A 115,343-nucleotide genomic window follows, 5' to 3' on the forward strand; every position below is an offset into this window, starting at 1 on the left:
AGAACGACGAAGGGGCCCGCCGCCGCCCGGACCCGGGCGGCGGCGGGCCCCTTTCGCGTGTTCTGGTGCCGGTCGCGTCCTTCGGCGCGGCCGGACCCGTCGGCGTGGACCGGAGCCGTCAGAGGAGGCGCATCGCGCCCGTCGGCGGGTCGTAGTCCAGCGGCTTCTCCACGACGCCCGTGGAGGAGTTCTGCGCGCCGATGAACTTGCCGTCGCCTACGTAGACCCCGACGTGGTAGGCGCTGCCCGAGCCGCCCCAGTAGAGGAGGTCGCCCTGCTGGAGCGAGTCCATGGAGACGGACGTGCCCTGGGTGGACTGCGCCTGCGAGGTACGCGGCAGGCTCACGCCGAGCTGCTTGAAGGCCGCCTGGGTCAGGCCCGAGCAGTCGTAGGCGGAGGGCCCGCTGGCGCCCATCACATAGGACTTGCCGACCTGGGCCTTGAGGAAGCTGATGAGCCCGGCGACGTTGCCGCTGCCCGCGGAGAGGGTGGTGCGCTCGCTGGTGCGCGAAGCGCGGTCCGCGGCGGCCTCCTTGCGCGCGGCCTCCGCCTTGCGCTTCGCCGCCTCGGCCTTCTTGCGGGCCGTGTGCGCCGCGTCCTGCGCGCTGTCGGCGGCCTTGGCCTCTGCCTGGTCCACCTGGCGCTGTAGCGCGTTGGTCTTGAGCGAGTCGGCCGCCTTCGCCGTCGACTGTTCGACGGTGTGGCTCGCGGAGGCCAATTCGACTGTCTCGGCGGCTTCATCCTGCTTCTCGGCTGCCGAGGACGCCGGGGAGATGGCCGTGGTGAGTGCGACCGCTCCCAAGACGCCGCCGGTCGCCCCCGCGCGCAGCGCCCTGTTCACGTTGCTGCTGCGGGGTTTCCGGTGTCTGGGTATGTGAGCGTTCCGGGACATGGGGCATGGATAGCAGGGCGGGGATGATCCGTTCAAAGAAGGTGCGATGCGCCACAGTGGCGCCGGTTTCGTCCAGTTGAGCCGGAGTCGATCTTCGAAGGTCTCGAAACGGTCACGGCCTTGCGCCCAACTACGGGGCTGTGACCAGGTAGTTGTCCGTATTGCGCGCATCTCCGTCGGCGCATATCACCCCGCAGGGGGTCTCGGCAAAGGTGGCAGGGGCTGCCATCGAGCCCTGTGGCGCAGGTCACTCGCCCACTGTCAACTCTGTTCATGAATGGGCGTTTGATCCGATGTCATCCCCTTTTGTGATGCGGAGATCCGATGCGTGAAGCGTGAAGGAAGTGATCAACGCGGGGTGTTTGTGCTGCCGTTCACGAACACCCCCCGTCGCCGCCGGGAGGCGATCAGCGGGCGAGTCACTCGAAGGGTGCTTTCCGGGCAGGGTGTACCGGGTCTCGTTCCCGCTGCGCGCGGGTCTCGTTCGGATATCGGTTGGCGGGGCTCGCCGTGAATTCGCCCCCGCACTCTCCGGGCCCCTCGCCCCCGCTCCGAGGCGCGCGAACGCCTCTCGTGGGGCCAGTTGGCGACGGGTGCGACGAAAGGCCTTGCGACCCTTCGCAATTGAAGATCGTCATCCCTCTGACGTGCGGTTTCGATGCCGCGTGTTGGAGATCACAAACTCCTACAGGGACCCCGTGTCGCAGATCACAAGCCCCAGGCATAGGATGCCTCCCGCAAGGGCTTGTGAACTGCCTCACATAGAAGCGATCTTCATGGAGGCGGGACATTCGCCCGGCGGACAGCCGGCAGTCAGCGTCGACGGCCCTCCGGTCCCACCGGTCCGGTAGGGGCCCCAGGGTCGACTGGAAGGAGCGGGGAGCGGTGAACGCCTACACGCCAATCCTTGTACTGGGAGCCATCGCGGCGGCCTTCGCGATCTTCTCGGTGGTCGCGGCATCGGTCATCGGCCCCAAGCGCTACAACAGGGCCAAGCTGGAGGCGTACGAGTGCGGCATCGAGCCCACTCCGCAGCCGGCCGGCGGCGGGCGTTTCCCGGTCAAGTACTACCTGACGGCGATGCTCTTCATCGTCTTCGACATCGAAATCGTCTTTCTCTACCCGTGGGCGGTCCACTTCGACTCCCTCGGGATCTTCGGCCTCGCCGAAATGCTGGTCTTCGTCGCCCTCATCGGCGTCGCGTACGCCTACGACTGGCGGCGCGGCGGCCTGGAATGGGATTAGGGGCAGGTACTCAATGGGACTCGAAGAGAAGCTGCCGAGCGGCTTCCTGCTGACCACCGTCGAGCAGGCCGCGGGCTGGGTGCGCAAGTCGTCCATGTTCCCGGCGACCTTCGGACTCGCCTGCTGTGCCATCGAGATGATGACGACGGGCGCGGGACGCTACGACCTCGCCCGGTTCGGCATGGAGGTCTTCCGCGGATCGCCGCGCCAGGCCGACCTCATGATCGTGGCCGGGCGCGTCAGCCAGAAGATGGCTCCGGTGCTGCGGCAGGTCTACGACCAGATGCCCAACCCGAAGTGGGTCATCTCCATGGGCGTTTGCGCCTCGTCCGGCGGGATGTTCAACAACTACGCGATCGTGCAGGGCGTCGACCACATCGTGCCCGTCGACATCTATCTGCCCGGCTGCCCGCCGCGTCCCGAGATGCTCCTCGACTCGATCCTCAAGCTCCACGAGCACGTGAAGGGCGAGAAGCTCGGCGTCAACCGCGAGCAGGCAGCCCGTGAGGCGGAGGAGGCCGCGCGCAAGGCGGTTCCGACGATCGAGATGAAGGGGCTGCTGAGGTGAGCGACGCAAACGGAAACGGCACGAACGGTTCCGTGCCCGCGCCGCGCCAGGACGCCGGTGAGGTCATCGGCGTACGGCGCGGCATGTTCGGCGCCGACAAGGGCGGCGACACCTCGGGTTACGGCGGCCTCGTCCGCACCGTCCGGCTGCCGGGCGCGAGCGGACGCCCCTACGGCGGCTACTTCGACGAGGTGGCCGACGAGTTGGAGGGCGCCCTGGAGGAGCAGGGCCTCGCACCCGAGGACGCCATCGAGAAGACGGTGATCGACCGCGGCGAGATGACGTTCCACATCGCCCGTGAGCACCTGCTCCAGGTGGCGCGGACCCTCCGGGACGACCCGGCGCTGCGGTTCGAGCTGTGCACCGGCGTCAGCGGCGTCCACTTCCCCGGCGACAAGGGCCGTGAGCTGCACGCCGTCTACCACCTGCGCTCGATCACCCACAACAGGGTGATCCGGCTGGAGGTCAGCGCCCCCGACGCCGACCCGCACGTCCCCTCGATCGTCGAGGTCTACCCGACCAACGACTGGCACGAGCGCGAGACTTACGACTTCTTCGGCCTGATCTTCGACGGTCATCCCGCGCTGACGCGGATCATGATGCCCGACGACTGGCAGGGCTTCCCGCAGCGCAAGGACTACCCACTCGGCGGCATCCCCGTCGAGTACAAGGGCGCCCAGATCCCGGCTCCCGACCAGCGGAGGTCGTACAGCTGATGAGTACACACGCACCCGCGGGCATCCGCGAGACCACCGAGGGCACCGTCTACGACGTCACCGGCGGCGACTGGGACGAGGTCGCCGCCGCTGCCGCCCGCAGCGACGACGAGCGGATCATCGTCAACATGGGCCCGCAGCACCCCTCCACGCACGGTGTGCTCCGGCTCATCCTGGAGATCGACGGCGAGACGGTCACCGAGGCCCGCTGCGGCATCGGCTATCTCCACACCGGCATCGAGAAGAACCTCGAGTACCGGACGTGGACGCAGGGCACGACGTTCGTTACGCGCATGGACTACCTCACGCCGTTCTTCAACGAGGCGGCGTACTGCATGGCCGTGGAGAAGCTCCTCGGCATCGAGGACGACATCCCCGACCGGGCCAACGTCATCCGCGTGCTGCTGATGGAGCTGAACCGGCTCTCCTCCCACCTGGTGGCCATCGCCACCGGCGGCATGGAGCTCGGCGCCACCACCGTCATGATCTTCGGCTTCCGGGACCGCGAACACGTCCTGGACCTCTATGAGTTGATCACCGGGCTGCGGATGAACCACGCGTTCATCCGCCCGGGCGGTCTCGCCCAGGACCTGCCGCCCGGCACGGTCGACGCACTGCGCGAGTTCGTGAAGAAGATGAAGAAGAACCTGCCCGAGTACGACGCGCTCTGCTCCGGCAACCCGGTCTTCAAGGCACGCCTTCAGGACGTCGGCTATCTCGACCTCGCCGGCTGCATGGCCCTCGGCGCCACCGGCCCGATCCTGCGCTCCGCCGGACTCCCGCACGACCTGCGCAAGTCGCAGCCGTACTGCGGTTACGAGACGTACGACTTCGAGGTGCCGACGGTCGACACCTGCGACTCCTACGGACGCTTCCTGCTGCGCCTGGAGGAGATGCGGCAGTCGCTGCGCATCATCGAGCAGTGCATCGACCGCCTGGAGCCCGGTCCCGTCATGGTCGGCGACAAGAAGATCGCCTGGCCCGCCCAACTCGCCCTCGGGCCCGACGGACTGGGCAACTCCCTCGACCACATCAAGAACATCATGGGCACCTCCATGGAAGCCCTCATCCACCACTTCAAGCTGGTCACCGAGGGCTTCCGGGTCCCGCCGGGGCAGGCGTACGCGGCGGTGGAGTCCCCGAAGGGCGAACTCGGCGTGCACGCCGTGAGCGACGGCGGCACCCGCCCGTACCGCGTGCACTTCCGTGACCCCTCCTTCACCAACCTCGAAGCCATGGCGGCGATGTGCGAAGGCGGCCAGGTCGCCGACGTGATCGTGGCCGTGGCGTCCATCGACCCCGTGATGGGAGGCGTCGACCGATGACCACCGCGCCCGACAGCGCCCACCGACAGGGTCCGGCCCCCGAAGCCCCGATGCTCGGCATCCCCGCGATGCCCGCGCCGGACTACCCGGCCGACGTACGAGAGCGGCTGGAGCCGGACGCACGCGCGATCATCGCCCGCTACCCCGACAGCCGCTCGGCGCTGCTGCCGCTGCTGCACCTCGTGCAGTCCGAGGAAGGCCATGTGACGCCCACCGGGCAGCGCTTCTGCGCAGAGATGCTGGAGCTGACGACGGCCGAGGTGAACGCCGTCGCGACGTTCTACTCGATGTACCGGCGCAAGCCCTCCGGGGACTACCAGGTCGGCGTGTGCACCAACACCCTCTGCGCGGTGATGGGCGGCGACGCCATCTTCGACGACCTCAAGGAGCACCTCGGCGTCGGCAACAACGAGACCACCGAGGACGGCAAGGTCACCCTCGAGCACATCGAGTGCAACGCCGCCTGCGACTACGCCCCCGTGGTGATGGTCAACTGGGAGTTCTTCGACAACCAGACGCCCGAGTCCGCACGGCAGTTGGTCGACGACCTGCGCGCCGGACGCGAGGTCGCCCCCACGCGCGGCGCCCCGCTGTGCACCTTCAAGGAGACGGCACGCATCCTCGCCGGCTTCCCCGACGAGCGCCCCGGCGCCGTCGAGGCCACCGGCGGCGGCGGTGAACCCTCCATCGCCGGGCTGCGCCTGGCCAGGGGCGAGGCGCCCGCCAACCGGCTCGCACACCCGCCGGGGCCGCCCGGCCCCGCGGACCAGCCGGTGCCGCTCCCCGGCGAGGAGGCCCCCGAGAGCCACCCCAGTTCGCACGATCTGCCGCAGTCGACCTCTGCGTCCGACCCGGCCAGCGACGCGGGCCCGATCCGCCCGGAGACCGGGGAGGAGAGCGAGTAATGGCGACGGAATCACCGGAGAAGCTGCTCACCCCCGTCCTCTCCGCGTACTGGGACGAGCCCGAGGCGTGGACGCTTCAGACGTACAAGCGCCGCCACGACGGATACGCGGGCCTGAAGAAGGCGCTCGCCATGCCGCCGGACGACGTCATCGCGTACGTGAAGGACGCGGGCCTGCGCGGACGCGGCGGCGCCGGCTTCCCGACGGGCATGAAGTGGCAGTTCATCCCGCAGGGCGACGACAAGCCGCACTACCTCGTCGTCAACGCCGACGAGTCGGAGCCGGGCACCTGCAAGGACATCCCGCTGATGTTCGCCAACCCGCACTCCCTCATCGAGGGCATCATCATCGCCTGCCACGCGATCCGCTCCTCCCACGCCTTCATCTATCTGCGGGGCGAGGTCGTGCCCGTACTGCGGCGGCTGCATCTCGCGGTCCGCGAGGCGTACGAGGCGGGACTGCTCGGCAAGAACGCCCTCGGCGAGGGCAAGGACCTGGAGCTGACGGTCCACGCCGGTGCCGGCGCGTACATCTGCGGTGAGGAGACCGCGCTGCTGGACTCCCTGGAGGGGCGGCGCGGACAGCCGCGGCTGCGGCCGCCGTTCCCGGCCGTCGCCGGTCTCTACGCCTGCCCGACCGTCGTCAACAACGTCGAGTCCATCGCCTCGGTCCCCGCCCTGATCAACAAGGGCAAGGAGTGGTTCCGCTCGATGGGCAGCGAGAAGTCCCCCGGCTTCACGCTGTACTCCCTCAGCGGCCATGTCGCCAACCCCGGCCAGTACGAGGCGCCGCTCGGCATCACGCTGCGGCAGCTCCTGGAGATGAGCGGCGGCATGCGGCCCGGTCACCGGCTGAAGTTCTGGACGCCGGGCGGCTCTTCGACGCCGCTGCTCACCGACGAGCACCTCGACGTGCCCCTCGACTACGAGGGCGTGGGCGCCGCCGGGTCGATGCTCGGCACCAAGGCCCTCCAGTGCTTCGACGAGACGACATGTGTCGTACGGGCGGTCACGCGCTGGACGGAGTTCTACGCACACGAGTCCTGCGGCAAGTGCACGCCGTGCCGCGAAGGCACGTACTGGCTCGTCCAGTTGCTGCGCGACTTCGAGGCGGGCAAGGCCACGAAGGCCGACATCGACAAGATCGACGACATCCAGGACAACATCAACGGCAAGTCCTTCTGCGCGCTCGGCGACGGCGCCGCCTCACCGATCTACTCCTCGCTGAAGTACTTCCGCGAGGAGTACGAGCAGCACATCGACGAGGGCGGCTGCCCCTTCGACCCGGCCAGGTCGGTCATCTGGGCCGACCGCCACCAGACCGCTCACCCGGAGGTGAAGGCGTGACAGTCACCACAGACGCGAAGACCTCCTCGGGGGCGAGGCGGACCGTCCGCCCGAGGACCTGGTCTCCCTGACGATCGACGGGGTGGAGATCTCCGTGCCCAAGGGCACGCTGGTCATCCGGGCCGCCGAGAAGCTGGGCATCGAGATCCCGCGCTTCTGCGACCACCCGCTGCTCGACCCGGTCGGCGCCTGCCGCCAGTGCATCGTCGAAGTCGAGGGCCAGCGCAAGCCGATGGCCTCCTGCACGATCACCTGCACCGACGGGATGGTCGTCAAGACGCAGCTCTCCTCGCCCGTGGCGGAGAAGGCACAGCGCGGTGTGATGGAGCTGCTGCTCATCAACCACCCGCTGGACTGCCCCGTCTGCGACAAGGGCGGCGAGTGCCCCCTCCAGAACCAGGCGATGTCCACCGGCGATCCCGACACCCGCTTCGAGGGCGCCAAGCGCACCTTCGCCAAGCCGGTGCCGATCTCCGACCAGGTGCTGCTGGACCGCGAGCGGTGCGTGCTGTGCGCGCGCTGCACCCGCTTCTCCAACCAGATCGCCGGCGACCCGATGATCGAGATGCTGGAGCGCGGCGCCCTCCAGCAGATCGGCACCGGCGAGGGCGACCCGTTCCAGTCGTACTTCTCCGGCAACACGATCCAGATCTGCCCGGTGGGAGCGCTGACTTCGTCGGCGTACCGCTTCCGCTCCCGCCCCTTCGACCTGGTCTCCTCGCCGTCGGTGTGCGAGCACTGCTCGGGCGGTTGCGCGACGCGCACCGACCACCGGCGCGGCAAGGTCATGCGCCGGATGGCCGCCGACGACCCCGAGGTCAACGAGGAATGGCTCTGCGACAAGGGCCGCTTCGCCTTCCGATACGCACAGCGCCCCGACCGCCTCACGACCCCGCTCGTACGCGGCGACGACGGTGAACTGGCGCCCGCGAGCTGGCCGGAGGCCCTGGAGGCCGCCGCACGCGGACTCGCCGGCGCCCGCGGACGTGCCGGTGTGCTCACCGGCGGCCGGGTCACCGTCGAGGACGCCTACGCGTACGCCAAGTTCGCGCGGGTCGCGCTCGGCACCAACGACATCGACTTCCGCGCACGGGTGCACTCCCGCGAGGAGGCCGCGTTCCTGGCCGAGCGGGTCGCGGGCCACGGCCGCGACCTGGACGGCACCGGCATCACCTACAGCGCGCTGGAGGCCGCACCGGCCGTGCTGCTCGTGGGCTTCGAGGCCGAGGAGGAGGCGCCCGGCGTCTTCCTGAGGCTGCGCAAGGCCATGCGCAAGCGCGGCCAGCGCACCTTCTCCCTCGCCTCGTACGCCACCCGCGGCCTGGAGAAGGCGGGCGGCACGCTGCTGCCGGCCGCACCCGGCACCGAGACCGAGTGGCTGGACGCGCTGTCCGGACGGGTCGGGCTCGACGCGGCCGGTGAGGCCGCGGCCGACGCGCTGCGCGCCGAAGGCTCCGTGATCATCGTCGGCGAGCGGCTGGCCGCGGTGCCGGGCGCGCTGACCGCTGCCGTACGCACGGCCACCGCGACCGGCGCCCGGCTGGTGTGGATCCCGCGTCGTGCCGGTGAGCGCGGCGCCGTCGAGGCGGGCGCGCTGCCGACGCTGCTGCCAGGCGCCCGCCCCGCGAACGACGCCCGCGCACGCCACGAGGTCGCCCGCGCATGGGGACTGGCCGAACTGCCCGCCGCGCCGGGCCGTGACACTGCCGGCATCGTCGACGCGGCCGTCGACGGCGAACTGGACGCACTGGTCGTCGGCGGCGTCGAACTCGCCGATCTGCCCGACCCGGCACGAGCCGCCCAGGCCCTCGACGAGGTCGGCTTCGTCGTCAGCCTGGAGCTTCGGCCGAGCGAGGTCACCGACCGCGCCGACGTCGTACTCCCGGTCTCGGCGGTGGTGGAGAAGCCCGGCACCTTCCTCAACTGGGAAGGCAGGGCAAGGCCGTTCGAGGCGTCGCTCAAGGCGGACCAGATGACGCGACGCCACGTCCAGCCCGACGCGAGGGTGCTGCACATGCTCGCCGACGCCCTCGACGTACATCTCGGGCTGCCGGACGTGAGGACCATCCGCGGCGAGATCGACCGGCTCGGCCACTGGGACGCGGGCGACGTCGAGGACTCCTTCACCCGTGGCAACGCCGCGGCCCCCGCCTCCTCCACCCCGCAGGCGGGCAAGGGCGAGGCGGTGCTCGCGGGACACCGGCTGCTGCTCGACCAGGGCAGGCTCCAGGACGGCGACGAGGCGCTGGCCGGTACGAGGCACCCCGCCCGCGCCCGGCTCTCCAAGGCCACCGCGGCCGAGGCGGGCGTGGCCGACGGCGAGGTGCTGTCGGTCTCGGGGCCGCTCGGCAGCGTCCAACTGCCCCTGGAGATCACGCCGATGCCCGACCGGGTGGTGTGGCTCCCGCTGAACTCGGTGGGCGGCGGCGTCCAGTCGGACACGGGCGCCCTCCCGGGCGAGCTGGTCCGTATCGCACCCGCACCCGGACCGCGCGACCGCGCCGCACAAGAGGAGGTGAGCGCGTGACCGCGCTGTTGAAGGTGAGGCGGCGGGCCGCGGCTGCGGCCGCAGCGGCCGTCCGTCCGGTCGACGTGCGCAGCGCGTGCGCCCGCATCGAGGAGGTGACCGCGTGAACGGCACCGTCCGGCTCGCCGAGGAGGACCTCTCGTTCTTCGGGCACGACCCGATCTGGCTGATCGCGCTCAAGGCCGTCTTCTGCTTCGCGTTCCTGATGGTGACGGTGCTGATCTCCATCGTGATGGAGCGCAAGGTCGTCGCGTGGATGCAGTTGCGCATCGGCCCCAACCGGCACGGCCCGTGGGGCATGCTCCAGTCCCTCGCCGACGGCGTGAAGCTGATGCTGAAGGAAGACGTCGTCGTCAAAGGCGCCGACAAGGTCGTCTATCTGCTCGCACCGGTGCTGGGCGCGATCCCGGCGTTCATGGCGATCGCCGTGATCCCGTTCGGGCCTCCCGGCAACGAGGTGTCGATCTTCGGCACCCGTACGGCGATGCAGCTCACCGACCTCCCGGTGGCGGCGCTGTACATCCTGGCCACGGCCTCCATCGGCGCCTACGGCGTGGTCCTCGCGGGCTGGTCGTCGAACTCGACGTACCCGCTGCTCGGCGCGGTCCGCGCCACCGCTCAGGTCATCAGCTACGAGATCGCGATGGGCCTGAGCTTCGCGGCGGTCTTCCTCTACTCCGGCTCGATGTCGACGTCGGCGATCGTGGACGCCCAGCAGGACACCTGGTTCGCGGCGCTGCTGCCGGTGTCGTTCCTGATCTACATGGTGTCGATGGTCGGCGAGGCGCACCGTGCGCCCTTCGACATGCCGGAGTCCGAGGGCGACCTCGTCGCCGGCTATCAGACCGAGTACAGCTCCATCAAGTTCGCGCTGTTCATGCTCGCCGAGTACGTGCACATCGTGACGCTCTCCGCCCTCGCCGCCACCCTCTTCCTGGGCGGCTGGCGGGCGCCGGCGCCGATCTCCACGTACTGGGAAGGCGCCAACCACGGCTGGTGGCCGATGCTTTGGTTCTTCCTCAAGGTGTGCGCCCTGATCTTCTTCTTCGTCTGGATCCGCGGCACGCTCCCGCGTGTGCGCTACGACCAGTTCATGAAGCTGGGCTGGAAGGTCCTCATCCCCGTTTCCCTGGTGTGGCTGATGCTCGTCGCCACCGTGCGGGCCATGCGCAACGAGGGCTACGACTTCGCGGGGATCGTCTACTGGGTCGCGGGCGCCGCGCTCGCGATCCTGCTGCTCTCCTTCGTCGTCGACGTCTTCCGCGGACGCAAGGAGGCGGCCGAGGAGGAGGCCGAGCAGCGTAAGGCGGCCTCGGAGGTCTTCGATCCGATGGCGGGCGGCTTCCCCGTGCCGCCGCTGCCCGGGCAGACGCTGCCGCCGGTGCCGCGCCGCCGCTCTCGCCACGACCGCACGCTGGTCGGGCCGTCCGGCGCGACGTCGGATTCCGCGGGCGATGCCGGCGCGTCCGGCGACGCCGCCCAGAACACAGACGGAAAGGAGGCCGACGGTGCCTGACAACGACGCACAGGGGCTGCACCCCAAGACCCCGCGCAGCTCCGTGGCCGGCTTCGGCGTGACCTTCAAGGACATGTTCAAGAAGCGGCTGACGGAGCAGTACCCCGAGTACAAGAAGCCGACGGCACCCCGCTTCCACGGCCGCCACCAGCTCAACCGGCACCCCGACGGGCTGGAGAAGTGCGTCGGCTGTGAACTGTGCGCCTGGGCCTGCCCCGCGGACGCCATCTACGTGGAGGGCGCCGACAACACCGACGAGGAGCGCTACTCGCCGGGCGAGCGCTACGGACGCGTCTACCAGATCAACTATCTGCGCTGCATCCTGTGCGGCCTGTGCGTAGAGGCGTGCCCGACGCGGGCGCTGACGATGACGAACGAGTACGAACTCGCCGACTCCTCCCGCGAGTCGCTCATCTACACCAAGAAGGAGCTGCTCGCGGGCCTGGAGGACGGCATGGTCGACTCTCCGCACGCCATCTACCCGGGCATGACGGAGAAGGACTACTACCGCGGGCTCGTCACCGCCGCCGCTCCCGGCACCGAGCAGCAGACCGTGACCGACACCGGCGACCCGCAGGAGTCGGCAGGGACGTTCGGAGCCGCGGAGCCCGCCGCCAGCCCGCTGGTCACCGACGCCCCCTCCGGAGCCGACGCCGACGGCGTCGACCCGTCCTCGCGCGACGCCGCCGAGGCGGACACCGGTGAACAGGGCACGGCCGTACGGGCCCAGGGCAACCGCTCCGGGAACGACTCGAAGGAGGGAAGGTGACCATGGCCGCCATGCTCGCCACGCCCGCCATGACCTCGTCCGCCGGAGCGCTCGACCTGGCCGCCGCCTCCACCTCGACCGGTGAGACCGCGGGGTTCTGGGTGCTGGGCACCGTCGCGGTGCTCGGTGCGCTCGGCACCGTGCTGCTGCGCCGCGCGGTGCACTCGGCGCTGTGCCTCGCGGGCACCATGGTGATCCTGGCGCTCTTCTACCTCGCCAACGGCGCCTACTTCCTGGGCATCGTGCAGATCGTCGTCTACACCGGCGCCGTGATGATGCTCTTCCTCTTCGTGCTGATGCTGGTGGGCGTGAGCGCCGCCGACTCCCTCAAGGAGACGCTCAAGGGCCAGCGCTGGCTCGCGGCGGCCTGCGGTCTGGGGCTGGGCGTGCTCCTCGTCTCCGGCATCGGCCAGGCGTCGGTGCACACCTTCACCGGTCTCGCCCGCGCCAACGACGGCGGCAACGTGCCGGCGCTGGCCTCGCTGCTGTTCACCAAGTACGTCGTCGCCTTCGAGGTGGTGGGCGCGCTGCTGACCGTCGCCGCAGTCGGCGCGACGCTGCTGACGCACCGCGAGCGCATCGAGAAGACCAAGTCCCAGCGCGAACAGGCCGAGGAGCGCGTCAAGTCCGGCAAGCAGCTTCCGCCGCTGCCCGCACCCGGCGTGTACGCACGGCACAACGCCGTCGACCGCCCCGGACTGCTGCCCGACGGCACGCCGTCCGAGCTGACCATCAGCGCGACGCTGCGGCAGCGCGGCCAGGTGCGCGAGGTCGGCCAGGACGCACTGCACCGGGTCGCGGCGCTGGAGCAGCGCACCGCCGACAGCCACGGCCAGACCGAGCGCATCGGACGGATGTACGGCGAACCCCACGACCCGGAGCGGGACGTGGACGACGCCGACGACGAAGGACGCGGCGGTCGTGAGGCCCGTAAGGCCCGCGAAGGCGACCGGGACCAGGTCCGGGAAGAGGAGGCCGCCAAGTGAGCCCCGTCAACTACGTCTATCTCGCCGCGTTGCTGTTCACCATCGGCGCCGCCGGGGTGCTGATCAGGCGTAACGCCATCGTGGTGTTCATGTGCATCGAACTGATGCTGAACGCGGCGAACTTGACACTGGTCGCCTTCTCCCGGATTCACGGCAATCTCGACGGGCAGATCATGGCGTTCTTCGTCATGGTCGTCGCCGCCGCCGAGGTCGTGGTCGGTCTGGCGATCATCGTGATGATGTACCGCTCCCGTCACTCGGCCTCGGTCGACGACGCCAGCCTGATGAAGCTGTAAGGGGTACGAACCAGTGGAGTCATTGATCGGACTGCTCGTCGGCTTCCCGCTGCTGGGTGCGGCGGTGCTGCTGTGCGGCGGCAGCAAACTCGACCGGAGCGGGCACTGGCTGGGAGTGCTGCTCGCGGGTGCCTCGTTCGTGACCGGCGCCGCGCTCTTCGCCGGGATGCTCGGCGAGCCCGCGGACGACCGTGCCATGCACCAGCATCTCTTCAGCTGGGTGCCGGTGGAGAGCTTCCAGGCGGACGTCGCCTTCCAACTCGACCAGCTCTCCATGACGTTCGTGCTGCTGATCACCGGTGTGGGCACGCTGATCCACATCTACTCGGTCGGCTACATGGAGCACGATGTCTCCCGCCGCCGCTTCTTCGGCTATCTCAACCTCTTCCTCGCGGCGATGCTGCTGCTCGTACTCGCCGACAACTACCTGCTGCTGTACGTCGGCTGGGAGGGCGTGGGCCTCGCCTCGTACCTGCTGATCGGCTTCTGGCAGTTCAAGCCGAGCGCGGCCGTGGCGGCGAAGAAGGCGTTCCTGGTCAACCGCGTCGGCGACGCGGGCCTGGCCATCGCGATCTTCCTGATGTTCACCACGTTCGGCACCTTCACCTTCGCGCCCGTACTGGAGAACGCGACGGACGCGGGCGAGGGCAAGCTGACCGCGATCGGGCTGATGCTGCTGCTCGCCGCGTGCGGCAAGTCCGCGCAGGTGCCGCTCCAGTCCTGGCTGGGCGACGCGATGGAGGGCCCGACCCCGGTCTCGGCCCTCATCCACGCCGCGACGATGGTGACCGCGGGCGTCTACCTCATCACCCGCTCCGGAGCGATCTTCAACGGTGCGCCGGACGCGCAGACGGCCGTCGTGGTCGTCGGTGCGGTCACGCTGCTCTTCGGTGCGATCGTCGGTTGCGCCAAGGACGACATCAAGAAGGCGCTGGCCGGTTCGACGATGTCGCAGATCGGCTACATGGTGCTGGCGGCCGGACTCGGCCCGATCGGCTACGCGTTCGCGATCATGCACCTCGTCACGCACGGCTTCTTCAAGGCGGGCCTCTTCCTCGGTGCCGGCTCGGTGATGCACGGCATGAACGACGAGGTCGACATGCGCAAGTACGGCGGCCTCCGCAAGTACATGCCGGTCACCTTCGTGACGTTCGGGCTCGGCTATCTCGCCATCATCGGCTTCCCCGGCCTCTCCGGGTTCTTCTCCAAGGACCAGATCATCGAGGCCGCGTTCGCCAGGGGCGGCACGCAGGGCTGGATCCTCGGCGCGGTCACCCTGGTCGGCGCCGCGATCACCGCGTACTACATGACGCGCGTGATGCTGCTGACCTTCTTCGGCGAGGAGCGCTGGCGCCGTACGACGCCGTCGCCGGACGAGCCGAGTTCCCCCAGCCTTCGGCCGGGGGTGCCCCCAGAGCCTGCGGCGGAGGTGCACGGCGAGCACGGCGAGCCGCACCCCCACGAGTCGCCGAGGGTCATGACGGTCCCCATGATCGTGCTGGCCTTCGGATCGGTCTTCGCGGGCGGCCTGTTCAAGGCGGGGGAGTCCTTCGTGCACTGGCTGGAGCCCGTCACGCAGTTCGAGCACGGACACCCGCCGGTCTCGGCCGCCGCGGTGACCGGCGCCACGGTCGTGGCGCTCGTGCTCGGTGTCGCCGGAGCCTGGCTCCAGTACGGCCGCAGGCCGGTGCCCTCGGTGGCGCCGCGCGGCAGCCTGCTGACGCGTGCTGCCCGTCGCGACCTGCTCCAGGACGACTTCAACCACGTCGCCCTGGTCAAGCCCGGCGAGTATCTGACGCGCGGGCTCGTCTACGCCGACAACAAGGTGGTCGACGGAGCCGTCAACGGCACCGCCGCCGCCTTCGGCGGACTCTCCGGCCGTACGCGCCGGGTCCAGAACGGTTTCGTCCGCTCGTACGCGGTCTCGATGTTCGGCGGCGCGGCGATCCTGGTCGCCGCGACCCTGCTGATGAGGGCGGTCTGAGTCATGTCTGTAGCAAACGCAGGTTTCCCCCTGCTGACGGTCACGGCCGCGCTGCCCGCGGCCGGAGCCGTCGTCACCGCGGCGCTGCCCGCCGCCAGGCGCGGGGCCGCGAAGTGGGTGGCGCTGCTGTTCTCCGTGGCGACGCTGGTGTCCGCGCTGGTGGTGCTCGCGCGGTTCACACCCGGCGGCCCGCGCTACCAGCTCACCGAATCGCACTCCTGGATCAGGGACTTCGGGGTGCGCTACGAGCTTGGCGTCGACGGCATCGGTGCCGTGCTGATCGCGCTCACCGCGCTGCTGCTCCCGTTCATCATCGGAGCGGCCTGGCATGACGCCGACGAGCTGGAGCCCGCGCGCCCCAACCGCCGCTGGCGGCCCACGCAGGGCTTCTTCGCGCTGATGCTGGCGACCGAGGCGATGGTGATCATCTCGTTCGCGGCGACCGACGTGTTCCTCTTCTACGTCTTCTTCGAAGCCATGCTGATCCCGATGTACTTCCTCATCGGCGGCTTCGGCGACCGGGCCCACTCGGGCGGCGAGGACGAGGCGGCGAAGCAACGCTCCTACGCGGCCGTGAAGTTCCTGCTCTACAACCTCGTCGGCGGCCTCATCATGCTGGCCGCGGTCATCGGGCTCTTCGTCGTCACCTCCGACCAGCTCGGCGAGGGCACGTTCTCTCTCCCGGAGATCGCACGCGCACGCGCCGCCGGCGAGCTGAGCCTGGGCACGAACATCGAGCGGCTGCTCTTCCTCGGCTTCTTCTTCGCCTTCGCGGTGAAGGCGCCGCTGTTCCCGTTCCACACCTGGCTGCCCAACGCCATGGGCGAGGCGACGGCTCCGGTGGCCGTGCTGATCACCGCCGTCGTCGACAAGGTGGGCACCTTCGCGATGCTCCGCTTCTGCCTCGGCCTGTTCCCCGAGGCGAGCAAGTGGGCGACGCCGGTGGTGCTCGTACTGGCGCTGCTGAGCATCCTCTACGGTGCGCTGCTGGCGGTCGGCCAGCGGGACATCAAGCGGCTGATCGCCTACGCCTCGATCTCCCACTTCGGCTTCATCATCCTCGGCGTCTTCGCGATGACCAGCCAGGGCCAGAGCGGAGCGACGCTCTACATGGTCTTCCACGGCGTCTCCACCGCCGCGCTGATGCTGGTCGCCGGATTCCTCATCAGCCGTCGCGGCTCGCGTCTCATCGCGGACTACGGCGGTGTGCAGAAGGTGGCGCCCGTACTGGCGGGGACGTTCCTCGTGGGCGGCCTGGCGACGCTGTCGCTGCCGGGGCTGGCGCCGTTCATCAGTGAATTCCTGGTGCTGGTGGGCACGTTCAGCCGCTACCCGGTGGCTGGTGTCGTCGCCACTGCGGGCATCGTCCTGGCGGCGCTGTACGTACTGCTGATGTACCAGCGCACCATGACGGGGCCGGTGGAGAAGCCCGAGGTGCGGGCCATGCCGGACCTGAGGGTGCGGGAAGTGGCCGTCGCGGCGCCGCTGGTGGCGCTGCTGATCTTCCTCGGGGTCTTCCCGAAGCCACTGACCGAGATCGTGAACCCGGCTGTCGGGCACACGCTCTCGGACGTGCGGAAGAAGGACCCGGAACCGGAGCATCGGGTCGCGGAGACCGGATGGTTCGACTACAAGCCGGCTGAGCACGCCGGAGGTGACCACAAGTGAGCGCGGTGGCAACGGCGGGGACGGCGGCGGCCGTTCCCGGTCTGTGGACACTCGGAGCCGGAGAACTACAGGCCCCGAAGATCGAGTACGGCCAGCTCTCGCCGACGCTGATCGTGCTGGGCGCTGCCGTGATCGGCATCGTTCTGGAGGCGTTCCTCCCCCGGAAGTGGCGCTACGGGGCGCAGTTGGTGCTCGCGGCACTGGGGCTCGCGAGCGCCTTCGCCGCGGTCCTCGGACTGGCCGTGTCGGGGCACGCCACGACGAAGGCGGCGATCGCCGGGATGGGCGCCGTCGCCGTCGACGGTCCGACGCTCTTCCTCCAGGGCACGATCCTGCTGGTGGGCCTGGTGTCGGTGTTCGTCTTCGCCGAGCGGCGTCTGGAGCCGCGTTCGCACGCATCGGACGGGACCGGTGGCTCCTCGGCCAAGCGCGGGGGGCACGTCGACTCCTTCGCCGCGCAGCCCGCGTCCGTACCGGGCGGTGACGGTGAGAAGGAGGCCACGAAGGCGGGCTGGACGACCACCGAGGTCTATCCGCTGCTGCTCTTCGCGGTCGGCGGCATGCTCATCTTCCCTGCCGCGAACGACCTGTTGACGCTCTTCATCGCGCTTGAGGTCTTCTCCCTGCCGCTGTATCTGCTGTGTGCGCTGGCCCGCCGCAGGCGGCTGCTGTCGCAGGAGGCGGCGGTCAAGTACTTCCTGCTGGGCGCGTTCTCCTCGGCGTTCCTGCTGTTCGGCGCCGCACTGCTCTACGGCTACGCGGGCACCGTCAACTACTCGGGAATCGCCCGCGTGATCGGCAACGCCGACCGTACGACCAGCACCGTACTGGCGGAGACCACGGGCAACGACGCGCTGCTGCTGATCGGCGGCGCCATGGTCGTCATGGGCCTGCTGTTCAAGGTGGGCGCCGTGCCGTTCCACATGTGGACGCCGGACGTCTACCAGGGTGCGCCCACGCCGGTCACCGGCTTCATGGCGGCGGCCACGAAGGTCGCGGCCTTCGGTGCGCTGCTGCGTCTGCTGTATGTCGTGCTGCCGGGCCTTCGCTGGGACTGGCGCCCTGTGATGTGGGGCGTCGCGATCATCACGATGCTGGCGGGCGCGGTCGTCGCCATCACGCAGACCGACATAAAGCGTCTGCTGGCGTACTCGTCGATCGCGCACGCGGGCTTCCTGCTCGCCGGTGTCATCGCCACGTCGAGGGACGGCGTCGCCTCGGTGCTCTTCTATCTGGGCGCGTACTCGTTCGTGACGCTGGGCGCCTTCGCGGTCGTCACGCTGGTGAGGGACGCGGGCGGCGAGGCTACGCATCTGTCCAAGTGGGCCGGGCTGGGCCGCCGTTCGCCGCTGCTGGCGGGGGTCTTCGCGGTGTTCCTGCTGGCCTTCGCCGGTATTCCGCTGACGTCCGGCTTCTCCGGGAAGTTCGCCGTGTTCAAGGCGGCGGCCGAGGGCGGCGCGGGCGCGCTGGTGGTCGTCGGTGTGATCGCCTCGGCGATCGCGGCCTTCTTCTACATCCGTGTGATCGTGCTGATGTTCCTCAGCGAACCGAAGGCGGACGGGCCCACGGTCGCCGTCCCCAGCGTGTGGACGACGTCGGCGATCAGCGTCGGTGTGCTGGTGACGCTCGTGCTGGGTGTCGCGCCGCAGTACTTCCTGGATCTGGCGAGCCAGGCGGGCGTCTTCGTCCGCTGACCTGCCGGGCGCCGGCCGCTCACGGGCCGGTCGTCTCCGTCTCGCGCCGCTGCCCGGCTCCTCAAGGGGAGCCGGGCAGCGGCGTTTTCAGCGGGTCGGCCGCCTGCTAGCTTGACGTGGCCCTGTCGACTGCGGGGCCGTGGACACAGGACCGACAAAGGAGTGCGGGGTGCGCAGGTCAGCGCGGAGAGCGGGGGCGGTGGCCGTGATCGCGGCCGGTGCGCTTCTGATGAGCGGGTGCGGAAGCGGCGACGACGGCGGCAAGGACGAGGGCGGCAAGGGCAAGCCGGAGGCCTCGGCCTCCAAGTCGGCCTCGGAGGGCGCGGGGAAGACAGACAAGCCCTCCGGCGACGGCGAGACCGGCGGCGACGCCACCGAGGGCGCCCCTGACGACGGCAGGGGCGGCGACTCGGGCAAGTCCGGGTCCGGCAAGTACGCCGGTGTCTGGAAGGCGAAGGGCAAGCAGTACGTGCTGACCGTCGTGGGCGACAAGGTGACGCTGCTGCGCGAGCGCGGCAGGAACTGCACGGGCTCCCTGGGCGGTTCGGGCGGCCGCACCGTCGCCCTCAAGTGCCCGGGCGGCGCCGACGAGGCTCGTACGAACGGCGAGATCGGCGCCCTCAAGGGCAAGTCGATGACGGTGAGTTGGAAGGGCGGCCCGACCGAGGTCTACGCCCGGGTCACCGACGTACCGGTGGAGCTGCCCGAGGAGTAGCAGAGGCACGAGCGGCGCGGACCGTGCGGGGCACCCGCTAGCCGTGCCGGGTGCGCCCGGGGGCCCGGAGAGCCGCGCTCCGGTGCCCGTAAGCCCCCGGCCATGCGACGGACGACGGACCGCCAGGCAGTCAGCTCACGGACGCCGTGCGCCGCTCCCTGCGGATCAGTGGCCGGTCCAACGCCTCGGTCAGCCAGGCGAGTTGGGCCTGGTCGCCGACCACCGGGTTGGTCAGGGAGCCCACGCCCTCGATCTCGATACGGGCCGTGTCGCCGCCCTGGAGGGTGAAGTCCATCTCCGGGACGATGCCCGTGCCCGTCGCCAGCACCGCGCCGTCCGGGAACGGCTGGGCGTGCCACAGGTGTTCGGCCAGGCCGTGCGGATCGCGGTGGAAGGCGGCGGTGGAGGTCTCGCCCTCGAAGGCGGTCTCGCCGTCGCGGAGGACGGTGAGAGTGATCCGCAGCGCGCTCACGTCCGGCAGCTCCCACGACGGTACGACGCCTGAGGAGACGGCCGCGCTGCCGCCGTAGATCTTCGCCTGCGGAAGGTACAGCGGGTTCTCGCCCTCGATGCTGCGGGAGCTGACGTCGTCTGTGACCACGTAACCGGCGGTCTCACCACGGCTGTTGAGCACCAGGCCCAGTTCGGGCTCGGGGACGTTCAGCTCCGAGTCGTCGCGTACGGCGATGGGCTCGCCGTCGGTCACGATCCGCCAGGGCTGGGCCTTGAAGAAGAGTTCGGGCCGCGTGGCGTCGTAGACACGCTCGTAGACGGACTGCTCGGTGCTCTCGGCGACGCGGGCCTCGCGTGAGCGCTCGTAGGTGACGCCGGCCGCCCACAGCTCCATCAGCCCGTCCAGGGGCGGCAGCAGTACGACGCGGCCCTCGGCGAAGACGGCGGGCCCCGCGGCGGTCCCCTCGGCGAGGACGCGCAGCTCGTCCGTGGAGAGCCGCAGCAGGTCGGCCACGCGGGGTGCGCCCTCGAAGGCGCGGATCGCTCCTGAACCGTCCGCGACGCCGGTGCGTATGGTCCCGCTGTCGTCGGCGAAGCGCACTATGCGTGTCATCGCTGCTCCCTCCCGCCTGCGGCGTCCCCTAAAGACGTCTGACCGCTGGAACGTAACCTTCACATACGGCCATGACAAGGGGGTGCGGAGAGGCGCTTGTCAGGGTGCTGGACTGGTGTTACTGCTCGTTGTGCAGGCTTGGCTCGTCTGCCGGGTCTGGTCGAGACGGGCAGACATCTGACATCTTGGGTTGTGGGTGCGCTGAGGGCCCGCTCTGCCCACAGCGTCTCCCGGATGGCGCCGCCTTCGCGACCCTCCCGCACGTACCAGGAGCGCACGTACCAGGAGTGAGTGCCGATGACCGCCCGCATCGCCGACGTCGAGACGATCGACGTCCGCTTCCCCACCTCCCGCGAACTCGACGGTTCCGACGCGATGAACGAGGCCCCCGACTACTCGGCCGCGTATGTGGTCCTGCACGTCGCGGACGACGGCGAGGGAACGGGCGACGGAGGAGGAACCGGCGAGGGGGACGGGCAGGCGGTCTCCGAGGGGCACGGGTTCACGTTCACGATCGGCAGGGGGACCGACCTGGCGGTGGCCGCCGCACGCGCGATCGGCGAGCGCGCCGTGGGAACGTCCGTCGACGAGGTCGCCCGCGACCCGGGCGCCTTCTCCCGCCACCTCCTCGGCGACAGCCAGCTCCGCTGGCTCGGGCCCGACAAGGGAGCCATCCACCTCGGTGCCGCCGCGGTGATCAACGCCGCCTGGGACCTGCTCGCCAAGCGTGCGGGCAAGCCCCTGTGGAAGCTGCTCAGCGACCTCACCCCGCAGCAGATCGTCGATCTCGTCGACTGGCGTTACCTGAAGGACGCACTCACTCCCGAGGCCGCCCTGGAGCTTCTGGAGTCGCGGGCCGCAGGACGCGCCGAGCGCGAGGCATACGTACGAGAGCACGGCTACCCCGCCTACACGACCAGCGCGGGCTGGCTCGGCTACGACGACGAGAAGCTGGCACGGCTGTGCCGGGAAGCCGTCGAACAGGGCTGGGACTCGGTCAAGTTGAAGGTCGGCGCCGACCTCGGCGACGACGTGCGCCGCTGCCGCATCGCCCGCGAGATCATCGGTCCCGGCCGGCGCCTGATGATCGACGCGAATCAGACTCTCGGCGTCGCCGAGGCGGTCGAATGGGCGGACGCGCTGAAGGAGTTCGGCATCTGGTGGTTCGAGGAGCCGACCAGCCCCGACGATGTACTCGGGCACGCCGCGATCCAGCGGCGCATCGCCCCCACTCATGTGGCGACCGGTGAACACGCCCACAACGCCGTGATGTTCAAGCAGTTCCTCCAGGCCGGTGCGATCGGGATCTGCCAGATCGACGCCTGCCGCCTGGGCGGTGTCAACGAGGCCGTCGCGGCGCTGCTGCTGGCCGCCGCGTACGACGTGCCCGTCTGCCCGCACGCGGGCGGCGTCGGCCTGTGCGAACTGGTGCAGCATCTCTCGGTGTTCGACTACGTGGCGGTCAGCGGCTCCATGGACGACCGCGTCGTCGAATACGTCGACCATCTCCACGAGCACTTCGTCGACCCCGTACGGGTGGAGGGCTCGCGCTACCGCGTGCCCGAGGTGCCCGGCTACAGCGCGCAGATCCGCCGCGAGACGCTTCGGGCGTACCGCTTCCCCGACGGCTCCGTGTGGGGCGGCACGGCCCCGGTGACATCCTGACCGGCATGACGAGCGAAAGAGACGGGGGCGGCGGAGGCGGCAGCGTCGTCGATGTGGCGATCGGCCGCCTGAAACAGCGCATCGAGAGCGGTGAGTTCGCCCCGGGGCACCGGCTGCCTCCGGAGTCGGTGCTGGCGGGCGAGCTGGCGCTGTCCCGCCCGAGCCTGCGTGAGGCGGTGCGGGCGCTCGCGATGGCCGGGGTCCTCGAAGTGCGCCGCGGGGACGGCACGTTCGTCACCGATCTGCGTCCCGAACGGCTGCTCAGCGCCATCGGCAGCTTCCTCGATCTGGCGCAGGACACCGCCCTGGACGAGATGCTGGAGTGCCGCAAGGTGCTGGAGCCCGGTGCCACCGCGCTCGCCGCGACCCGTATGGACGACGCCGCGCTCGACGGTCTGCTGGAGCGGATCGAACGGATGCGGACGCTCCAGGAGCCGGGCGAACTCGTCCGCGAGGACCTGGCGTTCCACGCCGACATCGTCGCGGCGACCGGCAACCGTACCCTCCAGTCGCTGGTCTCCTCAGTCAGCAACCGCACGGCCAGGGCCCGCATCTGGCGGGCCCTGGTCAAGTCCGACGTCCTCGCCTGGACGCATCAGCAGCACATGGACATCCTCGGCGCACTGCGCGCCCGCGACAGCCTCGGCGCCTTCGCCGCGGCGAGCCGCCACGTCAACGATGTGGAGACGTGGGTACGGGAGCGGCTCGCGGTGGTACGGGAGGGCGCGGACGGGCACGAGATACCGCCCCCGGAGTGATCCGGCACGCACGGGGTCGTTTCCGGCCCGTCCGGCGCCGGTTCCCCCGTCGGCACCGACCCCGCCGTCCCGCTCCCGCGTCTGCCGCGCCCGCCTCTGCCGCGCCCGTCCCGCCCGGCCGCAGTCCCGTACCGGCCGCGCTACCGCGCCGGCTCGATCCGCCCCGTCACCTCGCCCAGGCCGATACGGCCGCCGCCCGGTCCCGGGGCCCAGGCGGTGAGCGTCACCTCGTCGCCGTCCTCCAGGAACCCCCGGGTTCCGTCCGGGAGTTGGAGCGGTTCCTTGCCGCCCCACGTCAGTTCCAGCAGACAGCCGCGCTGCCCGTGCTCCGGGCCGCTGACCGTGCCCGAGGCGTAGAGGTCGCCCGTACGCAGGGAGGCGCCGTTGACGGTCATGTGCGCGAGCTGCTGTGCCGCCGTCCAGTACATCGCGGAGAACGGGGGCTCGGAGACCGTGTGGCCGTTGATGCTCACCGTGATGTGCAGCTCGATGCCGCCGGGCTCCGGCTCCGCCGAGTCGTCGAGATACGGCAGGAGCGGCTCGTCGCGTGCGGGCGGTGCCGTACGAGCGTGGTCCAGCGCGTCGAGCGGCGTGATCCAGGCGGAGACGGACGTGGCGAAGGACTTGCCGAGGAACGGGCCCAGCGGCACGTACTCCCAGCCCTGGATGTCGCGCGCCGACCAGTCGTTGAGGAGCGTCACGCCGAAGACGTGGTCGCGGAAGCCGGACAGCGGCACGCTCTCGCCGCGCTCTGACGGTGTGCCCACCACGAACCCGACCTCGGCCTCGATGTCGAGCCTCCGCGACGCCCCGAAGAGCGGCGCCTCCTCGTTCGGCGGCTTGCGCTGCCCCTTGGGCCTCGGCACGGGCGTACCGGATACGACGACGGTGCCGGCGCGGCCGTGGTAACCGATCGGCAGATGCTTCCAGTTGGCGGGCAGCGCCGCGCTGTCGGGGCGGAAGATCTTGCCGACGTTGGTGGCGTGGTGCTCGCTCGCGTAGAAGTCGACGTAGTCGGCGACCTCGAACGGCAGCCGCATCGTCACCTCCGTCAGCGGCCGAAGGAATCCGGCCACCGTCTCCCGGTGCTCGGGCGCGGTCAGCCACTGGCGCAGCTCGGCCCTGACGGACTGCCATACGGGGCGGCCCGCCGCCATCAGCGGCCCCAGCAGCGGCTGTTGGAGCAGTTCGGTGTGCGGGGAGCCGAAGGCCGCCGCGGCGCCGCCCGCGTCGAGCACATGGTCGCCGTAGCGGACGACTATGTGCGGCCGTCGCGGGTGCTCGGGGGTGGTGCACACGCCGTACGGGAGGTTGTCCGGGCCGAAGGGGTCGCCTTCGGCCACATGTGGCTGCCGGGGAGGATTCACGTCTGTCACGGTGCCTCGCCTTCGAGATCGTCGCCGGTCACGGGCGAGTTCAGCGTACGGGCACCCTCGCGGCGCGCTGTGGGCGAGGGGAGCGACCCGGCCACGGCGCCAGGGCATCGCGAGGGCCGGCGGGGGCATCGCGAGGGCGGCTGCGAGAGCCGGGGGGCGGGCGCGAACGGGAGCCCCGGCGACCTGCGGAACGAGCCCGGTCGGCGGTGGGGCTCCAGGGGGCGCTCGGGCGGCGAGGACCCCCGCCGCACCCCCTCGGGCCTCCGCAACCGAACGGCGCACGGGCCACCGCAGGGCCGGTGTCCGTCAGCCGATATGCGCCCATGGAGATCGACATGGGACCGGATACGCTGCCGGGTGTTGGCGACGACCGGAAGTGAACCCGGAAGTGGAAGCAGCGAGCGTTCCGCGTGACCGCTCATTCGTCGTATGCAGACAGGAGAAACCCCTCGTGAACGACGTCGGGCCCTTCGGACTGACCGTGCAGGACAAGGCTCTCGAGGCCGATGTCCGTGCGGGGCTGTCTGCTGTCGAGGAAGGTCTCATCGAGGCCACGAAGAGCGACGTCCCGTTCATAACGGGCGCCGCGCAGCACCTCGTACGGGCGGGCGGGAAGAGATTCCGGCCGCTGCTGGTGATGCTCGGCGCACAGTTCGGCGACCCGCACGCACCGGGGGTGGTGCCCTCGGCCGTCGTCGTGGAGCTGACGCATCTCGCGACGCTCTACCACGACGACGTGATGGACGAGGCGGACGTGCGCCGCGGCGTCCCCAGCGCGAACGTCAACTGGACCAACTCGGTGGCCGTGCTCACCGGCGACTACCTCTTCGCGCGTGCGTCCCACATCCTCGCCGACCTCGGCCCCGAGGCCGTACGCATCCAGGCCGAGGCGTTCGAGAGGCTGGTGACGGGCCAGATCATGGAGACCGCCGGGCCAGGCGAAGGCCAGGACCCGGTGCAGCACTACCTCGACGTCATCGCGGGCAAGACCGGCTCGCTCATCGCCGTCGCGGGCCGCTTCGGCGGGCTGATGTCGGGCGCCGACGAGAGCGTGGTCTCGATCCTCACCCAGTACGGCGAGCGAGTGGGCACCGCCTTCCAACTCGCCGACGACGTACTCGACATCGCCAGCGACTCGCATGAGTCCGGCAAGACGCCCGGCACGGATCTGCGCGAGGGCGTCCCCACCCTTCCCGTTCTGCGGCTGCGCGCCCACGCCGCCTCCCCGCAGGCCACCGCCGAGGACCGGGCACTGCTCGAACTGCTCGACGGCGACCTCACCGACGACGCCCGGCACGCCGAGGCTCTGACGGCGCTTCGGGCGCACCCGGCGCTGGAGCAGGCACGTCAGGACACCGTGCGATACGCGAACGAGGCACGCGAGATGCTGACGCCGCTGCCCGACTGCGCCGCGAAGACCGCCCTTTCGCAGCTCTGCGACGCGGTGGTGCACCGGGCCGCCTGAGGGTCCATCGCCCGCGAGCCCTTTCGTACGAGGGCCCATACGGAATCGGCAGCTTCTGAGCGGACGTCCGAGTGCACGTCCGAGTGGGCGTCCGAGTGGGCGTCTGCGGCGTCCACACGGCCTCCGGGTCCGGCTGAGGGACCGTCTCGTCCGGAAAGCGCCCCGGAAGATGGCCGTCCACGCGTCGGCCCGCCCGCCTCACCGGCCGGTTCATGGTGTGACCCGTCATCCGGTTCATCGACCGGCGCAATGGACGGCTCAGGGTTCCAGCCCCCTCACGGGCCTCCGCACGGGGGACATGGCACTCCGCTTCTCCACCCGCAGGAGTAGGCGCAGTTGCCTCCATCGGTTGACGCGAAACGCTCCCGGGTTTGGTGCGATGGAGACTCCACCCCGCACGTTCCCGTGGAATTCGGGGACAATGGCCGAGCGGGAGTGGGGTCTCCCTGCCGAAGGCTGGCAGGGGTCTCCTCGCCGAAGGCAGGCGTGGGGTCTCCCCGCCGAAGGCAGGCGTGGGGTCTCCCCGCCGAAGGCAGGGGACGGACGAGTGCACGTAGACAACCGGCCACCGACCCGGAGGTAGGGCACGACATGGCACAGATCCAACCGAAGACGTCCGGCAGGAAGGCCGTCCGGTACGGGATACCAGCCGGCGTCGCCGGAATCGCCGCGCTGACCATCGGACTCGTCCCGGCACTCGCCAAGACCGGCGCCCCCGACCTGCCGAAGATCTCGGCTGAGGAACTGGTCGCGAAGATGGCCGCGTCCGACACCCAGCACATGTCCGGCACCATGAAGATCAAGACCGATCTCGGTCTGCCGGAGATCCCGGGCATGGCAGGGGGAAGCGGCGGCCGGCAGGGCGGCGGCCTCTTCGGCGGCGGCCCGCACGGCGACGACAAGGGCGGCGGCCAGGGCGAAGGCAAGGGCTCGGGCCCCGCGCCCCAGGAGAAGCTGATGGAGCTGGCCTCCGGCGAGCACATGCTGCGCGTCGCGGCCGACGGACCCGAGAAGCAGCGCGTGTCCATCGTCGAGGACGCCTCCGAGTACAGCTTCATCCACAACGGCGACGAGGCGTGGATGTACGACAGCGGCTCGGACACCGCCTTCCACGCAAAGGCACCCGAGGGCGCGGCCGGGAAGCACGAGGACCACGGCAAGCGCGGGGAGCACGGCAAGGGCCACGGCGGCATGCCGGGCGGCGGGATCGGCGACGTGACCCCGCAGAAGGCCGCGAAGCAGGCGCTGAAGGCGGCGGACGACACCACTTCCGTGACGGTCGACGGCACGGCACAGGTCGCGGGCCGCGACGCCTACCAGCTCCTCATCAAGCCGAAGGGCGCCTCCCACTCGACCATCGACTCCGTACGCATCGCGGTCGACGCCGACAACGGCACACCGCTGAAGTTCACGGTCGCCCCGAAGGGCGGCGGCGAGCCGGTCGTCGATGTCGCCTACACCAAGGTCGACTTCGGCAAGCCCGACGCGGGCACCTTCGACTTCAAGCCCCCGAAGGGCACCGACGTCACCGAGGCGGGCCCGCACGGGAAGGCGCACGGCAAGCACCTCCGTGAACTGAAGAAGCATGGAATGCCCGGGATGCATGGAATGCCGGGTGCGCGCGGCGAGTTCGAGAAGTCCGAGAAATTCGAGAAGTCCGAGATGTTCGAGGAGTTCGGCAAGTCCGGGAAGGGCAAGGGCTTCGGGCCTTCAGGGCCCGGAGGGCTGAACGTCCTCGGCAAGGGCTGGGGTTCGGTCGCCGAGATCGACATGGGCAAGGGCGCGGGCGGTCTTCCCGGCGCCGGAGCCCAGGGGTCCGGCGACGACGCCAAGTCCCCGGAGGGGCAGCGGTTCCTCGACGGCTTCAGCGAGAAGGCAAAGGGAGACTTCGGCACCGGACGGATCTTCCACACCCGGCTCGTCAACGCTCTGATGACGGACGACGGAAAGGTCTACGTGGGCGCGGTGACGAAGGAGGGCCTGATCAAGGCCGCCGACGCCGCCGCCAAGTGACCGTTCCGTAAAGCGGGTCGTGACCGGCTGTCCGTCCCCACCGCTCGTCGCGGGCGGTGGGGACGGGCGTGCCTGAGGGGAGTTCCGTACAGAAGCACGTTCCGCACAGAAGCACCGGGCGCGGCGGGAAGGGGGCACCGGCCCCGCCCACCGATCAGACACACCGGACGCCGAGACGATCAGAGCGAACACGGGAGCGCCATGGCCCAGCCGTCCGCCGAAGCGGTCATCGAGACCCGCGGGCTCAGCAAGCGCTACCGCGGTGGTCAACTCGCCGTGGACGGGCTGGATCTGACCGTCCCCCGCGGAAGCGTCTTCGGCTTCCTGGGGCCGAACGGCTCGGGGAAGACCACCACGATCCGCATGCTCCTCGGCCTTATCGACGCCACCGAGGGCGGCATCCACGTGCTGGGCGAGCGGATGCCGTCCGCGGCCCGCCGGGTGCTGCCGCGCGTAGGAGCTCTGATCGAGGGCCCGGCGCTCTACGGGTTCCTCTCGGGGCGCGCCAACCTCCACCGCTACGACGCCGCCGACCCCACCGCCGATCCCCGTACGCGCGGGCCGAGGGTCGAGGGCGCGCTGGAGCGGGTCGGGCTGTCGGCGGCGGCGAACAAGAAGGCCAAGGCGTACTCGCTGGGGATGAAGCAGCGGCTGGGAATCGCCGCGGCCCTGCTGCAACCGCGCGAACTGCTGGTGCTCGACGAGCCGACCAACGGCCTCGACCCGCAGGGCATGCGTGAAATCCGTTCGCTGGTACGGGCGTTGGCGGAGGACGGCACGACCGTCTTCCTCTCCTCCCATCTGCTGGACGAGATCGAGCAGGTCTGTACGCATACGGCTGTGATGAACCGGGGGCAGCTCGTCACCCAGGGCACCGTGGCGGAGATGTCGGCGGGTGCCCGTGGACGGCTGACGGTGGCCACACCGGACGGCGCGGAGGCGGCGCGCGTACTGAAGGAGCACGGCGTGAGCGATCTGACGGTGGCGGGCGACGAGGTGACGGGCGAACTGCCGCCGGGGGAGGCGGCTCCCGCGCTGGATCTCGCCGATCTGAACGCCGCGCTCGTACGTGCCGGGGTCCGGGTGCGGGGCTTCGGTGTGACGCGGGCGTCGCTGGAGGACGTCTTCGTATCGCTGACCGGGGAGGGCTTCGATGTCGCAGGCTGACCTCGCGGGTGAGGGCACCCGGCCCGAGTCCCAGTCCGTGGCCTCGTCCGGCGCAAGGGCCGTGAAAGGCCACCGGCGTCCGTCCGGTCTGCTGCGCAGCGAACTGCTCACAACCTTCCGCCGGTCGCGCACCATCGCACTGCTCGGCGTGCTCGCGGTGATCCCGGTACTGGTCGGCATCGCCGTCAAGATCGAGACGGCGGACGGGGGTTCGGCGGGCGGCGGCGGAGGCGGGGGACCGGCGTTCATCTCGCAGATCACCAACAACGGCCTGTTCCTGGTCTTCACATCGCTCGCGGCCACGCTGCCGTTCTTCCTGCCGATGACCGTGGGCGTCGTCGCGGGCGACTCGGTGGCGGGCGAGGCCAACGCCGGCACGCTGCGCTATCTGCTGGTCGCACCGGCGGGGCGCACTCGGCTGCTGCTGGTGAAGTACGCGGGCACGATGGTCTTCTGCCTCGCCGCGACCCTCGTCGTCGCCGTGTTCGCCCTGGCGACGGGGGCGGTCCTCTTCCCGCTCGGCGAGGTCACCCTGCTGTCGGGGACCTCGGTGCCGCTTTCGGAGGGGCTGCTGAGGGCGCTGGCCATCGCGGTGGCGGTGGCCGTATCGCTGACCGGGCTGGCCGCCCTCGGGCTGTTCGTCTCGACCCTCACCGACAGTGGAATCGCGGCGATGGCCGCAACGGTCGGGCTGCTGCTGATGGTTCAGATCGTGGACACCATTCCGCAGCTCCACGCCGTGCAGCCGTATCTCTTCCCCCACTACTGGCTGAGCTTCGCCGACCTGCTGCGCGACCCCGTCTACTGGGACGAGCTGGTGAGGAACTTCGGTCTACAGGCGCTCTACACGGCCGTGTTCGGGTCGGCGGCGTGGGCCCGCTTCACCGGGCGGGACATCACGGCTTAGGGCTGGACGCCGCCGCGGACGCTCCCGTCCCGGCTCCGGCTTCCGAGTCCGCCCCCGCTCCCGAGTCCGCTCCGGCTTCCGCTTCCGCCGCCTCGGCCGCCTTCGCCGCCGCCTTGCGCAACTGCTCGCGGCCCCGGCGCCTGGTGCGCAGCGCGTCCCACGTGAGCACGCACAGCGCCACCCACACCAGTACGAACCCGGCCCAGCGTTCGGGCGGCATCTCCTCGTGGAACGCCAGCAGGCCCAGCACGAACATCAAGCCCGGCGCCAGATACTGAAGCAGGCCGACGGTCGTGAGCGGCAGCCTCACCGCCGCGCTCCCGAAGAAGATCAGCGGTACCGCCGTGACCACGCCCGAGACGGCGAGCAGCAGGGCATGCCCGGTGCCGCCGCTTACGAAGGAGCCCTGGCCGGTGGCGCTCAGATAGACGAGGAAGCCCAGCGCGGGCACGAACTGGACGGCGGTCTCCGCGCTGAAGCTGTCGACGCCGTCCAGCAGGATGCGCTTCTTGACCAGCCCGTATGTGGCGAAGCAGAGCGCCAGTCCGATCGACAGCCACGGCACCTGCCCGTAGGCGATGCTCAGCACGGCGACCGCCGCCGCGCCGATCCCTACGGCCACCCACTGCCCGGGACGCAGCCGCTCCCGCAGCAGCAGCACGCCGAAGGCTATGGAGACAAGGGGGTTGATGAAGTAGCCGAGGGAGGACTCCAGGACCATTCCGGCGCTCACCGACCAGATGAACAGGCCCCAGTTGACGGAGATCGCGGCGGCGGCGGCAACGACCAGGGCGAGCCGCTTCGGCTGCCGCAGCAGCGGGCGTATCCACGCCCAGCGGCGCAGCACGGCCAGCAGCACGAGGGCGGTCGGCAGGGACCACACCATCCGGTGGGCGAGGACCTCGCCGGGGCTGGTGGATTCGAGCAGATGCCAGTAGAGCGGAAGGATTCCCCAGAGGCCGTAGGCGGCGAAACCGTAGAGCAGGCCGGTCCGCTGGTCGCTTCGGTTTACCACGAACCGTCCTCCTCGAAGAGAGCCGTCGGTGCGGGACCGACGGTAAGCCCTCCGCGAAGGGACTGTCATCTCCGTTTCACATGACGGTACTGACAGCGCGCGGGTGGCGTGGGACGTGGTGCGCACGCCGCGGCCCCGCCGGAACCGAAGTCCCCGGCGGGGCCGCGTAGTTGCTGCTGATGCCTGTCAAGGTGCCGCGTGTCCGGTGCCGGTGCTGCGCGTCCGGCGCCTGTGCCCTCGTGTGCCTGCCGGGCCGCGTTCGGCGTCCGCCTGGCCGCGTCAGCCCGCGACCGTCCAGGTGTCGTTGCCCGCGAGGAGCGCACCGAGGTCGCCCTTGCCCTGCTTCTCCACGGCGGCCTCCAACTGGGTGCTCATGTCCGCGTCGTAGACGGGCCGGCGGACGTCGCGCAGGACCCCGATCGGTGTGCGGTGCAAGGTCTCCGGATCGGCCAGCCGCGACAGCGCGAACGCCGTCGTCGGCGACTCGGCGTGCGCGTCGTGCACGAGGACGCCGTCGGTGCCCTCCTCCGTCACGTCGACGATGCGCAGATCGCCCGTGGCCGGGTCGCGTACGACGCCCTTGGTGCCGAGGCCGTCCTCGCCGGGGGCGCCGAAGCGGATCGGCTCGCCGTGCTCCAGGCGGATCACGGCCTCCTGCGCCTGCTGCTTGTCCTTGAGCGCCTCGAAGGCGCCGTCGTTGAAGATGTTGCAGTTCTGGTAGATCTCCACCAGGGCCGTCCCGTGGTGGTCGGCCGCCGCCCGCAGCGTGCTCGTGAGGTGCTTGCGGTCCGAGTCGACCGTACGGGCCACGAACGACGCCTCGGCGCCCAGCGCCAGCGAGACCGGGTTGAAGGGAGAGTCGAGCGAGCCCATAGGCGTCGACTTGGTGATCTTCCCGGTCTCCGAAGTGGGGCTGTACTGGCCCTTGGTGAGCCCGTAGATCCGGTTGTTGAAGAGCAGGATCTTCAGGTTCACATTGCGGCGCAGCGCGTGGATCAGATGGTTGCCGCCGATGGACAGCGCGTCGCCGTCACCGGTGACGACCCACACCGACAGATCGCGCCGCGTGCTCGCCAGCCCGGTCGCGATGGCCGGTGCGCGCCCGTGGATGGAGTGCATCCCGTAGGTGTTCATGTAGTACGGGAAGCGGGAGGAGCAGCCGATGCCGGAGACGAAGACGATGTTCTCCTTCGCCAGGCCGAGTTGGGGCATGAAGCCCTGGACGGCCGCCAGTACGGCGTAGTCGCCGCAGCCGGGGCACCAGCGCACCTCCTGGTCGGACTTGAAGTCCTTCATGGTCTGCGCCGCTTCGGCCTTCGGCACCAGGGAGAGGGCCTCGCTCTCCGGGCGGGTCCCGGGGGTCGTCTCAGTCATCGAGGGATGCCTCCTTCAATGCGGTCGCGAGCTGCTCGGCCTTGAAGGGCATGCCGTTGACCTGGGTGTAGGAGTGTGCGTCGACGAGGTATTCGGCGCGGATGAGGGTGGCGAGCTGGCCGAGGTTCATCTCGGGCACGATGACCCGCTCGTAACGCCGGAGCACCGCCCCGAGGTTGGACGGGAACGGGTTGAGATGGCGCAGATGCGCCTGTGCGATGTGCTGCCCGTCCCTGCGCAGCCGGCGCACGGCCGCGGTGACCGGCCCGTACGTCGAACCCCAGCCCAGTACCAGCGTCTTGGCGCGGCCGCCCGGGTCGTCGGCCTCGATGTCGGGCACGTCGACGCCGTCGACCTTGGCCTGGCGGGTGCGGACCATCAGGTCGTGGTTGGCCGGGTCGTAGGAGATGTTGCCGCTGCCGTCCTGCTTCTCGATCCCGCCGATGCGGTGTTCGAGGCCGGGCGTTCCCGGGACCGCCCAGGGCCGCGCCAGGCTGTGCGGGTCGCGCTTGTACGGCCAGAAGGTCTCGGTGCCGTCGTCGAGCCGGTGGTTGGGGACCTGGGCGAACTGCACGCTCAGATCCGGGAGTTCGTCCGTCTCCGGGATACGCCAGGGCTCGGAGCCGTTGGCGAGATAGCCGTCGGAGAGAAGGAAGACCGGTGTGCGGTAGGTCAGCGCGATGCGGGCGGCTTCCAGTGCCGCCGTGAAGCAGTCGGCGGGGGTGCGCGGCGCGACGATCGGCACGGGTGCCTCGCCGTTGCGCCCGTACATGGCCTGGAGCAGATCCGCCTGCTCGGTCTTGGTGGGCAGCCCCGTCGAAGGGCCGCCGCGCTGGATGTCGACGATCAGCAGCGGCAGCTCCAGCGAGACCGCGAGCCCGATGGTCTCCGACTTCAGCGCCACACCCGGGCCCGACGTGGTGGTCACGCCGAGCGCGCCTCCGAAGGCTGCGCCGAGCGCGGCGCCGATGCCGGCGATCTCGTCCTCGGCCTGGAAGGTGCGAACCCCGAAGTTCTTGTGCCGGGACAGCTCGTGCAGCACGTCCGAGGCGGGCGTGATCGGGTACGAGCCGAGGAAGAGCGGCAGCCCCGACTGGTGGGACGCGGCGATCAGGCCGTAGGCGAGGGCGAGATTGCCCGAGATGTTCCGGTACGTCCCGGGCGGGAAGGCGGAGCTGGCGGGTGCCACCTCGTAGGAGACGGCGAAGTCCTCGGTGGTCTCGCCGAAGTTCCAGCCGGCCCGGTACGCGGCGATGTTGGCCTGTGCGACCTGCGGCTTCTTCGCGAACTTGGTGCGCAGGAAGTGCTCGGTCTGCTCGGTCGGGCGGTTGTACATCCACGACAGCAGGCCGAGGGCGAACATGTTCTTGGAGCGCCCGGCGTCCTTGCGGCCGACGTCGAACTCCTTGAGCGCCTCCACGGTGAGCGTGGTCAGCGGCACCTCGTGGACCCGGTAGCCGTCGAGCGAGCCGTCCTGGAGGGGGCTGACGTCGTAACCGACCTTCGCCATCGCGCGCTTGGTGAACTCGTCGGTGTTGACGATGATCTCCGCGCCGCGCGGCACGTCGCCGATGTTGGCCTTGAGCGCCGCCGGGTTCATCGCCACGAGCACGTTGGGGGCGTCGCCCGGCGTGAGGATGTCGTGGTCGGCGAAGTGGAGCTGGAAGGAGGAGACGCCCGGCAGCGTGCCCGCGGGGGCGCGGATCTCGGCGGGGAAGTTCGGCAGCGTCGACAGGTCGTTGCCGAAGGAGGCCGTCTCGGACGTGAAGCGGTCGCCGGTGAGCTGCATGCCGTCGCCGGAGTCGCCCGCGAAGCGGATGATCACGCGGTCCAGGCGGCGTACTTCCTTGCCGGGGGCGGGCCCCTCCACGCGTGGGGCGCCGGTGCCGTCCGTACCGTTCGCGGCTGCCGTGCCGTCCGCGGCGCCGGTCGCCGCGGGCTCATCAGGGCCCGGGCGCTGCCCGGCTGGGCTGTTGACCTGGTTGGTCACGGTGGATCGGACCTCCTAGCGGCGGCGTGCTCGCCAGCCATCGTACGTCGGTAAGGGTTGCCTTCCCTGGTGTGACCACATCGCGGACGAGGACTTGAGACGCCGCGTGGATCGCCACGGTCCGGGCCTCGCCGTGCCCTGCCGGGCTCCTCCTCCGGGCTTCTCCTGTCTCCGTAATCCCAGCTCAAGGCCCTGGCGCCGAAATGCGGGCAGCAGCCGGGCGGCAGCGCCCGTGACCGGTCAGGCGCTCAGGAGCCGAGATACGTCAGCACCGCCAGCACGCGGCGGTGATCAGCGTCACTCTGCGACAGGCCCAGCTTCATGAAGATGTTGCTCACATGCTTCTCGACGGCACCGTGGCTGACCACGAGCTGCTGCGCGATCGCGGAGTTCGTACGCCCCTCCGCCATCAGCCCCAGCACCTCCCGCTCCCGAGGGGTCAGCGCCGCCAGTACGTCCTGCTTGCGGCTGCGGCCCAGTAGCTGCGCGACCACCTCCGGGTCGAGGGCCGTACCGCCCCGTGCGACCCGTACGACCGCGTCCACGAACTCCCGCACCTCGGCCACCCGGTCCTTCAGCAGATAGCCGACGCCGCTGCTGGAGCCGGCCAGCAGCTCCGTGGCGTACTGCTCCTCCACGTACTGCGACAGCACCAGGACGCCCAGATCGGCGTGGGCCTCGCGGAGCGCGATGGCCGCCCGTACGCCCTCGTCGGTGTGGGTCGGCGGCATCCGCACGTCGGCGACGACCACGTCGGGGAGCGACCCCGCGGCAGCCAGCTCCGCGACGGCCTCGACCAGGGCGTCGCCGTCGCCCACGCCCGCGACGACCTCGTGACCGCGGTCCGTCAGAAGCCGGGTCAGGCCCTCCCGCAGCAGCACCGAGTCCTCTGCGATGACCACCCGCACCCTGTCCTCCACGTCCTCCGCCATTCAAGGCCCCCGGATCTTGACTCGTGGACTGCTCAGTACGACGCATACGACGCGCTCAGCATTCCAGACTCCCGCCGCACGGGCTGAGGGACGCGGCAGCGGGGGCGGGGGTTGTCAGCCCGTGGGCACGGGCCGCGCGCTCATGGCGTGGGCCGCTCCCACCCGGGGGACGGACGCGCCTCCGCGAGCACGGGACGCGTCTCGGCGGGCGGCGTGCGGGGCGGTCGCAAGTGTCAGACCTGCCAGGGGAGTTGGGCGGTGATGGTGGTGGGTCCGCCGGTGGGGGAGTCGATGAGGAGGAGTCCGTCTACGGCGGTGAGGCGTTCGGTGAGTCCTTTGAGGCCGGTGCCGTGGGTGGTGTTGGCGCCGCCTTGGCCGTTGTCGGTGATTTGGAGGTGGAGGTGGTCGTGGGTTTTCCACAGGTCGATGTGGGCGGTGGTGGCGCCGGAGTGTTTGGTGATGTTCTGGAGTAGTTCGGAGGCGGTGAAGTAGGTGATGCCTTCGATGGCTTGGGCGGGGCGTTGGGGGAGGTCGTCGGTGATGGTGGTGGTGGCGGTGCAGCGGGTGGCGAGTGCGGTGAGGGCGGGGGCGAGGCCGCGGTCGGTGAGGATGGCGGGGTGGATGCCGCGGGCGAGGTCGCGGAGTTCTTGGAGGGCGAGTTTTGCTTCGCCGTGTGCTTCGTCGACCATGTCGGCTGCGGCTTGGGGGTCTTCGAGGAGTTTTTCCTTGGCGAGTCCGAGGTCCATGGCGAGGGTGACGAGGCGTGCTTGGGCGCCGTCGTGGAGGTCGCGTTCGATGCGGCGCAGGTCGGCCGCGGCGGTGTCCGCCACGGAACCACGATCCGACTCCAACTCCCTTACGCGGGTGGCGAGCGGCGAAGGGCCGAGCAGCCCGAGCACCATCAGCCGGTCGATCTGCGTAAGCCCCCGCACGATCCACGGCGCCGCCGTCAGCAGGACCAGCCCGACCGCGCAGGCGATCGCCACCTCCGGTGGGCTGTCCACGTACATGCCCCCGATCTGCGTCGTGCCGTCCACGGTCGCCCCGTCGGGCCCCAGCCGGATACCGGGCTGGCCCAGATGCCGGGGGAAGACCCACTGCCACGCGGGATACAGCGTCAGCGTCCAGGCGCACGACCAGAAGGTGACGGAGACGACGAAGGCGAACAGCGCCCAGGGGAAGTACAGCAGCGTGTAGAGCAGATGCCGCCAGGAGACGCCGCTGCGCAGCAGCGCCCCCATCCATGGCATCAGGCCGCTGCGCCGCTGAAGCGTGTGCACGGGCTCGGGCTCGGCGATGTCCACGTCCAGCAGCGTCCGCGCCCGCATCCGCTCCAGTACGCCGAGGCCGCGGCAGCCCATCAGGGCCGCGGCGAGCACGGGCACCCCGAGGAAGGTGATCAGCAGTCCGGCGCCCGCCGAGACCATGACGACGGTGTACGAGAAGAAGAGGCATGCCAGCGGCAGCCCCGTGACGACGTACAGCAGCTCGCGCCATGTGCGTGCCTCGAACGGGGCGCGCAGTGCGGCGGGCATCCGGTGCGGCCGGGGCCCTGCGATGTCGGTTGCGGTAGCCATGGGGCGGATGCCCGTCCTTCCGGGAGCGAGGGGTGGAGGTGCGGCACGGGCGCGCGGTCCGGGGCGTCCGGGCGGGCCTGCCGGGCTGTGCCGGGAGGGCTTCTGCCCGCCTGTGCTTGCCCCGGCCCGTCGTGTCCGGTCCGGCTCGCGTGAGCGTCCCCTACAGGGTCCGCCCCCGGTACGGGCGGCGGCCATGGCGTGGGCACGTGTCCCCGGGAGGGGGTTAACCCGACCCTTCCCCGAGTCGAGGCCCGCGTCGAGGTCAGTGGACGCGGCGGAAGCGCCTGCGCTTCGTACGGGAGTCCTTGCCCGTACGGGTCTTCTTGCCGTTGCCGCGTTCCGCGCCGGGGCTCCCGTGTCCGTTCTCCCGTTCGCGCCAGGGGAGTTGGGCGGTGATGGTGGTGGGTCCGCCGGTGGGGGAGTCGATGAGGAGGAGTCCGTCTACGGCGGTGAGGCGTTCGGTGAGTCCTTTGAGGCCGGTGCCGTGGGTGGTGTTGGCGCCGCCTTGGCCGTTGTCGGTGATTTGGAGGTGGAGGTGGTCGTGGGTTTTCCACAGGTCGATGTGGGCGGTGGTGGCGCCGGAGTGTTTGGTGATGTTCTGGAGTAGTTCGGAGGCGGTGAAGTAGGTGATGCCTTCGATGGCTTGGGCGGGGCGTTGGGGGAGGTCGTCGGTGATGGTGGTGGTGGCGGTGCAGCGGGTGGCGAGTGCGGTGAGGGCGGGGGCGAGGCCGCGGTCGGTGAGGATGGCGGGGTGGATGCCGCGGGCGAGGTCGCGGAGTTCTTGGAGGGCGAGTTTTGCTTCGCCGTGTGCTTCGTCGACCATGTCGGCTGCGGCTTGGGGGTCTTCGAGGAGTTTTTCCTTGGCGAGTCCGAGGTCCATGGCGAGGGTGACGAGGCGTGCTTGGGCGCCGTCGTGGAGGTCGCGTTCGATGCGGCGCAGGTCGGCCGCGGCGGTGTCCGCCACGGAACCACGATCTGACTCCAACTCCGCGATGCGCCGCTCCAGTTCGTCGGAGGGCGAGAGCAGCCCCCGTACGAGGGCACGGTCGACGTTCGTCAGCCCCCGCGCCAGCCACGGCAGCACCGGCCAGGCCACGAACAGCGCGGGCAGCGTGACCCCGAAGCTGAGCCAGCCCCAGGGCAGCCGTACGAAGAAATACAGCACGTGCCGCCAGGCCACCGAGTCCTTGAGCTGCGCCCACAGCCACGACAGGAAGCCGTCCTCGCGCGCACGCACGGGGCTCGGCTCCTCGATGCTCACGCGCAGCAGCAGCCGCGCCCGTGCCCGCTCGAACCGTCCCAGCCCGCGTGCGCCGAGCAGCGTCAGCGCCAGCAGCGGCAGCCCGATCAGAGTGAACGACAGCCCCGCCGAGGCGGAGATGCAGGCCGTGATGTAGACGAATCCGACGACGCCGACGGGCATGTTGCACAGCAGGTGTACGACCTCCCGCCATGACTGCGCGCTGAGCGGCGGCGCGGGCGGCGGCAGGCGCTCTTCGCCGGAGCCCTCGAGGCCGCCGGGCTTGCCGGGGCCGCTGGGCTCGCCGAAGTCGCCCGAGGCCCCGAAGTCGTACGGGTCCTCGGTGCCGCCGGTGCCGGAAGGGTGTCTGGCGCTCATGGGGAAAGCCTGCCCCCGCTGGCAGGTGCGGCGCCATGGGGTCCGGCGGGGGGACGGCGTGGGGATAACCCCACCTCGCGAGGGCAGCCGGCGCGCGTGAGAGCCCGGCGTACGGGCGCCCGGCGCCCGTACGGAAACAGAGGCACGCACGACGATGTCTTCGACGGACGAGGATGTGACGACGCACGACCCTGTCTCGGCACACCACGACACCCGGCGCACGAAGACGCCCGCGCGTGCGCCGAGCGCACCCGCGGGCGTCGTCGTATCCACGTCCCCGGTCCGGTCCCGCGGCCTCGGCCGCAGGACAGATCCGTCAGAGCGGAGCGGGACCGGGCGTCAGCCCAGGTCCTTCGCCGCCTTCTTGATGTCCGCCGCGAAGGTGCTCACCTCGGTGTAGACACCGGGCTTGCCCTTGCGCGCACAGCCCTCGCCCCAGCTCACGATGCCGACCTGCACCGGCTTGCCGGCCTCGTCCTTACGGAACATGGGGCCGCCGGAGTCGCCCTGGCAGCTGTCGACGCCGCCCTCGTCGAGGAGGCCCGCGCACAGCTCCTCGCCCGGGATCAGCTCCGAGTAGGCGCTCTTGCACTTCTCGTCGTCGACGAACGGCACGGTGGCCTTGAGCATCTTCTGCTGCTGCTCGCCGCCTTCCTTGTCCGCGCCCCAGCCGGCGATGGTGAACTCGTCCTTGTTGAGGGAGTCGTCCTCGGCGATCGGCAGGGTCTCCTGGTCGATCGGCTTGGCGAGCTTGATGAGCGCCCAGTCCTTGCCCTTGCCGTTGTAGCCGGGGGCCTGGAGGACCTCCTTCGACTTCACCTCGACCTTGTCGGAGTCCTCAAGGTCGACCACGCCGCCGGTGGCGGTGATGCTGTCGTTCTCACCGCTGCCGTCCACGCAGTGCGCGGCGGTCAGGACGACGTCCTTCTCGAAGAGCGCGCCGCCGCAGCCCATGGAGAGCCGGACCATCCACGGGAACTCGCCCTTCTCCGCGGGCGTACCGCCGACGATCTTGGCGCTCGGTCCCTCCGACTTGGCAGCGGGCTTGGAGTCGGTCTGTCCGGCCATGGCCGCACCCATGGGCGCCAGGCTCAGCGCTGCGGCCGCCACGGCGGCACCGGCTATGAGTCTCTTGGCCGTCTTACCAGGCTTCTGCACGGGTTTTTCCTCTCGTGGGGGGTTACGCGCGTAGCCCGACGGAGATCGCCCAAATCGCCTGGAAAATCAGGGAATTGGGCAGCCCCCGACAAGCATCGTGCGATTCTCTTCCCGCCGCGCGCACCATGGCAAGGGGCGGTTTCCGGCGACAACAGCCCCATACAGGGGCAGACGCGGCATGTATTCGGCTGCCGGATCCTGCCGGGTGAAAGATTGCGTGTACGCCCTAGACTCCCCTGCGTACAAAGCGCTGGACGCACATGAGTGGACGGCGTGGCCGAAGTCGCGCACGGCGCGGAAGCACGGCCGGAGGCGACAGCGGGAGCACTGGCCGTCGCGTGGCCCGCGAAGGCCCAGGCGCGCGGGCACGCACGATATCGACGCGGGCGGGCGGCGATCCGCCTGCGAGTGAGGAAGGGCAGACGTGCCGGACTATTTCCACGGCTATTCGGTCGTCGGGCTGGTCGCGGTGGTCGGAGTGCTCTTCGTCGCCGTCGCGTTCGGCGCGGGACGGCTGCTGCGGCCGGTGGTGCCGACGCGGGAGAAATTCCTGACGTACGAATGCGGCGTCGATCCCGTGGGCGAGGGCTGGGCGCACACGCAGATCCGCTACTACGTGTACGCGTTCCTGTATGTGATCTTCGCCGTCGACTCGGTCTTCCTCTTTCCATGGGCGACCGTCTTCGCTGCGCCCGGCTACGGCGGTGTCACTCTGATCGAGATGTTCGTCTTCCTCGGATTCCTCACCGTCGGCCTGCTGTACGCATGGAAGAAGGGCGTCCTGGAATGGACGTGAACCGCGACGTGACGAACACGAACGACGACGTGACGAACGAGGCGAACGGCCGTGAGCGAGGCGGCGGCGCGAGCGGGCCTGCCGGAGAGAGCCGCTCGGGTCCGGTGGTGGTGAAGGCGGCGGCCAAGGCGCTCGGCCCGCTGGCGAGACTCGCGCCCGAGCCGATGAAGGTCGTACTCAACTGGGGCCGCCGCTACAGCCTCTGGGTCTTCAACTTCGGACTGGCCTGCTGCGCCATCGAGTTCATCGCGGCCTCCATGGCACGGCACGACTTCATCCGCCTCGGCGTCATCCCCTTCGCGCCCGGACCCCGGCAGGCGGACCTGATGGTCGTCTCGGGGACGGTCACCGACAAGATGGCGCCCGCGGTGAAGCGCCTGTACGAGCAGATGCCGGAGCCCAAGTACGTGATCTCCTTCGGCGCCTGCTCCAACTGCGGCGGCCCGTACTGGGATTCGTACTCCGTGACGAAGGGCGTCGACCAGATCATCCCCGTCGATGTGTACGTGCCGGGGTGCCCGCCGCGGCCCGAGGCGCTGTTGCAGGGCGTGCTGAAGCTCCAGGAGAAGATCGCCCGGGAGTCGACGGCCCAGCGGTACGCAGTCACGTCGCGCGGGCCTTCGACCGCAGCGCTGCGGAGCGGCCTGGTGGCGCCGCCGGAGGCGAACAGCGGTGCGCGGGACGGGAATTCGGACGCCGGCGCCGACGGCGGAACGCATGGGAGGACGGACGGCGAACCGGGCCCCGGTGCCGATCCGGAGGAGGGCGGCGGCCGGTGAGCGGGCCCGAGGAGCCGAAGGCAGAGCAGGCCCCGGGCGGGCCGGAGGGTGCTGACGCGCGTCAGGAACGGGACACGGCGGACGCACGGCCCGAGCCGGAGGGTATGGAGTCGCAGCCGGAGTCGAAGGGCGCGGATGCGCAGGCGCTGCCGGAGTCGGCGAGGGTTCCGGCCGGCTGGCTGCCCGACGGCGCGGAGGCGCTGTTCGGCGAAGGCGCACGTGCGGAGGAGTCGTACGGCCTGCTGACCGTCGACGTGCCCCCCGGATCGTGGATCTCCGCGCTCGAAACCGCTCGGGACGGGCTCGGCTGCCGCTTCTTCGACTGGCTGAGCGCGGTGGACGAGCCGGGCACCGGCTTCCGGGTGTACGCCCATGTGGTGGCCCTGCCGGGGGGCTCGGGGCCGGAGCCGCGGGACCGGGGACCGGACGCGGCCGACGAAGCGCGAACGGAGAGCGCGGAGGAAGCGCGATCGGAAGGGCGAACGGAAGCGCCGGAGGCGGGACTTGACGAGCGGGGGCCGGCGGGGCCTCCGTCGGGCGGGGCCGTGCGCCGGTTGCTGCTGCGTACGACCGTGCCGCACGAGGCGCCCGTACTGCCGACCGCGACCGCCGTCTTCGCGGGTGCCGCCTGGCACGAGCGCGAGACCCACGAGATGTTCGGCGTCGACTTCAGCGGCCATCCCGGGCTGACTCCGCTGCTGCTGCCCGACTCCTTCGAAGGGCACCCGCTGCGCAAGGACTTCGTACTGGCCGCACGCGTGGCCAAGGCGTGGCCCGGAGCCGTAGAGCCAGGCGAGTCCTCCCACGGCGCACCGAAACGCAGGCAGATGCTGCCCCCGGGCGTACCGGACCCCAACGAATGGGGGCCGCTCAAGGGGCAGTTGCCGCCCGTACCGTCACGGCCCGCACGCGGACGCGCGGGCCGCGCGGGTGCGGCGGAGCGCCCCGCACGGCGCGCACGCTCGGCGAGCGCGGGCTCGGCCAGCCAGCGCGGAGACGCGGAGGCGGCGGAACAGCGACCCGGAGGGGAGCGTGCAGCGGAACGCGAACGGGAGCGGGAGCAGTCTCCCCAGACTCCTGAGCAACCCCCGGGACAGGAGCGGACGGCGCCCGGCGGTGGTGCCGGTCGGCGCAGGCCGTCCGATGCGCCCTGGCACGACGGCGGCGAGCGTTCCGGCAACACCGGTTCCGGCAACCCCGAATCCGGCAAGGGTGGTTCCGGCGAGGGCGTTTCGGAAGAGTCCGGCTCCCGCACCACCGATTCCGGTCGTGGCGGCGCGGGCGGCGAAGGCTCCGACCCCGGTGCGGAAGGCTCCGACTCCGGTGGCGAGGGCTCCGACTCCGGTGGCGAGGGCTCCGACTCCGGTGGCGAGGGCTCCGGTCCGCGACCGCCGAAGGGAGGCGCCTGATGGATGTGGTCGACGTCCTCTGGCGGCTGCTCGCCGTACTGCTGGCGTTTCTGCTGCTGCCGCTGATCGTCGGACAGGCCGAGCACAAGGCGATGGCGCACATGCAGGGCCGCGTCGGGCCCATGTACGCGGGCGGCTTCCACGGCTGGGCCCAACTCGTCGCCGACGGGGTGAAGTTCGCGCAGAAGGAGGACATCGTCCCCGATGGCGCCGACCGGCGGATCTTCCAACTGGCCCCCGCCGTCGCGCTGTTGCCGTACCTCGTGGTGCTGATCGCGATTCCCGTCGGGGACGGCGACGCGGTCGGCCAGGCCGTCGACGCGGGCGTCTTCTTCGTACTCGCCGTGATGGGCGTCGGCGTACTGGGCTCGCTCATGGGCGGCTGGGCCTCCGCGAACAAGTTCTCGCTGCTGGGCGGACTTCGTACGGCGGCCCAACTGCTCGCGTACGAACTGCCGATGCTGCTCGCCGCCGCCTCCGTCGCGATGGCCGCGGGCACGCTGTCCCTCACCGGCATCCTCGACGCCTGGCAGTGGTGGTGGCTGCCGTGGCAGGTCGCCGGCGGGCTCGTCTTCTTCACGGCAGGGCTGGCCGAGTTGCAGCGTCCGCCGTTCGACGCCCCGGTCGCCGACTCGGAGATCATCTTCGGCGCGTACACCGAGTACACGGGGCTGCGCTTCGCGCTCTTCCTGCTCGCCGAGTACGCGGGCATCGTCGTGCTCTCCGCGCTGACGGCCGTGCTCTTCCTCGGCGGCTGGCACGGACCCGCCTCCGACTCGATCGGCTGGGTGTGGACGCTGCTGAAGACCGCCGTCCTCGCCTTCGTCGTCATCTGGCTGCGGGTGAGCTATCCGCGGCTGCGTGAGGACCAGATCCAGCGGGTGGCCTGGACCGTGCTCGTGCCGCTCGCCCTTCTCCAGATCGCCCTCACCGGCGTCGTCAAGGTGGTGATCCAGTAATGCCCGTGCCCGGCTCGGGACTGGCGAAGGGCCTCGCCGTCACCCTTCGTACGATGACGCGCCGCTCGGTCACCGCGCACTATCCCGACGCGGCGCCCCAACTGCCGCCACGCAGCCGCGGAGTGATCGGCCTCTTCGAGGAGAACTGCACCGTCTGCATGCTCTGCGCCCGCGAGTGTCCCGACTGGTGCATCTACATCGACTCGCACAAGGAGACGATGCCCGCCGCCGCACCCGGAGGACGCGAGCGCAGCCGCAACGTGCTCGACCGCTTCGCCATCGACTTCGCGCTGTGCATGTACTGCGGCATCTGCATCGACGTGTGCCCCTTCGACGCGCTGTTCTGGTCACCGGAGTTCGAGTACGCCGAGACCGACATCCGCGAACTCACCCATGAACGGGACAAGCTCCGGGAGTGGATGTGGACGGTGCCCGAGCCGCCGCCGCTCGATCCGGCGGCCGAGGAGCCGAAGGAGATCGGCGCCGCGCGTAAGACGGCGGACAAACTCGCGGCACGGCAGGCGGAGTCGGCACCCGAGGGTCCGACCGCACCCGAGGGTCCGACCGCACCCGGAGGCCCGGCGGGAGCCGAGCAGGCGCCGGATCACGCACCGGAGGCGAGGGAGCAGGCGCCCGAACAGACGCAGGAGCCCCGGCGCCCCGGCGGCGAGCAGGAGGGCGATTCGTGAACGCAGCCGTATCCGCCGCCACTTCGCTCACCGCATCCACATCCCCTTCCGCCCTGACCGCCGACGCCTCCGCCGCGACCGCAACGGCCGCCGCCCACCCCGGCTTCCTCTCACCCACCGGCGTCGAGATCGTCTTCGTACTGGTCGGGCTGGCCACCTTCGGCGCCGCGCTCGTCACCGTCACCACCCGGCAACTCGTGCACGCCGCGCTGTGGCTGGTGGCTGCGCTCGGCGGGGTGGCAGTCGAATATCTGCTTCTCACCGCCGAGTTCATCGCGTGGGTCCAGGTACTGATCTACGTCGGTTCGGTCGTCGTGCTCCTGCTGTTCGGGCTGATGCTCACGAAGGCGCCCATAGGGCCCTCACCCGACGCCGACTCCGGCAACAGATGGCTCGCACTCGCCGTCGCCCTCGTATCAGCGGCCACTCTCGTCACTCTCGTCGTCGACGCGTTCCGTACGACCTGGATCGATCTGCGCACGTCGGCGGAGGGTTCCACCCGGGTCACCGGTGAAGCGCTCTTCCGAGGCTGGGTACTTCCCTTCGAAGCCTTGTCCGTACTGCTGCTCGCGGCGCTCGTCGGTGCCATAGTCCTCTCCCGGAAGGCGGCACCGGAGAAGAAGCAGGAGGGGCAGCGCTGATGCACATCGCCTACCCGGCCGTACTCGCAGCCCTGCTCTTCTCCACCGGTCTCTACGGCGTACTCGCCCGCCGCAACGCCATCCTCATGCTGATGTCGGTCGAGTTGATGCTCAACGCCGTCAATCTCAACCTCGTCGCCTTCGACGCCTGGCTCCGCGAGGAACTGCACACGGGCCAGGCCCTCGCGCTGTTCACCATCGCCATCGCCGCCGCCGAGATCGGCATCGGCCTCGCCATCGTGCTGCTCGTGTACCGCACCCGGGGCAGCTCCGACATCGACCGGCTGAGAGACCTGCGCGAGGGCGGCCCGGGCGACCCCGGCGGAGACGCGACCGACGGCCCCGGGCCGGACGGCCCGCACACCGGCACCGGTACCGGCACCGACAGCGGACCTGACTCCGGTACGGACACCACCGGCACCGGCACAACCCCGTCCGGCAGCACAGCAGGCAGAGCAACAGGCGTCGCAGGCACGGCAGACAGAGCAACGGACAGCGCAACAGGCGATCCGACAGGCAAGACGGCTACCACCACCGGCAGCGGGAGGCAGAAAGCGTGAGCACCACGACCCTGGCCGCCCTCGTCCCCCTGCTGCCGTTCCTCGGCGCCGTCGCCGGCCTGCTCACCGGTCGCCGCGCGCCCGGCTTCGCGCAGCCGCTCGCCGTACTGCCGACGCTGCTCTCCACGGCGTTCGCGGTCACCGTCGCCGTACGACAGGGCGGCGGCGAGCCCATCAAGGCGGCGACCGAGCTGACGCCGACGGGCGACGCCGCGCTGCCGATCCAACTCGCCCTGCAACTCGACGGGTTCGCCGTACTCGTCGCCGTGCTCGTCGGTGTCGTCGCCTCCTGCGTGCAGCTCTACTCCACCGGCTATCTGCGCGACGACCCCCGCTACGCCAGCTACGCCGCCTTCGTCTCCCTCTTCACCGCCGCGATGCTGCTCGTCGTCTACGCGGACGACCTGATCGTGCTGCTCGTCGGCTGGGAAGTCATGGGCATCTGCTCGTACTTCCTCGTCGGTCACTACTGGGAGACCCAGGCCGCGCGGGCCGCGTCCATCAAGGCGTTCCTGGTCACCAAGCTCGGCGATGTCCCCTTCCTCATCGGCATCCTCGTACTCGCCACCGACGCCGGTACCTTCCGCATCAGCGGCATCACCTCCAAACTCACCTCCCAGCTCGCCCAGTTCGAGCTGACGCACCCCACCGTCGTCGCGCTGCTGCTGCTCGCGGGCATCGCGGGCAAGTCCGCTCAGTTCCCGCTGAACACATGGCTGCCCGACGCCATGGCCGGCCCGACGCCCGTCTCCGCGCTGATCCACGCCGCCACGATGGTCGCCGCCGGCGTGTACGTCGTCGCCAGGCTGCTGCCGGTCTTCGAAGCATCCACCGCAGCGCTCGTCGTACTCGCCGCCATGGCCGCCGTGACGATCGTCGGTTCTGCGCTGGCCGCGCTCGCCCAGGACGACGTCAAACGCGTCCTCGCCTACTCGACGATCGGCCAACTCGCCTATATGGCCGGTGCGTTGGCCGTCGCCGACCGCAGTGCCGCCGTCTTCCACCTCCTCACTCACGGTGCGTTCAAGGCGCTGCTCTTCCTCGCCGCGGGCGTCGTCATCCACGCCGCCGGCACGAACTCGCTCGCCGCCATGTCCCGTATGGGCGGCCTCACCAAGATCGCCCCGGACGCGTACTGGACGATGACGATCGGGCTGCTCGCGCTCGCCGCCCTGCCTCCCTTCAGCGGCTTCTTCTCCAAGGAAGCCGTCTTCGCCGCCGCCGAGCACGCCGCGTTCGGCGGCGCCCACGCCGAGGGCGTCCCCACGGCGGCCGGGTGGATCGTGCTCATCTCCGGCATGCTCGGCGCGCTGCTCACGGCCGCGTACGCCACACGGCTGTGGCTGCTCGCCTTCCGGGGCGAGGGCCCGCGCGCCTCCTCCGAAGAGCACGGACGTGAACCCGCCGTCATGAACGTCGTGTTGTGGCTGCTGGCCATCCCCTCCCTCGCGCTCGGACTCGCCGCCGGTGTGCTGCCGGGCTGGTTCGACAGCGGCTCCCTCGCCCCCTCACTCGCGACATCCGTACCGGCCACGGGCGTCGCCGCCGTCGGTGTCCTCGTCACATACGGCGCCTGGCGGCACACCACCTCCCTCGCCGCGTCCCGCGCCCCACTGGGTGCCGTAGCCGCACACCCGCAGGGTGACCCGGCCCTGTCGGAGGCCGAGGCCATCGCCACCCATGAGCCCGCCTACGGGGACATCGCCTCCGCCCCCGACCCGGCAGACCCCGGAAGGCTGCTGCTCGGCCCCCTCCACCAGGCAGCGGCACACGGCTTCCATCTGGACGCCGCCTACCGGGCGTTGTTCGTACGCCCGGCAGAGGCCGCAGCCCGGCTCGTCCGCTTCCTCGACCGCGAGGTCGTCGACACCTGGGTGCGTGCCGCCGCCCTCGGACCCGGCCTGCTGGGCACGCTCGTACGCCGCACCCAGACCGGCAACACGCAGACCTACCTCGGCGCGCTCGTGGTGGGCTCGCTGCTGCTCACCGTGGCCGTCGTCCTGGTCGCCGGAAACGGAGGAGCCTGACCGTGATCCCCCTCGGCAACGCCGCCATGCAGGCGCTCCTCATCGCCGTACTCGTACTTCCACTGCTCGGCTCGGCCGCCGCGCTGCTGCCGGCACCGCCCGGGCTCAAGGGCCGCGACCCGGAACAGGCCGTGCTGCGGCACGGAGTAACCGTCACCGGCGCCGTGCTCGTCGCCTCCGTCGTACTCGCGCTCGGCTTCGACACCGCACGGCCCGGGACCATGCAGGCCGAGTCCGACGTCGAGTGGATTCCCTCCCTGGGCGTTCACCTCCATCTCGGGGTCGACGGCGTCTCGTTGCCACTGCTCGTACTGACCGCTCTGCTCACCTTCCTCTGCTCTCTGCACAGTTACGGGGCGCACCTCAAGGCAGCGCCCGCGAGCGGCGACAGCTCGAAGGAGGGCCGGGACCAGGACGGCGACCGCACCGAAGGCGCCGCCGCGGCCCGACTCCACGGCACACCCCAGGCGTTCGTCGCCCTGCTGCTCCTCCTGGAGGCCGGGACGCTGGCGACCTTCGCCACCCTCGACCTCCTGCTGTTCTTCCTCGCGTTCGAGACCGTGCTCGTCCCGATGTACTTCCTGATCGCCCGCTGGGGGGTGGCCGACCCCCGCGAACGGGCCGCAGCCGCCTGGAAGTTCATCCTCTACACGCTGCTCGGCTCCGTCGTGATGCTGCTCGGCCTCCTCCTCATCGGTCTCAAAAGCGGCACTTTCGACATCGTGGCACTCGCCACTGACAGTCACCCCGAGCTGAGCCGCACCACCCAGATACTCGCCGTCCTCGCCGTGGGCGCCGGGCTCGCGGTGAAGACCCCGATGTGGCCGCTGCACAGCTGGCTGCCCGACGCGCACACCGCCGCTCCGACCGTCGGCTCCGTACTCCTGGCAGGCGTTCTGCTGAAGATGGGCACCTACGGCTTCGTACGGATACTGCTGCCGGTCGCCCCCGAGGGGATGCACACCTTCGCCCCGTATCTCGCCGCCCTCGCCGTGACCGGGATCGTCTACGGATCGCTCGCCTGCCTCGCCCTCGCACGCCGGGGCGCCGGCGGCGACCTCAAGCGCCTCATCGCGTACTCCTCCGTCGGCCACATGGGCTTCGTGCTGCTCGGCATCGCGACCATGACCCCCACAGGCGTCAACGGCGCCCTCTTCGCGAACATCGCCCACGGTCTGATCACCGGCCTGCTCTTCTTCCTGGTCGGCGCCCTGAAGGAGCGCACGGGCAGCACGAGTCTCGACACACTTTCGGGGGAGACCGGCGGAGCGCTCTACGGCACCGCGCCCCGCTTCGGCGGGCTGATCGCCTTCGGCGCCGTCGCCTCGCTCGGACTGCCCGGACTCGCGGGTTTCTGGGGCGAGATGCTGACACTGCTCGGCGCGTACGACCCGGCCGGCGGCCTCAGCCGCCCCGCGTTCACCACGTACATGGCGATCGGCGGCCTCGGAACGCTGCTGACGGCCGCGTACATGCTCGTCGTCGTACGCCGTGTCTGCATGGGCGATCCCCTGGAGGAGCGCGGCGACGCACACCACCGCGAACGCTGGCAGCTCAAGGACCCCGACCCCGGCACCTCGCCCGAGCCGCAGGCCGCGGGCGCGCACCCGGCCCCGGCGACCGTGCGCCTGCCCGACCTGCGCGGCTACGAGTACGCGGCCTGGACGCCGCTGGTCGTCCTCACCGTCGCCGCCGGGCTGTGGCCCGCGCTGCTCCTCGGGCTCACCGACCCCGCGGTACAGAGCCTGCTGGGGGTCGCCCGATGACCGTCCTCGCCCAGGGCGCCGCGCACACTGCCCAGTTCGCGACCTCCGCGGAGCTCGCTGCCCCGGCGCAACTCGCGGAGTCCGCCGTCCAGTCCGTCGACTGGCTCGCGATCTCCCCGCCCACGATCGCCGCCGTGGCCGGACTCGCCGTACTCGTCGCCGACCTCTTCCTCTCCGAACGAGCCAAGCGGCTTCTCGGCCCCCTCTCCGCCGCCGCCCTGCTGCTGTCGGCCCTGCCCCTGCTCTTCCTCCGTACGAGGGACCTGGGGACGTTCTGCCTCCCCGACGAGGCGCAGACGTGCAGCTACTCCGCCGACACCCTCGCCCTCGTGCTCCAATTCCTCATCCTGGGCGCCGCGTTCGTCACCGCGCTGCTGTCGATGCCCGCGGTACGCGACCTGGGCCTGCCGCCCGGCGAGTACTGGTTCCTGCTGCTGTCCGCCACCGCCGGGGCCGCGCTCGTCCCCGCCTCACGCGATCTGGTCACCCTCGTCATCGCGCTGGAGACCGCGTCGCTGCCCGCCTTCGCGCTCGTGGGAATGCGGCGCGGAAGCCGCGGTTCCGCCGAGGCCGCGCTGAAGTTCTTCCTCTCCTCCGTCACCGCCACCGCCGTGACCCTCCTCGGCGCGAGCTTCCTCTACGCCGTAACGGGCACCCTCTACTTCCGCGGCATCAGCGAGGGCCTCACCCGAGCCGATCCGCAGCTCGACGCCCTCGGCAGCGCCGGGCTCGCCCTCACACTCGTGGGCTTCGCCTTCAAGGCGTCGGTCGTCCCGTTCCACTTCTGGGTCCCCGACACCTATGTGGGCGCCCCCGTGCCCGTCGCCGCCTTCCTCTCGGTGGTCGGCAAGAGCGCGGGCATCTCCGGCCTCATCCTCCTTCTCGTCCAGGCGTTCTCCTCCCGTGCGGAACTCTGGGGCCCCGCGCTGGGAGTGCTCGCCGCCGTCACCATGACCGCGGGCAACGCCGCCGCCCTGCGCCAGCGCACCGACCGTGCGCACAGCGCCGTACGCCTGCTGGCCTGGTCCTCCGTCGGCCAGGCTGGATATCTCCTGGTGCCGCTGGCCGCCGCCGCTGCGGACGCCGGGGGTACGGAACCCTCCGGCCCGGCGCTCTCCACGGTCGGCGCCACCGTCGCGTATCTGCTGATGTACGCCGCCGTGAACCTCGGCGCGTTCGCCGTCGTCGCCCACATCGCCCGCACCAGCGGCCCCAACCGCCTCGCCGACTACCGCGGCCTCTACGCCTCCCACCCCCTCGCCGCCCTGGCGCTCGCCTTCTTCCTGCTCTGCCTCGCGGGTCTGCCGCCCGGTGTCATCGGCCTCTTCGCCAAGGTCGCGATCTTCTCCACCGCCGTGGGCAGCGGCCTGGGCTGGCTCGCCGTGATCATGGCCGTCAACGTGGTGCTCGCCCTCTTCTACTACCTGCGCTGGACGGCCCTGGTCTTCCGTACGGGTGCGACATCGGCGTCCGCCGCGTCCGCGACTCCCGTACCGGCTGCCGAACCGGTGCCCGACGGCGCACGCCGGGGTCCGCGCATGGCACCGCCGCTGGCCGTCGGCATCGCCCTCACCGCGGCAGCGGGCATCGCGCTCTCCGTCGACCCGGACCTGGTGCTCACGTTCACGTCGGGCGGCCTGCGCTAGGGCCCTCGTTCGTACGGAGCGGGCTACGGGAGACGGGCCTACGGGAGACCGGCCTACGGAAACGGCAACGGGACCGGACGGACCCGAACCGGGGACGGACCGGAACCGGCACGGCCCGGAAACGGAACCGGCACGGACACGGGCCCAACCGGAACGGCGATGGCAGGGCCGTAAGAGGCACGTCGTCCCAGGCAGGGAACTGTTGTCCGGCCCCCGGCGTTGACCAGGGCGGAGAGGTTCCAGCGAACCGTGGCAAGACCACGCGGCTCAGGGTTCCCCTGCTGCACCACTGGAGGGCGTACTGTGCACCGGCACAACGGGCTGAGGACAGCCCTGCTCCTCGGCGGGCTGTCGGCACTGATCATCGTCATCGGCAGCTTCTTCGGCCGCATGGGCCTCGTCGTCGCACTGCTCGTCGCTCTCGGCACCAACGGCTACGCGTACTGGCGCAGCGACAAGATCGCCCTCCGCGCGATGAGGGCCCGGCCCGTCAGCGAGTTCGAGGCCCCGGGGCTCTACCGGATGGTGCGTGAGCTGTCCACGGCCGCCCGGCAGCCCATGCCCCGCCTCTACATCTCGCCCACCCAGGCGCCGAACGCCTTCGCCACCGGCCGCAACCCCCGCAACGCCGCCGTCTGCTGCACCGACGGCATCCTCCGCCTGCTCGACGAACGCGAACTGCGCGGCGTCATCGGCCATGAACTCAGCCACGTCTACAACCGCGACATCCTCATCTCATCCGTCGCCGGCGCGCTGGCCTCCGTCGTGATGTTCCTCGTCAACTTCGCCTGGCTGATCCCCGTCGGACGCAGCGACGACGACGAGGGCCCGGGCCTCGTCGGCCTGCTGATGATCATGCTCTTGGGCCCGCTGGCGGCCTCCGTCATCCGGCTCGCCGTCTCACGCTCCCGCGAGTACGAGGCCGACGCCTCCGGCGCCCAACTCACCGGCGACCCGCTCGCCCTCGCCTCCGCCCTGCGCAAACTCGACGCCGGTACACGGCAGTTGCCGCTCCCGCCCGAGCCGAGGCTGGAGACGGCGAGCCATCTGATGATCGCGAACCCTTTCCGCCGCGGCGAGGGCATGACCCGGCTCTTCTCCACGCACCCGCCGATGGCCCAGCGGGTCGCACGCCTGGAACGCATGGCGGGCCGCCGTCCATGACGGCCGTGTCGCCGGCGCCCGTCCGTAACTGTGCCCCTGCAGCCGCACCGCGGCCCTGACCCCCCGTCCGCCCAACCCCCTTGTGCTGCAAGGGGTTTGCTGCTTGATTCGGAGAAATCGATTTCACGATTCGAGTAGGAGACTCGCCGTTGATCTCCAGACGCGGACTGCTGACCACTGCCGCCACCACGGCGGCCGCAGCGGGACTGGGCCTGTCGTTCCCGCCGTCCCGGGCCTCGGCGGCCGTCCCGCACGCCTGGGTGGGTGCGGGGGACTTCCTGCACGTCTACGACCCCGCACAGCCCGGCGGACCCGCCGAGTACATCAACGACCACTGCCTGATCAGGGCGAACGACGGCACCTGGCACCTGTTCGGCATCACCGGGGACATGGCACCGCCCGGCCAGGGTCCCGACAGCGGGGCTGAACACGATTTCGCGCACGCCACCGCCCCGTCCCTCACCGGCCCTTGGACACGTCAGGAGCACGCCCTGCACGTGGACCCCGACTACTACGGCGAGGAGCATCTGTGGGCGCCGCACGTCGTCGAACACGACGGCAAGTACCACATGTTCTACGCCGCCGGCGGCGCCGAGGGCGCGGCCGTCAACCTGGCCACCTCCACCGACCTGAAGACCTGGACCCGGCTGCCCTCGGGTCCGCTCTTCCGCGGCATCGTCGCTCGCGACCCCTTCGTCGTACGCGTGGGCGAGCGGTGGGTCATGTACTACTGCGAGCTGGCCGGACGGGGCGGCAACCACATCGTGGCCGCCCGCACCAGCACCGATCTCACCCGCTGGAGCGAGCCGTTCACGGTCTTCACCGACCCCGCCACGGAGGCCGACTCCGGACCCGTCACCGAGTCGCCTTACGTCGTACGGCGCGAGGGCTGGTGGTACCTGTTCATCGGTCCGCGCGGTGGCTACGAGGGCACCGACGTCTACGCGAGCACGGACCCGATGCGCTTCACCCCCGACGGCTACGCCGGGCACCTGCCCGCCCACGCCCCCGAGGTCATATCCGACGGCGGCCGCGAATGGGCCACGAACTGCGGCTGGTTCGAGCACGGGGTCCATCTCGCGCCCCTCAACTGGCGTACGGCGCCGCCGATTTGGCATACGCGCGACAATCCGGCCGTCGTTCTCGGCGCGGACGGCAGGCTCGCCGCCTTCGCCCTCGACCCGACGGGCGACGGCATGATCAGACGCGTACAGACCGATCCCGGCGGCGACGCCTGGGGCGACTGGGAGCCCTTCGCCCCGGCCTGCGCCACGACGCCCACCTTCGGCGTCGACGCGGACGGACAGCTTGAGGTCTTCGTCCTCGGCAAGGACGGTGCCGGAATCGCCCGCCGCGTACAGAAGAAGGACGGAAGCTGGGGCGAGTGGACGGAGTTCGCCGCCGCGGCCTGCGCCGCCCCCGCCGTGGCCCGCAACGGCGACGGCTGTCTCGAAGCCTTCGTCATCGGCCCCTCCCGCGAACTCGCCCACCGGCGGCAGACCTCTCCCGGAGGCGAGTGGAGCGGATGGCAGCGCTTCGGCACCGCGGCCGGGGGCCCTCCGGCAGTGTGCACCGACGCCGACGGCAGGCTGACCGTGCTCGCCGTCGGCCCCTCCCGTGAGCACATCGCCCGCCGCTTCCAGACCGTGCCCGGCGGCGGCTGGAGCGAGTGGGAGAGCGCCTTCGGACCCACGCCCTGCGGAGACGCGCCCACCGTCGCCCGCGACGTGACCGGCCGCCTGGAGGTCCAGGCGCTCGTGCCGTACGGAGGTGCGGTCGCCAGGCGCCGGCAGAACGCGCCCGGCGGCGAATGGGGCGACTGGGAGGGCGAGTTCCTCGGCTGGTCGAGCATGTCCCCGACGGTGATCGCCAACCGGGACGGCCGGTTGGAGAGCTTCGCCGTCTCGCCCGGCGGGGCCTTGACGACCCGGCGCTTCCAGACCTCCGCGAGCGGCGGCTGGAGCGCCCGCGAGGACTTCGGCGGCGGCCTCTGCACGGCGAATCCGAGCGCCGCTCGCGACGCGGCCGGGCGCATCCACCTCTTCGCCGTCGCTCCCGACGGGACGGTCTCCACCCGGGTGCAGACCGCGGCGAACGGCGAATGGGGCGACTGGCAGCCCTTCGGTACGGAGCGCATCGCCGCCCTGCCCGCCGGACAGGCAACGTAGCCGGGGGCCGGGCAGCGTGGCCGGGGGCCGGGCAATGTAGCCGGGGCCGGGGAGGCCCGCCCTGATCAGGGACCGCACCGAGCGGGCGCGAGCGTGTGCCGCCTCGGCCCGCACCGCCGCACCGCCGCACCGCCGCACCGTCGCACAGCCGCGCCGTCGCACCGCTCAGGTGAGGAGCCGCTCGGCCAGCGCCGTCACCGGCTCCTCCAACTCCCGCAGCCCGTCCAGGTCTTCCGTCGCCAGCCTGGCCGTGACGAGCTGCGCCGTCGCGGCCACCAGCGCCTCGCAGGCGAAGCGCTGATCATCCGAAGCGGCGCCGAAGATCTCGGCGATCGCGTCCGCGAACCGCTGCTGCTGATCGCTGCGGCGCCGCATCGCCTCGGGCCCCGCCGCGTACACCTCGATCAGGAAGACACGGGCGATGGCGGGCGACTCGGCGAGCGTGTGCAGATATACGCGCAGCAACTCGCGGAAACGTTCGAGCGGCGTACGCGTCTCGCGCCCGGTCGTGATGTCCAGCAGCCCGGAGAGGATCTCGACGCCCGCGTCCAGTGCCTGGATGAAGCAGTCCTGCTTGGAGGCGAACTGCTGGTAGAAGGTCTCGCGCGACACCCCGGCGCGGCGGATGACGTCGGTGACCGAGGTCCCGACGTAGCCCTTCTCCGTCATCTGCTCCGCCATGGCCGTGAGCATCCTGCTGCGCTGGGACGCGACGACCTGCTCGCGGCTGAGGTGGTGCCTGCCGCTGGGCAACGGCACGGGGCGGGGGGCGAGTGCTGTTGCGACGTGCCGGTGCCGGTCATCTCTCCTCCGCGCTTCGGCTCAGGATGCGGCGCTGCGGAACCCGATCGTGCGACGCCGCCGTCACCCGGGACGGGCCTGGCCGGACTCCGCCGTGCGTACTTCCGGCGCGGGGACGGTGCCGCCCCGGCGGTACGCACCGTCCCCGCGCCGAACGCGCTACGGATGGCGTCACCGATACGGTATGGCAAGGGGTTCCAGCTCGCCCCCCGGGTACGTCACCTTCGCCTCGTGCTCCAGACGGCGTCCCAGCAGGAACTTGCTCGCGTGTCTGCCGTCCACGCACACCTTCCACGTCTTCCGTACGCTCTCGCCCGCCGCGACGTCGGGCACCTCGCGGCGTGAGGTCTCCGTCACCCAGGGGACGCCGAGCGCGCCGACGACTCGCGAGGTGAAGACGACGGTGCCTTCCGTCACTTGCTCGCGGCCGGTGTTGTCGAAGGTCAGCGAGACCTTCTCGCACCAGGGCACGTCCGACGGCTCCCGCCTGGGGTCCGTGGCGGCAGGCATGCCGGGCCCCGGAGGCGCCGACGGTACGCCGGGCCCGCCTGCCCCTGGGCCGGACTCGCCGTTGTCCGGGGCCTGTTCGCCGTCGCCCGAGGGATGCCGGCCCTCGCCCGAACCGCGGGAACTCTTCCCTCCGCCCTTGCCGGTCCCTTCGTCCGCGTATTCGTCCTCGCCGTCACCGATGTCGGTGCTGTCGCCCGGCGCCCTCGCGCGGGTCGCGGTGTCGAGACCGTCGGCGGTCAGCTCGTCCGTCGTGACGAGTGCCTGCTCGGCCTTGACACGCGTCATGTAGACGAACGGCGGTACGACGGGCGGAGCAGGCAGGCTCTCGGGAGAGAAGCTCAGGCAGACCACGCCCTCCAGGCAGCCGGAGAACTTCCGCATGTACAGCTTCACGTTCCCGCGCAGCTCCAAGTCCTTTGCCGCGAAACGCTGTTGTGCCATCCCGGGCTCGCGGGTCCACAGCCGGTAGCGGGTCAGCGAGGCCGCCTTCATCCGCAGCACGATGACCTTCAGCGGGCCTTCGCCGTGCGGACCTCCTCCGTACCGGCGAAGGTGAAGCCCTCAGGGGTGAACCGCGAAGTGGTGATGGTGGCCGGGGTGTTCGCCGCCGGGGGCGGTCCCGCGTCGCCCGCGGTGGCGGCAACGGCGTGCGCCTCGGGGGCGGCTGGTCCCGCGAAGGCGCCGAGGAAGGAGAGCGGCAGTGCGACGGCGAGGGCACGCCGTGCTGAACGAAACCGCGCCGCTGCGGACCGTGCCGACGGCCCGTCTCCCGGCCCTCCGTCACCCTCCACCCGGGCGGCCCCGCCGTCCGTACCGGTGCCCGAGTCGGCATCCGTATCGGCGCCCGCGCCCGCGTCCCGCGAACACCCCGTGTCCGACGCGTACTTGCGCGCCGCGTCCGGCCCGGGCGTCCAGCCGAAGCCCATCGCGCTGCCCGCGATGCCCAGCGCCGTACCCAGCACGAAGCCTCCGAGGTTCGTCGCAGCGAACGACAGTACGGACAGCAGCAGAGCATTCAGGCTCACGTACGCCCGCGCATGCGGAGCAGCCCACAGGAAGCCCCCGGCCAGGATGAGCGCGAGCCCGATCGCCATCGCCGCGATCCCGCCGACGCCCAGGCTGACCAGCACACCGAACGGGGAGAGCGGCACGGCGATCAGCTCCGCTCCGGAGGCCATCAGCAGCAGACCGGCCCAGAACGGCCGCCGTCGCCGCCAGTTGCGGGCTGCGGCACGCGACCCGGGCCAGGGCAGACGGTCGTCGAGCCAGGCGCCCAGAGGTGCCCGGCCTCCGTCGCCGCGGTTGCGCGGGCGGCTCAGTAGCATTCCCTGCCGTCCAGACCGAGGTTGATCTTCATGCCCTTGAGTTTGAAGTCGCCGCCGGTAGCGGTCCACGCGCGTGACTTCACACCGGAGACCTCCACGTCCCGTACCTGAAGCCCGAACCCTCCGGCCTTGCCGTGAACGCCCGGCACGGAGTCCAGCGAAGAGGCGTCCCGCCCTATCTGGGCGCTGCCGAAGCGCGAGTCACCGGTCAACTCGTCCCCGTCGATGACGAGTCGGCTCGCTGTCACCGGGCCCGCGTCCCCGCCCGCCTGAAGCCTGAAGACCACGGGACCCAAGGGGGTCTTGACGCGTGTGGACTGACAGATGGTCGACAGCGTCACGTCGTTCATGGCGAGCAGGGACACGGGATGCCGCTTGCCGTCGACGGAGCGGTCCACGTCGATGTACGAGGCCAGCCCCCTGCTCCTCAACTCCCCCGAACTCACCTTGAAGTCGGTGCCGGAGACGGCGAAGGTCGCCGCCATCGCCCCCTGAGCCATCATCACCGCCATGGCGCCGACGGCCAGGACGCCCGGCACCGCCACCGCCGCCGACTTCCGCCACGACGTCCGCCCCGGCGGCCTGCCGCGGCCCGGCGTTCCTCCGTTGTCCTCGCTCGTGTCGTCTTCGATCGTGTGGTCTTCGCTCGTGTGGTCCTCGCTCACTTCTGCCTCCCGTCGCGCTGCTGGTCGTGCAGTCCGGTGGTGCGGGTGGTCGTGACAAGTGCCCTCGCGGGCGCTCGCCGTCCGGCGGCCGAGCGCGAACTCCCCACGCGCCGCCTGCCGTTCACTTGCCGCGTGCCGTTCGCACGTCGGCGTACCGGCCCCGCGGAGCCGGCCTGGCTCGCCCGTAAGCACGCGAACGCTAACAGTGAGGAACAGTCGTGTACATGGAGTACGGCTCTATTCGCGTAAGCGCTGTGTGCTGCGTAAATGGCACGACCAATGGCACTCGGTGCTCAGGGCGACGCCCTTCGTAACTTTCATGTACACGAGTGTTCGCCAGTGCTAGCGTCCCGCCATGCGAAGGTCCGGGCTCCGAAGCGTCTACGGCCGCCGCCTGTTCATCACGGGAGCCGCCGGCGGCATCGGACGCGCCACCGCACTGCGCGCGGCCGCGGAAGGCGCCGAACTGTTCCTCACCGACATCGATCAGGCAGGGCTGGACGCCACCGCCGAGGAGATACGCACGCGCGGCGGCGCCGTCCGCCATGCCGAGGCAGCCGACATCACCGATCACCCGGCCGTCCGCGCCATGGCCGAGCGCGTCCACGCCCGGTCCGGCCCCATGGACGTGGTGATGAACGTCGCCGGCGTCTCCGCCTGGGGCACCGTGCAGTCGCTGGAGCACCGCCACTGGCGCTCGATGGTGGAGGTCAACCTGATGGGACCGATCCACGTCATCGAGTCCTTCCTCCCTCCCATGGTCGCGGCGGGCCGCGGCGGCCACCTCGTCAACGTCTCCTCGGCCGCCGGGCTGATCGGGCTCCCATGGCACGCGGCGTACAGCGCAGGCAAGTTCGGGCTCCGCGGCGTCTCCGAGGTGCTCCGCTTCGATCTGCGCCGGCACGGCATCGGCGTCAGCCTCGTATGCCCCGGAGCAGTACGTACGCCTCTGACCGACACGGTGGAGATCGCCGGCCTCGACAAGAACAGCCCCGCGTTCAAGCGGCTCCGCGACCGCTTCGCCGAACTCGCCGCCACCCCCGAGGCGGTGGCGGAGGCGATCCTGGACGGCGTACACAAGAACCGCTACCTGGTGCACACTTCGGGCCTCATACGCGCCGTACACGCCGCCCAGCGCGTCCTGCCCCCGCTGTACGTACTCGCCATGCGAGCGCTGAACAGAGCCGCGGACAAGGCACTCGCACAGGTACCGCCGCCCGCGCCCGGACGAAGGAGCACCGAGTGAACGACGTGCGCCCCACGGACCCGGGCCACCCGTCCGACGAGCAGCGCCCGATGGGACCGCGGCACCCGGCGGACGGCGACGGCCCGCGCATCGCCCCCGGCGGCAGACGCGAAGTCGGCCTGCTCACCTGGCTGTTCAGCGGCGCCGCGGGTCTGCTGACGGGGACCAGGCCGCCCGCCCTGTTCCTCACCCTCGGCAAGCACCGGCGGCTGTTCCGCGGCTGGCTGATGTTCGCCGGGAGGCTGATGCCCGGGGGGCGCCTTCCGCGCCGTGAGACCGAGCTGGTGATCCTGCGCGTCGCCCAACTGTGCGACTGTGCTTACGAGTTCGAGCACCACCGTCTGCTCGCACGCCGGGCGCGGGTCGGCCCCCGCGACGTCGCACGCGTCGTACGCGGCCCGGACGCCGAGGGATGGTCACCGCGCGAACGCGCCCTGCTGACCGCCGTCGACGCGCTGCACCACGCACGCGACCTCGACGACGAGACCTGGCAGCGGCTGCGCGATCACCTGGACGAGCCTTCCGCGATCGAATTCCTGCTGCTCGTCGGACACTACGAAATGCTGGCCACGGCTATCGGCACGCTCCGCCTGACGCCCGACCCGCCACGACGCGGCATCGCGGGCCGCAGCCGCGCGAAACCCTGAGCGCAGGGGACACCGCCCGCCTTCTCGGCAGGAGACCGCCGACCGCTCCCAGCTCCCCCTTGCTCCCCGTGACCCGAAGGGGAGAACACAACGAGGGCTGCTGTTCGGCAGCCCTCGGTGATGTGTTCCCGACGCGCCCCGCGAGGCACGCTCAACCCCCGTCGGCGCGACTACGTCCGTGCAGATCAGAGCGGTCGCTCACCGGTAGTTGACGAACTGGAGCGGGAAGTCGAAGTCCTTCCCCTTCAACAGCGCGATGATCTCCTGGAGATGATCGCGGCTCTTGGAAGAGACACGCAGCTCGTCGCCCTGCACCTGGGCCTTGACGCCCTTGGGGCCCTCGTCGCGGATGACCTTCGCGATCTTCTTGGCCTCGTCCTGGGCGATGCCCTCCTTCAGGGAAGCGAAGATCTTGTACTCCTTGCCGGACGACTGAGGTTCGCCGGCGTCCAGCGCCTTGAGGGAGATGCCGCGCTTGATCAACTTGGACTGGAGGATGTCGAGCACGGCCTTCACCCGCTCCTCGGCGTTGGCACGCATCTCGATCTTGTCGCCCGACCATGCGACCGAGGCGTCCACGCCACGGAAGTCGTAGCGCTGCGAGATCTCCTTGGAGGCCTGGTTGATGGCGTTGTCGACCTCCTGCCGCTCGACCTTCGAGACGATGTCGAAACTGGAGTCGGCCATGGTGAGTTGGCTCCTCGTAATAGATCCGTCAGAGAGGCGGCCCACGACGCGGACCGCCGGGTCAGCCTAGCCACAGACCAGCCCCCGCACCCCTGATCAACCGGGTGGCGGAGCACCCCCGGTCATCGGGTATGGTTTACGTCGTTGCCAAGGCGGACCGCCCACGAGGCGGGCCCGGCAGCAATCCCAGGCGGTGTGCCCGAGCGGCCAAAGGGAGCAGACTGTAAATCTGCCGGCTCAGCCTTCCTAGGTTCGAATCCTAGCGCCGCCACAGGAGTGGAACCCCTTCCTGACCTGCTGTGAAGCAGAGTCGGAAGGGGTTTTCTCGTGTTCGACAGCGGGTGTGATCGTGGGGGCGAAAAGCGCACTTTGTCTCACCTCGTCTCACGCTGATCCCAGTCCTGACCAGTGTGTGTCCCCCCAGCCGTCCCCCGGGGAACGGCTACTCGGGCTCACCCCACTCGCGCATCGCGGCATCGATACGTCGGTTGGCGATCTCTCGCGTCTGCGCCAGCACCTTGGCGTACACCCGATGGAGCACCGCGATGCTGTGCCCCGCCCGGCGCGCGACCTCCATCGCGTCCACACCCGAGCTGAGCCAGAACGACACGCCAGCGTGACGGAGGTCGTACGGGCGGCGGGCAAGTAGAGACGCAGCCTCTTCGTCGGTGAGCGCCTTCTCTCGGGCCCGTGCCCACACCTCGCCGTAGCCGGTCTCCTGAAGGACTCCGCCGCGGCTCGTACGGAAGAGCCGGCCATCCGGAGCGGTCCCGAATTTGTCCAGATGCGCCCGAAGCGTCCGAACGAAGTGGGGCGGGATCGGCACGAGACGTGAATCCTTCGCCGCGCGGGCCTTCAGCCCCCTCTGTTCGTGCGCGCGACCGTCGTCGGTCCACCCCCGGCCGGCTCGGACGACACCGTGCCGGAGCGTGAGCGTCCCCCAGCCGGACTCGGGGAGGTGGCACTGCGCACGCTTCAGAGCCGCGGCTTCAGCCGGCCGCATCGCGGCGTGGTAGAGGCAGCCGAAGAAGGCGGCCAAGTGCTCGCCACGCGGGCCTTGTTCGCGTACGCCTGAGATGAGGGTTCGTACCTGGCGGGGGTTTGCGACGCTCTCGGGGTCGACCTCCTGAACGGATTTGGGGGCGACCCACTGCACGGCTTTGAGGGGGTTCACGGGAACCGTGAAGTACTTCTTCTCGACCGCGAGTCCCAGCACGTCGCTGAGGCAGGCTCGCTTGCGCTGAGCCGTACGAGCCGCAGCAGGCGTGCCGTCGAGCTTCAAAGCCAGCGCGTCCAGCGCGAGACGGACGACCTCGGTGTCTTCGAGGCGCGCGACCGGCAGGGAATGCTTCGTGATCCAGCTCAGCGCCTTTTCGATCTCGGGAGGTGGCTCTTCCTTCCACGTCCCGGCGCTCAGTTCGCCGTCCCAGCGGTTCTTGTTGTACGCCCAGCCGTACAGGGCACGGCGGAGAACCCTGGTGTCCGGCCGTCCTGCTTGGGTCCTCACCAGGGCCGGTGTGATGGTGGCGAGCGCGTCAGCGAAGTTCTTCCGTGACTTCGCCGGAGCGCTGTCCCACTTCCGGTCGATGAAGGCCCGAGTGTGCTCATACCAGGTGATGGAGTTCTTCCGGGCACGCAGCTCGGATACTGGCAGCCCCGACTCCTCATCGAACTGCTCGCCGAGCCGGAGAGCGGACATCAACTCGGCTCGCCTGCCGTCTGCTTGCGGCTTGAGCTTGTAGCTCTTCGAGTGCTTCCGCTGACCCACAAGCCATCGGAGCCGGTATGGCTTGGGACGGTCACGGCGCAGCTCGATCCCGTAGATCCGTACGTCGTACGTGAGCATGTCTCTCCAAGAGGAGAGGACCCGTCCAGGGGACGGGTCCTCTCGGTCGTGTTGGGGGCTGTCTAGGCGGCTTGCTCTTCGCAGGTCGCCCACCAGGCGTCGAGATCGCTGCGACGGCAGCGGATTTGACCATTGGGGAGCTTGATGAGCTTGGGTGCCTTGCCGCGGGCGCGCATGCGGTAGAAGGCAGCGCGGCTCATGTCGATCTCTTCGAGGACTTCCGAGAGCTTGAGCATCTTGGGCTGTGCCATTGCGGGAACTCCTTGTTCTACCGGCAGTTGGGGCAGCGGGGGTTGCCGTAGCGGCCGTAGCGGACGGTTGGGGCCTGGCACTGGACGCAGGGGCCGACGTTGGGCCCGGTGATGCCTGTGCTGGGAGCCGTGTCGGTTGGCTCGTCATGTTGGGCTCGCAGTGCTGTGAGTCGCGGCTCATCGCGGCTCAGAGCCTCAGAATCGGGGTTGAGCCGCGATGAGCCGCGACTCAGACGATTGCGGGGCTGACTTGAGAGAGTGAGTCCCGCGTAGGTCGCGACCTGACGGCCGTCTTCGCCACGCGGCTTCGTACGCCGCAACTGCGGGAGGACGGATTGGAGGTTGCGGCCCAGGATCTGCTTGGTGCCGGCGCGAATTCCGGAGTCCTCGGCCCACTCCCGCCAGGCGTCCCAGACTTCGTCCACGGGCGCGTGGCACGTGGGTCCGGTCTCGCAGCATTCGCGCACGAACGCGGAGACGGGGGATGCGGTGTCCTGCATGGTGGTGACCGCATCCCGGGAGGTGTCGGGCTGGGTGATGTGGCCCTTGGCCTCCAGGCGCGCGAGACCGTCCAGGGCCCAGTTGAGGATGCCGGGCATCTCCGCGGCGAGCTTGCCCGTCAGGCCGGTGTCCTCCCTGCCCAGCCACGACGTGGTCATGGAGAGGACGATGAAGCGCCGTGCGATGACTCCGGAGGAGTCGCCGAAGTTGGGCAGCTCGTTGGAGAGGATCATCAACCGGGTGGGGAGTTTTCCTACCCACGGGTCGCGGAACTTGCGGTCCACGTCGATGGTGTCCTCACCGGAGATGGTCAGCAGCCGCTCCACGACCTGGCCACTGTTGTTGCCGGACAGGCGGGCGTCGGAGATGACCGCGAGCGGTTTGCCCAGCAGCGACGACAGCCCGAAGTTCGAGCCCAGTCCGGCGAGGGTGGGGCCTGCCATGTTGCCGCGGCCGACCAGCTCGGCCAGCACACGCGCGATGGTGCCCTTTCCGGAGCGGGTGGGGCCGACGATGAGCATGACCTTCTGCTGGTCGGTTCGTCCGGACAGGACGTAGCCGAACCACTCCTGCAACGCTTCGATGGACTGCGGATCCTCGGGCCACAGTTGGTGCAGGAAGCGTTCCCAGGTCGGGGCTGTGGCGGTCGCGTTGTAGGTGTAGGGGACGGAGACGAGGTTGAAGAACTCCGGGCTCAGGGGCAGCAGTTCCCGGTCCCTCACGCGCAGCAGCCCGTTCTCACAGGCCACGATCGGGCTGTCGCCGTGCCTGTCGGGCTCGGTGAGCCAGGCGGGGGCGTCCACCTCGTGCGGCATGAGCGTGAGCGCCGAGAGGGCATCGAGCAGGTTGCCGATCTTCTGCTTCGTTGGGGCCCAGTCGCTGAGGATGGGCAGCCCGTCTTTCTCGCCGGAGACGTAGACGCAGTGCTCCAGTCGCTTGTACAGCTCCGCTCGTACCTGCTGGTCGTCCAGCTCTGTCCAGCGCGTGCGGTTCCAGTGCATCCACGAGCCGCGCCAGCGGCGGCGCAGCATGTCCCCGTCCGGGGAGGCCCAGTCGGCCGCAACGTACCGGGCGACGGCCATCGGATTAGACGGTGCCGGGATCTCCTCCGTAGCTGCGAGGGTCATGCGGCGTTCCTCCTCTCCGGGGCGTCGAAGTCGCGGTAGGGCAGGTCGACTTGCTCGCCGTCGATGCAGTGGCGCCACCAGCCGGGCCGCCCGGGAAGACGGACGGGCCAGCCGGGGGTAGCGGTCACAGGGTGCGGCGGGCGCAGCTTGCGACGCTGAACGAGTTCGGAATGAGTGGGTGTGGAAGCCAGGGCCCGGCCGAGGCGGGCGGCAGTGTGGTCGGCGTCGGCGGTCACCTCGCGGAAGTAGGCGATCGGATCGGCGTCGAGGAGCGCGTCAAGGCGGGCCTGTTCCGTCGCGTGCCGGCGCCACAGTTCGGCGGCCGTGATGACGGCCGCGGACCGGCGTGGGTCACGGACGGTCAGACGAGCCCACTCCGGGGTGCCGTACTCCGGGAGTGCGATGCCCTCGGGGGCACCGTCCAGCAGGTTCGTCACCGTGTTCTCCGCCCACACCGCGGCGACCTGAGCCGCGTGCTCGGTCTCGCTGCTCATGCAGGCACCCCCGCAGGGGATCGCCGGATGTCGGTGGGTTGGGTCATGCTGGATGCCTCCAAGTTCGCTGCATGCGTGCTGGGAGAGCGGCGGCCCCCGGTTCTTGGCGGAAGGGGGGCTGCCGCGGTCGTGTTCAGGCGGAGTCGGGTTCCGGGTAGACGGCGAAGGCGCCACCGGTCCAGAACTTCCTCAGCGGTGCGCCGGTGAGGATCGCGTGCACGGTGTCGGCGACGTCCTGCGGATCGCTTGCGTCGGCGAGGATCCACTGGGGCATGTCGCACACGCCGCGTTCGTTGGCGACGCCGTAGGACCACATGCCGTGGAAGTTCGGCTTGCCGATGTACCACTCGTGGCCTTCGTCCAGGCCGGGTACGTCGATGGCGATGGCTTCGTCGTGGGCGTCAGTCACCGTGTGGCCGTGGGCCTGGATGGCAGTCGTGAACGCTTCGGTCCACTGCTCGGGAATCAAGTCCCACTCGGTCGGATCACCGAAAGAGTCGGTGCGTTCGGTCATGCTGGGAAACCTCCGTAGGTCTGTTCAGGACTGGAGAGCAGGGCGGCCCCGGGTCATTGGCGTGAAGGGGCAGCCGCTTTCGTTCTCGGAGTCAGGTGGCGTCGATGCCGTGCCTGGCGCTCAAAGCCGCCGAGTCGTAGCGGTGCACTCCCCCCTGTCGATCTGATTTGCCGTATGTAGGACCGCCATGGTCGAATTCAAGCCCCCCGGGGCCGCATTCGGGCAGGTCAGTGGGGTATAGGGCTGGGAGTCGTGTGTCTTGAATGCGATGACGTCGTTCGCGTGGGTGACCTTCGTTGTGCTTGTCTGCATCCCGTACGTGACGGCTATAGGTGCGCCCGTGTCCGCTGCGACATGACGCGTGGCAGTGCCACAGACAGGGGCCGCAGTCGCGGCCCCTGTTGCGTGTTTCGGGGTCGTACTCCTCTAATGCCGCAACTTGGTTCCTTGTCAGTCTGTGGACTGAAGGCTCCTCAACTTGCCGATCCATAGCTGGTGATGGCCCGCGTGACCAGCGTCTCCGCCCGGAGCGGCGAGGGAGAGGGCTCCGTCGAGATCCATCTCCCACTCGGTACACATCAGGTCGCGCGATGCGGAGGACAGGCGGGCGGCATGGCCGGTGCGGGCGAGGTAGGTCGCCAGGCGCCGCTCGTACGCGGGCTGGCTCTCGCTGGCACCCTGCGGGGACTCCGCAGCTGCGGCCCACGCCCACAGCGTCCGCTTCTCGGCGGCGGGATTGCCGTACGGCCGTGCGGAGTTGGCGCTGAGCCAGGTGTCGAGAGCGGCCGGGTCCGCTGCGGCGAGCGTCGCGGTCACACGCCCGTCGACGAGGGCCGTCGCGTAGAGGAGGCCGTAGGTGCCCCAGCCGGGGAGACCGGCCCAGATCCGGGCCAGCGTGACCTTGCCGGTACCGCCGATGCGCTCAGGTGCACGGACGGCGCTCATCGGCTCCTCCCTGCGGTGGAGGCGGCGGTGCGCAGGAGGTCGAGGACCTCGTCGCGGCGGCGGCCGGGGCGGTCGTTCCACTCGTAGTACGGGCCGCGCTGTCCGCGCTCGTTGAGGACGGCGTTGAGGGCTCGGCCGGCGGCGGCGATGGTGTTCTTGTCGCCGTAGCCGAGGTGGTGGAGTACGGTCTGGGCGCCGGCGATGCAGCGCCGTCCGGATCGGGAGCGCAGCGTGCCGTGCGACCAGCCGTAGCTCTTGATGACGAGCGCGGTGAGTTCGAGGTGTTCGGCGACGGAGACCGGGCGAGAGCGGCGGCGCAGCGCTTTCAGTGCGCGGTCGGGCAGGACACGCAGGATGCGAGCTGGGCCGTCCAACTGCGGCGCAGGTTCGGGCCTCTTGAGGGCTCCGAGGGCCTCGTCGACGAGCTGCTGCGTGGACTTGGTGACGAGCCGGTGGGCAGTCGGCGGCGTGGTGGCGCGGGCGCGTGCGGCGAGGTACCGCTCGATCTCGCCGACCAGCAGCGCGGCGGACTCGTCGACATCGGCCGGACTGCGGCTTGCCGTATGGGTGGTGAACATGGTCATCTCGGGTCATGCCTCCTGCGGGGTTTCTCCTGCGGGTGGGGTGGGGCGCCCGCCGCTTGGTAGGCGGGAAGCGGGCGCCCCGGTCTCGATTCGGTACCGCGTCAGGAGAAGTTGCAGATGTTGGCGTGGTTCTGGGCCCAGCTCGTCGCCTGGCCCACGGACTCGAAGCCCTTACTGCTGTCGGTGCAGCCGTGGCAGTACGCCTGGTACTGGAGCACGAAGAGCGCGGTGTGGTCCTTGGTGACGATCACGTCGGCCCCGGCCTTGTTGGTCGTCTTGGTGATGCATTCGAGTTCGGGCTTGCTCGCCATCGCTTCCTCCTGCGTGGTGTTGGCGGTCACCGGACGGCTGTCCGGCTCCCCTCACCGCCCGGCTGGGGCCGGGCGGATCGGGCAGCCGTCAGGCGCGGGTGAGTTCCTTGCGGGCGCGTTCGAGGCCTTCGCAGAGGGCCCGGGCCAGTTGCTCGCGCTGCTTGGCGGTCGGCGGGTGGGCGTTGGTGGACGGCGCGAGCAGTTCCTCGATGTGGTCGCCGGGGTCCTCCATCAGCGGCCCGTAGTTGAGCCACACGTACGCGGGCGAGTGCGGGCCGCAGGACAGGCCGCCCAGTCGGCCGCGCTTGAACACCCACTTCATGGCGCGGGGTTCGTTGCCCCAGGGCTGTACGCACTCCTCGATGGAGTAGTACGGGACGCCTTCTTGGCAGTTGCGTTCGAAGCGCGCGGCTTCGCGGCGGGCCTTGCCGTTACCGCGGGCCTGGGTGAGGACGTTGTCGAGCCGGTCGATCCAACTCATGGCGTGTGCAGGTCCTTTCGGTGGGGTGGGGCGCCCGCCGCTTGGTAGGCGGGAAGCGGGCGCCCCGGGTCGGGTCGTGTCAGGCGGGCGAAGAGCAGATGTTGGCGTGTGCTCGGGCCCACGGTTTGATGTCGCGATCCAGGTCGAAGTCCGTTGCGGAGAACCACCAGGGCATGTCGCATCCGGTGCAGGTGGCTGCGTAGCCGTGTTCCAGCTCGGCGACCAAAACCACCGGGCCCTCGCCGCGGGCGCAGTCTTCGGTTCCGGTCATGTACGCGGGATCGCGCGGCAGTCGTGGGCGTGCTGGTTCGCGACGTCCTCCGGTGCCTGGTACGCGCTGACCTGGCGCCGGATGCGGCATCCGGTGCAGCGCCACCGCGGGTGACCGAGCAATAGCGGCCGGACGAGGACGAGTTCGCCTCCGCCAGCCGTGCGGTATCGGGTACGGATCGCCATACGGCCTCCTCAACCCCGGGGCAGAGCGCGGCACTTCTCGGCGCGTGCCTGCACCCACTCGCGGGTCAGCTCCTCGGCATACTGCGCGGCGTACGACTCGCCGCCGCGGAAGTAGTCGAGGTGCCAGGCCTCGTTCTCGTACTGGCTGCAGCCACCGCACGAAGCCTTGGTGACCTTCTCGTCCGGATGCGGGGTCACGGTGACGTGCGCCCCCGCGACAGTCACGTACTGGATCTTGCTCTCGGTGCTCACCAGGTGTCCTTTCTGTCCCGGTTCGGGATGTGGTTGCGGGGGTGGTTGACCCCCGGTCTGTGTCTGGTTTGTCCTGGTCTGGCAAGTGGTCGTGGGGGTGGTCGGGGTGGTCTGGCGACCGGATCGGCGCCGACTGCGACTGGGTGGCATATCGGGTCAAGTCGGGCACCGACCGGGGGTGAACCACCCCTGTGACGGGGCTGTTTCGCCCTATTTGCCGGTTCCGTCGAACTGGTCGCGAAGGTAGCCGTTGGCGTTGGCCTTGCCGTCGACGGCGCCGATCTTCCGGGTGGTGCCGGCGCCCGCTTCGCGCAGGCGGGACTGGAGCCGGGCGGTGGTCAGCTCTCCGTACCGGCCGGGGTGGTGGGCGGTCAGGAGGTCTATGAGCCGCTCGGTGCGGACGCGGTCGAGACCGGCCGCATCCAGGACGGTGCGGCAGTCCTCCAGGAGTCGGCGGGCGTCGGCCGCAGCGGCGGCAGCCTTGCCGTACTCGACGGCGTCGCCGGTCAACGTCCCTGCGTCGATGCGCAGATCGCGGCCTCGCAGGCAGATGTCCTTGAACTCGGGGAGCGTGATCACGTGGGACTTGAGGGTCACGTGTCCTTCCTCGGCGCCCTGGTCGAGGACGACGACGCCCTTGGAGTCCTCTCCGAGCATGTGCGGGGCGGCGCCGGCCGCGACGGCGTCGTCGCCGAGGACCATGCGGGCGGACCGGTCGCCCTTCACGCGGAAGCTGCCGCGCTTCGCGCAGACCTCCCGCAGCGCGGTCGGCACCGAGTTGGCGTCGGGCCGCTGGGTGATGAAGACGCCCATGCCGCCGACGAAGCGGGTGACGCGTACGTAGCGGGCGAAGCCCTCGACCATGAGGTCCTTGCCGGAGCGGGTCTTGGGGCGCCGTCCTTCGTCGGCGAACTCGTCCTCGATGGGGACCTGGACGAGCGCGGCGCCGTCCAGGAGCTCCTGGAGCTCGTCGACGAGCAGGAGGACCGGGCCCATGCCCCGCTTCGCGAGTTCCGGGGTGATCTTCCCTTCCGGTACGGCCTCGGGGTTCTCCTCGTACAGGCGGTCCAGTTCGGTGCCCCGGTCCTGCATCTCGCCGATGGTCGACTCCATCAGGTCCAGGACGCTGCGGATCGTGCCGGGATCGGCCCCGGCGATCCAGCGGTGCGCGATGTGCCGCAGCGGTGCCCAGTCCGGGCCCGTCTTGCCGGTGACGACGATGATCCGCATCGTCGGGTCGAGCGCGGCGGCGGCGGCGACGAGCCGGGCGAGGTAGGACTTGCCGTAGCCCATCAGGCCGCCGATCAGCAGCGAGGACCACAGCAGGTACATCGTCTGCAGCACGGCGCGGGCGTCCGAGCCGAGCGGGACGCCCTGCTTCCAGAAGTCCCAGGCGGGGGCCTCGATCAGCGGCGACGGGGTGATGCCGCTGCCGTAGGGGTTGTCCTCGTTGGCGACCCACAGCACGAACCGGCCTTCATGGCCGTCCTCGGAGGTGTCGGCCTTCATCTCGATCCGGGTCTTCTTGATCCGCAGGGAGGAGGCGAGGTCGGCGACCTTGCTGACGGCCGTCTCGGCCTTGACGCCACGGGGCAGTTCGATGGTGGCCGTCCAGCCCGGCCCGGCGGGCTGGATGACGCCGACGACGTGGGTCTCGCCCTTCTGGTCAGCCCGGATGATCCCGGCCTTCACCAGCGCGGTGATGAGGTCCAACTCGCCCCGCACGCGGGCGGAATCGCGCTTGACGAGGGAGACCTTGCCCGCATCGGCGAGGGTCGGCGGCAGGTACGGCTCACCCTCCACAGCGGTGTCCGCGGAAGCGGCCGGGGCGCTGGTCGACTCGGCGCCGGCGAGTTGCTCGACTTCCTCGTCGTGCTCCTGGATGTCGGTCTCGTCGAGGTCGTCGTCTTCCCGGGCGAGGTACCACCAGGCCACGGGGATGGCCACACCGGAGACGCCGAGGCCGACGAGGAAGTCGGCGGCGGCAAGCTGGAGCCAGCCGAAGCCGACAGCGGCCGTCGCCCCGGCGCGCTTGGCTTTGCGGACCCACCGCTCGTGACTGAGGTCCTTCGCGGTCGGTACGGGCACATCAGCGGCAGTGCTCTTGCGGCCGTCCCCGGCACGGATCTCCACGCGGGCCTCAGCGGCGGCCAGTTCACCGGAGAGACGCTCGATCTCATAGGTGTGGCTCATCGACTCACCGCCCGCAGCCTCGTGAGCGCGGGCGCGGGCCTTGGCCTGGCCGAGCTGGGTGCGGATGCGAGCGACCTCAGCGACGATGCGGTCGTCCTTTGCCTGCTTGCGCAGCCGCAGCCGTTCAACGGCCTTGGCGTAGATCTTCTCCTCAGTCAGATCCTCCGCGGCGTACCAGCGGCGCAGCCGGGCCGCGACGCGGACGCGCTGCACGGCGTAGGCATCCTTGAGCCGGTCCATCGTGCCGGGCTCGACGACTTCGGCGTCGATCACGCCGTCCTGTACGTCGTCCGGCTTGTGCAGTTCCACTGCCATCCGTGGGCCTCCTGCCCTGTAGTGATACGGCGTGCACGAGTGCGAGAGGTGCGAGAGGTGCGACGGGTGCGACCTGTGCGGGAGGTCGCACCCGTCGCAAGCAGGGGGCCTACAGGCCGCCGAGGATCGCGCCGAAGGAGGTGACGGCACTGCCGGTGACCTGCTGGACGAGGGGGCCGATGAACGTCCCGGCCAGCAGCACGCCCATCGCGACGCCGAGGGCAAGGTGCGCGGCCTTCAGGCCGCCGCGCTTGACGAGAAAGAAGCTCACGGTGCCCAGCAGCAGGACGGCCACGGAACCGACCGCGATGGCCCCGCCCCCGGCCTGGGTCTGCACGTTGTTGAGCTGCGTCGGGGCGGCGGGCTGCTGCTGCCCGGTGCCCGGCTGCTGCACCGCGGGCTGCTGTCCGGCCGGCGCCTGGTCGTTCCCGGCGCCCGGTGCGGCCGGGTCGCCGTCGTCCGCACCGGCGAGCTGCGCGACGGCAGCGTGCTGCGCGGGGCTTCCGTAGGAGGTGGAGGTGGCCGCAGCGGCGGGGCCGACCGAGCCCAGGAGGGCGACGAGAGTGGCGGCGCTGACGGCGGCGATACGGATCTTCATGGTGTGACTTCCCTTCAGATTCGGACGGTGCGACCCGTTCGGGCGGTGGTGTTGTTGTTCGTCGTTTGGCAGTTCGGGCACGGCTTCGCGGACTTGCCGTCCCGGCTGATGACCTCGCGCCAGTCCTGGCAGCGCCAGCACTTCGGGCGCGGGTGCGGCTCCTGGCTCTTCACGAGACCGGCTCCTTCGTCCGGGCCCGGTGGCTCATCTCAGAGCGGGCGATCTGGCTGTACTCGACAGTCCCGGCGCGGCGCTTCGGCGGGGTGCCGCCGTTGCGCTTACGGCCGTCCTTGCCGCCCTTCTTGCCGCGCTTCTTCGCGGACTGCGACGAGCCCTCTGACGGGCCCTGTGAGGGGTCCTCCTCGCCGGGGGGCGTTTGGGAATCGACCTGCGCCTCTTCGCCCTCCGCAAGGTCCTTCAAAGGCCCGTTGTAGGCCGCGCGCACGGCCCGCTTCTGGAGCCTGGTGTGGGCGATCCGATCGGCCGTCGACCCCAGCTCCGGAGTGCCGTGGATCTCGACCCACGCGCGGCGGTACGTCTTCTCCGACGGGACCATCTCGCCCAGAGCCGCAGCGAGATCGAGCGCCCGCTCCCACACCTCCGAGTCCCGCTCCGCGCGGGCCGCGTTGACCTTCTTCACGCGCTTCTTCTCCGCGCGGTCCTCGCGGCGCTGGCGGCGCCGTTCGGCGAGTGTCGGCTTACCGTCGCGCTTGGCGATCCGGCCGTTCTCGTGCAGGTCCCAGATCATCGGCCCGATGAGCGAGCACAGCGCCCCACCGACGCCGGTGGCGACGCCGTAGACCTCGGAACCGTGGGCGTAGTTGATCCCGGCCGCGATCAGCGCCTGAAGCAGCGCGCCGAGGCGGTAGTGCCACGACGGGCGGCCGTCGTCGATCGCGGCCTCCGCGCCCTTCAACAGAGCCCAGGCGACGCCCTCCAGTACGAACGGAGCGGCGACAAGGAACCAGGCGTGCGGGTCCCAGAACGCCATGATCTGAAGCGGCAGGGAGACGATGACGCAGAGGACCGCGATCGTCTTCGCGGCCCGCTTCCACTCCTGCGCCGACTTCTCCGCCTTGGCCTTGGCCTTCGCCTCTTCCCGGCGCTTCTCCTCGGCCTGGCGGTCCTCCTCCCTCTCCTTCTTCAGCTCCCGACGCTGCTCGCGCTCGAACTTCGCAGCCTCACGCTCCCGCTGAAGCCGGTTGCGCTCACGCTCGTTCTCGTTCTGGATCTGCTGGGACTCGGTCTCGGCCTCGATCTGCGAGGCACGAGCGAAGCCCTCGGCGTACGTCTCGTTGGCCGGGGCGAGTTCGGTGACACTCACGACCGCACCCCCTCTTCGGAGCAGGTGCAGGCTTCGGGGTGCTCGACCGCGAGCCGGTCGAATGCGGCCTCAACGGGGTCGGGTTCGGCGTCGAGCACGCACTCGACGTGCGGTCGGTCCGCCCGCGGCTCACAGGACTTCAGGACGGTGCTCATCACGCCCCCTTTCCGGGCTGCGCGGTGTGCGCTGCCGCAGTCGCGGACGCCTGCCGGTACGCCTCCTGGTAGTGCGGAAGGCTCCCGGTCGACGGGTGATTCGGGGTCGATGCGATCTCCCCGGCCCGGCGGGCGAGTCCGTCTGCGCGGTGCTGCTCCTCAGCGGCGAATGCCTCGCTGGGCTGCTGACGGCGGCTCATGCGGCCACCCCCAGCGCACTCGTGCGAACGAGGACCTCGACCACGGCGCGGGTGGTCGCCCTCGCCATCGCGACGTCCTCGGCCGCCGGCGCCTTCGCCAGCAACCGGGCGTGCGGGCCGCCGAAGTCGACGGCGACCTCCCGCGACCGCTCCCGGCGCACGTGGTGGGTGATCACCCGGCGGGCCACCGACGCCAGCCAGCCGAACGTCTCGGTCTCGTCGGCCCGCAGCAGGTGCAGGGACCGCCAAACCTCGATCCAGGTGTCCTGGGCCAGGTCGTCGGTCAGGTGGAAACGAACGCCCAGCCGAGCCGCGATGTAGGCGCGGAGACGGCGGGCGTACAGCGTGTGCAGCGACTCGAAACGAGCCTCGTTCTCGCCCCCTCCCAGGGGCTGACCTGCGCTAGCGTCAGGCATCGGGTCGTGCTCCTCTCAACGGTGGGACGGCCCACACAGCGCCCCCCGGAGCGGCTACTCCGGGGGGCGCCCGCCCTGTTCGACGGTGGGTGGTGAATCAGGTGATGTGAGGGTGCGGACGCGGCGGGCGAACCGGCAGCGGTGGTTTTGTCTTCTCGTGCTCACCGCTGCGCATCAGGTGCCGCTCTCGCGGTCGCGGGTCACTTCCCGCTTCACTGCCTAGCGGCGCTTCCCCGCAATGGCCCGCCCGCTGCAAGCCCGTCGGATTGCTCCCGGTCATTCCCGCGGGTCACGAGGCATCAGCGCCCCGCCTTCGCACGGGCGTTGTCCTCGCTGCGCTTGGTGGCCTCGCCCGCCTTGCGGGCCAGCTCCCGTCGCTCCTGGTCCGTCATCGCGCACCTCCCGCTAGGGCGGGGGCGTGCCGGTAGTGGAGTTCGATACGGCGGGCAATGTGCGCTGGGCTGACCTTCTGGTGCGGGTTGCCCAGCACATTCAGCGCCGAGCGAAGCGTGCCATTCGCCGCGGCGAGGTCCATGTTGTGCTGCCGGCGGGCGTGCAGCGCCAGCAACCGCACCATGTCGATCGGCTCGTACGCCGCACTCGACGGTAGAGACCGCAGCGCGGCCAGCACCGTGGCAAGCAGTCGGTCCACGCTCGAAGCCTGTCGTGGTCTTCCTGTCATGCTGGTGGTCACAGGCATCTTTCCTTTCACAGAGGGGCCTGTTCACGACGCCGCCCCGGAGCTGCAACTCCGGGGCGGCGCACTGATTTCGAACTCATCAAGCGGACAGGGAGCCAGGCGCAGCCAACTTCGTGCGTCGGACGCCCTGTCCGCATGACGAGTGGCAGAGTTCGGGGCATCGGCCCGGCTGCCTCTCGCAGGTGCGGCATTCCGACAGGCCCTCTCCAGGTGCCCGTGTGCCGCCCTTGTCGCGTACGTACGGCCGGCGCTTCGGTCATCGCGCCCATCTGCCCAAGTCGCCTCGGGTATGGGGATGCTTCGTTCGTTCAGCCTGGCCGTTCCGGTATCACCCAGAAGCGGCCACCAGCCGCACGTTCCGGGGATGTTCTGGCCTCCCCAGCCGCCATTCAGACCCGCACAACGAGCCGGTGTACATCAACGAACAGGCGCTTCCTTCGAGCCCACATGGAGCCCTCCGGGCGGCCTACTGAGGCGCCCATGGCAACCTCCCTAGGGATATTGCATTACCTCCCTAGGGATGTCAACCCCTTCCTTCCGGCTAGGCCCTGAGCAGCAAAAGGGAGCCCACCGCGTGGCGGTGGGCTCCCCAGTTGGTTGCAGTCGGGCTAGCTCTCCAGGTTGTACTCCATGACGTAGACGCCGCCGTCGAGGAGCATCTGAGCTACCTCGACAGCCCGACCCTCCTCTGTGAAGGCCGTACGACAGATCTCAACAACTGGCGTGGCCTCGGACAGCTGCAGCAACTCCTTCTCTTGCTGGGTCGGCATGCGAGCTCGCACCTCCTCCGTGAAGCGCACAGGGGCGAATCCGAGGTCCGCGAGACGGGCCGGCGTACCTCCGGGGCCGGTGTCGTGCTGCGCGATGGCCGAGCCTCGAACCAGCTCAGCGGGCAAGTAGGAGGTCGCCGCCTGAACGGGCTCCCCCTCCACCAGGAACCTGCGGCTCCGGACGATTACGGGCTCTGATGCTTCGATCTCCAGCAACCTCGCGATCTGGCGCGGCGATTCGGCCTCGTACACCTTGAGATCGGCCACGGTGAATTCGCGGTCACCAAGATCCGCGCTCCAGATGGAGCGACCTGAGCCCCACCCTTCCTTCGCCAAGCGACGGTTCCCGACCCGGCGGATCGGACGGAACTCTCGTACATACGTGCCGCTGCCTCGTCTGCGAACAGCCAGTCCCTCTGTCACGAGCAGGGTGAGCGCTCGCCGTGCGGTCTCCTTCGCGACTCCGTATGTCTTCACAAGAGCGGGTTCACCAGGCAGTCGAGCCCCCGGGGTGAGGTCGCCCGAGTCGATGCGCGCACGCAGATCGTCTGCGATCTGCCTCGCGGTCTCTGCCATTGAAGATCCTCACTTCCCTAGGGTGGCTCTCCTCAACACTGCCACAGGTGCTGGTGTTCGTCGCGATGGGGCGCCGCGATCTCGCTGTGACTCCTGACATTAACCGCGAACATCAAGGTCAGTTAACAAATCCTCCTAGGGTTGACACACAGGTGTATTTATCGAGAAAATTCGTGATCTTGCACAACCAAGCGCCTGTCGAGATGGTCTTCAAGTCACAGTCGTTCCGTGAATTGGAGGCGAACATGGTTGCGGATCAGCGCTTCATACTTGGTGTTGACCTTGATGGAGTTGTTGCCGACTTCTACGGCTACATGCGAGAGGTGACGGCAGAGTGGAAGGGCGTACCCATTGAGGAACTCACAGAGGAGGTTTCTTTTGGGCTTCCCGAATGGGGGTTAGTGAAGGACGAGTATGGCCGCTTGCATCGGTTCGCGGTGACTCAGCGCAAACTGTTTGGAGCGATGCGGCCGATTGAGGGTGCTCCGCAGGCACTTCGGCGCTTGAGCGCTGAGGGGGTTCGCATCCGTATCATCACGCATCGGCTCTTCATCAGCTACTTTCACCAGACCGCGGTATCGCAGACGGTGGAATGGCTAGAGGATCATGCAGTGCAGTATTGGGACCTCTGCTTCATGGAGGACAAGACTGCCGTCGAAGCGCAGCTCTACATCGAAGACTCCGAGAAGAATGTGGAACGGATTCGCTCGAAGGGTGACCAGGTCATCATCTTCACAAATTCGACTAACAGGAATTTGCCAGATCATCCTGGGGGTCGAGCAGATGACTGGAGCGAAGCGGAAAGGATGATTCGAGACCGCTATTACGAGTGGCGGAGAGATAAGGGCCTCGCCCTCCCCGCAGGGCCGGGACTTGCCGCTCTTGAGAAGTGATTGGTGGTTCCGAGTCTCCGCAGGCGCAGATGGAGAGAGGGCGGTTCTCTACGAGCGGGCCCGCTGTAAATCTCCCGGTGCGGCACGGCCCTGGCGGTGCGATCGTCGCCCGGGCCGTCTGCCGATCGCTTCCTCTCGTTGCTACGCCCACCGGGCATGCAGGTGAGCTGCCTCTGCCCGGAGCAGTTCCGTCCATTCTTCTCTGTCGGTGCCGTGTGTCTTGTTGGCATGGCAGTTTGGGCACAGGGCGATCATGGCGCTCGGATAATCGCGCCCCCCCGACGCGTGCTCATCGATGTGATCGACCTGCAGAAGGGGTTCGCCCGCCGTAGTCCTGTAGGGAAGATCTGGGTTCAGGCACTTCGGGTTCTCGCACAGTCCGCGGCTCCGCGTAAGAACTGCTCTGCGAGCTTCAGAGTCTCGCCACCTTCGAACCTCGGTAACAATGCGACGCTCCTGATGCTTGCCGGCTCGCTCTCTGGCCAGGACGCGCCGTGACAGGGCGCGATATCTCTCGCGATCGGACTTGAGGACCCGCATTCGACGGGGAGCGTAAGGCTCGGGGCTCAGGTTCAAGCCGCCCGTCGGGAGCGCTGCGTCACTGATGTGCTCGACTTGCGGATTCTCAGGGCGCGACGTGCGAGGCGCATACCGGTGTAGCTCATCGATCATCACCAGGCCCATCGCATGGGTCTTGCCCAACCCAATGGGCAAGGTGATGGTCCTGGTCGCTTGTCGGAGGGGTCCAATGTAGTTGGCCCAGGTTTTATGCCGCCCCCGAGCGGCGACCGCTTCGCGCAACTCCCGTTGCATGGACGTCCTTTCAGCCGTGACGAACGAGCTTCGCACCTTCTCATGCGCCACTGACAGCGATGGCGTGCCGTCGCTCCGCAGACCTGCCCCAGAGTGAGGTTGTGCGGATGACCCCGATGGTGAGTGATTCCCCCAGTCAGCCCCCCCGGGGGTGGACACGTAGGCGAAAAGGCAGGTCAATACCCTGAGAGGTGGCCCGCTGTAAATCTGCTTACTCAGCCTTCCTAGGTTCGAATCCTAGCGCCGCCACAGACAGCAAGAGGCCCGTCACCAGCAGGAATGCCGGTGGCGGGCCTCTCGCTGTGCTGGGCTTCGCGTGGTGGTGCTTGGTGGGGCGTATGTCTCGCTTTGTCTCACCCTGGTTCGCGTGCTGACCAGTGCGTGCGGGGCAGGTGGGGAGCACACGCTTACGGGGCCCTGCCTCGCAGCTCTCCTGGCCAGGCTGATCTACCACCCACGCAAGTCGTCTGGGGCGACCTCAACGTCCACGAAGCCGCCGGGCTCCGGGAGTTCGTTCGTCCCACCGGGACCGGATCGGCCGTCGATCCCTCACCGCAGACGGCACCACGACTTCAACCTCGGTAAACCACCTGTTCAGGTAGTGGCGGACGAGGCAGGAGTGGGCATTACCCAGACTGGGATGGACGCCCCCTGTCAGGCGATCTGAGCGTTGGAGTCTCCGACGCTGCGATGGAGGTTCAGCGCCCTTGTGACGCAGTCGCAGGGTTCGAGAGCAATCGATGACCCCCTATGCGTCCCAGATGCGCTTGCCGCAGAAGCATGCGGATTGCGGAAGTTCGGAGTGAGGTGGGCGTGCCGATGTCGTCGACCCAGTCGCTGGTCACGTTCGTGGAAGACCTGTTGCAACTGAACAGCGGTCAGGGTCTGCACGAACTCAGCGAGTTGTGTCTGGCTCTGTTGCTGTCGACGCTCATCGGCTGGGAGCGCGGCGCGCGGCAGAAGAGCGCGGGGCTGCGGACTCACGCTCTGGTCGGCGTTGCCAGCGCTTTGATGATGCAGATTTCCCAGTTCGGCTTCGGCGACGTGGTGTCCCTGCCGGACGTACGCCTCGATCCTTCCCGCGTTGCGGGGCAGATCATCACCAGCATCGGGTTCATCGGCGGCGGGCTCATTTTCGTACGCCGTGACGCGGTGCGCGGCCTGACGACCGCCGCCACGATCTGGCTCACCTGCGCCGTGGGCATGGCCTGTGGCGGCGGGCTCCCCGTCCTCGCCAGCTCGGTGACGGCGCTCCACTTCATCGTCGTCCGTGGCTACCCTCTCCTCGCCACTCGTCTGTCGGCCGCCCCGACCGCCGAACAGTGGGAGGTGCGTCTGCGGTACCGAGTCGGCCTAGGGGTGCTGCCGGAGCTGATGGAGCTGTGCACGGAGCGCGGCTTCCGCATCCTCCGGGTCCGCGTCGACAAGCCGTCGAAGAGTGAGCAGAACGAGGCGGACGAGACCTTCGCCCGGGTCTCGTTGAATCTGGCGGGCACGGCCGACGTCAATGAACTGACCTCGGAGATGGTCCACACCGACGGAGTCCTCGGCGTCGAGGTGACCGCGGAACCGGACCGCGACAGACAGCCCGGCCGGCCCGCCCTTTACGCCCAGAGACGGGTCGGCGGGGGCGGCAAGTCGATGGGCCGCATCGTGCAGCCTCGCCGCCCGGTGAACTGCGCGGCCGTGCGGGGAAAGCGGCAGCGCCGCGGCAGGCGCCGGCTGGCGCCCTGGTGGTGACGGCGTCGTGGGGCCCGGACTGACGCCACCTGCGCAGAAGGCGGCCCCGGATCGGCACGTACGATCCGGGGCCGTCACTTCGCCGGTGTTATGTCTGTGCTGCTTGCGATCGGTTCATCCCCGCGCATAGTGCCCAGATGATGAACACGTCGATCGCCAGCGTGATCACTGCCCAGAGCGGGAAGTAGGGCAGCCACATGAAGCTGGCGATCATGCCCAGGCCGGCCAGTGCTATGCCGACCCATCGGGCCCACGTTGCGCCCGTCATCATCACGGCGATGCCGGCGACCGCGATCGCGGCGCCCAGGAAGAGATGGACCCATCCCCAGCCCGTGAGGCTGTAGTCGAACGCGTAGTTTCGCGTCGCTGCGAACACGGAGTCCTCGCGCAGGGCTGCGACACCTGAGGAGACGGCGAGCAGTCCGCCGAAGAACATCAGCGCACCGGCCAGTTTCGTCCAGCCGCTGAACATCGTCGTCGGCTTGCCTGTACGGCGCACAGCGGTGCCCGCATGCGCTCCACCACTGGCGGCATGAGTTGCCATTTCGAGACCCTCCTCGTGCAAGGTCTGCCTTCACCTGTTCAGGTGCTTATGTCCCAGTTTGGCAGAATATTGAGAGCCTGCGACCGGAGACGTTTCCGCAGGTCGGAGCGGTGTGGGAGGGGATGCCCAGAGGGATGCGATCCGCCACCGGCGGTCCGGCCTCGGTGCCATCGCCGGATGTGGGCCGCTGCCTCCCGGGCGCGTGGGCGCCCCCCGCCGTAACGAGCCGTACGGCCCTGTGCGCACCATGTTTCCGGCACGGCGAACCCGGCCAGACGCGTAACAGCCGCGCTGCTGCGGCGCGTACGGACGGGCGCGGTAACGGTACGGCGGGCAGGTCCGCGTGGAGAGAGCGATGTGAAGGGGGCCGCGTGAGCACACGCGTGACCGGGGGAGAGGCCGGACCGGGACCGGGCGAGGCTGATCCCCTCGGTGAGCCCTCCGCCGCCACCGGCGCCGAAAGGACCACCGGCACCGGCGCCGAAACGACCGCCGGTACCGCTGCCACCGCGGCCCCCTCCCGCCACTCGTCCTCCCGCCACTCGTCCTCCCGCCTCTCGCCCTCGCGCTCCGCGTCCCTGCGCGGCGCGCTCCCCCCGGCCGCCGACTGCCGCGTCGCCCTGCGCCGTACGCCCGTCTCCGTATGGAACGACGACGTCACCGACTGGGCCGCCGCCCTCACCTACTACGCGGTGCTCGCGATCTTCCCCGCGCTGCTCGTCACCGTCTCGGCCGTGGGTCTCGCCGGTACGGGCGCCACTCGGGAACTGATCGCCCGCGCCACCACCGTTCTGCCCGCCCAGTCCGGCGAGTTGATGGCGGGCGTACTGAAGGACATGGCAGCGCAGAGCACCGCCGCGTGGCTTCTCGCCGTGTTCGGTACGGCCGGATCGCTCTGGTCCGCTTCCAGCTACCTCAGCGTCTTCCGCCGCGCGCTGCACGCCATGCACGGCGTCGAGGACCACCGTCCCGTGTGGCGGACCATTCCCCGGATCGTGCTGACCGCGACGGCTCTGCTCGCGCTTCTCGTCTCCAGCGTCTTCGTACTCGTGCTCAGCGGCGAGGTGGCCCACGCGGCCGGTGGCCTGCTCGGCATGGGCCGCTTCGCCGCGGGCGCCTGGGACACCATGAAGTGGCCGCTACTGCTGGGCCTGGTGGCCGTACTCGTGCTGGTCGTCTTCCGTACCGGCCCGGCGGAGACGCGCGGCGTGCGCAGGCGCGCGCCGGGCGGTGCGCTGGCGGTGGTGCTGTGGCTCGCGGCGTCGCTGGGCTTCGCGCTCTACGCCTCGCACGTGGGCACGTATCACCGGCTGTACGGGTCGCTCGCGGGCATCGTCGTCTTCCTGGTCTGGCTGTGGATGTCGAATCTGGCGCTGCTCGTGGGCGCGCAGTTCAACGCCGAACTCGCCAAGCTCCGCCGTGGGAAGGTCAGTTGAGCCGCCGAGCCCAGCCGCGACCGCTCAGGGGTCTCAGCGGAGCGCGACCGCTCCGACCGCCTCGTCCACGGGAGTCTCGCCGCCGATCAGTTCGAGCGTCAGGCCCGCCGTGCCCGGAGCGTGCAGGAGCGCACCGAGCACCGCCGCCACATCGTCGCGCGTCACATCCGCGCGTCCCGTCCGCTCGCCGAGCCGGACCCTGCCCGTACCGGGGTCGTTCGTCAGCCGTCCTGGCCGCAGCACCGTCCAGTCGAGGTCGTCGCGCGCCCTCACGGCATCGTCCGCGGCCCCCTTCGCGCGCTGATACGCGGCGAAGACCGGGTCGGTGCCCGGCGGCGGCTCGGTCAGCCCGGCGTCGGCGCCCATCGACGAGACGATGATGTAGCGCCTTACGCCTGCCTCCCTCGCCGCGTCCGCGAACAGCACGGCCGCCGCGCGGTCCACCGTCTCCTTGCGCTCCGCACCGCTGCCAGGCCCCGCACCGGCGGCGAAGACGACCGCGTCAGCGCCCTCCAGATGGGCGGCGACCTCCTGCACGGACGCCGACTCAAGGTCGCAGACCAGCGGTTCCGCGCCTGCGGCCCGCAGATCGTCGGCCTGCTCCGGCTTGCGGATGATGCCTGCCGCCTCGTCCCCGCGCTCGGCGAGCAGCCGCTCCAGCCTCAGCGCGATCTGACCGTGTCCACCAGCGATGACTGTGCGCATGCTTCGACCGTACGTCACGGCCGCGCAGCCCGCGCCGCCGCCCTGAGCCGCCGTCAGCCCTGAAACGGTGTCGGTCCTGAAGGCGCCGTCGGCCCTGCGGCGCCGTCGGTCCTACGAATCGTCAGCCCTGCGACTGCCGGGGCAGATCGAACTCCGACGTGCCCGTGAAGTCGCAGAACTCCCGCACCGCGCTGGTACGTGCGACCACGCGCCCCCGGTGCACGACCACACGGCTGTACGCGAGCGATAGCGCCCCCGCCAGTTCCGTACCGCGTACCGCGAGCAGCTCCGCCGGGAACCCCGCCTCCACGCGCACCTCGGGCAGCCCCATCGTCGTACGCGCCCTCGCGCAGACCGCGTCGTACGCGGCCTCCGGACTCGCCTCGCCGTGCGACGCCAGCAGATATGCGGCCTCCAGCGGATCGCCCCTGCCGACCGTGTTGGCGGCGTCCCGCAGCGCACCGCTTCCGGCCGCCACCGTGACACCGGCCGCCCTCAGCAGCCGTACCGGCGCGACAGTCGAAACCGCGGTCTGCGAAGTGCGCTCCAGCACACCGCAGTTGCCCTGCGGCAGACATACGACCGTGACACCCGCGGCGGCCAGCCGCTCGGCCGTACGCACCGCCGCCTTGTGCGGGAGCCTCGCCAGCCCCGCGCACGGCCCGATCGCGACCCCGGGGCGCAGCCCGCCCGCGGCGGCGGCCAGCCTGGACAGCCGGGCCGGGTCGCCGCCGTCGGTGTGCAGATCTACGGGGCAGCCGTGTTCTGCCGCGACCTCCAGTACGGCGTCGACGTAGCCGCCCGGGTCCGGGTCCAGGTCGGGGCAGCCGCCGATGACGGAGGCGCCCATCTTCACCGCGTCGCGCAGCATCGACAGCCCGTCGGCGCCCGCGACCCCGGTCAGCAGCCGCGGCACGGCCACGGTGCTCAGCTCCACGAGGCCGCGCAGCGCCCGGCGTGCCTGAAGCACGGCCTCCAGCGAGCGCAGCCCGGCGACGTCGCCGATGTGCACATGGGTACGGGTGGCGGTGGCGCCCAGCCCGAGCTGCATCAGCGCGGCCTCGGTCGTACGGCGCTGGACGTCCTCGGGGCCGCTGCGGGGCGGCCCGGCCGAGACGGGCGAGACGGCCGTCAGCGCGGTGTCGTAGTGGGTGTGCACCTCGGCCGGTGCCGGAAGCAGCAGATAGCCGGCGAGGTCGACGCGTGAGGCGCCCGACGGCTGCGGTCCCCGCGCGAGGCTTCCGGCGGTCCCGACCGCCTCGATACGGCCGCCGCCGAGACGTACGTCGACGGTCCGGCCGTCGGCCAGACGGGCGCCGCACAGCATGAGGGCGCGGGGGCTTGAACCGTCGCCTGCCGTTTCGCCGGGGTCGCCTGTGGAGCCGCCGCCCGCAGGACCTCCGGCCGAGCCTCCTGCCGGACCGCCGCCCGCGGGGCCGTTCGCCGGACCTCCTGCCGGGCCGCCCGCGCCGCCGCTCCGCTCGTCGCTCGTGTCGGATTCGTCACGGGAGCGGTCGCCGTCCACCGGCCCCTCTGACTGGCTGTCGGCCATCGCACTCCCCACATCGGCGGATGATCATGATCACGCAGCGTGAGTAGAGAGTAGGGCGCCCGCAGGGCACCGGCGAGGAAGAGGCGAATAGTCGTACTGACGTGGTGCGAGGGGGCGTTGGGGCATTCGGTGACGCCGGATGAGACCCTGGAGTCAGGCCCTGTGAGCGGTGCCGGACGGGCGCGATACGGATTTCACCTTTGGCTGTCAGGCGTGTAATGTCTTCACCGCTCGCCCCAATAGCTCAGTCGGCAGAGCGTCTCCATGGTAAGGAGAAGGTCAACGGTTCGATTCCGTTTTGGGGCTCTGATGTGTGAGATCTCCCGTCGGGAGATGGGAGTCCGCGCATCGTGGCGGTGTAGCTCAGTCGGTAGAGCAAGCGGCTCATAATCGCTGTGTCACCGGTTCAAGTCCGGTCACCGCTACTTCACCGAATGTAGCCGATTGTGGGGTCGGTCCTTCGATCGGCTACTCTTCCTGCGTTCTGGCCCATCTGTCCGTCAAGGAGCACTCACGTGGCTGCCACAGACGTCCGCCCGAAGATCACGCTGGCCTGCGTGGAGTGCAAGGAGCGGAACTACATCACCAAGAAGAACCGGCGCAACAACCCGGACCGTCTTGAGATGAAGAAGCACTGCCCGCGCTGCAACGCGCACACGGCGCACCGCGAGACGCGCTGACTCAGGCCCTTCTACGAGGCCGTCCCCACACAGCGGGGGCGGCCTCGTGTCGTTGGCCCCCGGTCGCGGCGCCCGCGACTCCGGCATGCGCGGCCCCCGGGCTACCGGAGTCCCGAAGCCCCCAAGTCCCGGAACCCTGAGGCCGCTTCGCCGCCGTGAGAAGGCCGACGGTCCCCGACGGTCCCCGCACCAACACCGTTCAGGAGGTGTCCGCGCCCATGGCGCTCGACCAGTCCTTCGTCGGGCGGAGCTATCCGCCCACCACCCCCTACGAGGTGGGCCGCGAGAAGATCCGGGAGTTCGCCGAGGCCATCGGTGACGCCAATCCGGCCTACACGGACCGCGAGGCGGCCGAAGCCCTCGGCCACCCCGATGTGATCGCGCCGCCGACCTTCGTCTTCGCCATCACCTTCCGCGCGGCCCGCCAGGTCACCGAGGACCCCGAACTGGGCCTGGACTACAGCCGCGTGGTGCACGGGGACCAGAAGTTCGCCTACACCCGTCCCGTACGAGCGGGCGACCGGCTCACCGTCTCCTCCACCATCGAGTCCGTCAGGTCGATGGCGGGCAACGACATCCTCGACGTACGGGGCGAGGTCCACGACGAGTCGGGCGAGCACGTCGTGACCGCCCACACCAAGCTGGTCGCCCGCGGGCCCGAGGCCGAGGAGGCGGGAGCCTGATGGCCGCGAAGATCGCATACGCCGATGTAGAGATCGGCGCCGAACTGCCCGCGTGCACCTTCCCCGTCGACCGTGAGCGGCTCGTGCGCTACGCGGGCGCCTCCGGGGACTTCAACCCCATTCACTGGAACGAGCGATTCGCCAAGGAGGTCGGACTGCCGGACGTCATCGCGCACGGCATGTTCACCATGGCCGAGGCGATCCGCGTCGTCACCGACTGGACGGGCGACCCGGCGGCGGTCGTCGAGTACGGCGTGCGCTTCACCAGGCCCGTCGTGGTGCCCGACGACGACAAGGGCGCGGCGATCGAGGTGACCGGCAAGGTCGCGGCCAAGCTCGACGACGAGGCCCGTACGGTCCGGGTGGACCTGACCGTGATGAGCGCGGGCCAGAAGGTCCTCGGCATGTCCCGCGCCGTGGTGAAGCTGGCCTGACCGACTCTGCGGTCCCGGCGTGCACAAGGCCGATTGCCGTGCGCCGCGTTCGAGGCGTACGAGAGGCGTGGGCCACGGCCGTGGGCGCCGGGGCCGCGCCGCTCTCGTACGCTTGAGCGCGTGCAGGAACTCCTTGACGCCCCACTCGCGCCGCTGACCACCTTCCGGCTCGGCGGCCCGGCCGCCCGGCTGCGTACCGCGACGACCGACGACGAGGTCGTCGAAGCCGTACGCGAGGCAGACGCCCAGGGCACCCGGCTGCTGATCGTCGGCGGCGGCAGCAACCTCGTCATCGCGGACGAGGGCTTCCCCGGCACCGCGTTGCGCATCGCCACGACCGGCGTCGAACTCTCGGGCACACGCCTGGAGTTGGCGGCCGGGGAGAACTGGTCGGACGCCGTCGCCCGCACCGTCGAGGCAGGACTCGCGGGCATCGAATGCCTTGCCGGAATCCCCGGCTCCGCCGGCGCGACGCCCATTCAGAACGTCGGTGCGTACGGGCAGGAGGTCTCCTCGACCATCACCGAGGTCGTCGCCTACGACCGCCGCACCGACGAGACCGTCGTCATCCCGAACTCCGAGTGCGGCTTCGCCTACCGCCACAGCCGCTTCAAGGCCGACCCGTCGCGCTTCGTCGTACTGCGGGTCCGTTTCGAACTGGAGGACGCGGGCGGCCTGTCGGCACCGCTCAAGTACGCCGAGACCGCTCGCGTGCTCGGCGTCGAGCCCGGCGACCGCGTATCGGCGCAGACCGCACGCGAGACCGTTCTCAAGCTCCGTGCGGGCAAGGGCATGGTGCTCGACCCGGAGGACCACGACACATGGTCGGCGGGGTCCTTCTTCACCAACCCAGTCCTGGACGAGCACGAGTTCGAGACGTTCACCGAACGGGTCGCCGAGCGACTGGGCGCCGATGTCGCGGCGCCCGCCTTCCCGGCTGGCGAGGGGCGTACGAAGACCTCCGCGGCCTGGCTCATCGATCGCGCGGGTTTCGCCAAGGGCTACGGCACGGGCCGGGCCCGCATCTCCACGAAGCACACCCTCGCGCTCACCAACCGCGGGGACGCCACGACGGCGGATCTGCTGGCGCTGGCCCGTGAGGTACGGGACGGGGTGCGCGAGGCGTTCGGCGTCACCCTCGTCAACGAGCCGGTGACCGTGGGCTGTTCGCTGTAGTGACCGCGTCCGGGAGCAGTCGGGGGGCGACGAGGCTCGGCGCTCCCCGCTGTGCGTCGATGCGCCGACGGCGACCGTCTCGCCGGGCCCCGCTCAGGACGCGACCCCGACGCCCTTCCTCACCGTCGCCGGATCATCCACCATCGCCAGGATCGCCGCCGCCAGATCGGCCCTCGGTACGGAGTGGCCGCGCCGCACGTTGGCGCCGATCGCCCGCCGGTACGTGCCCTTCGGCGGCTCGTCCGTCAGCTTGGGCGGGCGCACGACGGTCCAGTCGGCATCGCTCGCCCGTATCGCGTCCTCCATCACCGCCAGGTCCTCGTACACCCGGCGCAGTGCCCGGCGTACCAGCGGCACCACCACCGTGCGGAACAGCAGCGTCTCGCCCTCCCCCCACGCCACCACCGGGGCCGCGCTCACCCCTATGTAGCGGCGCACCCCGGCCTCTTCCATCGCGGAGAGGACGGCGCGGGTGCCGCGGGAGGCGATGCCGGCGCTCTTGTTGCCGGGCGCGCCCAGCGCGGAGAGCACCGCGTCCCGGCCCGCGACCGCGGGCACCAGCGACTCCGGGTCCGTGACGTCGGCCGTGACGACCTCCAGGCGGGCGGACGCCTCACCGTCCGGTACGGGCAGTCGTGCAGGGTTCCGTACCACTGCGGTGACCTCGTGCCCGGCGTCCAGCGCCTGCCGTACGAGCTGGCGGCCTGTGCCGCCGGTGGCGCCGAAGACCGTGAAGCGCATCGGGCTCGCCTTCCTTCGGAAATGGTGGGTGAGTGTTCACTCACCATGGTGCCACTAAGGTGAGTGAATGCCCACCTCCCGATCGCGGCCGGCCCGTTCGACCCGGGAGCGCATCCTCGACGCCGCCGAGGAACGGATGCGCACCATCGGCCTCGCCAGAGCCACCACGAAGGAGATCGCCCGAGTCGCCGGCTGCTCGGAGGCCGCGCTCTACAAGCACTTCTCCGGCAAGGAGGAGATCTTCGTCGACGTACTGAAGGAACGGCTGCCGCCGCTCAGCCCGCTCCTCGACGAACTCAACGCCGGCCGCAGGGGCGACGGAGCCCCTGACGCCCCCACCGTCGAGCAGAACCTCACCGAGATCGCCCTGCGCGCGGCCCGCTTCTACGAGCAGAGCTTCCCCGTCGCCGCGTCGCTCTTCGCCGAGCCGAAGCTGCTGCGCCGCCACGACGAGGCGATGCGCAGCCTCGGCACCGGGCCGCACAAGCCGCTGGAGGCGCTCGCCGACTATCTGCGCGCCGAGCGTGAGGCGGGGCGCATCCACGCCGGTGCCGACCCGGAGGCCGCCGCAGCGCTGCTGCTCGGTGCGTGCAGCCAGCGCGCGATCCTGCTGAGCATCGGAGGAGGGGCCGATGATGCGCAGCCGCTGGAGGACTTCGCGGCGGGCGTCGTCAACACGCTGCTGACCGGAATCGCCCCGGAGGGACGCACAGGCCCGGAAAGCGGCTCAGCCACGGAAGGCGGCACGGCCCCGGACTGAGCGCACCTCCGGACTGGCAAGCCCCTGACGGAACGAGCCCCTGACTGAACGAGCCCCTGACTGAACGAGCCCCGAACGAAGTACGGAAGTACCGGCCGTACCCAGGCGCCTAGTCCAGCCAGTCGTCGATACCGGACAGCACCTTCTCCCTCACGCCCTCCGGCATCGACGCCCCACGCACCGACTGCCGTGCCAGCTCGGCCAGTTCGGCGTCCGTGAAGCCGTGCGCCTCCCGCGCGATCGCGTACTGGGCGGCCAGCCGCGAACCGAAGAGCAGGGGATCGTCGGCGCCGAGGGCCATCGGCACGCCCGCGTCCCAGAGCGTGCGCAGCGGTACGTCCTCCGGCTTGTCGTACACGCCCAGCGCCACGTTGGACGCCGGGCAGACCTCGCAGGTGACGTTCCGTTCCGCGAGCCGTGCGAGGAGTGCGGGGTCCTCGGCCGCCCGTACGCCGTGCCCCACGCGGGACGCGTGCAGGTCGTCCAGGCAGTCGCGCACGCTGCCCGGCCCGGTCAGCTCGCCGCCGTGCGGCGCCGCGAGCAGCCCTCCGTTACGGGCGATGGTGAACGCACGGTCGAAGTCACGGGCGAATCCCCGGCGTTCGTCGTTGGACAGCCCGAAGCCGACGATGCCGCGGTCCCGGAAGCGGACGGCCAGCCGCGCGAGCGTACGGGCGTCGAGGGGGTGCTTCATCCGGTTCGCCGCGACGATCAGCCGCATTCCCAGACCGGTCTCACGGGCTGCGTCGTCCACCGCGTCCAGGATGATCTCCAGCGCCGGGATCAGGCCGCCCAGCCGCGGTGCGTACGACGTGGGGTCCACCTGGATCTCCAGCCAGTGCGAACCGTCCCTCACGTCCTCCTCGGCCGCCTCCAGCACCAGACGCCGGATGTCCTCGGGCTCGCGCAGGCAGGAGCGTGCGATGTCGTAGAGACGCTGGAAGCGGAACCAGCCGCGCTCGTCCGTCGCCCGCAGCTTGGGCGGCTCGCCGCCGCTGAGCGCCGCCGGAAGGTGCACGCCGTACTTGTCGGCGAGTTCCAGCAGCGTGGACGGACGCATCGAACCCGTGAAGTGCAGATGCAGATGGGCCTTGGGCAGGGTGCGCAGATCTCGGACAGCCATCCACAGATTTTGCCGCAACTGCCCCGCGGGCCGATAGCCGCTTCTCCCTGAAACGAGCGCTTGCCCGAACACGAGGACGGTCCCCCGGTACGTACACCGGAGGACCGTCCTCGACTACGAGCGGTGGGCGGGGGAGGCGGGGAGGCCCAACTCCGCGGAGCGGAGCGCCCGTTCGCGGCGGACGGGCTGTCGCGCGCCCCGGCGCGAACCGCCCTCCCAGGCGGCGTTCTCCCTCAGCCGTGCGCCTCGCCCAGCAGCTTCTGCATACGTGAGACTCCCTCAGCGAGGTCCTCGTCCCCGAGCGCGTAGGACAGCCGCAGATAGCCGGGGGTGCCGAAGGCCTCGCCCGGCACGACAGCGACCTCCGCCTCCTCCAGGATCAGCTCGGCCAGTTCGACGCTCGTGCCCGGACGCCTGCCGCGGATCTCCTTGCCCAGCAGGCCCTTCACGGAGGGGTACGCGTAGAACGCGCCCTCGGGCTCGGGGCAGACGACGCCCTCGATCTCGTTGAGCATCCGCACGATGGTGCGCCGCCGCCGGTCGAAGGCGGCCCGCATCTCCGCGACCGCGTCCAGGCTGCCGGAGACCGCCGCGACGGCGGCGACCTGCGCCACGTTGCTGACGTTCGAAGTGGCGTGCGACTGAAGGTTCGTGGCCGCCTTCACGACGTCCTTCGGGCCTACGATCCAGCCCACGCGCCAGCCGGTCATCGCGTACGTCTTGGCCACGCCGTTGACGACCACGCACTTGTCGCGCAGCTCGGGCACGACGACAGGCAGCGACGTGAACGCCGCGTCGCCGTACACGAGGTGCTCGTAGATCTCGTCGGTCAGCACCCACAGTCCGTGCTCGACGGCCCACTTGCCGACCGCCTCGACCTGCGCCCTCGGATAGACGGCACCGGTCGGGTTGGAGGGGGAGACGAAGACGACCATCTTCGTGCGCTCCGTGCGCGCGGCCTCCAACTGCTCGACGCTCACGCGGTAGCCGGTCGTCTCATCGGCGACGACGGGCACCGGCACGCCGCCCGCGAGCCTGATCGACTCCGGGTACGTCGTCCAGTACGGAGCCGGGACGATGACCTCGTCGCCCGGGTCGAGGACCGCGGCGAAGGACTCGTAGATGGCCTGCTTGCCGCCGTTGGTGACCAGCACCTGGGCGGGCTCGATCTCGTAACCGGAGTCGCGCAGCGTCTTCTCGGCGATGGCGGCCTTCAGTTCGGGCAGGCCGCCGGCCGGCGTGTACCGGTGGTTCCTCGTGTCACGGCATGCCTCAGCCGCCGCGTCGACGATGTAGTCCGGCGTAGGGAAGTCCGGTTCGCCCGCGCCGAAACCGATCACCGGACGCCCGGCGGCCTTGAGTGCCTTGGCCTTGGCGTCGACGGCGAGCGTCGCGGACTCGGAGATCGACCCGACACGGGCCGACACACGTCGTTCGGTGGGTGACTGGGCTGGTGGCGTTGCAGCGCTCATACAGGCATGTTCCCAGACGGCCCCGCGCACGGGCACCGGGGATCGGCCGGGGCCCGCCGTTACGTGTTCGACGCCCGCCCGCGGACCACGTACACTCACACGTCGTTGATCCCCCGGCCCGCGACCGGCACGCACACCAAGCAGTCGTTCCGATGGGGTAAGTTGGGGAATCACAAAGGGTCGTAGCTCAATTGGAAGAGCACTGGTCTCCAAAACCAGCGGTTGGGGGTTCGAGTCCCTCCGGCCCTGCTCCACACACCGTCCAAGCGGCGTGTGAGTGCTTGCGTACGTACTGAAATGCACCGCTGTGCGGCCGGGCCGGACGCCGCATGGCAACGACCCGGATCAGGTGAGGACGAGTGACGGAGATCACGGATACCACCCAGGTCCCAGAGCCCGGCGGGTCGTCGGAGGGCAAGCCACGACGTGGGGGCAAGCGCGCCAAGAGGGGCCCCTTGGGCCGACTCGGGCTTTTCTACCGGCAGATCGTCGCCGAGCTGCGCAAGGTCGTCTGGCCGACCCGGCATCAACTGTCGACCTACACCACCGTGGTGATCGTCTTCGTCGCCATCATGATCGGCCTCGTGACCGTGATCGACTACGGGTTCACCCAGGCCATCAAGTACGTTTTCGGCTGAGCCCGCGAAGGCATCGCCCGCGGCGCTTCCCGTATGTTCGAACCCATGAAGCCAGGAAGAAGCAGCCACCGTGTCTGATCCGAACCTGAACGATGCCGTCGAGCCCGGCGAGGGCGACGACACCGCACGCGACATCGTCGAGGCTGCGGACGACAGCGCGGAGCAGGAGCAGGCCGACGCCGGTGGCCCGGCCCAGGCGCTCAGTGCCGAGGGGGACGTCGCCGAGCCCGCCGAAGAGGCCGCCGTCCACGAGGAGTCGGACGACGAGACGGCAGAGGACGCCGAGGCCGCCGCGCAGGACGACGGCGAAGAAGGCGAAGTGGAAGAAGCCGAGCCGGAGGCCGAGGACCCGGTCGCGGCCCTCCGCGAGGAACTGCGCTTCCTCCCCGGCGAGTGGTACGTGATCCACACCTACGCGGGCTATGAGAACCGCGTGAAGACGAACCTCGAACAGCGCGCCGTCTCCCTCAACGTCGAGGACTTCATCTTCCAGGCCGAGGTGCCGCAGGAAGAGGTCGTCCAGATCAAGAACGGCGACCGCCGCACCGTCCGGCAGAACAAGCTCCCGGGCTACGTCCTCGTACGCATGGACCTCACCAACGAGTCCTGGGGCGTCGTCCGCAACACCCCGGGCGTCACGGGCTTCGTCGGCAACGCCTACGACCCGTACCCGCTGACCCTCGACGAGATCGTCAAGATGCTCGCTCCGGAGGCCGAGGAGAAGGCCGCCAAGGCCGCGGTCGCCGAGGAGGAGGGCAAGCCCGCGGGCGGCCCGGGACGCAAGGTCGAGGTCCAGGTGCTGGACTTCGAGGTCGGCGACTCGGTCACCGTCACCGACGGCCCGTTCGCCACCCTCCAGGCGACGATCAACGAGATCAACGCCGACTCCAAGAAGGTCAAGGGCCTCGTCGAGATCTTCGGCCGGGAGACCCCGGTCGAGCTGAGCTTCGACCAGATCCAGAAGAACTGAGCCTTCCCGCCCGGCTTCCGGCAGCTCGTCGCACCTCGCAGGTGGCGTGAGCTGCCGGTTTCAGTGCGCACCTCGGTACGGGCTATCGTGGTGCGGTATGCCTTCATCCGCGCGGCGGGTGGAGGACGAATCACCTCTCACTAAGGACCCGGAGAGAGCATGCCTCCCAAGAAGAAGAAGGTCGCGGGGCTGATCAAGCTCCAGATCCAGGCCGGTGCCGCCAACCCGGCACCGCCGGTCGGCCCGGCGCTGGGTCAGCACGGCGTCAACATCATGGAGTTCTGCAAGGCCTACAACGCGGCGACCGAGTCGCAGCGCGGCTGGGTCATCCCGGTGGAGATCACGGTCTACGAGGACCGCTCCTTCGACTTCATCACCAAGACGCCGCCGGCGTCGAAGATGATCCTGAAGGCCGCCGGCGTGGACAAGGGCTCCGGCACCCCGCACACCACCAAGGTCGCGAAGATCACCCGCGACCAGGTGCGCGAGATCGCCACCACGAAGATGCCCGACCTCAACGCCAACGACCTGGACCAGGCCGAGAAGATCATCGCCGGCACCGCCCGTTCCATGGGCGTCACCGTCGAAGGCTGAACGGTCCGCACCCCGTGGAAGGGCCCGCGCAGGCCCGTACCACGACTCCGTAACCGCCGTGCGGACCAGCCGCACGACGCCACTGTCAGGAGCAGAAAGTGAAGCGCAGCAAGGCTTTCCGCAGCGCGGACGCCAAGATCGACCGGGAGCGCCTGTACGCCCCGCTCGAGGCCGTCCGGCTCGCGAAGGAAACCTCCACCAAGAAGTTCGACGCGACCGTCGAGGTCGCCCTGCGGCTGGGCGTCGACCCCCGCAAGGCAGACCAGATGGTCCGCGGCACCGTGAACCTGCCGCACGGCACCGGCAAGACCGCCCGGGTCCTGGTCTTCGCGACCGGTGACCGTGCAGCAGCCGCGGAGGCCGCGGGAGCCGACATCGTCGGCGCCGACGAGTTGATCGAGGAGGTCGCGGGCGGACGCCTGGACTTCGACGCCGTCGTCGCCACCCCGGACCTGATGGGCAAGGTCGGCCGCCTCGGCCGCGTGCTCGGTCCGCGTGGCCTGATGCCGAACCCGAAGACCGGCACCGTCACGCCCGACGTCACCAAGGCCGTCAACGACATCAAGGGCGGCAAGATCGAGTTCCGTGTCGACAAGCACGCGAACCTCCACTTCATCATCGGCAAGGCGTCCTTCGACGACACCCAGCTCGTCGAGAACTACGCCGCGGCCCTGGACGAGATCCAGCGTCTGAAGCCGTCGGCCGCCAAGGGCCGTTACGTGAAGAAGACGTCCATCACCACCACGATGGGCCCCGGGATCCCCGTGGACCCCAACCGCACCCGCAACCTCCTCGTCGAGGAGGACCCCGCGGCCGTCTGAGCGCCCAGCTCGGGCCCGCGGGCCGCGACGTGAGCCGGGCCCCGTCCTCTCCGGAGGGCGGGGCCCGGCTCTGTGTCGCACGGGCGGCCATGTACGGGAGTCATGTCCGGGATAAAGTCCTCTGCGTACATCTCAATCTGCGTACTTCTCAACAAGTGGAAATCCAGGGGGAATCAGATGCGCCAGGCCCGAATCGCCATGCTTGCGGCGGGAGTTGTGATGGCTGCCGGACTCACGGCATGCGGCGGCAACTCCGGGAGCTCGGACTCCGGCTCCGGCGGCGGCTCGAAGGACAAGGAAGGTCTCTCGCCCGCGCAGGTCGCGATCACCGAGCTTCAGCAGGCGTCGAAGAGCACGGAACAGAAGAAGACCGCGAGGGTCGAGGGCGACCAGAGCCAGGGCACCCCGCAGGGTGAGATCTCCACGAAGACCGAGGGCGCCGTGGACTGGTCCGGCGGCGGCACCACCGCGGAGATGACCGTCACGCAGCAGGGCGCGGGCGCCGGCAGCCTGCCCACGAGCGGCAAGCCCATGGACGCCCGCTACACCGAGGACGCGATGTACGTGAACCTCGGCGAGCAGTTCGCCTCCACGGCGGGCAAGGGCAAGCACTGGATGAAGTACGACTACGACAAGCTGGCCGAGCAGACCGGCCCGTCGGGCGCGCTCATCAAGGACCAGATGCAGAACAACAACCCGGCCCGCTCGGTCGATCTGCTGCTGGCGAGCGGCAAGGTGAAGAAGGTCGGCTCCGAGACCGTCAAGGGCAAGAAGACCGACCACTACAGCGGCACCATCGAGGTCGCCGAACTGGCCCGCATGCAGTCGAGGAAGCTCAGCGAGAAGGAACTGGACCAGCTCTCCGACCAGCTTTCGCAGCAGGGCTTCAAGACCGAGAAGGTCGACGTCTGGATCGACGGCGAGGACCTGCTGGTGAAGAAGCAGGAGCGCGCCAAGGGCAAGCACGGCGACCTGGACTCGACGGTCTTCTACTCGGACTACGGCACCGACGTCTCCGTGGAGGCGCCCGCCTCGTCCGACACGGTGCCCTTCGAGGACGCGCTGCCCGGCAGGAGCTGACCGCCGGACGCCGACGCATCCGCGTACCCGTACGGAAGGCCCCCTCCCGGCAACGGATTTGGTGCCGGAGGGGGCCTTCGCGTAATCTCGTACGAAGCCAAAGACCGCTGGTCGTCGTCGTGCTCGGTCAAGAGGGCACGACGGCCGAAGGATCCGCTAGCCGCGGGCGACCCGCGTAGGTGATGAGGAAGCTCCCGAGGACGAGTACGCGTCGTCCCGGTCGAGCCACGCCCCATGCGCCTGCGCTGGGGCGTTTCGTCGTTCCAGCCCCTTCCGAGCGGTCTCATCACCCGGAAGGAGGCCGAGGCTCATGGCGAGGGACCAGGTCGCGCCCGACAAGATCGCCGCCGTTGAGGAGATCACGAACAAGTTCCGTGACTCCAACGCCGCAGTGGTCACCGCGTACACGGGGCTTTCGGTTGCCCAGCTCAAGGAGCTGCGCCGCTCGCTCGGTGAGGACGCCCAGTACCGCGTGGTGAAGAACACACTGACCAAGATCGCGGCCAACGAGGCCGGGATCAACGAGCTGGACGAGTTCTTCACGGGCTCGTCGGCCGTCGCCTTCGTCACCGGTGACCCGGTAGCGGCGGCGAAGGGTCTCCGTGACTTCGCCAAGGACAACCCCGCCCTGGTCATCAAGGGCGGCATCGTCGACGGCGCGCAGTACAGCGCCGACGACCTCAACAAGCTCGCGGAGCTGGAATCCCGCGAGGTGCTGCTCGCCAAGCTGGCCGGCGGCATGAAGGCGTCCATGGCGAAGGCCGCGGCGACCTTCCAGGCCCCGCTGACGAAGTTCGTCCGTACCGCGGACGCGCTGCGCAGCAAGGTCGAGCAGGGCGGTGCCGAGTAATTCGGCTCCCGTCGAGGCCGGGCAGGCACAGGCACCCGGCCACAGCGGGCTCCAAGCCTGACGAACCCGTCGATACGTACACACGGCACCAGCCGGAATAGTGGAAGGACCGCCACCATGGCGAAGCTCAGCCAGGACGAGCTGCTCGAGCAGTTCAGTGACATGACCCTCATCGAGCTCTCCGAGTTCGTGAAGGCCTTCGAGGAGAAGTTCGACGTCGAGGCCGCCGCCCCGGCCGCCGTCGCCGTGGCCGCCCCCGGCCAGGGTGGTGGCGAGGCCGCCGCCGCTGCCGAGGAGCAGGACGAGTTCGACGTCGTCCTCACCGGCGCCGGCGACAAGAAGATCCAGGTCATCAAGGTCGTGCGTGAGCTGACCTCGTTGGGTCTGAAGGAGGCCAAGGAGCTGGTCGACAGCACCCCGAAGCCGGTTCTCGAGAAGGTCGCGAAGGACGCCGCGGACAAGGCTAAGGAGTCCCTCGAGGGCGCCGGCGCCTCCGTCGAGGTCAAGTGATCAACGGGGTCGTGAAGACCCCTCAGCCAGGGGCGATCACCCAGCCGGGTGGTCGCCCCTCGGCGTCTCGGAAGCCCTCACGGACCCCCTCCCGGCAGGCGGGTATGGTGATCTTCGCTGCCGTGGGGCCCTTGACGAACGGCACTTGGCGCGCAATTCTCTGGACGCGCCGTTCGCATCGATCCGGTTTCCGAGGCATGGATCGAGGACGAAGCGGGAAGTGTTGCGGCAAGCACGTTCCGCCCCGACGTACCGAGGCCGTCGGGACGGGCCGCGGCAGAGATGAACAACTAGGGGGGATCCCCTCCCGGAGGACAGATTGCCACCGGCTGGAGGCGGAGACCGGGACCGAGTCCGGTTCCGGAAATCTGCTCTGGACATCAGTGGGCCTTGAGGCTACACTGACCCTTTGCGCTGCCTGTTAGCTGCTCCCTGCCCGTCACCCAGGGGCCACCGGTATGCGCGCAGAGAGTCCGAGCCCTCGGAAGGACCCCCTCTTGGCCGCCTCGCGCACTGCCTCGACTGCCAATTCGAACAATGGCGCCAGCACCGCCCCGCTGCGTATTTCTTTTGCGAAGATCAAGGAACCTCTCGAGGTTCCCAACCTCCTTGCGCTCCAGACCGAGAGTTTTGACTGGCTGCTCGGCAACGAAGCCTGGAAGTCCCGGGTCGAGGCGGCGCTGGAGAGCGGAAACGACGTTCCGACGAAGTCCGGTCTGGAAGAGATCTTCGAGGAGATCTCCCCGATCGAGGACTTCTCCGGATCGATGTCGCTGACCTTCCGCGATCACCGTTTCGAGCCCCCGAAGAACTCGATCGACGAGTGCAAGGAGCGCGACTTCACGTACGCGGCTCCGCTCTTCGTCACCGCCGAGTTCACCAACAACGAAACCGGCGAGATCAAGTCCCAGACCGTCTTCATGGGCGACTTCCCGCTGATGACGGACAAGGGCACCTTCGTTATCAACGGCACCGAGCGTGTCGTGGTCTCGCAGCTCGTCCGCTCGCCGGGTGTCTACTTCGACAGCTCCATCGACAAGACCTCCGACAAGGACATCTACTCCGCCAAGATCATCCCGTCCCGCGGTGCATGGCTGGAGATGGAGGTCGACAAGCGCGACATGGTCGGTGTGCGCATCGACCGCAAGCGCAAGCAGTCGGTGACCGTACTTCTCAAGGCGCTCGGCTGGACGAACGAGCAGATCCTGGAGGAGTTCGGGCAGTACGAGTCGATGCGGGCCACCCTGGAGAAGGACCACACCCAGGGCCAGGACGACGCGCTGCTCGACATCTACCGCAAGCTGCGTCCGGGCGAGCCGCCGACGCGTGAGGCCGCGCAGACACTCCTGGAGAACCTCTACTTCAACCCGAAGCGGTACGACCTGGCCAAGGTCGGCCGGTACAAGATCAACAAGAAGCTCGGCGGCGAGGAGCCGCTGGACTCCGGCGTGCTCACCACCGCCGACGTCATCGCGACGATCAAGTACCTGGTCAAGCTGCACGCGGGGGAGACCGAGTCGACGTCCGCCGAGGGCGACCAGATCGTCATCGAGACCGACGACATCGACCACTTCGGCAACCGCCGCCTGCGCAACGTCGGCGAGCTGATCCAGAACCAGGTCCGCACCGGTCTGGCCCGTATGGAACGTGTCGTCCGTGAGCGGATGACGACTCAGGACGTCGAGGCGATCACGCCGCAGACCCTGATCAACATCCGTCCGGTCGTCGCCTCCATCAAGGAGTTCTTCGGCACCAGCCAGCTCTCGCAGTTCATGGACCAGACGAACCCGATCTCGGGTCTCACCCACAAGCGCCGCCTGTCGGCGCTCGGTCCGGGTGGTCTGAGCCGTGAGCGGGCCGGCTTCGAGGTCCGTGACGTGCACCCCTCGCACTACGGACGTATGTGCCCGATCGAGACGCCGGAAGGCCCGAACATCGGTCTGATCGGTTCGCTCGCCTCGTACGGGCGCGTCAACGCGTTCGGCTTCGTGGAGACGCCGTACCGCAAGGTGGTCGACGGCGTCGTCACCGACGAGGTGCACTACCTGACGGCCGACGAAGAGGACCGCTTCGTCATCGCGCAGGCGAACGCGCCGCTCACCGAGGAGATGCGCTTCGCCGAGGACCGGGTGCTGATCCGCCGCCGTGGCGGCGAGGTCGACCTGATCCCGGGCGACGACGTGGACTACATGGACGTCTCGCCGCGCCAGATGGTGTCGGTCGCGACGGCCATGATCCCCTTCCTCGAGCACGACGACGCCAACCGCGCGCTCATGGGGTCGAACATGATGCGGCAGGCCGTGCCGCTCATCAAGGCCGAGGCGCCGCTGGTCGGCACCGGCATGGAGTACCGCTGCGCGGTCGACGCCGGTGACGTCATCAAGGCCGAGAAGGACGGTGTCGTACAGGAGGTCTCCGCGGACTACGTCACGGTGGCCAACGACGACGGCACCTACACCACGTACCGCGTCGCGAAGTTCACGCGCTCCAACCAGGGCACCTCCTTCAACCAGAAGGTGCTCGTCGACGAGGGCTCCCGGGTGATCGAGGGCCAGGTCCTCGCCGACGGCCCGTCCACCGACGAAGGCGAGATGGCGCTCGGCAAGAACCTGCTGGTCGCCTTCATGCCCTGGGAGGGCTACAACTACGAGGACGCGATCATCCTCAGCCAGCGCCTGGTGCAGGACGATGTCCTCTCCTCGATCCACATCGAGGAGCACGAGGTCGACGCCCGTGACACCAAGCTCGGCCCCGAGGAGATCACCCGGGACATCCCGAACGTCTCCGAGGAGGTCCTCGCCGACCTCGACGAGCGCGGCATCATCCGCATCGGCGCCGAGGTCGAGGCGGGCGACATCCTGGTCGGCAAGGTCACCCCGAAGGGCGAGACGGAGCTGACCCCGGAGGAGCGCCTGCTGCGTGCGATCTTCGGCGAGAAGGCCCGCGAGGTACGTGACACCTCCCTGAAGGTGCCGCACGGCGAGACCGGCAAGGTCATCGGCGTACGCGTCTTCGACCGCGAGGAGGGCGACGAACTGCCCCCGGGCGTCAACCAGTTGGTGCGCGTCTACGTGGCGCAGAAGCGCAAGATCACCGACGGTGACAAGCTCGCAGGCCGTCACGGCAACAAGGGCGTCATCTCCAAGATCCTCCCGGTCGAGGACATGCCGTTCCTGGAGGACGGCACCCCGGTCGACGTCATCCTCAACCCGCTGGGCGTCCCGTCCCGTATGAACCCGGGACAGGTGCTTGAGATCCACCTGGGCTGGCTCGCCTCCCAGGGCTGGAACGTCGCGGGCATCGACGAGGAGTGGGCGCGGCGCCTCCAGCAGATCGGCGCCGACGACGTCTCCTCGGGCACCAACGTGGCCACCCCGGTCTTCGACGGTGCGCGCGAGGACGAGATCGCGGGCCTCTTCCAGGCCACGGTGCCGAACAGGGACGGCGACCGGATGGTTCTGCCCTCCGGCAAGGCGCACCTGTTCGACGGCCGCTCCGGCGAGCCGTTCCCGGACCCGATCTCGGTCGGCTACATGTACATCCTCAAGCTGCACCACCTGGTCGACGACAAGCTCCACGCCCGCTCGACCGGTCCGTACAGCATGATCACCCAGCAGCCGCTGGGCGGTAAGGCACAGTTCGGTGGCCAGCGCTTCGGTGAGATGGAGGTGTGGGCCCTGGAGGCGTACGGCGCCGCGTACGCACTACAGGAGCTGCTCACCATCAAGTCCGACGACGTCACCGGCCGCGTGAAGGTCTACGAAGCCATCGTCAAGGGCGAGAACATCCCCGAGCCGGGCATCCCCGAGTCGTTCAAGGTGCTCATCAAGGAGATGCAGTCGCTCTGCCTCAACGTGGAGGTGCTGTCCTCGGACGGCATGTCCATCGAGATGCGTGACACGGACGAAGACGTCTTCCGCGCGGCGGAAGAGCTCGGTATCGACCTGTCCCGGCGCGAGCCGAGCAGCGTCGAAGAGGTCTGACGGGTCTGGCCGGGACGCGATCGCCAGGCGTTCCGGCCTCCCCCTCGGCCCTGGGGGCCTGGAGGCGACCCCTCCAAACCCCGCTCAGACCATTCATCGACACAACCCTGAGAGGGATTGACGAGAGTGCTCGACGTCAACTTCTTCGACGAACTGCGGATCGGCCTGGCCACCGCTGACGACATCCGTCAGTGGTCGCACGGCGAGGTCAAGAAGCCGGAAACCATCAACTACCGCACCCTCAAGCCCGAGAAGGACGGACTCTTCTGCGAGAAGATCTTCGGTCCGACCCGGGACTGGGAGTGCTACTGCGGCAAGTACAAGCGCGTCCGCTTCAAGGGCATCATCTGTGAGCGCTGCGGTGTCGAGGTCACCCGCGCCAAGGTGCGCCGTGAGCGGATGGGCCACATCGAGCTTGCCGCGCCCGTCACCCACATCTGGTACTTCAAGGGCGTCCCGTCGCGCCTGGGCTACCTGCTGGACCTGGCTCCGAAGGACCTGGAGAAGGTCATCTACTTCGCGGCGTACATGATCACGTACGTCGACGAGGAGCGCCGCACGCGCGACCTGCCCTCCCTGGAGGCGCACGTCGGCGTCGAGCGTCAGCAGATCGAGCAGCGCCGTGACTCCGACCTGGAGGCGCGCGCCAAGAAGCAGGAGTCGGACCTGGCCGAGCTCGAGGCCGAGGGCGCCAAGGCCGACGTACGCCGCAAGGTGCGCGAGGGCGCCGAGCGCGAGATGAAGCAGATCCGCGACCGCGCGCAGCGTGAGATCGACCGTCTCGACGAGGTGTGGTCCCGCTTCAAGAACCTCAAGGTCCAGGACCTGGAGGGCGACGAGCTGCTCTACCGCGAGCTGCGCGACCGCTTCGGGACCTACTTCGACGGTTCGATGGGCGCCGCCGCGCTCCAGAAGCGCCTGGAGACATTCGACCTCGACGAGGAGGCGGAGCGGCTCCGCGAGATCATCCGTACCGGCAAGGGCCAGAAGAAGACCCGGGCGCTGAAGCGCCTCAAGGTCGTCTCGGCCTTCCTCCAGACCAGCAACAGCCCCAAGGGCATGGTGCTGGACTGCGTGCCGGTGATCCCGCCGGACCTGCGTCCGATGGTGCAGCTCGACGGTGGCCGCTTCGCGACCTCCGACCTCAACGACCTGTACCGCCGCGTCATCAACCGGAACAACCGCCTCAAGCGGCTTCTCGACCTCGGTGCGCCCGAGATCATCGTGAACAACGAGAAGCGGATGCTTCAGGAGGCCGTCGACGCGCTGTTCGACAACGGCCGCCGCGGCCGGCCCGTCACCGGGCCCGGCAACCGTCCGCTGAAGTCGCTGTCCGACATGCTCAAGGGCAAGCAGGGCCGCTTCCGTCAGAACCTGCTGGGCAAGCGCGTCGACTACTCGGCCCGTTCCGTGATCGTCGTCGGGCCGCAGCTCAAGCTGCACCAGTGCGGTCTGCCGAAGGCCATGGCGCTGGAGCTGTTCAAGCCGTTCGTGATGAAGCGCCTGGTCGATCTCAACCACGCGCAGAACATCAAGTCGGCGAAGCGCATGGTCGAGCGCGGCCGTACGGTCGTCTACGACGTGCTGGAAGAGGTCATCGCGGAGCACCCGGTGCTGCTCAACCGTGCACCGACCCTGCACCGCCTCGGCATCCAGGCCTTCGAGCCGCAGCTCGTCGAGGGCAAGGCCATTCAGATCCACCCGCTCGTGTGCACCGCGTTCAACGCGGACTTCGACGGTGACCAGATGGCCGTGCACCTGCCGCTCTCCGCGGAGGCGCAGGCCGAGGCCCGCATCCTGATGCTGTCCTCGAACAACATCCTCAAGCCGGCCGACGGCCGGCCGGTGACCATGCCCACGCAGGACATGGTGCTCGGGCTGTTCTTCCTCACCACCACCGAGGAGCAGCGCGAGACCGTCGGCGACGGCAGGTCGTTCAACTCCACCGCCGAAGCGATCATGGCCTTCGACGCCGGGGAGCTGTCGCTCCAGGCGGAGATCGACATCCGCTTCCCGATCGGTTCCGTACCGCCGGCGGACTGGACGCCGCCGCTGCCGGAGCAGGGCGAGCCCGAGTGGCAGCCCGGCGACGGCTTCCGGCTGCGTACGACGCTGGGCCGCGCGCTCTTCAACGAGCTGCTGCCCGAGGAGTACCCGTACGTCGAGTACTCGGTCGGCAAGAAGGAGCTCTCCCAGATCGTCAACGACCTGGCCGAGCGCTACCCGAAGGTCACCGTGGCGGCGGCGCTGGACAACCTCAAGTCGGCCGGTTACTACTGGGCGACCCGCTCCGGCGTCACCATCGCCATCTCGGACGTCGTCGTCCCGGACGCCAAGCCGGAGATCATCGCCGGTTACGAGGCGCAGGACGAGAAGGTCCAGAAGCAGTACGAGCGCGGTCTGATCACCAAGGACGAGCGCACGCAGGAGCTCATCGCGATCTGGACGAAGGCGACCAACGAGGTCTCCGAGGCGATGAGCGACAACTTCCCGAAGACGAACCCGATCTTCATGATGGTCGACTCGGGCGCCCGAGGGAACATGATGCAGATGCGTCAGATCGCCGGTATGCGCGGTCTGGTGTCCAACGCGAAGAACGAGACCATCCCGCGGCCCATCAAGGCGTCGTTCCGTGAGGGTCTCTCCGTGCTGGAGTACTTCATCTCCACGCACGGTGCCCGTAAGGGTCTCGCGGACACCGCTCTGCGTACCGCCGACTCCGGTTACCTGACGCGTCGTCTCGTCGACGTCTCCCAGGACGTGATCATCCGCGAGGAGGACTGCGGCACCGACCGCGGCCTCAAGCTGGAGATCGCGGCCAGGGGCGCGGACGACGTGCTGCGCAAGGCCGCGGACGTCGAGACCAGCGTGTACGCGCGCTGCCTCGCCGAGGACATCGTCGTGGACGGCAAGGTGCTGGCCCCGGCGGGCACCGACCTGGGCGACGTGCTCATCGACGAACTGGTGCGGCACGGCGTGGAGACGGTCAAGACCCGATCCGTGCTCACCTGCGAGTCGGCGGTCGGCACCTGCGCCATGTGCTACGGGCGTTCGCTGGCCACCGGCAAGCTCGTCGACATCGGCGAGGCCGTCGGCATCATCGCGGCCCAGTCGATCGGTGAGCCCGGCACCCAGCTCACGATGCGTACCTTCCACACCGGTGGTGTGGCCGGTGACGACATCACGCAGGGTCTGCCGCGTGTGGTCGAGCTGTTCGAGGCCCGTACGCCCAAGGGCGTCGCGCCGATCTCCGAATCGGCGGGCCGGGTCCGTATCGAGGAGACGGAGAAGACCAAGAAGGTCGTCGTCACCCCCGACGACGGCTCGGACGAGACCTCGTACGCGGTCAGCAAGCGCGCCAGGCTGCTGGTGGGCGAGGGCGACCACGTCGCCGTCGGCCAGGCGCTGACCGTGGGTGCCACCAACCCGCACGACGTGCTGCGCATCCTCGGCCAGCGCGCGGTCCAGGTGCACCTGGTCGGCGAGGTCCAGAAGGTCTACAACTCCCAGGGCGTCTCGATCCACGACAAGCACATCGAGATCATCATCCGGCAGATGCTGCGCCGTGTGACGATCATCGAGTCCGGCGACGCGGAGCTGCTGCCGGGCGAGCTGGTGGAGCGTACGAAGTTCGAGGGTGAGAACCGCAGGGTCGTGGCGGAAGGCGGCCACCCGGCCTCCGGCCGTCCGCAGCTCATGGGCATCACCAAGGCTTCGCTGGCCACCGAGTCGTGGCTGTCGGCGGCGTCCTTCCAGGAGACGACCAGGGTCCTCACGGACGCGGCGATCAACGCCAAGTCCGACTCCCTGATCGGCCTCAAGGAGAACGTCATCATCGGCAAGCTCATCCCGGCCGGTACGGGCCTGTCCCGTTACCGCAACATCCGGGTGGAGCCCACCGAGGAGGCGAAGGCCGCGATGTACTCGGCCGTCGGCTACGACGACATCGACTACTCGCCCTTCGGCACCGGCTCCGGCCAGGCGGTCCCGCTGGAGGACTACGACTACGGTCCGTACAACGCCTGATCAGAGTCATAGCTCTGCTACAGAGGGCGGCCGTCCCTACCGGGGCGACCGCCCTCTGTGCATGATGACTCGGAGGGGGTGGTGCGGATGCTCGCGGGGAACGCCGACCGGGACCGGGCGGGAGACGTACTCAAGGCCGCGTACGCGGAGGGCCGGCTGACCAAGGACGAGTACGACTACCGCGTGGGGCGTGCCGTGGCCGCCCGCACGATCGAGGAGCTCCAGCAGCTCACGGGGGACGTGCCCAACGGGCCGAGCGCGGTGCCGCCGACCTTTCAACGTCCCCCGGGGCAGGGCCAGTTGGTGCCTTTCCAGCCGCAGCCGCCCGTCCCCTACGCCGTTCCACGGCGACCGCACAACAGCACGGCGACGGCCGCGCTCGTCTGCGGCATCGGGGCGCCGGTCTTCACGCTGATCACCGCCCCGATCGTGTACGGGCTTCATGCGCCGTACCTCTTCTGGCTCGGTGCCGCGCCCGGAGTGATCCTCGGTCACAAGGCGCGGGTCGAGGTCAGACGTACGAGAGAGCGGGGCGAGGGCTCGGCGATGGCGGGGCTGCTGCTGTCCTATGTGGCGCTGGTGCTCAGCGGGCTGGTGACCTTGCTCGTCTCGGTTCCCTGACGGGCGCTGCCGGGCCGCCGGTCCGGGCCCGCGGCCAGGGGTTTTCGTACCTCGTGGTCGGCGTGGAGGCTTGTTTTGACCGGGGACGACGCGAGTAGGTACGCTCTGACCTTGTGCCTGGGGTGCCCCCTGCGCTCTCGTAAGCGGTCAGACGCTCGGGAAGCGCGGCCGGCGGCACCGGATCTGCATGCTTCTCACCCGAGGGGTATCCGCCTTCACGCGGGACTTTGCAGCCTTCGACACGCCCGACCTCGTGGGTCGGGAGAGTGGCCCAGGTTAGCTTTACCGAGACGGCACACAGAAACCGGAGAAACGGTGCCTACGATCCAGCAGCTGGTCCGCAAGGGCCGGCAGGACAAGGTCGAGAAGAACAAGACGCCCGCACTGGAGGGTTCGCCCCAGCGTCGCGGCGTCTGCACGCGTGTTTTCACCACCACCCCGAAGAAGCCGAACTCGGCCCTGCGTAAGGTCGCGCGTGTGCGTCTGACCAGCGGGATCGAGGTCACCGCCTACATTCCGGGTGAGGGCCACAACCTCCAGGAGCACTCGATCGTGCTCGTGCGTGGCGGCCGTGTGAAGGACCTGCCGGGTGTTCGCTACAAGATCATCCGCGGCTCCCTCGACACGCAGGGCGTCAAGAACCGCAAGCAGGCTCGCAGCCGCTACGGCGCCAAGAAGGAGAAGTAAGCATGCCTCGTAAGGGCCCCGCCCCGAAGCGCCCGGTCATCATCGACCCGGTCTACGGTTCTCCTCTGGTGACCTCCCTCATCAACAAGGTGCTGCTGAACGGCAAGCGCTCCACCGCCGAGCGCATCGTCTACGGCGCCATGGAGGGCCTGCGGGAGAAGACCGGCAACGACCCGGTCATCACCCTCAAGCGCGCGCTGGAGAACGTGAAGCCGACCCTCGAGGTCCGCTCGCGGCGCGTCGGTGGCGCCACCTATCAGGTTCCGGTCGAGGTCCGCCCCGGCCGTTCCTCCACGCTCGCGCTGCGCTGGATCGTGGGGTACTCCCGCGCCCGCCGCGAGAAGACCATGACCGAGCGTCTTCTCAACGAGCTGCTCGATGCCTCCAACGGGCTCGGTGCCGCCGTGAAGAAGCGCGAGGACACTCACAAGATGGCCGAGTCCAACAAGGCCTTCGCGCACTACCGCTGGTAGTCGCAGACCCCATCGAGACCGAGAGAAGACTGAAGCCTTATGGCTACCACTTCACTTGACCTGGCCAAGGTCCGGAACATCGGGATCATGGCCCACATCGACGCGGGCAAGACGACGACCACCGAGCGGATCCTGTTCTACACCGGTCGCAGCTACAAGATCGGTGAGGTCCACGACGGCGCTGCCACGATGGACTGGATGGCCCAGGAGCAGGAGCGCGGCATCACGATCACGTCTGCCGCGACGACCACTCACTGGCCGCTCAACGACGTCGACTACACCATCAACATCATCGACACTCCCGGCCACGTCGACTTCACCGTCGAGGTGGAGCGTGCGCTGCGTGTGCTCGACGGTGCAGTGACGGTGTTCGACGGTGTGGCCGGAGTCGAGCCGCAGTCCGAGACCGTCTGGCGCCAGGCGGACCGGTACGGCGTTCCGCGCATCTGCTTCGTCAACAAGCTGGACCGCACCGGCGCGGAGTTCCACCGCTGCGTCGACATGATCGTGGACCGCCTCGGTGCGGTGCCGCTGGTCATGCAGATCCCGATCGGGACCGAGGCGGACTTCAAGGGCGTCGTGGACCTCGTCAAAATGAAGGCGCTGGTCTGGTCGCCCGAGGCGAAGATGGGCGAGATGTACGACACCGTCGACATCCCGGCCACGCACGCCGAGGCAGCCGACGAGTGGCGCGGCAATCTGCTCGAGGCCGTCGCGGAGAACGACGAGGAGATGATGGAGCTGTACCTCGAGGGCCAGGAGCCCACCGAGGACCAGCTCTACGCGGCGATCCGCCGCATCACCCTCGCCTCCACCGGCGCCGAGGGCACCACCACGGTGACCCCCGTCTTCTGCGGAACGGCGTTCAAGAACAAGGGCGTTCAGCCCCTGCTCGACGCCATCGCCCGCTACCTCCCGTCCCCGCTGGACGTCGAGGCGATCGAGGGTCACTCCGTGAAGGACCCGGAAGAGGTCCTGAAGCGGAAGCCGTCCGAGCAGGAGCCCATGTCGGCCCTCGCGTTCAAGATCGCGAGCGACCCGCACCTGGGCAAGCTCACCTTCATCCGGGTCTACTCCGGCAGGCTGGTCACCGGCTCGCAGGTGATGAACTCGGTGAAGGGCAAGAAGGAGCGCATCGGCAAGATCTACCGGATGCACGCGAACAAGCGTGAGGAGATCGAGTCGGTGGGTGCCGGCGACATCGTCGCTGTCATGGGTCTCAAGCAGACCACCACCGGCGAGACCCTCTGCGACGCGGGCAACCCGGTGATCCTGGAGTCGATGGAGTTCCCGGCTCCCGTGATCGAGGTCGCGATCGAGCCCAAGTCCAAGGGCGACCAGGAGAAGTTGGGCGTCGCGATCCAGCGGCTGGCCGAGGAGGACCCGTCCTTCCAGGTCAAGACCGACGAGGAGACCGGCCAGACGATCATCGCGGGCATGGGCGAGCTGCACCTTGATGTGCTGGTCGACCGCATGAAGCGCGAGTTCAAGGTCGAGGCCAACGTCGGCAAGCCGCAGGTGGCGTACCGAGAGTCGCTCCGCAAGACGGTCGACAAGGTCGACTACACCCACAAGAAGCAGACCGGTGGTTCCGGTCAGTTCGCGAAGGTGCAGATCGCCGTCGAGCCGCTCGAAGGTGACGGCTACGAGTTCGTCAACCAGGTCACCGGTGGCCGCATCCCGCGGGAGTACATCCCGTCCGTGGACGCCGGCTGCCAGGAGGCCATGGAGTTCGGTGTGCTGGCGGGCTACCCGCTGACCGGTGTCCGCGTGACGCTGCTCGACGGTGCCTTCCACGACGTCGACTCCTCGGAGATGGCGTTCAAGATCGCCGGTTCGATGGCGTTCAAGGACGCTGCACGGAAGGCGAGCCCGGCGCTGCTGGAGCCGATGATGAAGGTCGAGGTCACGACGCCCGAGGAGTACATGGGCGATGTGATCGGCGACATCAACTCCCGTCGTGGCCAGGTTCAGTCAATGGACGACAGGGGTGGCGCCAAGCTCGTCACCGGCCTGGTCCCGCTGTCGGAGATGTTCGGTTACGTCGGAGACCTGCGAAGCAAGACCTCCGGCCGTGCCAACTACTCCATGCAGTTCGACTCCTACGCCGAAGTTCCCAAGAGCGTGGCCGAGGAGATCATCGCGAAGGCCAAGGGCGAGTAACACCGCGTTTCTCAACCCTTAGGCTGGAGCAAAGGCATTCGGGGCACTCCGGCGCAGAACGTGCGGTTTCGTTCGGCTGCGCCGGGTCTCCGGCCGCCAGCCCCCCAAGCGAACTGGTCAAGGGCATCCCCCTCGGGGTCCTGACCGGTTCATAACGACCATCTGAACCCCTCCGCAGAATGTGGAGGGTGTACAGCACCAGTCCACAGGAGGACCCCAGTGGCGAAGGCGAAGTTCGAGCGGACTAAGCCGCACGTCAACATCGGCACCATCGGTCACATCGACCACGGTAAGACCACTCTTACCGCGGCGATCACCAAGGTGCTGCACGACAAGTACCCGGAGCTGAACGAGGCTTCCGCGTTCGAGAACATCGACAAGGCGCCCGAAGAGCGCCAGCGCGGAATCACGATCTCCATCGCGCACGTCGAGTACCAGACGGAGAACCGTCACTACGCTCACGTGGACTGCCCGGGTCACGCGGACTACATCAAGAACATGATCACCGGTGCGGCGCAGATGGACGGCGCCATCCTCGTGGTCGCCGCCACCGACGGCCCGATGCCGCAGACCAAGGAGCACGTCCTCCTGGCCCGCCAGGTCGGCGTCCCGTACATCGTGGTCGCCCTCAACAAGGCGGACATGGTGGACGACGAGGAGATCATGGAGCTCGTCGAGCTCGAGGTCCGTGAGCTGCTCTCCGAGTACGAGTTCCCGGGCGACGACGTTCCCGTCGTCAAGGTCTCCGCGCTCAAGGCCCTTGAGGGCGACGCCGAGTGGGCCGACTCCGTCGCGAAGCTCATGGACGCCGTCGACGACGCGATTCCGAACCCGGAGCGCGATGTCGAGAAGCCGTTCCTGATGCCGATCGAGGACGTCTTCACCATCACCGGCCGCGGTACGGTCGTCACCGGCCGCATCGAGCGCGGTGTGCTGAAGGTGAACGAGAACGTCGACATCATCGGCATCAAGGAGCAGAAGACCTCGACGACCGTCACCGGTATCGAGATGTTCCGCAAGCTCCTCGACGAGGGCCAGGCCGGTGAGAACGTCGGTCTGCTCCTCCGCGGCATCAAGCGCGAGGACGTCGAGCGCGGCCAGGTCATCATCAAGCCGGGTTCGGTCACGCCGCACACGGAGTTCGAGGGCCAGGCGTACATCCTGTCGAAGGACGAGGGTGGTAAGCACACCCCGTTCTTCAACAACTACCGCCCGCAGTTCTACTTCCGTACCACCGACGTGACCGGCGTCGTGACCCTCCCCGAGGGCACCGAGATGGTCATGCCGGGCGACAACACCGAGATGAGCGTGCAGCTCATCCAGCCCGTCGCCATGGAAGAGGGCCTGAAGTTCGCCATCCGTGAGGGTGGCCGCACCGTGGGCGCCGGTCAGGTCACGAAGATCATCAAGTGACCTGTACACCTTGAGCGTTGCCCGGTCGTGAGGCCGGGGGAGGGCCCGTACGACTCCGGTCGTACGGGCCCTCCGTGCTGTGCGGGGGGCCGCCCTTGGACCGGCCGATTCCGTGACCGAGAGAGGAATAGTTCATCCTTCAACAAGGTTGGGGCTGGTGCAAGCACCGCGAACCTTGGAGGAAGCCATGACCACCACGAACGACTACGCCGCGCTGACCGGGGACTACGACCTCGACCCCGCCCACACACGCATCGGTTTCGTCGCACGCCACGCGATGGTGACCAAAGTCCGCGGCGCCTTCAACGACTTCACCGGCACCGCCCACATCGACGGTGAGAAGCCCGAGCAGTCGTCGGTCGAGCTGGTCATCAAGGCCGAGAGCATCGACACACGCAACCCCGACCGCGACTCGCATCTGCGGAGCAACGACTTCCTGAAGATGGAGGAGTACCCCGAGATCGTCTTCCGGTCCACAGGGGTGCGGCAGAGCGGCGACGACGAGTTCGAAGTCACCGGTGACCTCACGATCAAGGGTGTGACCCGGCCGGTCACCGTCCCGTTCACCTACGAGGGCCAGGCCACCGATCCCTTCGGGAACAGCCGTATCGGCTTCGAGGGCACCACCACGATCAACCGTCAGGATTTCGGCGTGAGTTGGAACGCCGCACTGGAGACCGGCGGATTCCTGGTGAGTGACAAGGTCACGCTGGAGTTCGAGGTCTCGGCCGTCAGGAAGGGCTGACCGACAGCGCGAGTACGCCGGCCCCACATCGTGAGCCACAAGAGATCACGGTGTGGGGCGGCTCGTGCGGGGGTGATCCCGGTCGCATCGGACCGTCGGCGTGGTCCTCTACGATGGCCGGGTCGGCGCGCACCTCTTACGAGGGCGCGACCCTCTTCGCCCAGGAGCGACCCCATGCTGCGCACCATGTTCAAGTCCAAGATCCACCGGGCCACCGTCACCGAGGCCGATCTGCACTACGTGGGTTCGGTCACGGTGGACGCCGAACTCATGGACGCCGCCGACCTGTTGCCCGGCGAGCTGGTCCACATCGTCGACATCACCAACGGCTCGCGCCTGGAGACGTACGTCATCGAGGGCGAGCGCGGCTCCGGCGTCATCGGCATCAACGGCGCCGCCGCCCATCTGGTGCACCCCGGCGATCTCGTCATCCTGATCAGCTACGCGCAGGTCGACGACGCGGAGGCGCGGACGCTGCGCCCCGCCGTCGTACATGTCGACGCGGACAACCGGATCGTCGGCCTCGGTACCGATGCGTCGGAGCCGGTGCCCGGCGGTGACGCGGCTCGCAGCCCGCGGGCGGCGCAGGTGCCGGAGCCGAACTCGGTATCTCCGGCGTCCTCGGGGGCATCGGTGTCCGGGGCGTCACCGGCGCCCGCGCCGTCCGCAGCGTCCATGGCGGGCTGACTCCGCGGCGGGTGCCCTGACCCGGTCCGGCCCGCTCCGGCCTGCGCCGCAGCCGCCGCTCAGCTCAGGTCGAGCACCAGCTTCCCGGCCGTGCGCCCCGTCTCCCCGACCTCGTGGGCCTTCGCCGCGTCCGCCAGCGGGAAGGTGCCCGCGATGACCGGGCTGAGGCTGCCCGCCTCGGCGAGCGCCGCGACAGCGCTCATGCCCGCGTGGTCGGCCTCGACGAGCATCACCTCCGCACGTACCCCCAGGCGCGCCGCCTCCTCGGCCAGGGCTTCGGGCTCCTCAAGGGTGATCGACACCAGCGTGCCACCGCTGCGGAGCGTGCGCAGCGAGCGGGTGCGATGGTCCGTGCCCCCGACGGTGTCGAGTACGACGTCCATGTCCCGTGCCACGTCGGCGAAGTCGCTCTCCCTGTAGTCGATCAGCTCGTCCGCGCCGAGGCCGCGCAGCATCTTGTGCTTGCCGGAGCTGGCCGTACCCGTCACATGTGCGCCCCTCGCCTTGGCGATCTGCACGGCCAGATGCCCGACGCCGCCTGCCGCCGCGTGGATCAACACCCGCTGCCCGGAACGCAGTTCGGCCGTGTCGACGAGGGCCTGCCAGGCGGTCAGCGCCGCGAGAGGTACGGCGCCCGCCTCCACGTGGCCGAGCTGTGCGGGCTTACGGACAAGGGCACGTGCCGGCGCGAGGACGTACTCGGCGTGTGACCCGGCGCCGTGTGGATAGGGCAGCATCCCGAACACCTCGTCGCCCGGCTTGTGCACGGTGACGCCCAGCCCGGTCGCCTCGATCACCCCGGAGACGTCCCAGCCGAGTACGAACGGCGGGCTGCCCAGGAAGGCCCCGTAGCGACGGTGCTTCCAGTCCGTCGGGTTGACGCCTGCGGCGCGCACCTTCACGAGCACCTGACCGGGGCCCGGCTGCGGTCGTTCCAGTTCCACTTCCTTCAGCACGCCGGGTTCGCCCAGCTCGTCCTGGCTGATGGCGCGCATGGCGCCGGATGTCTCGGTCTGTCTCATGCACTCAGGCTGTCGCGACAGGTCATCATCGGCAATGGCAGAATCGCCAGCCTTCGATAGGATCGTGCCATGCATCGCGTGGTGGTCCTGGCCCTGGACGGCGTCTATCCCTTCGAACTCGGCATCCCCCACCGGGTGTTCGGGTCGGCCGGCGGTCGCTACGACGTGGTCACGTGCAGCGTCGACGGTCGCCCCGTACGCAGTGATTCCGACTTCGCCGTCGACGTCGGGCACGGCCCGGAGGCGCTGGCCACAGCCGACACGGTGGTGATCCCTCCCTTCGACATCTCCCAGGCCACCGCGGAGCTGACCGAGCCGGTCGCCCGCGCCCTCGAACTGATCCCCTCCGGCGCCCGCATCGTCTCCATCTGTACGGGCGCCTTCGTGCTGGCCGCCGCCGGGCGCCTCGACGGCCGCCGGGCCGCGACCCACTGGGCGCTGGCCGCCGACTTCCGCCGTCTCTTCCCCGCCGTAGAGCTCGACGCGGACGTGCTGTTCATCGACGACGGGGACGTGCTGACCTCCGCCGGCGCCGCCTCCGGCATGGACGTGTGCCTGCACGTCGTACGCAACGATCATGGCGCCGCGCTGGCGAACCGGGTGGCACGGCTGTGCGTCGTACCCCCGTGGCGGGACGGCGGTCAGGCCCAGTACATCGAGCACCCCGTGCCCGAGACTCCGGACGCGGGCACCTCCGCGACCAGGCAGTGGGCGCTGGAGCGGCTCCATCTGCCGCTGACGATGGCCGACTTGGCGGCGCACGCGCAGATGAGCCTGCGTACCTTCGCCCGCAGGTTCCACGACGAGGTGGGCACGAGTCCGGGCCGCTGGGTCATCCAGCAGCGGGTGGCCAGGGCGCGCCATCTGCTGGAGAGCAGCGATCTGTCCGTGGATCAGGTCGCGGCGCGGGCCGGGTTCGCGACGGCCGCCTCGCTGCGTCAGCATCTTCAGGCGGCGATCGGCGTCTCGCCGCTCGCGTACAGGCGTACGTTCCGTACCGCGGACCGGGTGCGGGCGACGTCCGGGCGCTGAAACGTATGCGCGAGACATGTGTCTGTGTCATGCTTTGTCGATGACGACGCTGACCGCGAACTGGCTGGGCGCACTGACCGTCGGCCTCGGTGATCTGCTCGACCGGACGCTGCGGCAGACATCGGGGCTGGACCCCGCGGGAGTCGCCGCGGTCCTCACCGTCAGGGCCCGCCCCGGGCAGTCCGTCTCCGAACTGGCCGAAACCCTCGGCATGACGCACTCCGGCTGCGTACGCGTGGTGGGACGGCTGGCCGATTCGGGACTGCTGGTCCGCGGCCCCGGCCCCGACGGCCGTACGCGCGGGCTGAACCTCAGCGACGCCGGGGACGCCGCGGCCGACGAGATGCTGCGCGCCCGCCGGGAAGCGCTGAAGAGCGTCGTCGACGGACTGACCGAGGCGGAGGCCGCCGGTCTGGAGCGAGCGCTCAAGGGGCTGCTCCCACAGCTCGCCGGCGACCGTACGGAGGCCCGCCGCGTATGCCGGCTGTGCGAGCACGCCGTCTGCCGCGGTGAGGACTGCGTCGTATCGACCGCCGCCGGACGCTGAGAGGACGCGCGCATGGCAGCGAGGAGACCGCAGGCGGGGACGGACGCGGGAGAGACGGAGGGGCCGGCGGACCCGGCAGGCACGGCCCGACTGCCGGACTACACCGCGTACTTCGGCGATCAGGACGGGCACGTATGGCTGAACACCGCGCACCAGGGGCCGATGCCCGCCTCCGCGGTGCGTGCTGCCTGCGAGGCGGCACAGGAGAAGGCCGCTCCGCATCTCATCCCCGACGGGGCCTTCATCGAGCGGCCGGAGCAACTGCGCGGCCTGCTCGCCGCGTTCGTCGGAGGGAGCCCGGAGGAGATCGTGCTCGGCGACAGCACCTCCCACGGCCTGAACGCCATTGCCTACGGCCTCGGTTGGCGGGAGGGAGACGAGGTGCTGTGCGTCGAGGGCGACTATCCGGCCACCGTGCTGCCGTGGCTCGCACAGCGACAGCACGGTGTACGGGTGCGATTCGTGCCGCGCGGTCCGTACGGCTTCGTCGACCCGGAGCGGGTACGTGACACGATCACGCCACGGACCCGGGTGTTCGCGCTGACCTGGGTCGACTCCTTCACGGGGGCGGCGGCGGACCTCGGAGCGCTGGGCGGGATCTGCCGCGCGGCCGGGGTGCTCTTCGTCGTGAACGGCTCGCAGGCGGTGGGCGCACGCCCCGTCGATGTCGCGGCGGCGCCCGTCGACGCGCTCGTATCGTGCGGCTACAAGTGGATGTGCGGTCCGTACGGCACGGGATTCGCCTGGCTCGCACCGTCTCTGCTCTCCAAGATCCAGGCGCGGCGCGTCTACTGGCTCGCCCAGCAGCGGGGGAGGGGACTGGAGCACATGCGCTCCTACACGATCGAGGACGTCGGCGTGCGCGGCCTTGACGTGTTCTGTCCCGCGGCCTTCCTCAACACCGCTGCCTGGAAGAGCGCCGTCGAACTGCTCGCGCACATCGGCTCCGAGGCCGTGCACGCGCACGGGCAGCGCCTCGTCCAGCGGCTCCTGGACGGAATCGACCGCGAGCTGTACGAGCCTGTCGGGCCGAGTACGCCGCCGGAACGCTCGAACCTCGTGGTGTTCCGCCCTCGCCGTGGCCGGGCCGACCGGACCGCCGCGCTCCTCGAACGTGAGGGGATCCACATCGCGGTCCGCGAGGGCAACATCAGACTCGCGCCGCATCTGTGCAATACCGTGCAGCACGTCGACCGTGCACTCGAAGTGCTGAACTGCGCCCCGAGCCGAGGCCGTTGACCGGGCTCCGTCCCCGCCGCGTACCGCCGGAGAGGGTCATCGGGCCGATTGGCACCGGGCAAACGCCTTATGGCACACTGTCCAGGTTGCTCGGTTGAGTGCCGATGCTGCGCGCCTCCCGCCGGGAGGACCGGAAGCGAGTCCCAGCGTATTCGTCGCTCCTCATCAGGAGCGGAAGTACGGGAATCTTCCGGGAAGTGCAGGAGGGGCTTCCAACCAGGCACCCGGTGGGTCCGTACCCCCGAATCCTTCCTTTTCAAGGGAATCCGTCCTGGGTTCATTGCGAGAAGGGGTACGACACGCCCGACCGCGTGGGTCGGGGAGTCGAAGGGCGGACGAAACCCATGGGTTCCAGAGCGTTACGAGAGACAGGACTACGAAGTAGCCATGGCGGGACAGAAGATCCGCATCCGGCTCAAGGCCTACGACCACGAGGTCATCGACAACTCGGCGAAGAAGATCGTCGAGACGGTGACGCGCACTGGCGCGTCGGTCGCAGGCCCGGTGCCGCTGCCCACAGAGAAGAACGTGTACTGCGTCATCAAGTCGCCGCACAAGTACAAGGACGCGCGCGAGCACTTCGAGATGCGCACCCACAAGCGTCTGATCGACATCCTCGACCCGACGCCCAAGACCGTTGACTCGCTGATGCGCCTGGACCTCCCGGCCGGCGTCGACATCGAGATCAAGCTCTGAGGGGTGCGGGAAGAAGATGGCTAAGCAGATCAAGGGCGTCCTGGGTGAGAAGCTCGGCATGACCCAGGTCTGGGACGACGACAACCGCGTCGTTCCCGTGACCGTCGTCAAGGCCGGGCCCAACGTCGTGACCCAGGTCCGCACCGCAGACAAGGACGGCTACGAAGCCGTTCAGATCGCCTTCGGCGAGATCGACCCGCGCAAGGTGAACAAGCCCCTCAAGGGCCACTTCGCCAAGGCCGACGTCACTCCCCGCCGGCACCTCGTCGAGCTGCGTACCTCCGACGCCGGTGACTACAGCCCCGGCCAGGAGATCAACGCCGACACCTTCGAGGCCGGCGTCAAGGTGGACGTGACGGGCAAGTCCAAGGGCAAGGGCTTCGCCGGCGGCATGAAGCGCCACGGCTTCCGCGGCGGCAAGGCCTCGCACGGTGCGCACCGCATCCACCGCAAGCCCGGTGCCATCGGCGGCTGCGCCACACCCGGCCGTGTCTTCAAGGGCACGCGGATGCCCGGCCGCATGGGCAACGAGCGGGTCACCACCCAGAACCTGACCGTCCATGCCGTTGACGCGGAGAAGGGCCTGCTGCTCATCAAGGGCGCGGTCCCGGGTCCGAACGGCGGCCTCGTCCTGGTCCGCACCGCGGCCAAGGGGGCCTGAGGTTAAACCATGACTACCAGTACCGTTGACATCCTTTCGCCTGCCGGCGACAAGGCCGGGACCGTCGAACTCCCCTCGGAGATCTTCGACGCACGGGTCAGCGTCCCGCTGATCCACCAGGTCGTCGTCGCGCAGCTCGCGGCTGCCCGCCAGGGCACGCACAAGACCAAGACCCGCGGCGAGGTCCGCGGCGGTGGCAAGAAGCCGTACCGCCAGAAGGGCACCGGCCGCGCCCGTCAGGGCTCGACGCGCGCCCCGCAGTTCGCCGGCGGTGGCATCGTGCACGGTCCCGTTCCTCGCGACTACTCGCAGCGGACGCCCAAGAAGATGAAGGCCGCCGCCCTGCGCGGTGCCCTCTCGGACCGTGCCCGTCACGGCCGTGTGCACGTCGTCTCCGGCGTAGTGG

General features: G+C 69.6%; 106 protein-coding genes, 4 tRNA genes and 2 pseudogenes (1 of these 112 only partly in view). 69 read left to right on the top strand and 43 right to left on the bottom strand.

Annotation, left to right across the window (positions count from 1 at the left end; translation table 11 throughout):
- Positions 1-118: 118 nt before the first annotated feature.
- The gene (locus MMA15_RS16700; protein WP_241060703.1) at positions 119-892 is read right to left on the bottom strand and encodes a C40 family peptidase; all 774 of its coding nucleotides are present in this window, start codon (positions 890-892) and stop codon (positions 119-121) included.
- Between the two features lie 885 nt (positions 893-1,777).
- On the opposite strand from MMA15_RS16700, the gene MMA15_RS16705 reads away from it, so the two are divergent.
- From MMA15_RS16705 to MMA15_RS16775, 15 genes are all read left to right on the top strand, one after another.
- A complete protein-coding gene (locus MMA15_RS16705; RefSeq protein WP_055488006.1) occupies positions 1,778-2,137 on the top strand; it encodes an NADH-quinone oxidoreductase subunit A in 360 nt (119 codons plus the stop codon).
- 13 nt (positions 2,138-2,150) lie between these two features.
- Complete coding sequence (locus MMA15_RS16710) at positions 2,151-2,705, top strand: NuoB/complex I 20 kDa subunit family protein (RefSeq protein ID WP_241060705.1); 555 nt, start codon at positions 2,151-2,153, stop codon at positions 2,703-2,705.
- On the top strand, positions 2,702-3,421 hold the full coding sequence (locus tag MMA15_RS16715) for an NADH-quinone oxidoreductase subunit C (RefSeq protein ID WP_241060707.1): 720 nt from the start codon (positions 2,702-2,704) through the stop codon (positions 3,419-3,421). Before MMA15_RS16710 ends, MMA15_RS16715 begins: the two co-directional genes overlap by 4 nt.
- Positions 3,421-4,746 (top strand): NADH-quinone oxidoreductase subunit D, encoded by a 1,326-nt coding sequence (locus MMA15_RS16720; RefSeq protein ID WP_241060709.1) that lies wholly within the window; start codon positions 3,421-3,423, stop codon positions 4,744-4,746. Before MMA15_RS16715 ends, MMA15_RS16720 begins: the two co-directional genes overlap by 1 nt.
- Positions 4,747-4,796: 50 nt before the next feature.
- On the top strand, positions 4,797-5,651 hold the full coding sequence (gene nuoE, locus MMA15_RS16725; protein ID WP_372498348.1) for an NADH-quinone oxidoreductase subunit NuoE: 855 nt from the start codon (positions 4,797-4,799) through the stop codon (positions 5,649-5,651).
- Positions 5,651-6,997, top strand: a complete 1,347-nt coding sequence (nuoF, locus tag MMA15_RS16730) for an NADH-quinone oxidoreductase subunit NuoF (RefSeq protein ID WP_241060713.1) — start codon at positions 5,651-5,653, stop codon at positions 6,995-6,997. Before nuoE ends, nuoF begins: the two co-directional genes overlap by 1 nt.
- 82 nt (positions 6,998-7,079) lie before the next feature.
- Positions 7,080-9,524, top strand: coding sequence for an NADH-quinone oxidoreductase subunit G (locus MMA15_RS16735; protein ID WP_308290551.1), 2,445 nt, complete (start codon positions 7,080-7,082; stop codon positions 9,522-9,524).
- Positions 9,525-9,627: 103 nt separating this feature from the next.
- Positions 9,628-11,040 (top strand): NADH-quinone oxidoreductase subunit NuoH, encoded by a 1,413-nt coding sequence (nuoH, locus tag MMA15_RS16740; protein WP_241060715.1) that lies wholly within the window; start codon positions 9,628-9,630, stop codon positions 11,038-11,040.
- A 73-nt stretch (positions 11,041-11,113) separates the two neighbouring features.
- Positions 11,114-11,809 carry an NADH-quinone oxidoreductase subunit NuoI gene (gene nuoI / locus MMA15_RS16745; protein ID WP_241063239.1) on the top strand — a complete coding sequence of 232 codons (696 nt, stop codon included), beginning with the start codon at positions 11,114-11,116 and terminating at the stop codon, positions 11,807-11,809.
- 2 nt (positions 11,810-11,811) lie between these two features.
- Complete coding sequence (locus MMA15_RS16750; RefSeq protein WP_372498349.1) at positions 11,812-12,795, top strand: NADH-quinone oxidoreductase subunit J; 984 nt, start codon at positions 11,812-11,814, stop codon at positions 12,793-12,795.
- Positions 12,792-13,091: an NADH-quinone oxidoreductase subunit NuoK gene (gene nuoK / locus MMA15_RS16755; protein ID WP_241060717.1), complete on the top strand. Its 300-nt coding sequence runs from the start codon at positions 12,792-12,794 to the stop codon at positions 13,089-13,091. The genes MMA15_RS16750 and nuoK (MMA15_RS16755) overlap by 4 nt, the downstream gene beginning before the upstream one ends.
- A 13-nt stretch (positions 13,092-13,104) precedes the next feature.
- A complete protein-coding gene (nuoL, locus tag MMA15_RS16760; protein ID WP_241060719.1) occupies positions 13,105-15,075 on the top strand; it encodes an NADH-quinone oxidoreductase subunit L in 1,971 nt (656 codons plus the stop codon).
- A 3-nt stretch (positions 15,076-15,078) separates the two neighbouring features.
- Positions 15,079-16,743, top strand: coding sequence for an NADH-quinone oxidoreductase subunit M (locus MMA15_RS16765; protein WP_241060721.1), 1,665 nt, complete (start codon positions 15,079-15,081; stop codon positions 16,741-16,743).
- Entirely contained in the window at positions 16,740-18,437 is a 1,698-nt protein-coding gene (gene nuoN / locus MMA15_RS16770) for an NADH-quinone oxidoreductase subunit NuoN (protein ID WP_372498257.1), read from the top strand. The genes MMA15_RS16765 and nuoN overlap by 4 nt, the downstream gene beginning before the upstream one ends.
- A 169-nt stretch (positions 18,438-18,606) precedes the next feature.
- Positions 18,607-19,152 (top strand): hypothetical protein, encoded by a 546-nt coding sequence (locus MMA15_RS16775; protein ID WP_241060723.1) that lies wholly within the window; start codon positions 18,607-18,609, stop codon positions 19,150-19,152.
- A gap of 130 nt (positions 19,153-19,282) precedes the next feature.
- Here the strand turns inward: MMA15_RS16775 and MMA15_RS16780 are convergent, their stop codons facing one another.
- Positions 19,283-20,218 carry a fumarylacetoacetate hydrolase family protein gene (locus MMA15_RS16780; protein WP_241060725.1) on the bottom strand — a complete coding sequence of 312 codons (936 nt, stop codon included), beginning with the start codon at positions 20,216-20,218 and terminating at the stop codon, positions 19,283-19,285.
- 297 nt (positions 20,219-20,515) lie between these two features.
- On the opposite strand from MMA15_RS16780, the gene MMA15_RS16785 reads away from it, so the two are divergent.
- Both MMA15_RS16785 and MMA15_RS16790 read left to right on the top strand, forming a co-directional pair.
- Positions 20,516-21,883: an enolase C-terminal domain-like protein gene (locus tag MMA15_RS16785; RefSeq protein ID WP_241060727.1), complete on the top strand. Its 1,368-nt coding sequence runs from the start codon at positions 20,516-20,518 to the stop codon at positions 21,881-21,883.
- A 5-nt stretch (positions 21,884-21,888) separates the two neighbouring features.
- Positions 21,889-22,641 (top strand): FadR/GntR family transcriptional regulator, encoded by a 753-nt coding sequence (locus tag MMA15_RS16790; RefSeq protein WP_241060729.1) that lies wholly within the window; start codon positions 21,889-21,891, stop codon positions 22,639-22,641.
- 140 nt (positions 22,642-22,781) lie between these two features.
- Here MMA15_RS16790 and fahA read toward each other — a convergent pair whose 3' ends face one another.
- Positions 22,782-24,017 (bottom strand): fumarylacetoacetase, encoded by a 1,236-nt coding sequence (gene fahA, locus MMA15_RS16795; RefSeq protein ID WP_241060730.1) that lies wholly within the window; start codon positions 24,015-24,017, stop codon positions 22,782-22,784.
- A gap of 451 nt (positions 24,018-24,468) precedes the next feature.
- Between fahA and MMA15_RS16800 the strand changes: the two genes are divergently transcribed.
- From MMA15_RS16800 to MMA15_RS16815, 4 genes are all read left to right on the top strand, one after another.
- Positions 24,469-25,482, top strand: a complete 1,014-nt coding sequence (locus tag MMA15_RS16800; protein ID WP_241060731.1) for a polyprenyl synthetase family protein — start codon at positions 24,469-24,471, stop codon at positions 25,480-25,482.
- Between the two features lie 591 nt (positions 25,483-26,073).
- The gene (locus MMA15_RS16805) at positions 26,074-27,495 is read left to right on the top strand and encodes a LolA family protein (protein ID WP_241060732.1); all 1,422 of its coding nucleotides are present in this window, start codon (positions 26,074-26,076) and stop codon (positions 27,493-27,495) included.
- A 201-nt stretch (positions 27,496-27,696) separates the two neighbouring features.
- A complete protein-coding gene (locus MMA15_RS16810; protein WP_241060734.1) occupies positions 27,697-28,662 on the top strand; it encodes an ABC transporter ATP-binding protein in 966 nt (321 codons plus the stop codon).
- On the top strand, positions 28,649-29,569 hold the full coding sequence (locus tag MMA15_RS16815) for an ABC transporter permease (RefSeq protein WP_241060735.1): 921 nt from the start codon (positions 28,649-28,651) through the stop codon (positions 29,567-29,569). Before MMA15_RS16810 ends, MMA15_RS16815 begins: the two co-directional genes overlap by 14 nt.
- Here MMA15_RS16815 and rarD read toward each other — a convergent pair.
- The 7 genes from rarD to MMA15_RS16850 all read right to left on the bottom strand — a co-directional run bounded on the left by rarD (position 29,559) and on the right by MMA15_RS16850 (position 39,233).
- Positions 29,559-30,584, bottom strand: a complete 1,026-nt coding sequence (rarD, locus tag MMA15_RS16820; RefSeq protein ID WP_241060737.1) for an EamA family transporter RarD — start codon at positions 30,582-30,584, stop codon at positions 29,559-29,561. The two genes, MMA15_RS16815 and rarD, sit on opposite strands and share 11 nt — an antisense overlap.
- Positions 30,585-30,863: 279 nt before the next feature.
- Positions 30,864-31,958 (bottom strand): 2-oxoacid:ferredoxin oxidoreductase subunit beta, encoded by a 1,095-nt coding sequence (locus MMA15_RS16825; RefSeq protein WP_241060739.1) that lies wholly within the window; start codon positions 31,956-31,958, stop codon positions 30,864-30,866.
- Positions 31,951-33,948 (bottom strand): 2-oxoacid:acceptor oxidoreductase subunit alpha, encoded by a 1,998-nt coding sequence (locus MMA15_RS16830; RefSeq protein ID WP_372498258.1) that lies wholly within the window; start codon positions 33,946-33,948, stop codon positions 31,951-31,953. Before MMA15_RS16830 ends, MMA15_RS16825 begins: the two co-directional genes overlap by 8 nt.
- 248 nt (positions 33,949-34,196) lie before the next feature.
- Positions 34,197-34,880, bottom strand: coding sequence for a response regulator transcription factor (locus MMA15_RS16835; protein WP_277400330.1), 684 nt, complete (start codon positions 34,878-34,880; stop codon positions 34,197-34,199).
- A 233-nt stretch (positions 34,881-35,113) separates the two neighbouring features.
- Positions 35,114-36,457: a sensor histidine kinase gene (locus MMA15_RS16840; RefSeq protein ID WP_241060740.1), complete on the bottom strand. Its 1,344-nt coding sequence runs from the start codon at positions 36,455-36,457 to the stop codon at positions 35,114-35,116.
- 262 nt (positions 36,458-36,719) lie between these two features.
- Positions 36,720-38,075 carry a sensor histidine kinase gene (locus tag MMA15_RS16845; protein ID WP_241060742.1) on the bottom strand — a complete coding sequence of 452 codons (1,356 nt, stop codon included), beginning with the start codon at positions 38,073-38,075 and terminating at the stop codon, positions 36,720-36,722.
- Positions 38,076-38,414: 339 nt separating this feature from the next.
- Complete coding sequence (locus MMA15_RS16850; protein ID WP_372498259.1) at positions 38,415-39,233, bottom strand: S1 family peptidase; 819 nt, start codon at positions 39,231-39,233, stop codon at positions 38,415-38,417.
- A 424-nt stretch (positions 39,234-39,657) separates the two neighbouring features.
- On the opposite strand from MMA15_RS16850, the gene MMA15_RS16855 reads away from it, so the two are divergent.
- The 12 genes and pseudogenes from MMA15_RS16855 to MMA15_RS16910 all read left to right on the top strand — a co-directional run bounded on the left by MMA15_RS16855 (position 39,658) and on the right by MMA15_RS16910 (position 53,837).
- Positions 39,658-40,029, top strand: coding sequence for an NADH-quinone oxidoreductase subunit A (locus MMA15_RS16855; protein ID WP_241060743.1), 372 nt, complete (start codon positions 39,658-39,660; stop codon positions 40,027-40,029).
- A 164-nt stretch (positions 40,030-40,193) separates the two neighbouring features.
- On the top strand, positions 40,194-40,808 hold the full coding sequence (locus MMA15_RS16860; protein WP_241063245.1) for an NADH-quinone oxidoreductase subunit B: 615 nt from the start codon (positions 40,194-40,196) through the stop codon (positions 40,806-40,808).
- Positions 40,809-40,912: 104 nt separating this feature from the next.
- Positions 40,913-42,217, top strand: coding sequence for an NADH-quinone oxidoreductase subunit C (locus MMA15_RS16865; RefSeq protein ID WP_241063246.1), 1,305 nt, complete (start codon positions 40,913-40,915; stop codon positions 42,215-42,217).
- Complete coding sequence (locus MMA15_RS16870) at positions 42,214-43,176, top strand: complex I subunit 1/NuoH family protein (protein ID WP_241063247.1); 963 nt, start codon at positions 42,214-42,216, stop codon at positions 43,174-43,176. The genes MMA15_RS16865 and MMA15_RS16870 overlap by 4 nt, the downstream gene beginning before the upstream one ends.
- Entirely contained in the window at positions 43,176-43,865 is a 690-nt protein-coding gene (locus MMA15_RS16875) for a 4Fe-4S binding protein (RefSeq protein WP_241060744.1), read from the top strand. The genes MMA15_RS16870 and MMA15_RS16875 overlap by 1 nt, the downstream gene beginning before the upstream one ends.
- Before the next feature lie 53 nt (positions 43,866-43,918).
- Positions 43,919-44,506, top strand: coding sequence for an NADH-quinone oxidoreductase subunit J family protein (locus MMA15_RS16880; RefSeq protein WP_241063248.1), 588 nt, complete (start codon positions 43,919-43,921; stop codon positions 44,504-44,506).
- Positions 44,506-44,961 (top strand): annotated as a pseudogene (gene nuoK / locus MMA15_RS16885) (NADH-quinone oxidoreductase subunit NuoK); the annotation flags it as partial. The gene MMA15_RS16880 and the pseudogene nuoK (MMA15_RS16885), both read left to right, overlap by 1 nt.
- Positions 44,962-45,062: 101 nt before the next feature.
- A complete protein-coding gene (locus MMA15_RS16890) occupies positions 45,063-47,093 on the top strand; it encodes an NADH-quinone oxidoreductase subunit 5 family protein (RefSeq protein WP_241060746.1) in 2,031 nt (676 codons plus the stop codon).
- Positions 47,090-48,859 carry a complex I subunit 4 family protein gene (locus MMA15_RS16895; RefSeq protein ID WP_372498350.1) on the top strand — a complete coding sequence of 590 codons (1,770 nt, stop codon included), beginning with the start codon at positions 47,090-47,092 and terminating at the stop codon, positions 48,857-48,859. The genes MMA15_RS16890 and MMA15_RS16895 overlap by 4 nt, the downstream gene beginning before the upstream one ends.
- Positions 48,856-50,505: an NADH-quinone oxidoreductase subunit N gene (locus MMA15_RS16900; RefSeq protein ID WP_241060748.1), complete on the top strand. Its 1,650-nt coding sequence runs from the start codon at positions 48,856-48,858 to the stop codon at positions 50,503-50,505. The genes MMA15_RS16895 and MMA15_RS16900 overlap by 4 nt, the downstream gene beginning before the upstream one ends.
- Positions 50,506-50,808: 303 nt before the next feature.
- A complete protein-coding gene (gene htpX, locus MMA15_RS16905; RefSeq protein ID WP_241060750.1) occupies positions 50,809-51,669 on the top strand; it encodes a zinc metalloprotease HtpX in 861 nt (286 codons plus the stop codon).
- Positions 51,670-51,818: 149 nt separating this feature from the next.
- A complete protein-coding gene (locus tag MMA15_RS16910) occupies positions 51,819-53,837 on the top strand; it encodes a DUF8189 domain-containing protein (protein ID WP_241060752.1) in 2,019 nt (672 codons plus the stop codon).
- 165 nt (positions 53,838-54,002) lie between these two features.
- Here MMA15_RS16910 and MMA15_RS16915 read toward each other — a convergent pair whose 3' ends face one another.
- From MMA15_RS16915 to MMA15_RS16930, 4 genes are all read right to left on the bottom strand, one after another.
- On the bottom strand, positions 54,003-54,596 hold the full coding sequence (locus tag MMA15_RS16915) for a TetR/AcrR family transcriptional regulator (protein ID WP_241060754.1): 594 nt from the start codon (positions 54,594-54,596) through the stop codon (positions 54,003-54,005).
- A 213-nt stretch (positions 54,597-54,809) separates the two neighbouring features.
- The gene (locus MMA15_RS16920; protein WP_241060756.1) at positions 54,810-55,649 is read right to left on the bottom strand and encodes a hypothetical protein; all 840 of its coding nucleotides are present in this window, start codon (positions 55,647-55,649) and stop codon (positions 54,810-54,812) included.
- Between the two features lie 8 nt (positions 55,650-55,657).
- Positions 55,658-56,473 carry a DUF6114 domain-containing protein gene (locus MMA15_RS16925; protein WP_241060758.1) on the bottom strand — a complete coding sequence of 272 codons (816 nt, stop codon included), beginning with the start codon at positions 56,471-56,473 and terminating at the stop codon, positions 55,658-55,660.
- Positions 56,464-57,138 (bottom strand): DUF6230 family protein, encoded by a 675-nt coding sequence (locus tag MMA15_RS16930; protein ID WP_241060760.1) that lies wholly within the window; start codon positions 57,136-57,138, stop codon positions 56,464-56,466. The genes MMA15_RS16925 and MMA15_RS16930 overlap by 10 nt, the downstream gene beginning before the upstream one ends.
- Positions 57,139-57,493: 355 nt before the next feature.
- Between MMA15_RS16930 and MMA15_RS16935 the strand changes: the two genes are divergently transcribed.
- Both MMA15_RS16935 and MMA15_RS16940 read left to right on the top strand, forming a co-directional pair.
- Positions 57,494-58,384: an SDR family oxidoreductase gene (locus MMA15_RS16935; protein ID WP_241060762.1), complete on the top strand. Its 891-nt coding sequence runs from the start codon at positions 57,494-57,496 to the stop codon at positions 58,382-58,384.
- Positions 58,381-59,031: a carboxymuconolactone decarboxylase family protein gene (locus MMA15_RS16940; protein ID WP_241060764.1), complete on the top strand. Its 651-nt coding sequence runs from the start codon at positions 58,381-58,383 to the stop codon at positions 59,029-59,031. The genes MMA15_RS16935 and MMA15_RS16940 overlap by 4 nt, the downstream gene beginning before the upstream one ends.
- 198 nt (positions 59,032-59,229) lie before the next feature.
- On the opposite strand, the gene MMA15_RS16945 is transcribed toward MMA15_RS16940, so the two are convergent.
- A complete protein-coding gene (locus tag MMA15_RS16945; RefSeq protein ID WP_241060766.1) occupies positions 59,230-59,718 on the bottom strand; it encodes a YajQ family cyclic di-GMP-binding protein in 489 nt (162 codons plus the stop codon).
- A 189-nt stretch (positions 59,719-59,907) separates the two neighbouring features.
- Between MMA15_RS16945 and MMA15_RS16950 the strand changes: the two genes are divergently transcribed.
- Positions 59,908-59,989, top strand: a tRNA-Tyr gene (locus tag MMA15_RS16950).
- A gap of 171 nt (positions 59,990-60,160) precedes the next feature.
- Here the strand turns inward: MMA15_RS16950 and MMA15_RS16955 are convergent.
- From MMA15_RS16955 to MMA15_RS17050, 20 genes are all read right to left on the bottom strand, one after another.
- Positions 60,161-61,564 carry a site-specific integrase gene (locus tag MMA15_RS16955; protein ID WP_241060767.1) on the bottom strand — a complete coding sequence of 468 codons (1,404 nt, stop codon included), beginning with the start codon at positions 61,562-61,564 and terminating at the stop codon, positions 60,161-60,163.
- 62 nt (positions 61,565-61,626) lie between these two features.
- Positions 61,627-61,815 (bottom strand): helix-turn-helix transcriptional regulator, encoded by a 189-nt coding sequence (locus tag MMA15_RS16960; RefSeq protein ID WP_241060773.1) that lies wholly within the window; start codon positions 61,813-61,815, stop codon positions 61,627-61,629.
- Between the two features lie 17 nt (positions 61,816-61,832).
- Positions 61,833-63,443, bottom strand: coding sequence for a DNA primase family protein (locus tag MMA15_RS16965; RefSeq protein WP_241060775.1), 1,611 nt, complete (start codon positions 63,441-63,443; stop codon positions 61,833-61,835).
- Positions 63,440-63,937: a DUF2742 domain-containing protein gene (locus MMA15_RS16970; protein WP_241060777.1), complete on the bottom strand. Its 498-nt coding sequence runs from the start codon at positions 63,935-63,937 to the stop codon at positions 63,440-63,442. The genes MMA15_RS16965 and MMA15_RS16970 overlap by 4 nt, the downstream gene beginning before the upstream one ends.
- A 133-nt stretch (positions 63,938-64,070) precedes the next feature.
- On the bottom strand, positions 64,071-64,451 hold the full coding sequence (locus MMA15_RS16975; RefSeq protein WP_241060779.1) for a hypothetical protein: 381 nt from the start codon (positions 64,449-64,451) through the stop codon (positions 64,071-64,073).
- 450 nt (positions 64,452-64,901) lie between these two features.
- Positions 64,902-65,396, bottom strand: a complete 495-nt coding sequence (locus tag MMA15_RS16980) for a hypothetical protein (protein WP_241060780.1) — start codon at positions 65,394-65,396, stop codon at positions 64,902-64,904.
- Positions 65,393-65,980: a DUF6197 family protein gene (locus MMA15_RS16985; protein ID WP_241060781.1), complete on the bottom strand. Its 588-nt coding sequence runs from the start codon at positions 65,978-65,980 to the stop codon at positions 65,393-65,395. The genes MMA15_RS16980 and MMA15_RS16985 overlap by 4 nt, the downstream gene beginning before the upstream one ends.
- A gap of 101 nt (positions 65,981-66,081) precedes the next feature.
- On the bottom strand, positions 66,082-66,321 hold the full coding sequence (locus tag MMA15_RS16990; protein ID WP_241060782.1) for a hypothetical protein: 240 nt from the start codon (positions 66,319-66,321) through the stop codon (positions 66,082-66,084).
- 58 nt (positions 66,322-66,379) lie between these two features.
- Positions 66,380-66,772, bottom strand: coding sequence for a hypothetical protein (locus MMA15_RS16995; RefSeq protein ID WP_241060783.1), 393 nt, complete (start codon positions 66,770-66,772; stop codon positions 66,380-66,382).
- A gap of 79 nt (positions 66,773-66,851) precedes the next feature.
- Positions 66,852-67,043 (bottom strand): hypothetical protein, encoded by a 192-nt coding sequence (locus tag MMA15_RS17000; RefSeq protein ID WP_241060785.1) that lies wholly within the window; start codon positions 67,041-67,043, stop codon positions 66,852-66,854.
- Positions 67,040-67,228 (bottom strand): hypothetical protein, encoded by a 189-nt coding sequence (locus tag MMA15_RS17005; protein WP_241060787.1) that lies wholly within the window; start codon positions 67,226-67,228, stop codon positions 67,040-67,042. Before MMA15_RS17005 ends, MMA15_RS17000 begins: the two co-directional genes overlap by 4 nt.
- A gap of 9 nt (positions 67,229-67,237) precedes the next feature.
- Positions 67,238-67,480, bottom strand: a complete 243-nt coding sequence (locus MMA15_RS17010) for a hypothetical protein (RefSeq protein WP_241060789.1) — start codon at positions 67,478-67,480, stop codon at positions 67,238-67,240.
- Positions 67,481-67,690: 210 nt separating this feature from the next.
- On the bottom strand, positions 67,691-69,988 hold the full coding sequence (locus tag MMA15_RS17015; protein ID WP_241060791.1) for a DUF3631 domain-containing protein: 2,298 nt from the start codon (positions 69,986-69,988) through the stop codon (positions 67,691-67,693).
- A 109-nt stretch (positions 69,989-70,097) separates the two neighbouring features.
- On the bottom strand, positions 70,098-70,586 hold the full coding sequence (locus tag MMA15_RS17020; protein WP_241060793.1) for a hypothetical protein: 489 nt from the start codon (positions 70,584-70,586) through the stop codon (positions 70,098-70,100).
- A 169-nt stretch (positions 70,587-70,755) separates the two neighbouring features.
- Positions 70,756-71,910 carry a VIT1/CCC1 transporter family protein gene (locus MMA15_RS17025; RefSeq protein ID WP_241060795.1) on the bottom strand — a complete coding sequence of 385 codons (1,155 nt, stop codon included), beginning with the start codon at positions 71,908-71,910 and terminating at the stop codon, positions 70,756-70,758.
- Positions 71,907-72,065, bottom strand: a complete 159-nt coding sequence (locus MMA15_RS17030) for a hypothetical protein (RefSeq protein WP_241060797.1) — start codon at positions 72,063-72,065, stop codon at positions 71,907-71,909. Before MMA15_RS17030 ends, MMA15_RS17025 begins: the two co-directional genes overlap by 4 nt.
- On the bottom strand, positions 72,065-72,265 hold the full coding sequence (locus MMA15_RS17035) for a hypothetical protein (RefSeq protein ID WP_241060798.1): 201 nt from the start codon (positions 72,263-72,265) through the stop codon (positions 72,065-72,067). The genes MMA15_RS17030 and MMA15_RS17035 overlap by 1 nt, the downstream gene beginning before the upstream one ends.
- The gene (locus tag MMA15_RS17040; RefSeq protein ID WP_241060799.1) at positions 72,262-72,681 is read right to left on the bottom strand and encodes an RNA polymerase sigma factor; all 420 of its coding nucleotides are present in this window, start codon (positions 72,679-72,681) and stop codon (positions 72,262-72,264) included. The genes MMA15_RS17035 and MMA15_RS17040 overlap by 4 nt, the downstream gene beginning before the upstream one ends.
- 388 nt (positions 72,682-73,069) lie before the next feature.
- Positions 73,070-73,333, bottom strand: a complete 264-nt coding sequence (locus MMA15_RS17045) for a hypothetical protein (protein ID WP_241060801.1) — start codon at positions 73,331-73,333, stop codon at positions 73,070-73,072.
- A 656-nt stretch (positions 73,334-73,989) separates the two neighbouring features.
- Complete coding sequence (locus MMA15_RS17050) at positions 73,990-74,727, bottom strand: GntR family transcriptional regulator (protein WP_241060802.1); 738 nt, start codon at positions 74,725-74,727, stop codon at positions 73,990-73,992.
- Positions 74,728-74,774: 47 nt separating this feature from the next.
- Here MMA15_RS17050 and MMA15_RS17055 point away from each other — a divergent pair, with 47 nt between their 5' ends.
- Positions 74,775-75,620, top strand: coding sequence for a 5' nucleotidase, NT5C type (locus tag MMA15_RS17055; RefSeq protein ID WP_241060804.1), 846 nt, complete (start codon positions 74,775-74,777; stop codon positions 75,618-75,620).
- A gap of 141 nt (positions 75,621-75,761) precedes the next feature.
- Here MMA15_RS17055 and MMA15_RS28500 read toward each other — a convergent pair whose 3' ends face one another.
- The gene (locus MMA15_RS28500) at positions 75,762-76,433 is read right to left on the bottom strand and encodes an HNH endonuclease (RefSeq protein WP_372498260.1); all 672 of its coding nucleotides are present in this window, start codon (positions 76,431-76,433) and stop codon (positions 75,762-75,764) included.
- A gap of 819 nt (positions 76,434-77,252) precedes the next feature.
- Here MMA15_RS28500 and MMA15_RS17060 point away from each other — a divergent pair.
- Positions 77,253-78,173, top strand: coding sequence for an MgtC/SapB family protein (locus MMA15_RS17060; protein WP_308290553.1), 921 nt, complete (start codon positions 77,253-77,255; stop codon positions 78,171-78,173).
- An 88-nt stretch (positions 78,174-78,261) separates the two neighbouring features.
- On the opposite strand, the gene MMA15_RS17065 is transcribed toward MMA15_RS17060, so the two are convergent.
- Positions 78,262-78,717: a DUF7144 family membrane protein gene (locus MMA15_RS17065; protein WP_241060805.1), complete on the bottom strand. Its 456-nt coding sequence runs from the start codon at positions 78,715-78,717 to the stop codon at positions 78,262-78,264.
- 371 nt (positions 78,718-79,088) lie between these two features.
- Here MMA15_RS17065 and MMA15_RS17070 point away from each other — a divergent pair, with 371 nt between their 5' ends.
- A complete protein-coding gene (locus tag MMA15_RS17070) occupies positions 79,089-80,153 on the top strand; it encodes a YihY/virulence factor BrkB family protein (protein WP_308290554.1) in 1,065 nt (354 codons plus the stop codon).
- Positions 80,154-80,186: 33 nt separating this feature from the next.
- Here MMA15_RS17070 and MMA15_RS17075 read toward each other — a convergent pair whose 3' ends face one another.
- Complete coding sequence (locus tag MMA15_RS17075) at positions 80,187-80,858, bottom strand: NAD(P)H-binding protein (RefSeq protein WP_241060807.1); 672 nt, start codon at positions 80,856-80,858, stop codon at positions 80,187-80,189.
- 121 nt (positions 80,859-80,979) lie between these two features.
- Positions 80,980-82,410, bottom strand: coding sequence for an amidohydrolase family protein (locus tag MMA15_RS17080; RefSeq protein WP_241060808.1), 1,431 nt, complete (start codon positions 82,408-82,410; stop codon positions 80,980-80,982).
- 233 nt (positions 82,411-82,643) lie between these two features.
- On the opposite strand from MMA15_RS17080, the gene MMA15_RS17085 reads away from it, so the two are divergent.
- The 6 genes from MMA15_RS17085 (at position 82,644) to MMA15_RS17110 (ending at position 85,383) form a co-directional block, all read left to right on the top strand.
- A tRNA-Thr gene (locus MMA15_RS17085) sits at positions 82,644-82,716 on the top strand.
- A gap of 46 nt (positions 82,717-82,762) precedes the next feature.
- A tRNA-Met gene (locus MMA15_RS17090) sits at positions 82,763-82,835 on the top strand.
- Between the two features lie 90 nt (positions 82,836-82,925).
- Positions 82,926-83,090 carry a 50S ribosomal protein L33 gene (rpmG, locus tag MMA15_RS17095; protein WP_003948671.1) on the top strand — a complete coding sequence of 55 codons (165 nt, stop codon included), beginning with the start codon at positions 82,926-82,928 and terminating at the stop codon, positions 83,088-83,090.
- Between the two features lie 218 nt (positions 83,091-83,308).
- A complete protein-coding gene (locus tag MMA15_RS17100) occupies positions 83,309-83,773 on the top strand; it encodes a MaoC family dehydratase N-terminal domain-containing protein (protein WP_241063251.1) in 465 nt (154 codons plus the stop codon).
- Positions 83,773-84,207, top strand: a complete 435-nt coding sequence (locus MMA15_RS17105) for a MaoC family dehydratase (RefSeq protein ID WP_241060810.1) — start codon at positions 83,773-83,775, stop codon at positions 84,205-84,207. The genes MMA15_RS17100 and MMA15_RS17105 overlap by 1 nt, the downstream gene beginning before the upstream one ends.
- A gap of 120 nt (positions 84,208-84,327) precedes the next feature.
- The gene (locus tag MMA15_RS17110) at positions 84,328-85,383 is read left to right on the top strand and encodes a UDP-N-acetylmuramate dehydrogenase (protein ID WP_241060812.1); all 1,056 of its coding nucleotides are present in this window, start codon (positions 84,328-84,330) and stop codon (positions 85,381-85,383) included.
- 93 nt (positions 85,384-85,476) lie between these two features.
- On the opposite strand, the gene MMA15_RS17115 is transcribed toward MMA15_RS17110, so the two are convergent.
- The gene (locus MMA15_RS17115) at positions 85,477-86,124 is read right to left on the bottom strand and encodes an NAD(P)-dependent oxidoreductase (RefSeq protein ID WP_241060814.1); all 648 of its coding nucleotides are present in this window, start codon (positions 86,122-86,124) and stop codon (positions 85,477-85,479) included.
- 67 nt (positions 86,125-86,191) lie between these two features.
- On the opposite strand from MMA15_RS17115, the gene MMA15_RS17120 reads away from it, so the two are divergent.
- Positions 86,192-86,884, top strand: a complete 693-nt coding sequence (locus MMA15_RS17120) for a TetR/AcrR family transcriptional regulator (protein WP_241060816.1) — start codon at positions 86,192-86,194, stop codon at positions 86,882-86,884.
- Positions 86,885-86,993: 109 nt separating this feature from the next.
- Here MMA15_RS17120 and MMA15_RS17125 read toward each other — a convergent pair whose 3' ends face one another.
- Positions 86,994-88,007 (bottom strand): adenosine deaminase, encoded by a 1,014-nt coding sequence (locus tag MMA15_RS17125; protein WP_241060817.1) that lies wholly within the window; start codon positions 88,005-88,007, stop codon positions 86,994-86,996.
- 233 nt (positions 88,008-88,240) lie between these two features.
- The gene (locus MMA15_RS17130) at positions 88,241-89,479 is read right to left on the bottom strand and encodes a pyridoxal phosphate-dependent aminotransferase (RefSeq protein ID WP_241060818.1); all 1,239 of its coding nucleotides are present in this window, start codon (positions 89,477-89,479) and stop codon (positions 88,241-88,243) included.
- A 176-nt stretch (positions 89,480-89,655) separates the two neighbouring features.
- On the opposite strand from MMA15_RS17130, the gene MMA15_RS17135 reads away from it, so the two are divergent.
- The 17 genes and pseudogenes from MMA15_RS17135 to panD all read left to right on the top strand — a co-directional run.
- Positions 89,656-89,728, top strand: a tRNA-Trp gene (locus MMA15_RS17135).
- A gap of 110 nt (positions 89,729-89,838) precedes the next feature.
- The gene (gene secE / locus MMA15_RS17140) at positions 89,839-90,117 is read left to right on the top strand and encodes a preprotein translocase subunit SecE (protein ID WP_372498261.1); all 279 of its coding nucleotides are present in this window, start codon (positions 89,839-89,841) and stop codon (positions 90,115-90,117) included.
- Between the two features lie 70 nt (positions 90,118-90,187).
- On the top strand, positions 90,188-91,087 hold the full coding sequence (gene nusG / locus MMA15_RS17145; RefSeq protein WP_241060819.1) for a transcription termination/antitermination protein NusG: 900 nt from the start codon (positions 90,188-90,190) through the stop codon (positions 91,085-91,087).
- Positions 91,088-91,246: 159 nt separating this feature from the next.
- A complete protein-coding gene (rplK, locus tag MMA15_RS17150; protein WP_241060820.1) occupies positions 91,247-91,681 on the top strand; it encodes a 50S ribosomal protein L11 in 435 nt (144 codons plus the stop codon).
- Between the two features lie 98 nt (positions 91,682-91,779).
- Positions 91,780-92,502 carry a 50S ribosomal protein L1 gene (gene rplA / locus MMA15_RS17155; RefSeq protein WP_241060822.1) on the top strand — a complete coding sequence of 241 codons (723 nt, stop codon included), beginning with the start codon at positions 91,780-91,782 and terminating at the stop codon, positions 92,500-92,502.
- A 177-nt stretch (positions 92,503-92,679) separates the two neighbouring features.
- Entirely contained in the window at positions 92,680-93,582 is a 903-nt protein-coding gene (locus tag MMA15_RS17160; RefSeq protein ID WP_505016612.1) for an SCO4651 family lipoprotein, read from the top strand.
- A gap of 310 nt (positions 93,583-93,892) precedes the next feature.
- Positions 93,893-94,432, top strand: a complete 540-nt coding sequence (rplJ, locus tag MMA15_RS17165; RefSeq protein ID WP_241060825.1) for a 50S ribosomal protein L10 — start codon at positions 93,893-93,895, stop codon at positions 94,430-94,432.
- Positions 94,433-94,549: 117 nt separating this feature from the next.
- Complete coding sequence (rplL, locus tag MMA15_RS17170) at positions 94,550-94,942, top strand: 50S ribosomal protein L7/L12 (RefSeq protein ID WP_241060827.1); 393 nt, start codon at positions 94,550-94,552, stop codon at positions 94,940-94,942.
- A 497-nt stretch (positions 94,943-95,439) separates the two neighbouring features.
- Positions 95,440-98,925, top strand: a complete 3,486-nt coding sequence (gene rpoB, locus MMA15_RS17175; protein WP_241060829.1) for a DNA-directed RNA polymerase subunit beta — start codon at positions 95,440-95,442, stop codon at positions 98,923-98,925.
- Positions 98,926-99,051: 126 nt separating this feature from the next.
- Positions 99,052-102,951, top strand: a complete 3,900-nt coding sequence (locus MMA15_RS17180; protein WP_241063253.1) for a DNA-directed RNA polymerase subunit beta' — start codon at positions 99,052-99,054, stop codon at positions 102,949-102,951.
- Between the two features lie 57 nt (positions 102,952-103,008).
- Positions 103,009-103,572 (top strand): DUF1707 and DUF4190 domain-containing protein, encoded by a 564-nt coding sequence (locus MMA15_RS17185; protein ID WP_241060831.1) that lies wholly within the window; start codon positions 103,009-103,011, stop codon positions 103,570-103,572.
- A 315-nt stretch (positions 103,573-103,887) separates the two neighbouring features.
- On the top strand, positions 103,888-104,259 hold the full coding sequence (gene rpsL, locus MMA15_RS17190) for a 30S ribosomal protein S12 (RefSeq protein WP_003948652.1): 372 nt from the start codon (positions 103,888-103,890) through the stop codon (positions 104,257-104,259).
- A 2-nt stretch (positions 104,260-104,261) separates the two neighbouring features.
- On the top strand, positions 104,262-104,732 hold the full coding sequence (gene rpsG, locus MMA15_RS17195; protein ID WP_028433241.1) for a 30S ribosomal protein S7: 471 nt from the start codon (positions 104,262-104,264) through the stop codon (positions 104,730-104,732).
- Between the two features lie 39 nt (positions 104,733-104,771).
- Complete coding sequence (gene fusA, locus MMA15_RS17200; RefSeq protein ID WP_241060833.1) at positions 104,772-106,895, top strand: elongation factor G; 2,124 nt, start codon at positions 104,772-104,774, stop codon at positions 106,893-106,895.
- A gap of 219 nt (positions 106,896-107,114) precedes the next feature.
- The gene (gene tuf / locus MMA15_RS17205; RefSeq protein ID WP_241060835.1) at positions 107,115-108,308 is read left to right on the top strand and encodes an elongation factor Tu; all 1,194 of its coding nucleotides are present in this window, start codon (positions 107,115-107,117) and stop codon (positions 108,306-108,308) included.
- A 187-nt stretch (positions 108,309-108,495) separates the two neighbouring features.
- On the top strand, positions 108,496-109,053 hold the full coding sequence (locus tag MMA15_RS17210; RefSeq protein WP_241060836.1) for a YceI family protein: 558 nt from the start codon (positions 108,496-108,498) through the stop codon (positions 109,051-109,053).
- A gap of 174 nt (positions 109,054-109,227) precedes the next feature.
- Positions 109,228-109,635: pseudogene (gene panD, locus MMA15_RS17215) on the top strand (aspartate 1-decarboxylase); the annotation flags it as partial.
- 164 nt (positions 109,636-109,799) lie between these two features.
- On the opposite strand, the gene MMA15_RS17220 reads toward panD, so the two are convergent.
- The gene (locus tag MMA15_RS17220; RefSeq protein ID WP_241060837.1) at positions 109,800-110,762 is read right to left on the bottom strand and encodes an NADP-dependent oxidoreductase; all 963 of its coding nucleotides are present in this window, start codon (positions 110,760-110,762) and stop codon (positions 109,800-109,802) included.
- A gap of 69 nt (positions 110,763-110,831) precedes the next feature.
- Here MMA15_RS17220 and MMA15_RS17225 point away from each other — a divergent pair, with 69 nt between their 5' ends.
- The 6 genes from MMA15_RS17225 to rplD all read left to right on the top strand — a co-directional run.
- Positions 110,832-111,794, top strand: a complete 963-nt coding sequence (locus MMA15_RS17225) for a GlxA family transcriptional regulator (protein ID WP_241060838.1) — start codon at positions 110,832-110,834, stop codon at positions 111,792-111,794.
- A gap of 40 nt (positions 111,795-111,834) precedes the next feature.
- The gene (locus MMA15_RS17230; RefSeq protein ID WP_241060840.1) at positions 111,835-112,341 is read left to right on the top strand and encodes a MarR family winged helix-turn-helix transcriptional regulator; all 507 of its coding nucleotides are present in this window, start codon (positions 111,835-111,837) and stop codon (positions 112,339-112,341) included.
- 12 nt (positions 112,342-112,353) lie between these two features.
- Entirely contained in the window at positions 112,354-113,580 is a 1,227-nt protein-coding gene (locus MMA15_RS17235) for an aminotransferase class V-fold PLP-dependent enzyme (protein WP_241060842.1), read from the top strand.
- Positions 113,581-113,967: 387 nt separating this feature from the next.
- Complete coding sequence (gene rpsJ / locus MMA15_RS17240) at positions 113,968-114,276, top strand: 30S ribosomal protein S10 (protein ID WP_016909683.1); 309 nt, start codon at positions 113,968-113,970, stop codon at positions 114,274-114,276.
- 16 nt (positions 114,277-114,292) lie between these two features.
- Positions 114,293-114,937 carry a 50S ribosomal protein L3 gene (gene rplC, locus MMA15_RS17245; protein ID WP_241060844.1) on the top strand — a complete coding sequence of 215 codons (645 nt, stop codon included), beginning with the start codon at positions 114,293-114,295 and terminating at the stop codon, positions 114,935-114,937.
- A 9-nt stretch (positions 114,938-114,946) separates the two neighbouring features.
- Positions 114,947-115,343, top strand: the 5' portion of a protein-coding gene (rplD, locus tag MMA15_RS17250) for a 50S ribosomal protein L4 (RefSeq protein WP_241060845.1). The gene runs 269 nt beyond the window's last position; 397 of the gene's 666 nt are visible here — the first part of the coding sequence; its start codon is at positions 114,947-114,949; its stop codon lies beyond the right edge, outside the window.

The sequence above is a fragment of the Streptomyces marispadix genome (assembly GCF_022524345.1).
Classification (GTDB): Bacteria; Actinomycetota; Actinomycetes; order Streptomycetales; family Streptomycetaceae; genus Streptomyces; species Streptomyces marispadix.

Coding starts and splice junctions, on each gene's coding strand:
- MMA15_RS16780 (WP_241060725.1), bottom strand. CDS start 20,218: ATGACACGCATAGTGCGCTTCGCCGACGACAGCGGGACCATACGCACC.
- rpsG (WP_028433241.1), top strand. CDS start 104,262: ATGCCTCGTAAGGGCCCCGCCCCGAAGCGCCCGGTCATCATCGACCCG.
- MMA15_RS17230 (WP_241060840.1), top strand. CDS start 111,835: ATGACGACGCTGACCGCGAACTGGCTGGGCGCACTGACCGTCGGCCTC.
- MMA15_RS16785 (WP_241060727.1), top strand. CDS start 20,516: ATGACCGCCCGCATCGCCGACGTCGAGACGATCGACGTCCGCTTCCCC.
- MMA15_RS17130 (WP_241060818.1), bottom strand. CDS start 89,479: ATGAGCGCTGCAACGCCACCAGCCCAGTCACCCACCGAACGACGTGTG.
- fusA (WP_241060833.1), top strand. CDS start 104,772: ATGGCTACCACTTCACTTGACCTGGCCAAGGTCCGGAACATCGGGATC.
- MMA15_RS16945 (WP_241060766.1), bottom strand. CDS start 59,718: ATGGCCGACTCCAGTTTCGACATCGTCTCGAAGGTCGAGCGGCAGGAG.
- MMA15_RS16925 (WP_241060758.1), bottom strand. CDS start 56,473: ATGCTACTGAGCCGCCCGCGCAACCGCGGCGACGGAGGCCGGGCACCT.
- MMA15_RS16955 (WP_241060767.1), bottom strand. CDS start 61,564: ATGCTCACGTACGACGTACGGATCTACGGGATCGAGCTGCGCCGTGAC.
- MMA15_RS17000 (WP_241060785.1), bottom strand. CDS start 67,043: ATGACCGGAACCGAAGACTGCGCCCGCGGCGAGGGCCCGGTGGTTTTG.
- MMA15_RS16840 (WP_241060740.1), bottom strand. CDS start 36,457: ATGGCTACCGCAACCGACATCGCAGGGCCCCGGCCGCACCGGATGCCC.
- MMA15_RS17115 (WP_241060814.1), bottom strand. CDS start 86,124: ATGCGCTTCACGGTCTTCGGCGCCACCGGCGGCACAGGCCGCCAGCTC.
- MMA15_RS16700 (WP_241060703.1), bottom strand. CDS start 892: ATGTCCCGGAACGCTCACATACCCAGACACCGGAAACCCCGCAGCAGC.
- MMA15_RS16815 (WP_241060735.1), top strand. CDS start 28,649: ATGTCGCAGGCTGACCTCGCGGGTGAGGGCACCCGGCCCGAGTCCCAG.
- MMA15_RS17235 (WP_241060842.1), top strand. CDS start 112,354: ATGGCAGCGAGGAGACCGCAGGCGGGGACGGACGCGGGAGAGACGGAG.
- MMA15_RS16865 (WP_241063246.1), top strand. CDS start 40,913: ATGGAGTCGCAGCCGGAGTCGAAGGGCGCGGATGCGCAGGCGCTGCCG.
- MMA15_RS16750 (WP_372498349.1), top strand. CDS start 11,812: ATGGCCGCCATGCTCGCCACGCCCGCCATGACCTCGTCCGCCGGAGCG.
- MMA15_RS17220 (WP_241060837.1), bottom strand. CDS start 110,762: ATGAGACAGACCGAGACATCCGGCGCCATGCGCGCCATCAGCCAGGAC.
- MMA15_RS17030 (WP_241060797.1), bottom strand. CDS start 72,065: ATGAGCACCGTCCTGAAGTCCTGTGAGCCGCGGGCGGACCGACCGCAC.
- MMA15_RS17120 (WP_241060816.1), top strand. CDS start 86,192: ATGCCCACCTCCCGATCGCGGCCGGCCCGTTCGACCCGGGAGCGCATC.
- MMA15_RS16845 (WP_241060742.1), bottom strand. CDS start 38,075: ATGAGCGCCAGACACCCTTCCGGCACCGGCGGCACCGAGGACCCGTAC.
- rplC (WP_241060844.1), top strand. CDS start 114,293: ATGGCTAAGCAGATCAAGGGCGTCCTGGGTGAGAAGCTCGGCATGACC.
- MMA15_RS16765 (WP_241060721.1), top strand. CDS start 15,079: ATGTCTGTAGCAAACGCAGGTTTCCCCCTGCTGACGGTCACGGCCGCG.
- MMA15_RS28500 (WP_372498260.1), bottom strand. CDS start 76,433: ATGCAACGGGAGTTGCGCGAAGCGGTCGCCGCTCGGGGGCGGCATAAA.
- MMA15_RS16935 (WP_241060762.1), top strand. CDS start 57,494: ATGCGAAGGTCCGGGCTCCGAAGCGTCTACGGCCGCCGCCTGTTCATC.
- MMA15_RS17210 (WP_241060836.1), top strand. CDS start 108,496: ATGACCACCACGAACGACTACGCCGCGCTGACCGGGGACTACGACCTC.
- MMA15_RS16805 (WP_241060732.1), top strand. CDS start 26,074: ATGGCACAGATCCAACCGAAGACGTCCGGCAGGAAGGCCGTCCGGTAC.
- MMA15_RS17005 (WP_241060787.1), bottom strand. CDS start 67,228: ATGGCGATCCGTACCCGATACCGCACGGCTGGCGGAGGCGAACTCGTC.
- MMA15_RS16860 (WP_241063245.1), top strand. CDS start 40,194: ATGAAGGTCGTACTCAACTGGGGCCGCCGCTACAGCCTCTGGGTCTTC.
- MMA15_RS17040 (WP_241060799.1), bottom strand. CDS start 72,681: ATGCCTGACGCTAGCGCAGGTCAGCCCCTGGGAGGGGGCGAGAACGAG.
- MMA15_RS17065 (WP_241060805.1), bottom strand. CDS start 78,717: ATGGCAACTCATGCCGCCAGTGGTGGAGCGCATGCGGGCACCGCTGTG.
- MMA15_RS16875 (WP_241060744.1), top strand. CDS start 43,176: ATGCCCGTGCCCGGCTCGGGACTGGCGAAGGGCCTCGCCGTCACCCTT.
- MMA15_RS17015 (WP_241060791.1), bottom strand. CDS start 69,988: ATGGCAGTGGAACTGCACAAGCCGGACGACGTACAGGACGGCGTGATC.
- MMA15_RS16960 (WP_241060773.1), bottom strand. CDS start 61,815: ATGGCACAGCCCAAGATGCTCAAGCTCTCGGAAGTCCTCGAAGAGATC.
- MMA15_RS16825 (WP_241060739.1), bottom strand. CDS start 31,958: ATGACTGAGACGACCCCCGGGACCCGCCCGGAGAGCGAGGCCCTCTCC.
- nuoI (WP_241063239.1), top strand. CDS start 11,114: ATGTTCAAGAAGCGGCTGACGGAGCAGTACCCCGAGTACAAGAAGCCG.
- MMA15_RS17160 (WP_505016612.1), top strand. CDS start 92,680: ATGCGCCAGGCCCGAATCGCCATGCTTGCGGCGGGAGTTGTGATGGCT.
- MMA15_RS16970 (WP_241060777.1), bottom strand. CDS start 63,937: ATGAGCAGCGAGACCGAGCACGCGGCTCAGGTCGCCGCGGTGTGGGCG.
- MMA15_RS17035 (WP_241060798.1), bottom strand. CDS start 72,265: ATGAGCCGCCGTCAGCAGCCCAGCGAGGCATTCGCCGCTGAGGAGCAG.
- MMA15_RS17020 (WP_241060793.1), bottom strand. CDS start 70,586: ATGAAGATCCGTATCGCCGCCGTCAGCGCCGCCACTCTCGTCGCCCTC.
- MMA15_RS16790 (WP_241060729.1), top strand. CDS start 21,889: ATGACGAGCGAAAGAGACGGGGGCGGCGGAGGCGGCAGCGTCGTCGAT.
- MMA15_RS16835 (WP_277400330.1), bottom strand. CDS start 34,880: ATGGCGGAGGACGTGGAGGACAGGGTGCGGGTGGTCATCGCAGAGGAC.
- MMA15_RS16720 (WP_241060709.1), top strand. CDS start 3,421: ATGAGTACACACGCACCCGCGGGCATCCGCGAGACCACCGAGGGCACC.
- MMA15_RS17100 (WP_241063251.1), top strand. CDS start 83,309: ATGGCGCTCGACCAGTCCTTCGTCGGGCGGAGCTATCCGCCCACCACC.
- MMA15_RS16900 (WP_241060748.1), top strand. CDS start 48,856: ATGACCGTCCTCGCCCAGGGCGCCGCGCACACTGCCCAGTTCGCGACC.
- MMA15_RS16810 (WP_241060734.1), top strand. CDS start 27,697: ATGGCCCAGCCGTCCGCCGAAGCGGTCATCGAGACCCGCGGGCTCAGC.
- MMA15_RS17075 (WP_241060807.1), bottom strand. CDS start 80,858: ATGCGCACAGTCATCGCTGGTGGACACGGTCAGATCGCGCTGAGGCTG.
- MMA15_RS16975 (WP_241060779.1), bottom strand. CDS start 64,451: ATGACCGAACGCACCGACTCTTTCGGTGATCCGACCGAGTGGGACTTG.
- MMA15_RS17125 (WP_241060817.1), bottom strand. CDS start 88,007: ATGGCTGTCCGAGATCTGCGCACCCTGCCCAAGGCCCATCTGCATCTG.
- MMA15_RS17080 (WP_241060808.1), bottom strand. CDS start 82,410: ATGGCCGACAGCCAGTCAGAGGGGCCGGTGGACGGCGACCGCTCCCGT.
- MMA15_RS17060 (WP_308290553.1), top strand. CDS start 77,253: ATGTCGTCGACCCAGTCGCTGGTCACGTTCGTGGAAGACCTGTTGCAA.
- rplL (WP_241060827.1), top strand. CDS start 94,550: ATGGCGAAGCTCAGCCAGGACGAGCTGCTCGAGCAGTTCAGTGACATG.
- MMA15_RS17105 (WP_241060810.1), top strand. CDS start 83,773: ATGGCCGCGAAGATCGCATACGCCGATGTAGAGATCGGCGCCGAACTG.
- MMA15_RS16980 (WP_241060780.1), bottom strand. CDS start 65,396: ATGAGCGCCGTCCGTGCACCTGAGCGCATCGGCGGTACCGGCAAGGTC.
- MMA15_RS16965 (WP_241060775.1), bottom strand. CDS start 63,443: ATGACCCTCGCAGCTACGGAGGAGATCCCGGCACCGTCTAATCCGATG.
- MMA15_RS16995 (WP_241060783.1), bottom strand. CDS start 66,772: ATGAGTTGGATCGACCGGCTCGACAACGTCCTCACCCAGGCCCGCGGT.
- nuoF (WP_241060713.1), top strand. CDS start 5,651: ATGGCGACGGAATCACCGGAGAAGCTGCTCACCCCCGTCCTCTCCGCG.
- MMA15_RS16985 (WP_241060781.1), bottom strand. CDS start 65,980: ATGACCATGTTCACCACCCATACGGCAAGCCGCAGTCCGGCCGATGTC.
- rplK (WP_241060820.1), top strand. CDS start 91,247: ATGCCTCCCAAGAAGAAGAAGGTCGCGGGGCTGATCAAGCTCCAGATC.
- rplJ (WP_241060825.1), top strand. CDS start 93,893: ATGGCGAGGGACCAGGTCGCGCCCGACAAGATCGCCGCCGTTGAGGAG.
- MMA15_RS17225 (WP_241060838.1), top strand. CDS start 110,832: ATGCATCGCGTGGTGGTCCTGGCCCTGGACGGCGTCTATCCCTTCGAA.
- MMA15_RS17050 (WP_241060802.1), bottom strand. CDS start 74,727: ATGGCAGAGACCGCGAGGCAGATCGCAGACGATCTGCGTGCGCGCATC.
- nuoE (WP_372498348.1), top strand. CDS start 4,797: ATGCTCGGCATCCCCGCGATGCCCGCGCCGGACTACCCGGCCGACGTA.
- rpsJ (WP_016909683.1), top strand. CDS start 113,968: ATGGCGGGACAGAAGATCCGCATCCGGCTCAAGGCCTACGACCACGAG.
- MMA15_RS16710 (WP_241060705.1), top strand. CDS start 2,151: ATGGGACTCGAAGAGAAGCTGCCGAGCGGCTTCCTGCTGACCACCGTC.